Origin of the sequence: Spirosoma lacussanchae (assembly GCF_005870035.1) — a bacterium.
GTDB classification, from domain to species: Bacteria; Bacteroidota; Bacteroidia; order Cytophagales; family Spirosomataceae; genus Spirosoma; species Spirosoma lacussanchae.
In genome coordinates this window covers 1,406,140-1,521,482 of sequence record NZ_SWJG01000001.1, presented here as the reverse complement: position 1 = coordinate 1,521,482, position 115,343 = coordinate 1,406,140, and the positions used below count along the sequence as shown (strand labels likewise).

The window sequence follows — 115,343 nt, the reverse complement described above, 5'->3', positions numbered from 1 at the left end:
CGGGACGAACAACACCATCAGCATCGGGACCAACCCCGTTTTTTTCCGCAACAACTACACGGATGTAGCCAGAACGTTTCGCAGCACCAACACCGGCTTTCTGGATATCAAGCCCCTGCCCGGCCTGAGCATCCGGACCGAAGCCGGCTACGACTACCAGCGTACCCGCGCCGATGTTCTTCAGAACCAGACCCTGTATCCAACGGGGATTGTAGGTGCCGAACGGGGTGGAAACGGACGCGCCGAAAACCGCGTCGTTACCAACCGAACGTTCAACCTGAACAACCTCGTCAGCTACACCCGTGTACTGGGCAAAGAGCACCGATTAACGGTTCTGGCCGGTAACAATCTGCAAAGTACCCGCTCCGACAATGCCACCTACATTACGGAAAACGTGCCGGAGGGGGCAATACGGGGGCTCGATACGGCCCGCTCGGTCGTGTATGACAACGAAATTTCGTTCCGCTTCGTCTCGTACTTCGGCCGTCTGAATTACGCTTTCCGCGACCGGTATCTGGTCGAGGTCAGCGCCCGAACCGACGGATCGAGCCGCTTCGGACCGGGTAATCGCTGGGCCACCTTCCCCGGCGCATCGGTGGGCTGGATCATCAGCGACGAAGAGTTTTTACGGAACGCATCGATCATCAACTTCCTGAAACTCCGCGCCAGCTACGGGTTGACGGGCAATGCCGAAATCGGTAATTTCTCCTGGCAGAAAGTTTTCACCTACGTTGGTTACAACGCGGCTATCTACGGCGGGGTGCAGGGTGGGCAGTTCACCAGCCCCGGCAACCGCGCCCTCGGCTGGGAGTCGACCCGTCAGCTGGATCTCGGTGCCGACTTCCGGATTCTGGGCAATCGCCTGACTGGCACGATCGACTATTACAACAAAATATCGGACGGACTACTGCTCGATTATTCGCTCGGACCACTGGCCGGCACCATCAACAACGTCATGACAATCAACCTGGGCTCGGTCCGGAACCGGGGCGTTGAGTTCAGCATCAGTTCGCGCAATATCGAACGGAAAAACTTCCGCTGGTCAACCGACTTCAATATTGCCCGCAACGAGAACCGGGTGTTGAGCACCTACGACGCGCCTTTTCTCAACTTCCCCTCGCAGCTGGTAAACGGCCCCAACATTGCCACCCCGGGCTATCCGCTGGGCAACTATTACATGGCCCAGTTTGCGGGTTTCGACCCCGTAACGGGCAATGAGCTCTTCTACGAGCGCGATCGGTCGGTCTTTGCCAATACGGGCCAGACCGTTCGGACGGGTAACCTCTGGGACGGCACGATCAACAACCAGGCAGGGGTTAACCAGTTCATTCTCGAGAACCGTACGCCCTACCCAACCTTTTTTGGCGGCCTGACCAACACCGTGCAGGTTGGCCGGTTCGACCTAAGTGCGTTGATCTATTTTCAGGTTGGCAACTGGATCTATGATCAGGGCGAACGCGCCCAGAGCTATCCGTTCACGGGGCAGGTGCTGCGCCAGACGATTCCGGGCATCGGCAACGTACAACAGGCCATTCGTCAGGGCGACAATACCGCGCTGGACCGCCTGCAGTGGGCGTCGAACATGCGGGGGGCCGAGTCGACCCGGTTCCTGCACAACGGCTCCTTCGGGCGGCTCAAGAACGTGCAGATCGGCTATAGCCTCTCTCCCGAAACCGCCCGCAAGCTGAAGCTTCGTAGCCTCCGGGTTACGCTGACGGGCCAGAACCTGTTTACCGTCACCAAATTTCCGGGCTGGGACCCCGAAGTATTCCGGAACGGCGGGGCCGACGGGGCCAATGCCAACCTCTCCCCCGGCCTGACCAGCAACGATTTACCGCAGGTAAAAACCTATCAGATCGGACTTAACGTCAGTTTCTAACCCACTGAACACTAGCACTATGAAATATATACTCTCCCTATTTGTCCTGTTCGCGCTGGCTGGCTGCGAAAAGTACCTGGATGAGGTTTCTTCCAAACAACTGATTCAGGCGCAGAATGTCAGAACGGTTCAGGAGCTGGACATTCTGATGACCGGCGCCTATGCCGGTATTGCCCGAAACGTGGCCTTTGGCGGAAACGCGCTGATTATTGGCGAAACCTTTGCCGATCTGGTGGCGGTGAACAACACGAACTACCGCACCAGCCCCGGCCGGTCGTCGCGGGTCTATACCTGGACCCATCGTGAGGAAGACTACGGATTCCAGGCCGAATTTTTACAGTGGAGTACGTTTGGGCTCAACAATGCCAACAACGTGCTGGAAATTTTGCGGGGTGGTCAGGTCCAGACGCCCGGCGAGACCAACCCCCGGCTCGATATTACCCAGCAACGCAACCGGCTTGAGGGAGAAGCGCGCTTTATCCGGGCCATGTGCGTATTCGAGCAGATGCGGCTGATTGCATACCCCTGGGGCTACACGCCCGACAATAGCCACCCCGGCCCCATTGCGTCGTACCGCTCGCTGTCAGAATTTGGCGATCTGTCGTTTCCCCGACTCAGTGTGAAAGCGGGTTATGACTCCGTACTGACGGACCTGCGACTGGCCGAGCGGCTACTTCCCGATAGCTACGACCCGGCCCGCCACCTGCCCGACTACCAGCCCCGCGCCAATAAACATGCCGCACAGGCATTGCTGGCACGCGTCTATTTTCAGCAGGACAACGTAGACAGCTGTCTGGCCGTTTGCAACCGACTTCTGGGTTCAGGCACCAACTACCGGTTTCCGCTCGTAGCCGGCAATCAGATGCTGACCAGTCTTTTTCAACGTACGGGCATCACCCCAACAACCAATGCCTCCAGCCGCGACGAAGTTATTTTTGAGCTGGTCAACGTGGCAGGCCGTAACGTACAAAGCACCAACAGCGCCCCCATCCGAACCCATTACGTACTGCAATCGCCCTATACGACGGCGCAGCTGGCCAACGTCAACACGCTTACCAGCGGGCCTAACCTGCGCCTGAGTCAGCGATTCAAAACCCTGGCCAGCTTTGACCGGGCCCGCGACCTGCGCTACCGAACCCTGATCGATACGAGTCAGGCCACTACAGCAGCTACCCTCTGGAACAGCCCCAACCGCCTGTGGTTTCCGCGAAAGTGGGGCGTTCAGGGCACCACCAATCTGGGTCCGGCTCAGGGTGTCAACTCAAACGTAGTTCTTTATCGGTCGGCTGAGTTTATTCTGATGCGGGCCGAGATGAACGCGCGCAAAAGTAATACCGCAGCCGCACTGGCCGACCTGAACGCCATTCGGGTGCGGGCCGGACTACCCGCCCTGGCTACCGCCCCCGCCGATCTGCTGGCCGACATCCGGACCGAGATGGTGCGCGAACTCTTCGCCGAAGGCCAGCGGATTCATGACCTCAAGCGCCGGAAAGAATCCGTCGATCCAGCCGACCGGACCCTATCGCCCGGTTCGGTCGACTGCACCGTAGCTGGCTGTCAACCCGTTCCGTGGAACAGCCGCTTCACCGTATTCGTGGTGCCCCAGACCGTGCTGGACCGAAACCCGCTGATGGTACAAAATGACTAAACGAACTGAACCCGATACTCTTCATGAAAGCACTACTTCTTTTGCTGACGACCGTAGCGCTGGCGGCCTGCCAGGACGATGCCTTACCCGCCCTCAGTTCGGGCGACGATGCTCTCAAAACACAGCTACGCGGGGTCTGGCTACCCAACCAGCTCCAGATCAAATACCAGGTTGGGCTCATTCCGAACCAGCGCGACACAACCATTACGATAACCCCCACTACGGCTCCGCTGCTGGTAGCGACCCGGCCCAACGTGATTATGCCATTTACCGACACCCTGTACATCGGCACTGTAGCAACGGCCCGCATCGACACGTTCTTTACCCGCAACCGGGGCCTTCGCCAGCAGGGTAATTTCTTCCTGACCACGGGAGTCGACAACGGAGCCGGGGTGCTGCGCGTGGCCCGACCGACGTACACGCGTGGAACCCTGACCCGCTGGAATTATGATTTCGTTTTCCACGGAACGGTGCTGCCCAACGCCCAGAACCAACCCGCCTACAGCTACACCAGCTACCCCAACTATCCGCTCACTATCCGGGAAGTAAGCAGCAACCGGCTGGTCATTAGCTTCCAGACAACGGGAAACATCAATAACCTGCCGCAGGCAGCTATTACCCCGGCCAACCAGAACCTGAATACAACCTGGGCGGGTCGAGTGGGCCTGATTACTGCAACCTTCACTAAACAATAGCCCGGCGTTTTCTGCATGCGTACCCGTTTTTTCTGGCTTTGGAGTTTACTGAGTGCCGGCGCCATGGCGCAGCCTCGCCCGACAAACGACCCGTTCCTGCACCGGCTGTACGATCGGCTGCACGAGTCGCCGGTACAAACCAAATACCGAACCATTGCTCCTATGCCCATCGGGGCGGTTTATGTGCAGCAGCCCGGCGAAGGCGAAGCTGAGATGCGGGCCCATTTCCGCACCATGAAACAACTGGGGTTCAACGCCCTCAAGCAGATCATGACTGTACCGGGCTGGACCATCGAGCAGGTTCAGCTGATTGCGCTCGAGGAAGGGATTATTCCCTGGTGGTATGGCGAAGGGGGCTGGCAAAGCATCACCCCTGCGCTGCTCAAAACCCTCGCCATTCCTGTCAACACCCCCATAGCTGAAGTTCGGCAACACCCACGCATGCTGGCCTACCAGCAGGAGCTGTTACGCCAGCGTATCCTGAAAAGCGATGCGCTGATGAAAGCAACGGGGAAGCCGCTCAAAGACCGGAGTGTGGCCTACGAGCCGGAACTGGGCGGGCGCGGATTCGACCTGACCGATCGCGGCAAACAGCTGTTCAGGCAGTGGGTACGGCAGCAGTACGGCACCATTGAGCGGCTGAACCAGGTCTGGAATCAGCACCACGCCGGGCTGCAAGCCGGCGAAGGCGATCCGTTTTCATCCTGGGATGATTTTGAGAAGCGCTACGGCCAGCTTAGCAACAAAGAATACCGGCACCTGCACGATATTCTTAACTTCAAGGTAGAACACAGCCTCGAAAGCATCCGGCAAACCTGCGAACGCTTCCGCGCCTTCGACTCCAGCGCCGTATTCAGGGGCGGGGGCGAGATAGGCCTGTTTCATCCGCTGGCGTGGTATGGTGTTGACCTCGAACGCGTGGCGGATCTGATGACCCGGTACGGTTCGTTTTACCCCTCCATCCATTTTGCCTGGCATTACGGCGAAGTCAATTACGAACTCGTTCGGCCATTCTACATGCAGGCCTCGCTGGCCAACGACTTCTTCAAGGGGGGCTGGGCCGCTACCTGGGAGTCGACCGGTGGGCCGCAGCAGTTCAGCGGTGGTCGGGGCGGAGCCGACTTTACCGTTGACGAGGGAACGATTACCCAGTTTCTGCTGAGCCAGATTGCGGCTGGTTTCCGGGGCTGGGGGGCCTGGGCCTGGAACGCCCGCACGGCTGGCTGGGAAGCGGGCGAATACGCCCTGCTCGACCGGCACAACCAGGTAACAGCCCGCGCCGTCCGGATGGGACAGATTGGGCAGGCCGCCAACCGCTACCGCGACGAGCTGTGGGCCGCCCATAAAGAACCGACTGTGGGGGTACTTTACGACTGGCATAACGAAGCCACCTGGGCCGCCATGAGCGAGTCGGGCCGGGAAGAGTTTCGGCTGCGGCCGATGCAGGCCAGAGTCGGCATCAGCCGGGCGCTCATCAACGCCAACATCCCGTTCGAATACGTCACGACGCCCGACCTGGCCAAAGGACTGGGTGGCCGCTATCGGGTTCTTTACGTACCGGCCCAGGTCAGCCTCAGCCACGATTTGGTCCGTCAGCTGGGTGAGTACGCCAGGCAGGGCGGCCGGTTGGTGATGGATGTACCGTCGGGATATTATGATGAGTTTACCGCGCTGCTGCCAACGAGGGCGGGTAGCGAATTTGAGCAGTTGACCGGGGTTACCATCCGCGACTATCAGGGGTCGGGCGTCAACCGGACGTACCGGCTCGGCACCACGCCTGTTTTGGGAATGATTGCCACATTGCAACCGACCACGGCCCACGTCGTGAGCCGATTTGACAATGGCCAGCCCGCCATTACCGAACAAACAGCCGGCCGCGGAACAGCCGTGGTGCTGGGCTACGAAGCCGCCCGGATGTGCTTCAGGCCGGGGCATACCGATTCCGAAAACCAGTTGATCAGCCAGGTTCTGGGCACCAGCCAGCCGCCCTATCGCTGTACCGATGCCATTGTGTACCGGCTGGCGGCACCCGCGGCCGACCATTACTTTTTTATCAACGATGGTCCGGCCCGCACGGCTTCCCTGACTACGGGTGCGATCCGGTACAAAGCCGCTGTGGACGCCCTGACAAACGAACCAATCGATCTGAACCGCCCTGTTGCGCTCGACGCCAACAGTAGCCGATGGATACGGGCCATCCGCTGATACGAACCCATTGCACGAATACAACCCATTGCTATGCAGATGTTCTCTCAGAACCGACGTTTATTTCTTCAGCAGGCGGCAACGCTGAGCCTGGGTGCCGCTGCGGGTCTATCGACCTCAGCCCAGGCCGCCCCGGCATCAGCCGTTGCGACACCGCCCACCGACACACCCCAGCCTACCGACGTACAGAAACGCTGGATGGACCTCAAATTCGGCATGTTCGTGCATTTTGGCATCAATACCTACTACGACACCGAATGGAGCGATGGCACGCTCGACCCCGTCCGGTTCAACCCCACCCAGCTCGATACGGACCAGTGGTGCCGCGTTGCCAAAGCAGCAGGCATGAACTACATCGTCTTCATTACCAAGCACCACGACGGCTTCTGCCTCTGGCCCAGCCAGTACACCCGCTACTCGGTGGCGTCGACCCCGTTCGGGCGCGATGTGCTTCAGCTGGCCGTAGCATCGGCACGCAAGCATGGCCTGAAGGTCGGCCTTTATTATTCGCTCTGGGACCGTCACGAGAAAACGCACGACACCGACGACTGGGCCTATGTCGACTTCATGAAAAAGCAGCTGCATGAACTGCTTACGAACTACGGCGACATTGTGGAGCTATGGTTCGATGGCTTCTGGAAGAAACAGAAAACGGGCTGGACCAAAAAAGGGGAAATCGAGGGCGAGCTGGCGCCCAAAGACGCCCGGGCCAACCGGGATGAAGCCTTCATAAATGCCTGGCGGAACGAGGGAGCCTACCGCTGGCAAATGGATCATGTGTATCAATACATCAAATCGCTCCAGCCTGATTGTCTGGTGATGAACAACTCCACTACGGCCTACCCGGGGGTGCCGTTGCATCCAGTCGACATTCGCAGTGGCGAGAAATACACCCGCCCCACCACCGATCAGAAAGTATGGAACTGGCTGGGCCGCGACCGGTTTCTGCCCATGCAGATCGAAACCACGATGTCGACAAAGGGCGATAAGCAGTTTCCGTCGGGCAACTGGTTCTGGCACGAATGGGATCATTCCGTAGCCTCGAAAGAACAGATAAAGGGCTGGCTGAGTATAGCCGGCCAGATGCAGGCCAACCTGTTGCTGAACGTGGGGCCGATGGCCAGCGGCCGGTTACGCCCCGAAGATGAGCAGGTGCTGCTGTCGCTCTACCCCTGACGCCGTCGTTCGATGGCGTCACGAACGCGGGCGGCACTTTCGTAATCTTCCTTCCGGATAATTCTGGCCAGTAAGTCCTCCAGTTCGGCAAGGGTGTACTCCGCGTATGATCCTTTTTTATCCCGGACTTTATCGTCGGGGTAATAGCCGGTCAGCTCCAGAACGGCCTGGGTAACTAACACCGGACAGCTGGCCCGCACGGCCATCGCGATCGCATCAGACGGGCGGGCATCGATCTGAAGCGGCCCCAGTGGTCCGTCGAGATATAACTGGGCAAAGAATACGTAATCGCTATCGACCCGATCGATCAGTACTTTGGTGAGCCGGGTTTCGAGCCGTTCGAGTGTCTGGTGAAACAGGTCATGGGTCATGGGTCTGACCGGGTTCATCTTCTCCATAGCCATAGCGATTGCCTGCGCTTCGGCCGGCCCGATGATGAGCGGTATTCGTCGTTTGCTGTGGGCATCCTCCAGCATCAGTGCATAGTTGCCCGGCTTCGACAGGCTTTCCGACAGCGCCACGATGCTCAGTTCAATCGTCTCCATGCTCCTGATTTCGTTGAATAAACTGGCACAACTCCCCTATATCCGTAAAGGGTGAAATTACGAATCCTTCGGCACTGAGCCGGTACAGATCGCGCGCTTCTACTTCAATCTCGAAGCCGTTCTGGAGGTAGATATGCCGCCCGACCAGCTGCCGTACCTCTAGTTTCATTTCCTGTAAGGCATACAGGACAAAGTCTGTCTCATCATAGGTATGCATCAGCCCGCCAGGTTTTCGTAAAGCACCTGTATACCCAACCCAATACACAACCCGGCCGATACAACGATCAGCCCCGTACGAACCCCCGGTCTGGTCGTCAGCCGCACCGAAAACGGAATGCTAAACGCACTGGCGGCTACCATCATACCAGCCATCGACCCCAGGCCGAACAGCAGCAGGTATACCAGCCCGGCCCCTGCGTCCCTGATCTGGGTGAGTACCGACAGTATCAACGCCCCGCTACCGGCCAGACCGTGTACCAGTCCAACACCATACGCAAGCCGGTGGGTATGCGGCTGGATTTGGCCGTTGTGAAGATGGGTATGTCCAACCGCCGACCCGTCGGGCGCCATCCGCAGCCGATACAACCGAACCATGCCCAGAACGACCAGCATCAGGCCCACCCCGGCCTCCAGGTAGCGAAACGTGTCTGCCTGGCTGGCAACGCGCCCGGCGATAAATACGATACCCACCAGCAGAATAGTCGAGGTATGACCCAGCCCCCAGAACGCGCCATCTTTCAGCGACAGCCAGATATTATTCCGTTGGGTGACGATGCTGCTTACCGCCACCAGATGATCAGCTTCGAACGCATGCGTAAACCCAATCGCCAGGGCTAATAAGAAAGGGAGCAGAATGTCCATGCTACTGGTTAGTTATCAAGTTCCGTTTTATCTATCGGCGGTCCGTGCGGTCGGCGCCGTCACCTGTACCCGCACCAGCTCAGCTTATCCCCAACCAACCCAGCACAACGCGGTGGTTACCCGTATCGGCAATGGCCATGCAATCTCCATCGATGCAGATCGAGAAAGGCCAGTATAGCTGCCGATCCGTGCCGAAGCGGGTGTTGCCGTTTTCGCTGCCAGTCTGAAAGTTGGCGTGCCCGATCAGTCCATCGGCCAGTGGGTTACTGGCGCACGGCACCCGTTCGAACCAGAGCAGTCGGCTATTGCCGGTGTCGGCTACAAAAAGGCCTTTTTGGTAGAAAAAAGCATCGTAAGTCCAGCTCAGCGTATGCTGCTCCGGGCTAAGCCGAAACTGATTCTGCCCGTTGGCCTCGAAATCGGGTTGGCCGACCAGCGCATCGGCGGGCTGCGTAAACGCTGAATGCCAGTCGTTCCAGAGCAGCGTCCGGTAGTACTGCGTATCGGCAATGGCCAGCTGCCCGTCTGGGCCGACCCGCACCGAATAGGGCCAGACGGGCTCGCGGTTTTCATAATCCCGCCCGGTAAAATCCGGCTTGCCAATAACCCCGTCGGCGCGGGCGAACGATTCAGTTGGCATTTGTTCATAAAACAATACCCGCCGGTTACCGGTATCTGCAATCCAGAGCCGCTCACCATCCGAAAAAACACCGTAGGGCCAGTTAAGCGACTGCGCGCTCGGCGCCGTTCCGATGCTCCCCACGTTGGGCTGATTACCGCTGAAAGCAGGCTGCCCCAGCACCACATCGGCCGGTTGGCCCGAATAGGTCGGGAACGAGAGCCAGATCAGGACGCGATGGTTCCAGGCATCGGCCACCACCAGCCGCTCCCCATCAGACCACAGCCCCGACGGATACTGCAACGTGCCGGCTCCGGTGCTGCCACCGGCATTACGACCCGTATCGGCCGAATCGGGCTGGCCCAGTACCAGATCAGGTTCGGCAAATTCTGTTTTGGGCAGTCGATGCCAGATGAAAACCCGATTTTGACCGGTGTCGGCTACAAAAAGCTTACTGCCAGCCAGCCAGACCCCACGCGGAGCCAGAAACGGGTTACCCAAGCCACCCCGAAACACACGGCTATCGGTCAGCAGGGGTGCCAGATTCAGTAGCGAGGCTGGTGGTGGCTGGCTGGTCATGGATTAGCAGATTCGGGGAAGTTGTTCGCCTACCAGCATACTCACCACCCGGCGACCACCAATCCGGCTGGTGAGGACAACCTGACCTGGATGCTCGGTGGTGATACTACCCATAATGGCGGCCGACTCGCCATAGGGCAGCGTTTGCAGCCTGCCTACGAATCGCTCGGCGACGTCGGCCGCGACGATAGCCAGAAAAACGCCTTCGTTCGCTACGTACAGCGGGTCGAGCCCCAGCAGTTCGCAGGCACCGGCGACCTCTTCCAGAACGGGCAGACTGGCCTGCTGGATGTCGATGCCGATCCGGGCCGCGCCACTATTGCGGTCACGGGCAATCTCGTTAAGCACCGTTGCCACCCCCCCCCGCGTTGGGTCGCGCAGCAAGTGAATAGATGGGCCAAATTCATCGAGCAAGGTCTGAACAGTATGGTTCAGGGGAGCGGTGTCGCTTTGCAGGCTGGTTTCAAATTCCAGTCCTTCGCGCACCGACATAATGGCCATGCCGTGGGTGGCGATGTTGCCGCTCACGATGAGTTTATCGCCCGGCTGTACGCAGCCAACGCTGATATCGGCTTTCGGGTGAAGCGTTCCGATACCCGCCGTATTGATAAAAATCCGGTCGCCTTTGCCGCGCTCTACTACTTTGGTATCGCCCGTAACGATTTGCACACCGGCCCGATCAGCGGCTGTTTTTATACTGACCAGCACCTCCCAGAACTCGCTCATGGTCAGCCCCTCTTCCAGGATAAAACTGAGCGACAGATAACGGGGTATGGCTCCGCACATGGCCAGGTCATTGACGGTTCCGTTAACGGCCAGCTCGCCAATGGTACCGCCCGGAAAGAACGGGGGCGAAATCACGTAACTGTCCGTCGTAAAAGCGGTCTTGCCCGTCAGATTGAGAATAGCGCCGTCGTGGTGCGTATCGAGCAGGGGATTTTTGAGCAGGTCGAACACACCCGCTTCGAGCAGTTTATGGGTGAGGGTACCTCCGCTTCCGTGGCCGAGCGTGATAACATCGAAATCCAGTTTGGGCATCGGGCAGGTAAGTTGCATAGCGTATCGGGTGGGTAGTACGAGGAACGGAAGAATGGAAACGAACTCAACCTCATTCGACACAGTCACTCAGGGCTGACGAAAAATGATAATAAGCCGCGCAGGCTCCCTCCGACGAGACCATAGGCGCACCCAGCGGACGTTCTGGATTACAGCGGGTGCCAAACTCGGTGCATTCGTTCGGCTTCCGGATTCCTTTCAGCACCAGACCGGCAATGCAATCGGAGCACTCGGGCACTTTGGGGATAGACACCGAAAACTTGCGGTTCGCGTCGAAGCGGGCCAGCTCCCGACGTACCTCCCAGCCACTCCGGGGAATGGTACCGATACCGCGCCACTCCCGGTCGACGACCTCGAACACCTGGTCAATAACCCGTCGGGCATCGGGATTGCCTTCGGCCCGCACCACGCGGGTATACTGGTTTTCGAGCTTGTGCTCACCTCGTTCCAGCTGCCGGATGGTCATCAGGATACCGTGCAGCAGATCGACCGGTTCGAAACCCGTTACCACGATGGGAAGCCGGTATCGCTCGGCCAGCGGGGCGTATTCGCCGGTGCCCATAATGGTACATACGTGGCCTGCTGCCAGAAATGCCTGAATGTTCGTATCAGGGTCGTTCATCACGGCTTCCATGGCGGGAGGCACCAGCACGTGCGAGGCCAGGATCGAGTAGTTCGTCAACCCCAGCTGTCGGGCCTGTACCACCGACAGCGCATTGGCCGGGGCCGTTGTCTCGAACCCCACCGCGAAGAACACTACCTCCCGATTAGGGTTGTCGCGGGCCAGCCGGACGGCTTCCAGTGGCGAGTAAAGGATACGAACATCGGCCCCACCGGCTTTGGCTTCGAGCAGGCTCCTGCCGGAGCCGGGCACCCGAATCATGTCGCCGAATGAGCACAGCATAACCCCTTTTTCTTCGGCCAGGTATACGGCTTTATCGATCAGGTTAACCGGAGTGACGCAGACCGGACAGCCCGGTCCGTGTACCATCGTGACCGATTCGGGCAGCAGGTTCAGGATGCCGTTCTTGACGAGGCTGTGGGTTTGGCCGCCACACACTTCCATGATTGTCCAGGGGCGGGTAACGGTACGATGAATTTCCTGCACGTACTGGTCCACCTGGTCGGGGTCGCGGTATTCGCTGAGGTGTTTCATCAGTGGTTACGGTCAATCTGGCTGCTCTCTACCAACTCGTCCAGCTCCCCTATCTCGGCCAGGTACTGGAACGACTTCCGGGCCTCTTCTTCGTCAACAACGCTAATGGCTACGCCCACATGCACCAGAACATAGTCTCCCACGTCGGCATGAGGGACCATGTCCAGACTGGCTTCTTTCGTGATGCCGCCAAACGACACCTGGGCCATACGTACCAGCCCATCGTACTGGTATCCAATGGATTTTATTTTACCGGGAATGGCTAAGCACATAATCAGTTTCGGTTTGTACAGGTGAGAATCGGTCCGGTTGCAGGGTAGATCGGATCAGCTGCCCGAACGAAATGCATTCGTCGTTGGGCGAGAGCTGCCGGTGGAAATAAAGTTGGTAAGCAGCGTCCAGGTCGTACCGGAGCCAGTCGACCAGCAGGGCATTCTGAAATACGCCCCCACTAAACGCCAGCTGATGCACACCCTCACACCGGGCTACCGCCGATACCGTAGCCACAAGGGTGGCATGAAACCGGGCGGCTATCGCAGCGGTGGGTTTTCCGGCCAGCACGTCGGCTATGACCCCGCCAATAATAGACCGGGTTGGTACAGTCGGCCCTGCCCACGACACCGGCAGGTACGACCGCGCGGCCCGGAAGCCGTATTGCCGCACGTAACGGCCAGCCTGTTCTTCGAGCAGGAGAGCGGCTTCGCCCTCGTAGCTTACCCGATCAGCCAGCCCCACCAAAGCCGCTACGGCATCGAACAAACGACCTACGCTGCTGGTCGAGAGCCGATGCGCGGGCAGCATTTTATGGTACAACGTCCACTCGGCAGGGGTGAATTTTTGGTGAAGCAGGGCAGCGGCACCGGGCATTTCGTAGGCTAGCGACAAGGCAGACAACCGGGGTTCGCGGGGCATTTTATCGCCCAGCAAAGCCGGGAAATAATCGAAATGGGTAACCCGGTGAACTATTCCATCCTGGTACGACATAAACTCACCGCCCCATATTTGTCCGTCGGTGCCATAGCCGGTGCCGTCCCAGATAACACCCAGAACGGGATCGGGAATGGTGAGTAGGTCATTCTCGGCGAGTACAGCCGCCAGATGCGCTTCGTGATGCTGCACCAGCGTAAGCGGAATACCCCAGCCAGCCGCCAGTTCGCGAGCCAGCTGCGTGGAGAAATACCCGTCGTGCTGATCGGCCACCAGCCGATCGGGCCGGGCGTCGAACAGGCGCAGGAAATGATGCAGGGTAGCGCGAAAATTGGTTTGTGTATCGTAGCTCTCCAGATCACCCAGATACTGGCTGATGTAGGTATTGCCCCGAAGCTGCCAGGCAAATGTGCCCTTCAGCGAGGCTCCCAGGGCCAGTATATTCGCCGACGTTGCACCGGACTCGCCCAGAAACGTTGGCGCAAATCCCCGCGATCGGCGTATCATAATTGGTTGCCGGTACACCCGCGACAGACGCACAACCGAGTCGTCCTGCGGCACCATAATGGTCCGGTTGTGGGTCAGGACATAATCGGCCACGGCCGGTAGCTGACCAGTGGCCTGCTCGTCGGTATACGCAATGGGCGACCCACTGATGTTACCGCTGGTGGCCACCAGCGGCCGGTTAAACTGCTGGGCCAGCAGGGCTAACAGGGGCGCGTAGGGTAGTAGGACACCCAATTGCCCCAGACCGGGGGCCAGAGCCTCCCAGGCCAGCTGCGAGGCTGGTTCGGCCAGTATGTCGAGAAGGACAATGGGGGACGCTGACCTTTGCAACCAGCTTAGCTCGTCGGTCCGACACGAGCAATCCTGCCGAATTGCCTCCGCCGAGGGGTACATCACCGCCAGGGGTTTCGTTGGGCGATGCTTCCGTCGGCGAAGCTGAGCAATAGCGTCGGGGCTGGCGGCATCGCACAGCAGCAGGTACCCGCCTATTCCTTTTACCGCAACCGTATGTCCGGCTTTTATCTGCGCCACCGCCTGCTCAATGACTGTCGTCTGATCGGCTGAGACGCATTGCCCCGCCTGGTCGTACAGGCTCATCGTAACGGCACAGTCTGGGCAGGAATTGGTTTGTGCGTAGTACCGACGGTTTGCGGGATCGTGATATTCAGCTTCGCAGGCAGCACACATACCAAAGTCGGCCATCGTTGTAGCCGGGCGGTCATACGGCAACGCATGGCTGATTGAATACCGCGGTCCGCAGTGCGTACAGGTCGTAAAGGCGTAGTTGAACCGACGGCTAACCGAATCCATCAGCTCCGTCCGGCAGGTATCGCACAAGGCCAGGTCGGGGGTCAGGAGTAAGGACGCCTGCCCCTCCGACCGGCTGTGGATGATCGAGAAATCCGGATAAAGAAGAGGAGTGGTTGGGTTTACTTTTATGGACTGGATACGAGCCAATTCAGGTGCTTCGGCCTGTATTCGTTTCTTAAACTGTTGGGCAGTCTCGGCGTCTGCATTCAGGTAGACATGGACACCATCGGGGCCGTTGCTGACGGTACCGGTGAGGCTCATGGCGCGCGCCAGTTGCCAGACGAAGGGCCTGAACCCCACTCCCTGAACCAGGCCGGTGATATGCAGATGAAACGTCATGAGTTATGTACCGCTGTATGCCGGGAGGTCGTTTACAGAATGAATTGGCAATCAGGCAGCCGGACTGGTCAATACCCCTTTTTTCTCGGCTACTTTGGTTAGCAGCCAGTCGCACCAGGCATCGATCCCTTCGCCGGTCAGGCTGGAAATGGTCAGTACGTCAATATCCGGATTCACCTCGCGGGCGTCCTGAACTACGTTGGCTACGCTGAAGGGTACGTACGGGAGCAGATCGGCTTTCGAGACCACCATCAGCTCGCTGGTCAGGAACATACGCGGGTACTTTTTGGGTTTGTCGTCTCCTTCGGTGGATGCCAGCAGGGTAACGCGCAGGTCTTCGCCCAGATCGAACGCAGCCGGGCAAACCAGGTTGCCCACGTTTTCGATGAAAAGCAGATCGACTCCCGTCAGATCGATATGATCCAGCGCCTGATAGATCATCTGGGCTTCGATGTGGCACATACCGCCCGTAACGATTTGCAGCGCGTTGATGCCTACCTCCCGCATCCGGATAGCGTCGCGTTCGGTTTCTGGATCACCGACCAGAACGGCCATGTTGAGCCGGTCGCGCAGGCGCTTACCGGTTTCCTGCATGAGGGTGGTTTTGCCGCTCCCCGGCGATGAACAGACGTTGATGACGAGTATGTCGGGCAGGCGGTCGCGTATGGCCCGGGCCACGAAATCATTTACCTTGAGCAGGTTAAGCGTTGTATTTTCGCACTGTACAGACCCGACAGAGGCCTGATTGGATTTCGGTTTTACGGTGGTCATGGCTGGTTGTTATTAGCTGGCTGAAAACCAGGTGGCGGGCCGAACGGGCATGTCCCACCCGATACCCACAGTGAGTCAGTCAGTTCCGGGTACTCAATCGTCAAATTCTACTTTACTGATCAGCAGCTCTTCGCCCTGTATGACGTTGCGACTGGGTTTGCCACACGTACAGATGAATCGATACTGTTGCACCTGGGTTGTTTTTCCGCAGTCGTCGCAGCGGATCAGAATCGGCAGCACCTCAACGTGCAGACTCGTCTGCTGGTACCGGGGCTCATCTGCCACCACGGCCTGAAACGCGTTCTGCATCAGGATAGGCTGCACGTTGGCCAGCAGCCCCGCCTTCAGATAGATACCCCGAACCCGGTCCATATCAGCCGGAAACTCATCCTCGAGCGTCCGGAGAATAGTCCGGACCAGCGATATCTCGTGCATAGGACAACTGGTAATGGGTAAAATTAATCTTTGATTAGTGAAAGATACGTAAAACGAACACCCAATTAGAAAAATATTTCTAATTGTATCAAAGAAAGACATTGCTTGGTAGCACCGGCCCTTAGACAGATAAAATATCCTGTTGAATATCAGCCAGTTTAAGCAGATGCTGATCAGCCTCCCGAATCAGGTTTTCGTCCTCGACCAGCCTGCTGACCTCCCGAGCCTTTCGGACCATATCCGCATAGAGAGTTCGTTGGTGCTGCGGATCATCTTCACCTACGTACCAGCCCGCTTCGAGGTAATTCAGAATAGTCAGCGCCCGCTCATACGGATATCGGTCTGCCGTACGGATCGTCAGCGCATCGCGGTACAGCCCAATGGCTTTGGCATAATTATCAGATCGGGCCGCCTGCGGATAGCTGGTCATGGCATTGGCGAAGTGGTTGCAGATTGTGGCGTATTCGTACGGAAACGCTTCTTTAGTATAGTAGGCCAGCGCGTGTTTGAACGAACTCGACGATATAGCGGCCCAGATACCTTTCTTGCGGGCTTCGTCGGGAATTTTGGCGTAGATCACGCCCAGATGATGCTGAATATCGGCAAAGATGGCGGGGGCGTTTTGCTGGGTAAACAGCTTGAGCGCTTCCTGATACGCTTCCATGGCCGGCCGGTAAAATTGCGGATTACCATGCTGCGCCCAGGTATACAGTAGAATGCCTTTCCGGTACTGGGCGTTAGCCACCAGTTCGGGCAACTCTTCTTCCCGAAACAGGTTGATGGCGCGGCTCAGGTAGCCCAGCGCTTCGGCGAAGCTGTTCTGAAAATTAGCCACCTGAGCCGCGTCGAGGAGCAACATGCCCACCTGCGGCAGCCGGTGCTGCCCTTCGTAATGTTGCAGCACCCGCCATAAACCGTCTTTGGTTTGGGTCAGCAGCGCTTCGTCGTACGGAACGGTGAGCTGCTGCAGCCAGATACTCGTCTGCACAGCCAGCAACTCGATTGCGGCATCGGTAGAGAGACCCGCTTTGGCAACCTCCGTTATCAGCTGATCGGCTTCGGCAAGCTGACCCAGGTCGGCCAGAAAGGTAGCATAATGGCGGGTCGTGAATGCCCGGTGCCCGGCGTCGGGCGCCTGGCTGATAGCTGCCTGGTAGGCCTGTCGGATGGTTTCTTCGGGTGTATCGATGAGTCCGTAGTGAGCCGCTACGGCTCGGTTATGCCACCGCCGATAGTGGTCAAAACTCCCGGACCCGTTGACGGGTGCAGCCGGCAATTCGACCGAAACGCCCGCCTGTAGCCGGTTGATCAGGTCAAGGGCGTCGGCCAGATGACGGTCGTATTGGGCGTGTTCGTATACATTCTCCCAGTTGCCGAGGTAAAGGTACACAACAGCCAGCAGCGTATCAGGTGTACAGCGCAGGGGGCTGGGCAACAGTACGGGCGGCAAGCGCTGCGCCCAGTCGAGGGGTAGCTCGATGGTTTCCTCCCGAATGGTCAGGCTGTCGGGCGGGGCATCCGATAAGGAGCATACCTTTATCAGTTCGTTCAGGCGAAACTCGGCATCTATAATGGATTGAACACTCGTCGGATTATCGGTAGCCAGGGTCAGATAAATCATAATGAGTCAGAAACGCTAGAGGTGAACGGATAGAATACCCGTCGTCTTCAGGTCGTAGGTGAGTTCCCGGTCGGTATCGTCGATGTCGTGATCGATCAGGATCTCTCGCAGGAGTATTGTTTTGTCGCCCAGCAGGTTCCGGTCTTTCAGTACGACCCAGTCAGTTTTATGTATCTTCTCGAAAAACGCTTTCGATTTGCCGGCAACCAGTAAGGTCTGCCGGTCGGGATAGTACACCAGACTCACCTGCGGATCGTTACCGAAAGCCGTCCTGACCACCGATGCATCGATATGCAGGTGGCTGTTTTTCAGTCGTACCATTGGTCAATGATATCATGTGATGGCTGTTCACGCTGCTGCCGAATCGGGGATTCAGCCCGGAACCATATCGCCCAGAATCAGGTCAACGACCCGATCGCCGGCGGCCCGGACCGATTCGGAGAGGTCAACGTCCAGGCGGGTATTGTCGACTGCAATCAGGTAGACCTGTACATCGTCGGGGTACTGATCGCGCAGGATTTTGCGGGCATACGACAGCGCCTGGTCCCACTTGAGGCTGTGCAAAAACACCATCGGATCATCCTGAATGGCCGCTTCCACTGCCTGGGCCGGTACTTTGTAAAGCGTACCCGGTGGTTCGCCGGTGTTTACGACGGCATCAACGATCAGGATGCGCTCGTGGCCCTGCAGCTGGAACAGTACCTCGAAAGCCGACGTACCCATGTCGAACAAACTGACGTCATCGACCGACCCGAGCGTGGCCCGGAGCCGGTCGATGACGTAGCAGCCAATCCCGTCGTCGCTCCGAACGGGATTCCCAAAACCCATGATGGCGGTTTTCATAGATGAGCAATTGAGTGCATGAGTGATGGCGTGACGCTGGACTGGGCCACTCATTCACAATTTAAAGTTGGCTAGCTCCTTGCCGGACTGGGCATCGTGGGCATGAACAGTACAAACCAGGCACGAATCGAACGAGCGGGCCACCATACCGACCTCAACGGGGTCGTGTGGGTCTTCGATTTCAGTGCCTTCCAGCGCGGCTTCGATCGGGCCGGGGTTACCCCGGTCGTCGTTGGGACCAACGTTCCAGGTAGTGGGTGCCATAACCTGGTAGTTCTTGATCACGCCATTTTCGATCTCGATCCAGTGGGCCAGCGCGCCCCGGGCCGCTTCGGTGGCGCCAAATCCTTTACCGTCCTTTTCTTCGGGCTTGATGTAAAACTCGCTGTTCAGATCGATCTGCCGAAGCCATTCATCAATCAGCGTATACAGCCGCGGAGCCTCGTGCAGCCGTGCCAGGGTACGGGTAAACACGTTAGCGCCCAGCTGCTTGTATACATCGCCGAAGAGCGGATCATAGATTTGATGAGACAGTAGATTGTCGGGGTTCGCGTTCATGAGCACCCGCGACAGTGGACCGGCTTCAGCCGCATAGTCCATGTAGCGGGGCGCCTTCGACCAGCTGTATTTCCCGCCAAAATCGGTACTGTGCAGGTTCTGCGACGGCAGGGGCGTTGGCAATGGCTCTTCCCAGGGGTGTGCCGGGGGTACATCCTCAAACCAGGTGTGCAGCACGTGCTCCTTAATTTTCATATGGTCGAACACGCTGTAATTCGTGCCGTCGAAGAAGCCGCTCCGGCTGATAAGAGCCGCGTTTCGTCCATCGACCGTTGGTTTCTGGTAGTGGTCTTTATGCAGATAGGTCCCGTAGGCAACGAATTTGCCGACGCCCTGGCCAAACTTGTGCAGGCCAAACTCCAGGCTAGCCCTCACAAACAGGCCCAGGTCGGAGTTGCGCTGCGATTCGTTCTCGTCAATATACGCCAGCAAGTCGTCCCAGCTTTTTACCTGCATATACCGCTCGATGGGGGCGCCCAGCCAGATACTCTCGAGCCAGTCTTTCCGAAACTGGTTCATGATGGCGTGGGCCCGGGTAACGTCCTTGAGTGTGGGCGCGCACATAACCCCACCCGGTACCATATAGCTGGAGTGCGGCCACTGACCCCCGAAGAGAGCATACACCTCTACGGGTCTGCCGCTGGCCGTTACTCCTTTCTGAAACGAGGTTCCCACGTAGGCCGCAAACCGGCGAACGACCTCATCGTAGAGCGGCTTGTTGGCAAACTTCTTATTGGCCATATCGGTAGCAAAAATGGCATAGAACCAGCGCGGAATACTCTGAATGGTTTCCGTTGCCTGACCAATGGCCCGCAGCAGCAACGCGTTGGGCGGCAGGGTGGTTTGCCAGGCCGTGTCGAGCGCCGACGAAGCGCAGTACAGGTGCGAACCGCCACAGATGCCACAGATACGGGGAGTGACGATCAGGCCCGACTGCGGGTCTTTGCCTTCCATGATTTTCTCAAAACCCCGGAACATGGCCGCCTGCGTGTGCGCCCGCGTTACCACGCCATCTTCCATATATACTTTTACGTCGAGGTCGCCCTCAACCCGCCCTACGGGCGAAATATTCAGTTCTTTCTGGGTTGCCATTGTTGGTCGTTCTTTACGGAGTGAATGCATGAATGAACCGCCCACAGGTCGCTAGCAGCGCAACCGGCGGGTTACGCCAATCACGCAACGGTTCATTATTTGGATGAATCGAACTGGGGTTGCTTTACACCGATGGTGCGCTCGGTACCGGAGACCACTTTTTCGAAACCAGCCCGTAGGTAATAGCCTAGTTTAGAAGTGCCGGTGGGGGTGTCTTTAGGCAGGAAGCCGAGGTAATGCATGGTTTTAAAGACACTCCCTTTCTGAAGGTCATGATGCGGAAAACCCGGCTCCGTACAGCCCAGGCAGGGATGGTTAGCGCGGGTTTTGCTCGACTGCCGGTTCCAGAGAATCCGGTTGCAGCTGGCGCGGGTCATGGGACCCCGGCACCCCACTTCGTAGAACAGGCAACCGCCCCGCTTGCCAAAGCCACCGTCAACTTTCTGGGCAAAGCTGATGACGTTGGTACAGCCGGTCTGTACAAAATCCGTAAAAAATGTCTTGGGGCGGTGGTAATCGTCGAGCAGCACATCGCCGATCCGCCCCGTTGCAATGGCGACCAGTATCTGGGTAATCCAGTCGGGGTGGGCCGGGCAGCCGGGAATGTTGATTACGGGCAGACCTCCCTTCGATACGTAGTTCGCTCCCAGAAAACCGCCCTTCGCTGTTTTCAGAAACTGCATTCCGGTCGATTCGCTCGGGTTGGGAGCCACCGCCGGAATACCGCCCCAGGTGGCGCAGTCGCCTATAGCCACCACGTATCCTACCACTTTAGAGAGTTCCAGGACCCAGTCTTTCATAGGCCGCTCGCAGAAGTAGTTCATCGTACCGGTATTCTTCGGCCCCTGAATGATACTCCCTTCATAAACGAGGATGTCACACTGTACCCGGCCAGCCAGAATGTCCTGCAGCAGATGCGTGACCTGATCGCCGATTTCCAAACCGATGGACGGATGCCATAGAATATTGACGCCGAAATCGGTCACCAGATCGACGACCGTCGGTTCTTCGGCGTTCAGGAACGACATAGTATTGCCACTACACGCGCCCCCCTGCAGCCAGAGTACATTAGCCATGAAAGTACGGGTTTAAGTACAGTTAATTATTGAACTATATGAAGCACAAATGTAATTTTTATTTTTAATTAGAAAAATTTTTCTAATTCTTTTTCACGACGATACCTACCTCGCTGTCAGCAGGTTTCAGGGCTAATCGATGGTAAAACGGGGGCTTGTGGCTAGTAGCTCAGCAGGGGCACCACGTCGGCCTGGTATTCGGCCAGGCCCTGCTCGGTGAAATAAGGCCGGATATGACTCCAGACGGTCTGTTTGTAACTTGTTTCGGTGCTGTGCAGCCCGCGCATGGTGTTGAAGATCGGCGAAAAAACCAGCGACATCCAGAGCGACTGCGCCAGCTGATCGTAAAAACCGGGTGTCGGTTCGGGCTTGAGCACCTCCCGTTGCTGATGGAACAGAAGCCAGCTTCGGAGCTGAAGCAGCATTTTATTGACTGCCTGCTGCCAGGCCACCGTATGATCGCCCGGGGTGGTGCTGGCTTTGAAAAATTCGGCCAGGTAGAACTGATTGGCCTGGAAAAACTGGTAATACAAGCTCAGCTGCTGATCAAAGTCGGCCAGCTCGGGGCTTTGCAGGTACTGCCGAAATATATGGCTGAACTCGTCGATGACCTGTTCATAAACCGATTCGATGATAGCATCTTTCGATTTGTAATGGTAGGCCAGATTACCAACACTGATCCCGATCTCTTCCGCAATCTGCTGTAACCGTACGGCATCGACGCCATATTCGTTGAAGAGTTTGACGGATGCATTCAGGATACGTTGCTTGGTAGACAGCATAGCAAATGTTGGATCAGTTGAGACAGGGGTTAAGCTGATCGGCCGAAACGGTCAGGGTACCGCGCTGGTCTTTGGCCGCCAGTCGACGCATAAAATGAGCCTGCTGAGCCGCCCGCTTCGGACAGACATGGGAGGTAATATGCCGCTTCAGAAATTTGAGCGGGTTATAAATGGATGCGAACAGCAGATCGACCTGCCACTCCCCTTTCGACCGGGTCAGCTGTTCGATAACGGCCGTATCGGCCAGCCACTGGTCGTTGCTGTACAGGTGAAAATCGGACAGATTTCCTTTTCGTTCGGTAAAATGCAGGTTGTTGATACCCGCCAGCAGGTTAGCATAGGCAGCCTGGTCGATACTAAACGGCTTTTTTCTCATACGCAATGGCAGTGAAGCGGGTAATGAAGGAGCTAAAGTACAACTATAATAAACGTTTGCCTAACCCCGCCGTTAAAAACCAGCCTGCAACGAAACCGCTGACAGTCAAACCAATGCGCCCTAAGAGCCGGGACTAGACCAGCGCGAACAGGTCCTGTACGCCCAGCATACGCTTTGTTACAAAACCTTCTCCAAATTCAGCGCCAATCATGTGTCCATGTTCGCGGGTGCGGGCTTCGAGAAACTTCATAAACGGCTCACCCGAAATGTAGCTCTGCGGCTCGTTGCTGTCCGGATTGAAAAACTGACTTTTGTAGGCTTTGATTGCCGCTATTTTCTGATCCCAGTAAGTCGAAATATCGACTACGAAATCGGGACGGAGCGAGCGATCCTGAATAAAGTGATAAATGAAATCAGGGCGATGGGCTTCCTGCGGCTGGCCGTCTTTGTCCACTGTTTTGATCTGCCGAAGGCCCGCATAGAAACAGGCTTCAACGACCAGCTGCGCAGCCCGGCCATGGTCGGGATGGCGATCGTCGGGCGTATTGGTCAGTACAATTTTGGGGCGGTAGTGCCGAATAATGGGGATCAGCGCCATCTGGTGTTCTTCGTCATTGCGGAAGAAACCATCGCGAAACCCCATGTTCTCCCGGGCCGACAGCTTCATGAGCCGGGCTCCTTCGGCCGCTTCCTGCAACCGGATCTGTGGCGTGCCACGGGTACCCAGTTCGCCCTGGGTCAGGTCAACGCCTGCCACCGTTCGGCCTTTTTCAATCAGCGACAGCACGGTACCGGCGCAGGTCATTTCAATATCATCGGGGTGGGCGGCTATGGCCAGTACATCTACGATCATGGGGCAGTGTGTGAACAAAAAACGTTGTTCAGATCGGGGGTCGTTAACTAGTCTATCAATCATTGTTGGCGGATTTTTGTTCACGAGCAATCCGCTGCCCTGTCATTTTATCGGCGAAACCCGTTATTTTGGCGGTAGCCATCCCACTCACTCATGTCATACAAAGCCCTGGCCCTTCAACTAGCCTGCCAGACCGTTAACACCTTCCAGACCCGCGATGAAGCCGAAGCGGCCATGCTTAGGACCATCGAACGCCTTGAACAACAGATTGCCGCTTCTATCAACTTCATCGGCAAAGACACCCTGCTGGTCGTAGTACCCGAGTCTTTCCTGACGGGCCCACCGCTTAGCGAAACCACGGAACAGTGGCGCGAAAAAGCCGCCCTCGAGATCGACGGACGCGTATACGAGGCTCTGGGCGCTATGGTACAGCGGCAGCAAATCTATTTTTCGGGCAACGTTTACGAACAGGATGCTTTTTTTCCGGAACTGTACTTTCAGACCAGCTTCATCATGGGTCCTAACGGCGATGTGCTGCTGCGCTACCGGCGACTGAACGCCATGTACACCCCCACGCCCCACGATGTCTGGGAACTGTATCTGGATGCGTACGGTTACGATTCCCTTTTCCCGGTTGTCAAAACAAACATCGGAACCCTGGCCTGCATTGCCTCCGACGAGATTCTGTTTCCGGAAGTAGCCCGTTGCCTGACCATGCGCGGAGCCGAAGTGCTCCTGCACGCTACGGCCGACGTGAGCAGCCCGTTGGTTAGTCCGAAAAATGTAGCTAAACAGGCCAGAGCCATCGAGAATATGGCCTACGTTGTATCGGCTAACGCGGGCGGAGTCATCGATAGCCCGATTCCGTCGGCAACCCATAACGGTGGGTCCAAAATCATTGACCCCCGCGGTATGATCCTGGCCGAAGCCGCCCAGGGCGAGAGTCTGGCGGCCACCGCCGATATTGACCTGGCAGCCCTGCGCGAGTTCCGGCAACGGCCCGCAGCCGGCAACCTGCTGGCCCGCCAGCGCAATGAATTGTACGCCCAGAGCTACGCCCAGACCAGCATCTACCCCCCCGACACCCTGCTGAGTCAACCCGCCGAACGCCCCCACTTTGTTCGAACACAGCAGGAAGTGATCAAAAAACTCTACTCCTGATTCATTCAACCGAAAAAGGTCCTGCCGGGACCTTTTTCAGTTTTCCGGACAAACCGGTAACTGGCCAGACCCATGCGCCAAACACCAGTTATCGGGCTGCAACCGGTCGGGTAAAGGGCAGACCGGAGCCTACCACTGCATACTTCTGCCAAACTTGGCGTATTTTTGCGGGTTATTACATTATGACCGCAAGCATCCGCGACATCGCCTATCAACTGCGGCAGGGCCAGCTGATTGCCCTAGCCGACGAAACTGGCTGGTCGGTAGCCGCCGATCCGACTAATGACGCAGCTGTTCAATCGCTGCTCAGCCTTCGAACGAGCCTGCCTGCTCAGCTGCAGCCCACCGTGCTCATTCAGCATACCGATCAGCTGGGTCTTTACGTGGCTAAAGTGCCCGATGTAGCCTTCGATCTGGTTGAGTTTGCCGAAAACCCGCTGATTGTCGTCTACGATCAGGGCAAAAACCTGGCCGCATCGGCCCTGGCTGATACGGCTACAGTGGCCGTTCGGCGGTCGCTCAATCCCGACATTCAGCGGCTGATCGGCAGTTTTGGCCGCGGCTTGCTGACCATTCCATTCGAGTCGCTGAGCCTGCCACCGGCGGCTGAATCGCTCGTTGCTGAGCGGTTCGGAACGCTACCCGGCATGCCCAGATGGCCCCGCATCATGCGGCTGGGGGTAAATGGCGAGGTGCAGTTTATACGAAAATGAATTTTAGCGACACACTCCATAAAAACCCGATTTTCGAGACCATCGCCCAACAGGCTGATTCGATGGGCGTAAAAGCCTACGTAATTGGCGGGTTCGTACGCGATCTGGTGCTGGGACGCCCGTCGAAAGATATCGATGTGGTCTGCATAGGCAGTGGCATTACGCTGGCCGAAGCCGTGGGTCAGGCGCTGCGCACGCCCGTTGCCGTATTCCCGAACTTTGGCACCGCTATGCTACGCACAAACCAGCCTGGCAGCCCGACCACCGACAGCTGGGAGGTTGAGTTTGTTGGCGCCCGGAAGGAATCGTACCGAAGCGACTCCCGCAAACCAATTGTTGAAGACGGCACCCTTGAAGACGACCAGAACCGCCGGGATTTTACCATCAACGCCATGGGCATCAGCCTGAGCCAGTCAGACTTCGGCACCCTGCTCGACCCGTTCGACGGGCTCAAAGACCTGAAACGAAAAACCATCCGGACCCCGCTCGACCCGGCCCTTACGTTCTCCGACGACCCGCTCCGGATGATGCGGGCCATCCGGTTTGCGTCGCAGCTAAACTTCGATATTGAGCCCGACACCTTCGACGCCATCGTCAGGATGAACGAACGGATCAGCATTGTGTCGCAGGAGCGCATCACCGACGAACTGAACAAGATCATTCTGTCGTCAACGCCTTCGTATGGGTTCAAACTACTGTACCACGCGGGGCTGCTGGAGCGCATTTTCCCGGAGTTGATTGCCCTGAAGGGGGTAGAGACGGTAGAAGGGAAAGGCCACAAAGACAACTTTTACCATACGCTGCAGGTCCTCGACAACATTGCCAACCGCTCGAAAAAAGACGCCGTCACCCCCGAAAACGAGCTGTGGCTCCGGTGGGCCGCCCTGTTGCACGACATTGCCAAGCCCGCTACCAAACGGTTTGACCAGAAAGCCGGCTGGACCTTTCACGGCCACGAAGACCTGGGGGCCCGCTGGGTACCGCGTATTTTCCGAAACCTGAAGCTGCCGCTCAACGAGCATATGCGGTTTGTACAGACGCTGGTCCGTTTGCATCTGCGCCCCATTGCGCTCACCAAAGAGCAGATTACCGACTCGGCCCTGCGCCGGCTCCTGTTCGATGCCGGCAACGAACTCGACGGCCTCATGGCTCTCTGCCGCGCCGACATCACCTCGAAGAACTACGAAAAAGTCCAGAAACATCTGCGTAACTTCGATAAGGTCGAACAGAAGCTGCACGATCTGGAAGAGCGCGACAAGCTACGCAACTTCCAGCCCGTCATAACGGGCGAACTCATCATGGAAACGTTCGGTCTGCCGCCATCCAAAGAAGTAGGCGAGCTGAAAACCGTGGTTCGCGAAGCCGTGCTGGACGGTCTTGTTCCCAATACGCTCGATCAGGCGCTTCCGTTTTTGCTCGAAGAGGGACGAAAACGCGGCCTGGTTGCCAAAACAATCGTGAACAATGACCAATGAATCCGCTTATTTTGAGCATTCATTGTCCTCATTCCCTGTTTATCATTCATCGTTTATTCAGTTAACACCGTGGAGAATAATACCAATTTCCGGCGCTTCTTTGGCGCATCGCTGACCATCCTGGGGGTTGTCGTCGTCCTGTTTGCCCTTGTGGCCTTTCTGTCTGATGGCAAACCCGTTCTGGGGATGAGCGTTAACAAGGCCGAGTCAGCCGCCCCGTTCATCGTCGGTATGATTTTTCTGATTACCGGCGTCAACCTGGTGCGGGAGTCATAATAACCACGGCCAACAATTTACAGACAGGCGGGTTACTCTTTCGGGCTGGTGGGTTGTAAACACCGGCTCCCCGAGTCAGCACACAACCAAACCCGTCTATCCGTGGCCATTCCCGACGAAGCCTTTACCCTGGGCGTTGAAGAAGAGTATCAGATTGTTGATCCCGAAACCCGGCAGCTACAGTCCGACGCGCAGCTCATTCTCCCGGAAGCGCGGGCTACCGTCGGCGATCAGGTAACCCCCGAAATGTACCGATCGCAGATCGAAATTGGCACTCCCGTCTGCCAGACCCTCGGCCAGGTGCGCGACGAACTGAACCGACTGCGGAGCGAGCTGATTACAGCCGCCGGGAAAACGGGAAATCGCATCGTGGCGGCTGGCACCCATCCTTTTTCGCACTGGGAAGACCAGAAGCTGACCCGGCGAGCCCGCTACCGCGACCTGGCTACCGACTTTCAGCAGCTCACCCGAGAGCAGCTGATCTTTGGCTGCCACGTGCACGTCGGCATCCCGGATCGGGAAATCGCCATACAGGTCATGAACCGGGCGCGCCCCTGGTTGTCGGTCCTGCTCGCACTGGCGGGTAACTCACCCTTCTGGCTTGGCACCGATACCGGTTATGCCAGTTTTCGCACCGAGATATGGGGGCGCTGGCCCACCGCTGGCATTCCGCAGGTCTTCGACGCCTGGGCCGACTACGAGCAGCTGGTCAACGAGCTTTCATCTACGGGCATCATTGCCGATGCCAGCAAGATTTACTGGGATGTTCGGCCGTCGTCGCATTACGATACGCTCGAGTTTCGGGTAACGGATGTTTGTTTAACCGTCGACGAAGCGGTTCTGATTGCCGGACTGGCGCGCGCGCTGGCCCGAACCTGTGCCTGGGACGCTGAGCGATACGCCCCCTTCCGCCACGTCAGAACCGAATTGATACAGGCAGCCAAATGGCAGGCAGCGCGCTTTGGCCTGACTGACCAGCTCATCGATGTACAGGCAGCCCAGGCAGTTCCGGCCCGGCAACTGGTCGATCAGCTACTGACCTACGTAAGCCCGGCGCTGGACGCTTACGGCGACCGAAAAGAAATAACCAGGCTGATCGATAAAGTTTTTCGGGAGGGCAACGGGGCCAGCCGGCAACGGGCCGTTTTTGAGCGGACCGAGAGTCTGGAAGACGTTGTTGACTACCTGATTACCGAAACGGCCAGATGATCTTACCGGCTCAATCGGGCCGAAAGCAACCAGCTGTAGGTATTGAGCGGCAAGGGAAGACCGTCGGGCTGTATCTGTAAATACATCAGGTGCAGGTGCGTCGGTGACCGGCTTTTGTAGGCGTTGAACCCCGTTCGGCCCATTTCGCCAATTTTCTGCCCGGCCTGTACCCACTGCCCCGGCGCAACGGTGATGTGGCTGTTGTGTGCGTAGTAAAAAAGGCCATGCAGGGTTGGGTCGTAAATCCAGATCCAGTTGCCCCCCCGGTATTCGGAACCCGGTAACCAGCCCGTTTCGATTCCCAATACCAGGCCGTTGCTCATCGACAGAATATCGACCGGCTGCCGGGTCCGGTCGTCGAGATAATCCTGATTTCGGTCTGAAATGAATATATCCTGGGCCGGGTGGCTCCCGCGTACGTTGTAGTCGAACAAATCAAATCCGTTCCCCCGGTACCCTTCGCCGTGAGTGCCTCCGATGGCACTGGGCGCATACCCACGCAGCGGGAACGCAAAGTAACGACCCGTCCGGCGCAGACTGTCGCGTTGGGCCGAATCGGGCTGGAAGCTGTCAACACTCCTGAAACGCTCCTGCAGTCCTTTCATGATGCCACTAAAGGCTATACGGGCCGAGTCGGGCGCTACCCGCTGTTCACGAATCAGGGTGTACAGGGTTTGAAATTGCTGGCAATAGGCGTAGACAGTTGGCTCTACCGAATTGGCCGATACAACCTGCGATGAAGCTACGTTTAAACTCCCGATCACAATTGCCCCCAGAATACCTGCTACCCGCATGAACGACAATACGTCAACTTTCACTACCTGTTACATTAAGGTCAAGTGCCCAAAAATACGGAAAGTAGCGGTAAATAAGGCCGTCGACCCCGGCGACCTGCCGTACAGTATACCATCTGAGTGTAATCAGGCACCTCCAGGCCGCTCGCCACCGGGCCGGGCATTCCCGCGGGTGTACGTTCTTATCCGCCGGGTACGGGATCAGCCAGGCGGCAATCGGCCTGATACCATGGCAGTTCCGGACAGACCCGCGCCGTCTGGGGGTAAGGCGCCTTTTGCTGGTCAGGCTCCCACCAGCGAAAAATACCAGCCTGAAAAAATAATGTAAAAGCAAGTCTTCTGAAGGAAGCAAACCTGTAGTTTATCCTATTATTTTGTCTTATTGGTAAATACTATAAGCCCTGTTCCAGAATGAATCGACGAAACGCGCTTTCTCATATCTCGCTGCTACTCGGAAGCACCCTCTCGGCCCCTACCCTGCTGGCTATGGACCGCCGGGGCCGGCACCAACGGGTTCCGGGCGGATTTACCCTCACTTCAGACCAGCGCAGTCTTGTTGCGACGGTGGCTGAGTTAATTATTCCAAAGACCGATACTCCGGGCGCTATAGAAGTCGGCGTACCGGCTTTTATCGAAATGATGCTGCAGGACTGCTATCTGCAACCCGAACACCAGAGTTTTGTGGCGGGGGTTGAGCAGCTCCAGCAGGCCGGTTTTCTGAGCCAGTCAACGGCCGATCAAACCGAAACGCTTCGGCGGCTGGAAGCGGAGACCAAAGAGCTCATGAAGGCTTATCAGGTGCAGCAAACGAAAATGGGCGATAATGAAGATAAAGAACTGATGAAAAAACAGGCTACGGGGCTACCCTTCTGGCGGCTTATGAAGGAACTGACGCTGCTGGGCTACTTCACGTCCGAAGCAGGTCTGCAGGCGTCGTTCAATTATGTACCGATTCCGGGCAAGTACGAACTCATCAAGCTTAAGCCCGGTCAGAAAAACTACGCCTATTAACCCCTACCTACCTTTATGAATCTAAACCTAACGACGGATAAAACCCATCGCTACGACGCTATTGTGGTGGGGTCGGGCATGACTGGCGGCATTGCGGCCAAGGAACTAACCCAGAAAGGCCTGCGTGTACTCGTGATCGAGCGAGGCCGCGAGGTGAAGCATATCGACGATTACGATACGGCGATGAAGGCGCCCTGGGAAATTCAGCACCGGGATAAAGTCCCCGTTCGCTCGGCCGAAGAGTTATGGGCCAACAACCGGTTTGTGGGCATGGCTCAGGACGATAAAGCTGGATTCATGACCAACGACCAGCAGAACCCGTACGTCGAAAAACGGCCGTTCGACTGGATTCGGGCTTATCATACGGGCGGCAAGTCCATGCATTGGGGCCGGCAAACCTACCGCTGGAACCCCGCCGACTTTGAAGCAAACGCGAAAGAAGGCATCGGGGTCGACTGGCCCATTCGTTATACTGATCTGGCGCCCTGGTACACTTATATCGAGAAGTTTGTGGGCGTGAGCGGGCAGGCCGAGCAGCTGGCAGTACTCCCCGACAGTCATTTTCTACCGCCCATGCCAATGTCGCCCCCCGAGCGCTTTTTTCGGGAGACCATGAAGCAGAAGCTCAATCGTCCGGTAACCATTGGCCGCGTGGCCAACCTGACCCAACCGCAGCCGTGGCATACGGCGCTGGGCCGGGCGTCGTGTCAGTTCCGTAACAAATGCAGCCGGGGCTGTCCGTATGGGGCCTATTACAGCTCACTATCCGGAGCGATTCCGGCGGCCCGGGCTACCAACCGGCTGGACATTCTGCACGACAGCATTGCGGCTGAGCTGATCTACGATGATAAAACAGGCCGCGCCACCGGCGTTCGGGTCGTTAACCAGCATACCCTGGCCGTTACCGACTATTCGGCCCGGATTATTTTTCTCAACGCGGGCTCAATGAATACGGCCGCGCTGCTGCTCAACTCCCGGTCGAGCCGGTTTCCGAATGGCCTCGGCAACGATAGTGATCAGGTTGGACGCAACATCATGGACCACCATCTGGGGGCCGGTGCCAACGCCACCATTGAGGGATTCGAAGAAGACCTGATGTACGGCCAGCGGCCCAACGCCCTGTATATTCCCCGCTTCCGAAACTGGGGCAGCGACCGGCAGACTACTTACCTGCGGGGCTTTGGGTACCAGGGCGGAGCAAGTAGAAGCGACTGGAAACGGGGCGTGGCCATGGACGGCTTTGGCGCGTCGTTCAAACAGCAGATGACACAACCCGGCGCCTGGACCATCGGGTTTGGCGGCTTCGGCGAGGTATTACCCAATCCGAACAACCGCATGTACCTCGACCCGGTAAAGAAAGACAAATGGGGCGTTCCCCTCATCGTGTTCGATGCCGCCTTTGGCGAGAATGAGATCGCCATGCGTAAAGACATGATGAACTCGGCCGCCGAAATGCTCGATGCCGCCGGTTTCAAGAATATTACGGGTAATAACCGGCAGGATGTTCACCTGGGCCTGGGTATCCACGAAATGGGTACGGCCCGCATGGGCAAAGACCCGAAAACGTCGGTGCTGAACAAATTCAACCAGGTCCACGACTGCAAAAATGTGTTCGTCACTGACGGAGCCGCCATGGCCTCTTCGTCCTGCGTGAACCCATCGCTGACGTACATGGCACTCACCGCCCGCGCGGCCAATTATGCGGTAGACCAGCTGACCAAGAAGAACCTGTAGAGACGCGAGGGCCGGGACGCCAGCCCTCGCGTCTCTTTTGGCATCATCAAGAAACGTGATGAACAGAGACGCGAGGGGTCGCGGGCTGAGACGCGAGGGGTCGCGTCTCTACGGGCAGAAAATCTTGTAGAAGGTATAGCTTACCATGATGCCGGTATAGGTGTAGCTGTCGCGCAGAGCGGGGTTTCCTTGGGCGTTTTTGGCCGTCGTGACGCCGTAGGTAACGTCGCCGAGGCCGTCCAGATAGTCGCTGTTCGTGAACCGGGTACCAAACTCAGCACCGATGCTCCAGGGGCGTTTGATTTCGTATTTTACGCCCACCCCGATTGGAAAGGTCATATACCCTCTGGCGCGCACCACCGAGTTACGAACGCTGAAGAGACCGATTCCTCCGAAGACGTACGGTGTCCAGTTCCGAACTTTGGGTTGCGGTTTGTAGGAAAAGAAGTTGTACTGAATGTCGATCGTTGCTTCGCTGACCCGGCTGTTGAACGAATAATCGCGGGCGAGCTGAAGCGGGTCACGGCTCACCCGATCTTCGCCTTTGATACCTCCGATGGCCAGTCCCCCCCGGAACGACACTGACCGGGTGGCATTATACCGGAAGAACATGTTGGCCGCTGGCATGTAAAAGCGGGGGTTAAGGCTGGGCGACACGTCTCCCTTGTACAGCATTCCCCCCAGCCCACCGCCAATCTCGGCTTTTTGCGCCAGCGTAGTCAGATTGATAAAAAGCCCGGCTATTACCAGCCAGGCCATTTTGATTCTATGCCTCATAGACGTGTGGAGAAACCCAACCGGTATTACTTGATGGGTGGGCACTTAATCCGACCCGGAATAATGTAACGAACGGAGAAATTAGTCAGCAGGTAGCCATCTTTCAACACCGTGTTGGCTCCACGAATCTCGCTCTGAAAAGGACTGGGATCGGCGGCAAACAACTCCTGCGCTACCGTGTAGCGATCCGTATTGACACGGGCGGCATCGCGTTCGAAACGCCGGTCGGCCATGATAGCGCCAAGTCCCTGCACGGCTTCCGGGCTGGCATAGTTGCCGCCTACATCGTCAAGGTAGTCGGTGAACGTAAGCCGGAACCCGATTTCGGCGCCCAGGTCGAAGTTATCGTTCAGCCTGTACCGAACGCCAAAGCCTACCGGCACAGCCAGCGTTACCAGCGAGTAGGGCTTGTCGTAGCCGGGCTGGCCCTGTCCTTCCGTGCGAAGCGGCTGTAATTTTACCCATTTTCGGGCTTCGTACTCGCCATTGTTGTTGTTGGTTTCGGTAGGCGTGCGGGCTTCCGGTGCATGAGCCAGCAAGGCCAGGCCACCAAACAGATAAGGCGTGAATTTGGCCCGTGCGTTCGAGTTGCGTCCGTCTTCGATAAAATTATAAATACCCGTTACGGCAAACTCTTTCAGGTCGTTCCGGAAGTGGAGGTTTCGGGCGTACTGAGCCGCAAACAAGGTGGGGTTCGCCTTGCTGAAGGTGTAATCGTCGCCCGCAACGCGCGCCCAGGTAAACGATGCTCTGGCTGCAAAATGGGGCGTAAACTGACGCGTATACCCGAGGGCAACGTTCCAGCGGGGCATGATAAACGTAGCACGCAGCGGCTGCCGGTAACCAGCCAGCTCACCGTAATAATGCGAGGAGCCGACTCCCAGGGAGACGGCGGAGTAAGGGGCAAAACGAGTGTTTGGTCGGCGTTGGGCTACACTATCCGTAGCCCGGGTTGCCAGTAATAAAAGAACCGCAACGCCTGCTACTACGTACTGATATGTTTTCATAAAGCGTAAAATACGTGAATCAACCCCCGCTGGCCCCAAAAGCCAGCCAATTCCCAAACGGAGGTATTGTTAAAATTATTGGCGAAAAGACAAAAAATGTACGACATACCGCCTGTCAAACCATTGATTGGACCGTTAATTGACAAAAACGCCCGTCTGGTTTCAATTCCGGATATCCCAGCCCCAGTTAAGTTTGCTCCGAAGGGTGTTCAGAAAGTTATCGTCGCCGAGCTTAACCAACCTGGCTTTGAACGCTTCCTTCTGTACGCTGATCCGCACCGACGTTTCAACCGTGAACGACCGGGAGTCGAGAGCGGCCAGAAAATTCCCACTCCGGCTCTCAACCTCAAACGCCAGCTGACAACTGTCCATTACAATCATGGGCCGTACGTTCAGGTTATGCGGGCTGATCGGGGTAATGATAAAATTGTTGGTTTGCGGCAGCAGTACCGGCCCGCCACAGCTGAGCGAGTACCCCGTAGAACCCGACGGCGTAGAAACGATCAGCCCGTCGGCCCAGTACGAATTCAGAAATTCGCCATCCAGATAGGTATGTACCGTAATCATGGACGAGGTCTGGGTGCGGGTGATGGTGAAGTCGTTGAGACCGAACGGAAGCTGGCCGAATATCTCCTGGCTCGACCTGACGCTAACCAGGGTTCGCTCATCAATGCTGTACTGCTCGTTAAAGAGCGCATCGATCATCAGTCGGATCGATGAGGGAGCCACTGTTGCCAGAAAGCCCAGCCGCCCAATGTTAATACCAATGATCGGAATCTGCCGGGGTCCAACGTGGGTTACGGCATCGAGCAGGGTACCGTCGCCCCCCAGGCTAAAGATGAAATCAGCATCGGCAAGGCCTTCGTCAACGGTGTAGGTAGCGGTGCTGTAATGAGTAATGCCAGCGTTGTCGAGGAACTCGCGATACCCCTGCGAGATAAGCACATCGGCCTGCCGTTTTGCCAGTTCTTCAAACATAGACTGGATATACGGTCGGGCCTGTTCGGGAAAGTTACGCCCGTGAATGGCGATTTTCATGGAAGAGCGTTTACAGGTTTCGGCATGAGGTTCCGGAAGCGGATTACACCCGCGTTTTCAGTCAGGTGATGGCTGACCAGAACCAGGGAGCGAAACTACCAAAACTAGGTGTTTAAATAACGAAGCAACGAATCGAGCCGCTCCTGATCGATACTGTCAACGGGTGTGTTGGCAAAAGCAGCTTCGATCTGATACCCGAACCGTTCGAGCGTTGAAATCACGAGGGTGATATCGCGCCGGTTGAGTTTGAGCGTCAGTCGCGAGCGGTCGGGTTGCCCGTAGGCTGCGCTGGAAAAATAGCTGCTGACAATTTTGGTGTTGTTCGACTCGATCAGCCGGCTGATCTCGGCCATTGAATAATCGCGTTCGTTCAAACTCAGGATCAGAATGGCACCGGCTTCCTGAACGCCCAGCTCCTGCGCAAACTGCCGAATCAGTTCGTTGGCCGAGACCGTTCCGATAAATTCACGCCCTTCGTTCAGTACCGCCACGACATCCATCCGGTTCTGAATCACTAGGCTCAGAATCTCATACAAATGCTGATTATCGAACACGTAATTCTGTTCAAAAAGCCGCATTACGTTGCTCAGGGGCTGCTCTTCGTCGGCTACATCCATGAGCAACTCTTCGGTTACTACGCCCTGGTATTCGCTCTGATCAGTCAGCACCAGTTGCCCGATGCGGTGCTCCTGCATCCAGTCTAAAGCCTGTCCGACAGAGTCAGACGGTTTTAGCGCCGGGAGCATGGGGTCAATAAGTTCGGCAGCCAGCATATGAATGGTGTCTAAGAAAACTGTATGCCAGAAAACTACAGAATTTCCGGCATAGTTTCCAAATCTTATTTAAAAGGCCGGGTGCGTAGCGTATAGGCCGGGCTGCGGGCTTCGAACCCGCTCGCCAGCCCCGTACCCTAGTCTACCAGTTCGCCAACCGGATGGCGGGCCAGCCAGCTTTCGAGCAGCTCGTTGAACCGGGCCGGGCACTCCATCATCGGCGCGTGGCAGCACTGGTCGATGAAGTACAGTTCTGAATGAGTGATGAGCCGGTTAAACTCATGACCCACGTTGGCCGGGGTAATGGTATCGTTGAGCCCCCAGACCAGCAGCGTAGGTACCTGAATCTGATGCAGGTCTTTACCGACGTTGTTGCGCTGGGCCGACTTGGCAATCGATACGATACTCATGCACTTGGGAATGCTGCTGGTGATCTCAAACACCTCGTCGATCAGCTCCTTCGAGGCCACGTTGGGATCGTAGAACGTGTAGGCTACCCGCTCAGCAATGTAGTCGTAACTGCCGCGCTTGGGAAACGAGCCACCCATGCCGTTTTCGAACAGCCCCGAACTGCCCGTCAGCACCAGCCGACGAACCTGATCGGGATTTTTGAAGGTATACAGAATTGCCAGATGACCACCGAGCGAGTTACCCAGCAACGTCAGGTCCTGTAATCCTTTCTGGGCAACAAATTTTTCGATGAACGCTACGAGCCCTTCCAGGCTGGCCTGCCGGATCGGCATTTCGTAGATCGGCAACATCGGAATAACAACCCGGTATCGGTTCGAGAAGGTCTGGATTACGTCGTCCCAGTTGCTGAGAGCGCCGAATAAACCGTGTAATAACAGCAGCACTTCGCCCTCTCCTTCGTCAACGTAGCGGAATCCCGCTTCTTCTCTGATTGTGTACTTCATGCGCATTAAACAGTTAACGATGCGGTAGATACTGGTTTTGGGTTAGTTTTTGAACAATTTTGATCCAGTTGGTCAGTAACGGCAGGCCCCACTCGGTCAGTACGGCCTCCGGGTGAAACTGAACCCCCCAGAGCGGTAACGTCCGATGGCGGATTCCCATCACCTCGCCCAGATCGGTCTCCAGTATACAGTCCAGACTGGCGGGGAGCTGGGTCAGCACCAGCGAGTGATAGCGCGTGACCGAAAACGTATCCGGTAGGCCGGTCAGCAGCGGGTCAGGGTGTGTACCGATCCGCACCCGCGACACTTTGCCATGCATCGGCTGAAGGGCTGGACTCAGGCTGGCCCCGGCCCACTCGCCGATGGCCTGATGTCCCAGACAAACCCCCAGCATAGGCACCCGCCGGTGGTAGTAGTCGATAACCTCCAGCAGCCGTCCAGCCTGTTGGGGACGACCCGGCCCCGGCGACAGCACAACGCCATCGACCGGCTGGGCGACCAGATGCTCGAACGGCTCATCGTTGCGTACTACCCGACAGTCGGCCCCCGCCTGTCGTAAATAATCGACCAGCGTGAAGGTAAACGAATCATAATTGTCGAGCAGCAGCAACTTCATGTTTCTGTAACGCAATCTGGTATCGCAAAATTAATAGTTTCCCCAAAAAGGCAAAATCATTTATATAATCATTGTTGATTTACAGACGTTTAACATTTAATTAACTTGATTTTATTCAATTTATCCAAAAATAATACTACGCATTTGACTGATAACTCGCCGGTTAGGAGTCGGAACGTTTATTTTTGGTGCAGAATTTATCGACTCCATTACCTGATCGTATGCCTGCCGAATTACCTGTTGTTATTGTTGGTGCCGGTGTTGCCGGCCTGAGTTGCGCCGTCTATCTCAAACAGGCGGGTATCGATGCGCTCGTGCTCGACGCGGCCGATGGTGTGGGGGGGCGCGTTCGTACCGATATCGTAAACGGTTTTCAACTCGACCGGGGCTTTCAGATTCTGCTGACGGCGTATCCGGAGGCCCGGCGGTTGCTGAATTACAACGCGCTCGACCTGCGCCCGTTTCGCTCCGGCGCGTTGATCCGCCATCAGGAACCCAACCAGGCTGCCAGCTGGATGAAACTGCTGAATCCCTTTCAGGAGCCGCTGTCGGTATTCGCTACACTGGCCTCGCCGGTAGGCACCCTGGGCGATAAGCTGCGGATTGTCGAGCTGATGCGCCGGACCCAGTCCTTATCCGTTACCGAGTTATTTCAGCAAACGCCCACCACTACCCTGGCCCTGCTGGACGATATCGGTTTCTCCGACCAGATGATTACCCGGTTCTTCCGGCCGTTTTTCGGGGGTGTTTTCCTCGAAGACGCCCTGGTTACGTCGAGTAACTTTTTCGAGTTCTGCTTCCGGATGTTCTTTGAGGGCAAAGCCGCCGTGCCGGCACGGGGTATTGGGGCTATCGCTGATCAGCTGGCCGGCCGACTCGCTCCCGATCAGATTCGGCTGAAGACCCTGGTTCGGCGAATCAGTGGCTCAACGGTCGAGCTGGCCTCGGGCGAGAGCCTGGTTGCGGGGGCGGTGGTCATGGCCGTGGATGCGGATCAGGCGGCCCGGCTAACGCAACAGGCGCCCCCCGTCAGTCGGTCGTTTAACCATACGACCTGTACCTACTTTGCGGCACCCGCCAGCCCCAATCCGGAAAAACTGCTCATGCTGAACACGCACCGCACTGCTGCCATCCATAATATGGCCGTCATGAGCGACGTAGCGCCCGGCTACGCCCCAGACGGGCGGGCCCTGATTTCGGTCAGTACCCAGGGGTTGGAAACGTTTATTGAAGAGGCCCTCACCCGGCGAATCCGGCAGGAGCTGACCGACTGGTTTGGCGCCGACGTGGCTAGCTGGCAGCACCTGCGTACCTATCATCTGCCACAGGCCTTACCGGCCTACGATCCTACCGTTGTTCACCAGCCGCTGCAACTGGCCGAAGGGCTTTATCAATGTGGCGATCAGACGGCCTACCCATCGCTCAACGCAGCGCTACAGACCGGCCGTGAGGTAGCCGAGCGCATTGTGATGAATCATCGCTAACCCAACTCCCCGCCCGCATGCTCTGCCGCCTGCTTCTCCTGTTGCTCACCCTGCCGGGTTGCCAGACCGATCCGCCGTTTCGGTATACAGGACCGATTCTGAAAGGGGTCAATCTGGTGGCACCACCGCGCCAGCCCGACTCTGCGGCCCTGGCACCCGTTCGGGCGGTAAACGCAGACTGGGTGGCCATTGTGCCCTATGGCTTCTGCCGCAAAGACGACCCGCATTTCTTTTTCAGTGAGAACCGGCCGAAAGAAAGCCGGAAATACGGGCAGTGGTGGGGCGAAACGCCCGCCGGTGTAGCAGAAACGATTCGGATGGCGCAGAAAGAGGGGCTTAAGACCATGCTCAAACCGCACGTCTGGATGCAGGGCGGCTCGCACCTCGACCTGGAGTTCAGGACCGAAGCCGACTGGCAGTCGTTCGAGAAAGATTATCGGCAGTACGTGTTGTTTTTTGCGCGCATGGCCGACTCGCTGCAAGTTGATCTGTACTGCATCACTACCGAGCTGGACCGCTTTGCCATAGCGCGTCCGGCCTTCTGGAATCAGCTGATCACAGACGTACGGAAGCTGTACGGCGGTAAACTGACCTATGCCGCCAACTGGGATCGGTATGAATCGATTCCGTTCTGGAACCAGCTCGACTATGTTGGCGTCGATGCCTATTTCCCGCTGTCCGACGACCGCACCCCCTCGGTAAACGCACTGGTTCGGGGATGGAAACCCCACCTGAACGCCCTGCAGAAAACAAGCGATCGGCTGCAGAAGCCCATTTTATTCACCGAATTTGGCTACCGCGCCTGCGATCATACGGCCCGCCGTCCGTGGGAATCGGAAACCGACTGCATACCCAATCTGCAGGCGCAGGCCAACGCCTATGCGGCCCTGCTCGATGCCACCCGCCCGCGGGCCTGGTTTGCCGGTGGTTTTGCCTGGAAATGGTTTATGGATCGTGAACCGCGCCACCGCGAACGCGACCAGTACAGCCCGCAGGGACGCCTGGCCGAACAAATCCTCAAAAAGCAGTGGCTATCCAAGGCAAACTAAAACACTAGGAATTGGACCAACGACTCTGGCGAAGCGCAACAACTAAACCAATAACAATTTAGCTAACTTTCAAATCCTTTGTTGTCTTTTTGAGTCGTGCCATTTTGTTATAAGCTGCGCTTCTTTCTGTCGTGTTGTGCGTCATTGAATTCTTTTATGTTGTTCTTAAAATTTTCTCAACCTTCTTTCCTTTCGCTAATTCGTCTACTAATTTATCAAGATACCTTACTTGTCTCGTTAGTGAATTTTCAATTTCCTCTATCCGATAACCACAGATTACTCCTTTAATCAAGTTAGCATTTGGGTTCAATTTCGCTTTCTTGAAGAATGTTTCAAAAGTCGCTTTCTCGTCAATGAGTTCTTGCACTTTTCTTTCGTCAAAACCTGTCAGCCATTCAATGACTTGATGCAATTCTTCTTTTGTCCTCCCTTTTCTCTCAGCTTTGGTAACGTAATGCGGATAGACAGAAGCAAAAGTCAATTTGGCGATTCTTTCATTATGCTCAGCCGTTATTTCCATTTTTTGGTTGTCAACTTTGTTAAAGTTTTGATTTTGGTATGGAGACGCTGTCCCGAAAGTCCAAACCTGCCTAATAGGGGCGTTCAAATTGTCGCCGGAAGGTTGGCCCTTACGCACTTTATGGATTTGCACCCAACGACCACGAGGGCTGATGGCGAGTGAGTTATCTTCCTGAACGCGAGTCACTTGCAATCTTTATATCCTTTCTCGATTGGGCTGCCAACTCTCGCTCGGGACGTGCTCCCTGTCGACGGAAAGCTACCCTAAGTCATTTAGGCATTCTGAAATGTCAAAATAGTAATTTTCTACTTGAGTTATAATTTGGGTAGGCGTTATTTCTTTGGTTTCAATCTTGATTTTGTCAATCAATTTGTCATTATGACCCAACAGTTGCTGACCAATAGTTTTCCACTCAATTCCTCTACCAATGCCAAGATATTTGAGAATGGCATACTCAGTTCCAACATAGTCATTTATTAGTGTTCGCTCAATAACGATAGGGTTATCAATGGAATTACCATTGCCTCCATAAATTGGGAAGTCAACGCCAAAATCATATATTAGTAATTCTCTTAAGTTCATAGCCTATCTTTTAACTTTTTGAAAGTTATTGCTTACAAACTATATCATCCAACATTCTTCATGTTACCATCCAAAATTTCTTTCTGCTCCTCAACCTGAGATTCCGGCCAATAATTAGTTAAAGAAAATTCATCTAAAATAGCATTGGCTATATTAAATAAGGCGCGACCTTCAAGACCAAGCAAACCTCTATAAGCGTGATATTTGCCAGAACTTAAGTCTTCTTCTAAATCTAAAAGTATAACTTGATAAACTCTATTCTTGATAAGGGCTGGATTTTTTCTAATGTATTCAAGCCATTTCGGCTGGTCACTGATAACATCAGTTTTGATTGAATCAATCATCCGATTCAGATTAGGGCTGGTTCCAAATTTAGATTTAGCTTGTTCCAAGATAATTAAAACTTGCCCAATTTCTGGTGAACTATACTGTGGAGACTTTTGAGCGACAATTTTAGGCGCGACACTATTAACGAATAACGACAAAGGCCAAGTGAGAATATATTGTAGGTGATTTCCTTCCAAGACCAGAGGAGTTTGCTCTGTAACTGGGCGTTTTTGTTCATCGGAAAGTCTGATATATCCGATGAAAAGATAAATTGCAGCAAGTACAAAAAAGGTCATGTTGTTGTAGATAAGTAGTTTATAATTAAAAAACGCTCTCAAAAGAAATGTTTCGGAATTAGTAACCCTGCCCAACCGGGACGTTTCTCGTGTCGCAAGAAAGCTGCTCTGCCTGTCTAAGCCCGACTGTCGGGGCGGTTAGCTTGTCAACGGGAGCCGCCAAACGAACCCATGCCTGTCCGAGCCGTGACCCCTATCGCCGGAGCGACGGAACACACATACTTTTTTATGATTGTTGTGTCCACCTAACGACTACGAGGGCTGATGGTGAGCGAACAACTTGACTAAACATTCAGACCTGAACCTTTACACCCTCGTTTGGTTGGGCTGACCAACTGTCCTATTGCGGCCTGCATCCTGTCGCCATACAACCACCCTATGCGAAGGCAATGATTAACGGTACGAAGCTTTAGACTTCTTAATTTTTACTGCACCTAAGTTGTTTGTTTCTAGAAAAACTGAAATTGCGGTTGGTAAGACATCGTTTTTGGGACCAATAATTACTTCTGCAATTGGATTGATTTTACCTTGATTAGTAAAATCTTGTTCAATGAATGCTACTGGTATATTTTGCCGCATTCTGAATAAGATAGGCTGACCTTGTGCATCTGCCCCAAATGCTGTGCCTCCGCCATCCAGTAACTTTAGAAATTCATTACTTTTTTCAAAATTTAGGATGTGAGTTATTCTAATCTCCTGTTCTTCTCTAAAAGCTGGATTTTTAAAAGCTGCTAAGTCGCAAGCAATGCCATAACATGCTTGATTGAAATCTGAACCAAATTTCTCTGTCTCGCTTTGTTCAATTTTATGCACGACCTTTATAATTGCCTTAAGTTCGTTAATTTGTTCTTTTTCATCGTAGAGAACTTTGAGTGGCCGAATCGGGAGTTGTAATACGTCTTTAGCTTTGAAGCCAATCGCATAACCATTTCCATCATCGGCGTAAGCCCTCCATTGACTAAGCACATCACCATCTCTTGAAAAACAAGTTGCTACAAGTAAGCCAAGTAGACTTGACGATGAAATTAATTCATCTATTTTATCAAGAAAATCTTTGCCCAATTCATCAAATAGTTCGTTAGCAACTTTCTCCCATATATAATACCCCCAATGTATTTCCATGAAATCGTTCATTGAGAATAAATCACTTAGGCGAATCTTCTTATTGGTACATATTGCGAGGAAGGCGTTTGCATCACAATAGTGATATATTATCTCATCTTCGACAGGTTCGTAGGTTCTACTCAGAAGCATTCTTCTAAAAGGTTAATAGCGCTTAATTTAATATGCTAATTAACTGGGGCGTTTCCTCTGTCAACCGCTACCGGCCAAATGCGCTTTATTGATTACCTCAATGGGGCCTCTCTCGTGTCGACCGAAGCAAACTAACGAGCCAAAACCGTCTTGCCACGGGACGTGCCCCCTATCGCACATAATCTCACTACTACGTTATTGGCTGTTACGTCCACCCAACGTCTCCATGTGTTGATGGTGGTTACACAACTATGAAAAACTGACGTGGCTTCAGCCTTTACACACATGAATGGTTGGGCTGCAAAACCTCCTCCGGGGGCGCGCAACCTGTCGCCCGAATGCTGGCACTGCAACACAGGCTGAATTTTGAGACCCGATCCCTCCAATGGGAAACCCGCCATCGCAACAACTCCGTAAAGCGAAGCTTACTTTTTTTGAGGGGGAGAAGGTGGCGGATTCCTCGGCGGGGGAGACGGTGGGTTCCGCATAGGCGAAATTTGCTCTGTACTCCTTTCTGTACCTCGGTCAGGTATCACTACTTCTCGTTGCTTACTCATTTTAGGCTCGGTTATATCGTTGTAAATAGGACTGCGCTTCTGACTCACTCTCAGCCTTCATCCGTTCGTGATTCTTTATAGTGACTTTCTTTGACGAATCGAATATCTCTTTTGAATACGTCTCACATAGCTGATAATAGGTTTTACTGGCCTGAGCATCTTCTATTTCCCATGCGTTCAACTGATTGAAAAGTTGCTCAATTCTTCGGAAGTGAGTTTCGTAACATAGAGTAAGTTGACAAACACTATCAAGTTGGTCATCGCTATGAAAAATCTGACCTTCAATAAGTTGTAGTAATGAAATGACGGAAATAATACTACTAGTGACTATGCCGAAAGTGGAATCTTTTAAGAATGCCCAACCTAAAATGCCGCTGGTAGAAAAGACCAAAGTTGCCACTTTGTATAGTCGTTTAATGTTTCTATGCCTTTTCAAGTAAGCAGTGCAATAAAATTCCCGCATTTTGGCATCCAGCATTTCGTACCAGAGTTTGTCAAAAATTGTCATGCTTAATTTTTAAATCTTAATTTTTAAATCAATTCCCTTGTCGCCCGGAACTTGGCATTTAGAGTAAAGTAGTCTTACCCTAATGGGGCTTCAACTTGTCGCAGCAAATACCCAAACAGAAGCCCAAAACTGCCCACGCGGGGCGGTCAAACTGTCGTACGAAAGCCGGAAATGAAAGCCCGGTGTAGAAAAGTACCCAACGACCCGATGGGTTGATGGCTCTGCGAACTACTCAAGGCCACGGACGTGGCGCCAACCTTTACACCCTTTGTTGTGTTGCACAGATTCCCAGCCAGCAAACGTCCTATCGTCCGAAAAGGTGAGAGTGCGGAACGGGCAAAAGACATGTAGGTACTGAGTCACTTGGCAACTTATTTATTAAACTAAATTGCTATTTTTGTTAATAACAGCGGAATATCACTACCTGAAAGTTTATTAAGCTCAATAGAATTTTTGGCAAAATCGAATGAAAAATCTATATCATATCCAGATGCTAAGGCAGCATAAAAAGAAGAAGCGAAGTGTATTGCCGTTTCATCTTTTACGGTATTTTTCATGCAAATTACCTTAGAGATATATTGGCTTAACAAATGGGATTGGCTAATTGAATGGCATGAATTCAAAAAAATACAAGTAATATACTGGGAAAACAATTTAAAGAGTTCTGCTAGTGGCTCATTGGATACAATACTTGCTTTACCTCCCTCTTTTCCGATAAGGCAAATGCCAGTACATGTTCCATGCCCAGAAAAATGTATTATTTGAGGTTTATGATTAAGTAGCTTTTTTTGTAAATCACTAATCCGACTTGCTAAACAAGGAATTAGCTCATAGTCATCTCTGTGTTTCGATTGCATTAATTCAAATTCGATCTCTCTGTACTCTTCATCAAGCCTTAATCTACTTTGATCTACTGCATCTGCTGAGGCAAACAAAATTATTGTTTTTTCAGAAGGCAATGACTCTTTAACTTCTTTTCTCTCTGGCAAGTGCACTAGATAAAAACCATTATTACTAATTTCTTTTATAACAGATTTCGACAAATCGGAAATTTGCTGTTTAGTTTTTACTAATTTTTCTTTCTCTAAATCCTCATCTATAGTTACACTTTTCTCTAACTTATCATTAGTTTGATCTAACTTATATTTTAATGTACTTACTTCACTATCAAGGCGTTCGTCGTTATTTCTAACTATTTTTCCAATAGAATCTAAAGCTTCATGCAACCTATTCTCATCAATCAATTGATTAATTTTAAGATGCGTTTTATTTAAATTTTTTGATAGATATTTGTCATCAATAAGCCATTCGCCAATAATTGGCTCTTTGTTTATAGTTTTATTACTTGATTTGATAAAGTAATAAATTTCTTTTCTACGATTTATTTCATCTTTTGAAAGAAATTCCGCCAATCTCGTATAAATGGGATTAATATTTGAATCATTTTTATAATAACTCTTGAATTGCTTTTTCAATAAATTATTATGTAAAGAATTTTTTCTAATGTAAGTGTTTGTATTTAATATTAATACTATTTTTTTTGCTGGAATCTTTTCTATATATGAATTAATTGTATAGCTTGAGATACAAGAATATATATTTTTACGATCTCCATCTGTAGGAATAAAAAAACTAGTTCTGAAACTAGAAAATTTATGGCCTGAGAACTGAATGACTAAATGATCATTCGGGCTCATTGCCTTGTTTAATCTTTCGAAATTAGAAATAATATTTGTTTTAGTAGCTTCATGATTATATAATTTATAAATATTCTTATTTTTAATATTAAATTTAATGTTATTTACCCAAACATTAAATAAGTACTCTGAATCTTTTACACTGAAGTCAAGATCTTTTTCTTTATCGTAATTATCTATACCAATTGACAGAAAATAATACTCGCCAGTTACATTTTTAAGTTGATCTTCATGATCTTTATCTGACTCTGTTTCAATAGAAAAGAATGAGCTTAGTTTCTTAAAGACGTTTAAAAGATCCATTGTTATTTAAATTTAAATTCTACTATTATTTACAATTTTTGGCTGGTTACAGGTTTACAAAATACATACCTTACTTATTAAATAGGCATAGTATCAGCATTTAGCTTGTCAGCCGAAACCTGCCGAACGAGCAAAAAGCTTGACCTCTGCGGTCTGCAACCTGTCAGCCGAATCGCTGAAAGGGAAGCCCAAACTTGCCCACTTAAGGCGGTCAACTTGTCGTCCGAAAGCCGGAAATGAAAGCCTGGCATTGACGACCACCCAACATAGTATTGTACGCAACACCACTTAATATCAACCTGTTGATTATTAGCAAATTAATATTAAGTGTAGGCAGTAACAACTACGCGTATATTGACTCTTACCAAAGAACGGGAGTTACCAACACATTTCAAAAAGATCATACGTGAGCGGTTGCGCGTTTTTAGGCAACGGTGGTTTAGCCAGCCAGGGCTCGCCGGTACGCGCTCGGCGTCTGACCCGTCACGGCGCGGAAGGTCTTGTTGAAATGCGAGAGATTGTTGAAACCAACCGACAGGCCAATATCGGCCACCGTACGCGCCGAATGCAGGAGTCGCCGGGCCTGACTGATTCGGTATTCGTTCAGGAAATCGGTAAACGTCTGGTGCGTCATCCGCTTGAAATACCGACAAAAAGCCGGTACGGTCAGGCTGGCCAGGTCTGCCACCGCCCGGATGTCTATTTCTTCGGTATAATGCTGTTCAACGTACTGACAAACCCGGTTGATGCGTTCTTTTTCCTTCGGGTTCAGGTCGAAGCGAACCCCGTCGGCGTGAAGCGGCTCTACATCAGTAGCGTCGGCCAGGTAGTGCAGCACCCGCAACAGACTCAGCATTCGCTCGAACGGTGGCTGCTGGGGCAGCTGGGTCAGTAAGGGGCCAACGCGCTGCCGGGTGTCATCGCCAAAGAGCAGTCCCGAATGCGACCGTTCAAACAGTCGGCGGACCTGCGCCAGCTCCGGTTTTTGCAGAAAGTGCTCGCCCATAAAATCCTCGCGCATCTGCACAACGATCTCTTCATACTGCCCCTCGGTGCCGTAGCTGAAGTTCAGGTGAGGCAGATTGGGGCCAATAAATACCAGCTCACCGGCTTCGTAGCGGGAGAGGCTTGTGCCGATGCGTCGCTGGCCGCTGCCCACCGGAATGTAGACAATTTCATACTCGGGGTGGTAGTGCCAGTACACCCAGCACGGCTCGGCTTCGGTGCTATGAATTACCCGAAACGAACTCCCGGCTTCGGGTTCTATTTTCTCGAACTGCAGTTTCATAAAGACCAGCGAAACAGGGCGTTTGGAGGGAAACCGCTTTTCGCTTTATAACGTTTATAGACCAACAGCTTGCTCATTCAAAAAACACCATGAACCGAATCCTTCTTTGCTTACTGAGTCTGATCACGCTGGCCGGTCTGGCTCAGGGTCAGTCTACCGATTATGCCTTCGCCAAATTACCCGCTCCCAAACCCGGCGAAGCCGTAGCCACGTTTGCGGGCGGCTGCTTCTGGGCACTTGAAGAGGGCATGGACCAGCTCAAAGGCGTGCGCGAGGTCGTCTCGGGTTATTCGGGCGGCTCGGTCAAAAACCCAACCTATGAACAGGTAGGCACCGACCGAACCGGCCATGCCGAATCGGTACAGGTTTATTACGACCCCAAAGTCATCAGCTACGCCCAGCTGCTCGACGCTTTTTTTGCCGGCCATGACCCCACGACCCTCAACCGCCAGGGACCCGACGTTGGCCGCGATTACCGGTCCGTTGCGTTTTACCGCACCCCCGCCGAGAAGGCCGAAATCCTGGCCGCCATCAAACGGGTCAATGACTCGGGGCATTATTCGGGCAAAGTGGTCACTGAAGTAGTAGCGTTTCAGGCTTTCTACCCCGCCGAAAATTACCACCAGAACTATTTCGCCCTGCATCCTGATCAGCCGTACATCCAGCGGGTATCGCTACCCAAGGTCGAAAAGCTCCGCAAAGCGATGGCCGGACGGCTTAAAAATAATACGTCGTTAACAATGAATCGCTAATTAGCGGCATCAAAAAGATAATACAGCATCAGCAGCGGATAATAAACACACAGAATAGCCGGCTACCACCGGCTATTTTTGCAGCATGAATACACCGGTTACCCTCAACAAATCACACCTCAACCTACTCGTTCGGAGCGTACTGTCGTTCTTCATGAACCGACAGGCGCTGGCCGTTGGGTTGGTCTTTGCGTCAGACAGCCTGCTGTTCGGCAGCTGGGTTTCTCACATTCCCTACGTAAAACAGAAGCTGAGTTTATCGGAAGCCGAGCTGGGCCTGGTTCTGTTTGCCATGCCGGCCGGTTTGCTGGTGATGAACCCGCTGACGGGCCGGATCATTGCCCGGCTTGGCGAAGCGCGGTCCTGTTTCTGGTCGGCGGTCGGGCTGGCCATCTTCATGTGCATCCCGATTAACGCGCCCAATACGCTCGTGTTGACCATTGGTCTGTTTCTGGTCGGGCTGGCCGCAGCGCTCATCAACGTGGCTATGAACACCAGCGCCACTAACCTGGAACGCCACCAGGGCAGCGTGATCATGTCGTCCTGCCATGGCATGTGGAGCCTCGGTGGCCTGCTGGGTTCGGGTATTGCGGGGGCCGTGATAGCCCTGCACGTACCGCCCCCGGTTCATATCATGGTAATATCGGTACTGATCCTGCTGGCTACGTTTCTGATACAGCCCATGCTGGCCCGGATTCCATCGAGCAGCCGTACCGAAACCGGCGAGAAGGCCGGCTCCTCCTTTGTTATGCCAACCTTCGACCTGTTGCTCATGATCCTTATTGGGCTGGCCCTGGCCATGGGCGAAGGAGCCGCTTTCGACTGGAGCGCCGTCTACCTGCGCGAAACCCTGGGAGCCAGCAGCCAGATTGCCGCCCTGGGTTTTGCCAGCTTCTCGCTCACTATGACCGGATTCCGTTTTCTGGGCGATGCCATCATCCCGAAAATTGGCGGCAAACGCTGGTTGCAGATCGGTGGTGTTCTGGCCGCGCTGGGTTTGGTTATCGCCATTGCGCTGCCCTACCCGACCACGGCGCTGCTGGGATTCGGGTTGCTGGGGGCCGGCTGTTCGCTGGGGGCACCGGTCCTGTACGCGGCTGCGCTACGGGTGCCGGGTATTCCGCCTGCGGCTGGTCTGGCTACCTTTGCCACGTTCAGTTTCATCGGTTTTCTGGCTGGCCCACCGCTGGTTGGCTTCATTGCTGAAGGGTTCGGCCTTTATTTCGGGCTGGGCTTTGTGGCGCTGATGCTTCTGATTTCGGCGGGCCTGGCCCGACTCGTAAACCTGTTCTAACCCGAAGAACGGACAACGGAGCCCCGTCTTAGGGCGGTTAGTGGCCCTGCACCCGCTTCTTCTCTTACTCAATCCTGGTGAATGAAAGCAGTTATTTTTGATATGGACGGGGTGATTGTGGATACCAATCCGCACCACCGCATTGCCTGGCGTGAGTACTACCAGCGCAACGGAAAAACCCTGAGCGACGCCGATTTCGTGGAACATGTGTCCGGTAAGCACAACACCCACATCGTAGCCCACCTGTTTGCCGACCAAACCCTGACGCCTGACGAGGTGCTCCGGCTCGGCAACGAAAAAGAAGCCTTATTTCGGGAGCTGTACCGCCCGGTCATCACCCCCGTTGCCGGACTGGTTGACTTTCTGAAAGCCCTGAAAGCAGCTGGAATTCGCACCGCCGTAGCCACGTCCGCCCCGGTCGAGAACCTGGAGCTGGTCATCGACACGCTTGAGCTACGGCCTTTTTTCGATGCCCTTCTGAACGAAAGCATGGTCAGCCATCCCAAACCGGACCCGGAAATTTACCAGAAAGCCATGCAGCAACTCGGCGTCGACCCGGCCGATAGCGTGGTGTTCGAAGACTCCATGACCGGCATTCAGGCGGCCCGGGCTGCGAGGGCGCAGGTGGTGGGCGTAGCCACTACCCTTTCGTTCGACGATCTGCGGCCTTTTGTCGACGACAGTATTCACGACTTTACCGACATGGATCTCGATCGGTTGCAGCGCCTGTACGGGGTAGCGTCTTAAGTTTTTTTAACGTCCGTTTGTCGGGGCCCTGCTCCGAAACTTGTAGTTTTACGGAACTGTTATTCAGAACCAGTTGGGTAGTGAATCGTGCGGCAACTCCCTATCTTGCCACTGCTCACCAGCCAGCTGGTTCTGACCCGTTTTAGCTATGTCGTATCCGAGCCGTTTTTTCCTGGTACTGGCCGTTGCCCTCTGCAGTTTGACTGACGTGTGGGCGCAGGGGAAATACGTGATCGGAACGGTCATCGATCAAACGACGCAGAAGGGGGTAGACCGGGCAACGGTCATCAACCAGCGCACCCGCCAGCGGGCCCGAACCAACGCAGCCGGTCGTTTTTTTCTGACCATCCAACCCGGCGATTCGCTTATCCTGAACAGCCAGCTCTACAACCGCACCGCCATCCGGTACGACGGTTCGGACAACCCGACTATTGTGGCCAAATCGTTACCGCCCATGCCCTACCGGGTCGTCGACCTGGCCGAGGTGACCGTAACGGCCAAGCGGTATGAAGAGGTAAAACGCGAAATTCAGCAGGTGCTGGCCGAGCCCACCGCGTCCCGAAAAGTAACGGGCGAACAGGCATTTGACCGGCTGGCCGATGGTGCGGGCGTTACTCTGCTGTACGAACTGTTTGGTAAACGGCCCAAGTCAGACCGCAAGGCGTATTACATTATGCAGCAGGACCGCCGACATGCGCTGGCGCTCGAACGGTTCCGGCTGCTGGTCGATCAGGCTACCGACCTCAAGGGCGATGACATCGACCGGTTCTACGACTTCTGCGATCTGGACGACGAGTTCCTGCTCAAAGCATCGGACTATGATCTGATCAACACCCTCCAGCAACTCCGCAACCGCTTTCGCTACGGGTTCAACCGCCCCAGCCGCCTGCAGGCCGACCCCGACGCGCCCCGCCAGTAGCCAGCCCTAACCCGGTCAGGGCAGGACAACAACCGGATCACCCGCCCCGATTGTTCCACCCTGAATGACCTTAGCCGTCAGCCCGCCGTGGCCCCGCATCGCATTATAGCCGCCGGGACCGAGCGCCGTTTCCATCTTGGAGCAGGGATGACACTGGCCGGTGATCTGGAGAACTACGCCCCCGCTGGCCGGGTCGCCGAACTGGAGCCGGTGGTCTTTCAGGGCCAGCAGGTTTATGCCCGATATAACCAGGTTCCGACGCAGCAGGGCCGGATCGAGGGCATCGCGCCCCGTTAGAGCCGCCACCACCGGCAGATGTTCGGCCTGGATCAGGGTAACATGGCGGTTACCGCTCTGCCCGCTGTAGTGATCGCCGACCAGCCCCCCTTTCGTCGATACCTCGACCGAGTCGACAACACGGACCGCTCCCCGGCGCTCGGGCCGAATGCCGATCCACTCCACCCGGCCAGCGCGCGGAAATACCTCAAACAGGTCTTTGATGTTTTGCATACGTATCTCTTCGCCCGGATAATTCAGGCGAAGGGATAACCTAATAGCTGAGGTAGCGGTTCTCGACCGAGCCGTCGTCGTACAAATCAACCAGCGCGTACCCGGCAGATGTATGATGATACCGGCCAAACCACCAGGCTCCGCTCACGGCGCCGTTGCAGTAGTACGAAACGCCGTTGTAGTCGACCCGGTCGGTCAGGTGAATATGACCACTCAGGGCCGCTTTCACGTTCGGATACTGGTTAAAGAGGCCCGTTAATCGAACGGTATCGCTGTGCATCCAGCGCGACGGCACGTTCCAGTGGTCGCCCTCGAAGCGTTTGCCGTCGAAGAACACACAGGCGGCCAGGATGGGCACGTGCGATACGATCAGGACAGGCGTACTGGCCGGTGTGGCTTTCAGTTCGGCTTCGAGCCAGGTGTACTGTTCCTCGTCGAGATGGGCGGTATACCAGCTGCCATCGGCTTTGGGCTGCACGCTGTCCAGCACGATAATGCGCCAGCCGTTACGATCCAGACTATAATAGCGCTGGGTAAGATGCAGTTCGTCCATGGCCCACTGCCGCCCCGACAAAAACGACCCGTTCCGGTCCTGATGGCACCAGATGTCATGATTACCGATGCAACTGAGTACCGGCAGGGCATTTTCATTCGTCAACACCTTGTTGTAGAGACTCCACTGGCGTTTAACGCTCTCCTGGCTACGGCCGTGGGCTTCCATGATGGCGTCGCCCCCGTTCAGGATCAGGTCGGGCCGGTCGGGCAGATCCTGAAGATGGTGCAGGCATCGTTCAAACCCTTTGGCCGCGCCAATGATGGGCTGCATGTGAACATCGGTCAGGTGAGCAATGCGCAGGAGTCGGCGCCTGGGGGCCGCAACGGGCCGGGCAGAAACAAGGTGAGGGGTCGAAAGGGCGGCCAGGCCCGTACTAACTCGTTTGACAACGTCGCGACGATTCATGCGTCATGATGGTTTGCCAAAAGTACAGACTTGCCGACCCTTGCCCGTTACGCCGATTTTATGATTGTATTAGCGAATCGTGTAGAAATCAGCGACTTTGTTCATATCCGGTCAATACCGGCGAAGCAAGGCCAGCATTTTCTCGTCGAGCTTCATGCCCTTGTAGCGCTTGTACTCAATGTCGGTCCGGTCGCTGTTGAGTATACCAAAGGCGCCCCGGAAGTTCCAGAGCGACCAGCCCCAACCGGCCTGTTTCCAGAGTTTGAGCTGATCTTCCATCCAGCGCAGCGCCACGTCGTGGGGGGTTTTGTTGTAGCAGCCCCACTCGCCCACGTGTACGCCCACGCCCTGCTTCTGCAGTTTCTGCCAGGGCTCGATCGCGATCTTCCGCAGCGAATCCGCACTCCAGGTAGTATTCATCCACTGGGCCGGCCAGGTTGGCGGGGGCGTATCTTTGAGCATGGGCACCCACTCTGCCTTGTAATGGCTGACGTTCATGGGCAGATACCCCCGGGTGCTTTGGCCTACTTTCAGATCGGCCAGCCTGAACACGGGCTGGTTGCCGTACTGCAGCCCATCGGCAATGATCAGCCGGTCCGGATCGACCGAGCGAATCCCCTCAACCAGCGCCCGCACCACCCGCAGGTAATTGGTTTCGTCGGTGGTGGGCTCATTGATGAGATCGAAGGAGACCTCCCGGTTGGGCAGGCCTTTATAGCGTTCGGCCAGGTGTTTCCAGTGAAAAACGGCTGCTTCTAGTGCTCGCTCATCGGTCCACAGATCAAGCGGTTCGGCGGGCGGGTTCACGCAATAGCCCGGAATCCGGTGCAGGTTCAGGTTAACATGAATCTTGTACTGCCGCCCGAACGCCACGGCTTCGTCTACCTCTTTCAGCACCTTCTCGTTGAGCTCGGTCCAGTGGGCCGGGTCGGGGGTAGCCCAGCAGTGGTACGACATGGGTAACCGTACGAAGTTGAACCCCCAGTCGGCGATCATGTCGAAGTCGCGCTCCTGATACGGCCCGGCCGGCGTGGGCCCGGTGTTGCCGGCCACGAACTTTTCGAGCAGGTTGAACCCCCGCCAGCGGGGTAGTTTGTCGGGTGTCGGTTCGGGGAGAGCCATGGGTACCGCCAGGCTCAGCTGACTAAGCCCGGCAGCCGCCGAGAGCGAGGTTTGGATAAAGGAACGACGTTGCATAACGGAAACGTGGATGTTATACCCTGCCGACAGCCAGCCTGGCCAAACACGCTGTGGTATGCCGACGGGTAAGACTGTAACCCGCCGTTTCCGTAAAAGTTAGCCCAACGGCCGTATCCGCCCGCGCTACCGCCCAAAGTTGAGCGTAGTACCCAGCCGATAACCCAGCCCTTTGTAGGCTCCATCCTGAAACTGGCCGATCACCTCTACCCGGAAAAACGGCAGCACTTTAGGCACAAGCCCGTTCAGCCCGTACCCTACTTCGGTATAGTTCTTCAGCGCGGGGGTGGTCAGGTAGTTGACGAACAGATTCTCGCGCAGGTCGAGCAGCCGCAGTACAGTTACCTGGGTGAGGATGAACTTCCGGAACTCGCCGAACACGTGGGCTTCGGCAAAGCGGCTGGCGGTGCTGTATCGATAATACGGCAACATGCGGAATACCGTGACCGGGTCGCCCTGCTGGAACCAGAATTCATTGCCCATGAAGTGTTTGAAGTCCGGGAAGAACAGCTTCCGATCCTGCACGAATGCCCCGGCCGATACCGCGTAACTGAGTCGGCTGCGGATACCCGTCTCGAGCGATTGCCGGGCCGAGAGCTGTAGAAAATCATAATCTACGTCGCCCAGGCCACGCCGGTAGTTCAGGCTCAGGACGGGGGCTTCGTCATCGACCAGCCGATACCGAACCCCGTTGCGCACCCGGTACCGGATCGTTCCCAGGTTGAGATGGGCCCACAAATCGAGCGTGAGGGCGTTATGGGTCGGGAAGCTGGTGGTGGCCAGCTCGACGTTGTCGGGGCGGTTGGGGGTAAAGGTGCGGTTCTTCCAATCGATCCAGGGGCTGATCGATTCTTTAAAGTTGGCCAGTTCGCTGCGTCGGGCGTATTCAAAACTGCCCGCCAGCGAGAGCCGGTCGTTCAGCGTCCGCACGTCGCCCCGCAGCTTCACAAAATCCTTGGCGTAAAGCTTCATGAAGTTCTGCTCGAAAACCAGGGTCGTCAGGCCGTTCAGTGCGGGACTAATCGGGTTAGCCGGGTTAAACTGGTAGAAATACCGCCCGCCCGATGCGTCCAGACTGCCTTTCACAAACCGCACCCCCGTTTGTCCGTAGCCCACCAGCGCCCTGGGTCCAAACTGGTACCGCCCTACGGCGCCCACGTACCAGCGCGGTATAGACCGAAACACATTCGGGGTTTTGAGTGAATCGGCTTTACTGGCCATTCGGTTCAGTCGCAGGCCGCCCTCGATAGCGTAGCCCTCCACAGTATTGTACTCGATGTTGGATACTGGACTCGTCCAGACCAGGCGTGTTCGGGGGCCAAGCCGGAACGTGGAGCCAGACAGCGCAAAACCGACCGGCGAGAACTTGTCTTTCTTTTTGCCTTTTAGACTATCGGCTTTCATTTTCACCTCGCGGGTGATCCGCAGGCTATCGTTTTTGGCGTAGCTCGTTATTTCGGCACTAGTCAGCGGCACCGCCCGGATCGAATCCCAGAACGCCGTGGAGCGTTTGCCCGCCAGCGAATCGATTGCGGTTGAGTCGTTCCGTACCACCTGCACATCGTCCCCTTTTTTCTTGCGATCTTTGAACTGCTGCTTTTCGTATTCCTTGATGAGCTGTTTGAAGTTCTTCGTCGTCAGCTCTTTCTGTTTCTTCACCGTCTGCTCAAACGACTGCCCCTTGATATCGCGCTGGCTCAGCACCGAAGCTGGCTTCTCTTTTTTCTCGTCGATGACCGGCACATCGTCCACGAAAGCCGGGTTAACGGTCAGCTGATTATAGGTCTGGCTGCTGGCGCCCTGGGCCGTGAACTCGACCCCGAAAAAGCTGCCTTTGCTCTCGAACCGGAAGTTCACCGGCACCCACACGTTCTTGATGGGCGAGAGTGTGGCGCGGGTGTTGGTCGTAAAGCCCTGACTGCTGCGGTATTCCAGCTGGAAACTATGCATGGCCCAGGTGTTCTCGATGATGTAGATCACCCCCCGAAAAACACCTTCGCCCCAGGAGCGCGGAATAACCCGAATTTTGCTGATTTCGATCTCCCGCCCGTTCGGACCCGGTTCGCGGAAGGTGCCCTCGTATTCAAATTTGTAATACGCAAACGCACTCGGTGACAGGGGCGACACACAACCGGCTATCTTGGGCGCGTAGAAAGAGCCCAGGTAAAATGAAGCCGGTACGACCTGATCGATCTGCGAATTGCGGGACGCAATGATCCGCCGGTTGTACGAAGCCGGCTGCCTGAACGTCACCTCCGACACGGTCTCGTACAGAATCGGGCGACCCACTTTAAAGTTGGCTTCGCGTTCGGCCTCGGCCAGCTGTTTCTTGAACATATTGGCAATGGCCGGCAGCTTCAGCACCACAAACGACGCTTTGCCGTAGTTACGGGCCGTGAACTGCTGCACCTGCAACTGGTGAAACCGGCTTTTGGCAATGGCCCGGCGCATGATGCTATAGGCCGGGTCTTCGTTGCCGGCTTTGGCCTGCACTTCGGCCAGCCGGAAGGCCTGCTCTTCCAGCACCACATCGATAGTCTGGAAGCCATTGGTAATCTCTACCGTTTTCTGAACCGCCTGAAAGCCCAGGTACTGGAACGTGACGGCGTACTGCCCCGGCGTCAGCGCCAGTTCATAGCGCCCTTCGTCGTTGGTAATCGTTCCCTGCGAACGATCGGTAGCCGCACTGCCTTTGACGATAATGGCCGCGTAAGGCAGGGCGTCTCCCTTTGCGTTTTTCACCGTGCCCCGCAAACCTGTCTGGGCCAGGGCGGCTACCGAGCTAAGAATAAATAGGCCAAACAGTACGAATGGTTTCATGAACAAGACGGCGTAGTAAATGGGTAAGATCTGGGTTCTAATGTACTAAAGGAACGATAGAAGGCCGGTCTTTCATCAGTAAGTAGCTGATTTTTGGACGGGTTGGCCGCTTTTGCTCTGCTACGCCCCGCCGGACGCACAGCCTGTTGCCCGTCATGGGTCTGTTTCTGTCCTTTTCCAGCCGGAACGTATACGGCGTTGACTGGCGCAGCCGGGCAGCCCCTGAATAGACAGGCCGCCAAATTACAACGACCCGACCAGTACGTGATATCCGTTAAGGTAATTTAAGAATTCGCCCGGGTTGGCTCGCTAGAGAACCCGATGGTGAGGAATGGGCGTCGAAGTCCGCTGCGTCTGGAATGGGAGCGTTTGGCCTATGGCTTTCAAACGGACGAACGCTGCACCCAAGGGCGTAGAGAAGCCAGTCAGCCGCAGCCTGGGAGTGAACGTAATGCCCTGAACCGTCCACCCAACGGCCCAGGCGGTTGATGGGCTCTGCTTAACTAGCCTGACAGCCCAGCAATACCACCGCTACACGCGTACGCTTTGTTGGCTATCACTTTCCGCATGAGGGAGCCTCCACTGACAGGAATCCCCCCTCACGAAGGAGTAATCAGATGGGTCATTCTACCGTCAATGCCGCGATCGGAAAAACATCGGTCAACAACGTGCCTGACGAATCAAACCACTGGCATTTTACCTGTTCTTTGTCCTCTACAAGCGTTTTTAGGATGGAACCGTCTCCGTATTTTTTTCCATAACCCGTGACTGTCATTTGAGGACTGCCAGATTTAAGTTTGACTACGCTGCCAATTGTAATTTGTTCCATTATGTCGTGTATCATTTCTCATCGAGCGCCGAGGTCAAAACTCCGTAACAAGCTTATCCATCGCGTCTGTGCTGTTGTTCGACAGGGTGAAAATATGACAAAATTATGCGTCAGCCCTTTCTTAACCCATAGAAATCGGTGCGGCACAATTCGGACAAGCTGCGAGAGACCGCGAACTGTCGAGCCGAGGCTGTCAAGCGGTGGCATATCAAGCACGTTATCGTGTCGGCCGAAACGCATTGTACAACGAGCTATCCAGCAGTGACCGACCTGCCGACCAATACGTGAAAAACCAGCAAATAACGCTCAATACTAATCTGTTACCATATCGCCTATGGAGGAAGTCCGTCATAGGCAAGCCATAGACAGGTTTATTAAGGCTTGTATTTTGTCAGCAAGGCCCGGAATCTCTCGGTGTTGCGGATGTTGTTCAAATCGGAATCCTTGGTAATATGGGCAAAGTCGTTGTAGCCATTTTGCAGAGATTTTTCAAACCAGTGTAGGGCAGGGTCAGGCTGGTTTTGCAATGAATACAGACAGGCCAGGTTATAAGGAGCCAACTTATTGCTTGGTTCGAGAGTAACCATGCGCTCAAAACAGGGCTGGGCTTTATCATATTGTTTAAGGTAAAGAAACTGAATACCAAGTTGATTCCAGCCATCGGGGTCGGTTGGTACCAAACGGCAATAGGCCTCAAAACAGGAAACAGCTTCGGCATAACGCGCCTGGTTTTGCAACAAATAACCCAGATTGTTATATGCTGTGGTATAATTGGAGTCGAGTTGAATAGCTTTTCGGTAGGCATCTTCAGCCTCCTTGGGGCGATTTTGATCAGCCAGCACAAGACCCAGATTGTAGTAGGCCTCGGCCTTATCGGGTTTGAGCTGAATGGCTTTTCGGTAGGCAGCTTCGGCCTCGCTGGGGCGCTTTTGACCAGCTAAAAAATCACCCCAGGAGCTGAGTAAAAGGTACCAGTTAGGTGTCATCTGTAAGGCTTTACGGTAGGCTACTTCGGCTTCTTTATTTCGTTTTTGTTCATATAGCAAAGCTCCCTGAAAACAATAGGCAACAGCTGCCAGCGAGTCAAACCCAACAGCCTGGTTAAAGGCTGTTAAAGCAGCCATATTGTCTTTAGTAAATCCTGCGTTTATCCCTCTGAAAATGGCGGCCCGCGCCCGCGCTGGATTGTAAAAGGCGCTGCCCTGCCCCAACAAGTCAGCCGCGTATCTAAACTGCTGGTCTTGTCGTTTAATGTAATCGTAGAGGAACATATACACAGACTGTTGATTTAGTTGTTTAACGTAGTCATATTTTTTCCTGAACTCTTGTATGATTATCGTATCGATCTTGAAATCGTTTATAACAGCATTTAAAATCATCTGCCCCTCATCCATCAGGGCGGCTGCCAGTTCGCGCTTCAGAAAGGGCAGGGTATTGGCAACCTGTGGATTTGTGGCTAGCCATTCATAGTCAGCAATGGCATTTTCGGGCTGTTTTTGAGCCAACTTCTGCTGAAACTGACGGTAGCGATGCCACACGCTACTGTCGGCATGGGTCAGGGCGGCTTCCACAAAGCCTTTGCCCCCAACAGCAGCAAAGCTGGGTAGGCTCCGGTTAGCCAGCAAAGCGGCTTTAGTAGGGCCATGCACATATGCTAACGGTGCATTGCCATCGCCCACCTTAAACGGTGTCTGCTGCATGGGTTTGGCTTCGGGGCCTACGTGGTCTTCGAGATAGCGTTCCAGCTCGCGGGTGGTTACCTGACCGTTGGTGTCGGCATCGGCCAATCCCTGTAACCCCCGTACCAGGTGGTAACTAAAGGCCCCCCGGCCTCCGCCCCACTGCTCGCCTTCCACAGATACTTCGTTACTCTGGCAGGACATAACTTTAGTTTCGTTGGCAACCTGCTTCGCTAATTGTTCACCGGCTAGTTGCAACCCACCTATTTCATTACCCGCCAGTTTTCCGGCCCGGCAAGCATCCAGATAAACTTGAACAGTAGCCTTTTTATCAGCGGAGAGTGTGGTAATAAAATCTTGAAAAAACACAATAGCGTAGGCGGTGGACTGATATAATTGGTGGTTAGTATCATAGGTCAGCAGAAAACCGCGCTGTGCTTTGGTTTTAAATTCCTGGTCGCCGTGACCGGAGAAGTACAGAATGACACGATCGCCCGGATTTACCAGATCAATTAGGTCGCGAAGGGCTTTTTCAATCTGAGCCGTAGTTGCCTTTTCGTTTAACAGCAGCTTCATATTACTTAAAGGTACCGCCCCCCCAGCGGGTGAAGCCAAGAATTGATGAAAGGCCATGGCATCTTTGTCGGCATAACGCAATTTGTCCACGAACTGGTAGTTGGAGATGCCCACAATCACAGCCCATGTCTGACCAGTGGACGGGGCGGCACCGCTGATAACCACAACCCCTTTTGAATCAGATCGTTGCTGGGCGTGAACAGCTTCGCAAAGTAGCAAAAGTCCAACAACAAGGTAGGATAGACGGTACATGGTGTTCTTGGAATATGTATCGAGTAAAGCTATAACCATGGCACTTAGGCAGGAACGTTAAATTGAGTATCTTCTACAATTAGGATAATGGGCCAACTTTATTGTTAGCACTTGCTCGCCAGCCAAGTCAACCACACTCTCGCCAATCTGGTCAACAACTTTACCGCTTTATCCCCTGAGGATGTTATATACTATTTAGCCGAAGAAAAACTCAGGCCCTGCTTACATTAAGAGAAAGCATAGCCACTTATCAAGTCACTTCGGGAAAGTTCTGCTTTTGATGACGCAGTGCTGGAAAAAATTTACTCCACCAAAGTTTAGGGGGTAGACGACAGTATTGCAACAACGCACGTTACCAAGCAAGCCGCGAGAGGCCGCGAACTGTCGAGCCGAGGCTGTCAAGCGGTGGCATCTCAAGCACGTTATCGTGTCGGCCGATATGCATTTGTCAACGTGCAGTCCGCCAGATTTGGGACTGTCGGCAGGTACGTGGCAAACCAACCAAAATGAGCTACCGAACGGTCATCAGACTGTCAACAGATACATGCCAAACCCGCAAATAGCACTCACTATCAATCCGTTAAACCACCAACCGAGACCCGACCACGCCACTCACGTGACTGAACCGCCCAACATAGTATTGTACGAAACCTCACTTAATGTTAAATCACTGATAATCAATAAAATGATGTTAATTCTACTAATAGAGACCTACTCTGCGCATCATTTGCTCTATTGAAATAAAATCTAGTCTAATAATAGGCACTTCTCGTATACCGATCTCCCCCAAGGAGCCGGAAAGCCGGGCTTGCTGAGGTCGAATTTATTATCCGGTAGTAAAACGGGGATGGGCTTCTTGGCTGACTCAGAGCAACGGTACGCGGCAGATTTGTAGAAAAACGTTGGCCGGGTTTTGTATCTTGCCAGAAACTGCCCCCTCATTCCTATGCGTCAACGGATCTACCTGTTACTCTGTTTCTGGCTGCCCCTGGCCGCAGCTGCCCAACCCACCACCATCCTGCCCGAACGCGAACGGGCCCGTATTGTCGATGAGATTCTCGAAGACCGGTTCAACAACCTGCTCCCGCAGCTGATGCGTCGCGAAGGGCTGGATATGTGGATCATTATCTCCCGCGAATACAACGAAGACCCCGTGCTCCGGACCATGTTGCCCAGCACCTGGCTCTCGGCCCGCCGACGCACCATCATGGTCTTTTTCGACACGGGTAAGGAAATCGAAAAGCTGGCCATTGCCCGCTACGATGTCGGCAACCTGCTCAAAGGCGCCTGGGATATCGACGTGCGGCCCAACCAGTGGGAAGCCCTGGCCAAAATCATTGAGGATCGTAAGCCGAAAAAGATTGGCCTCAACACCTCCACCAACTACGCCCATGCCGATGGCCTGTCGTCGACCGAACAACGGGAGTTTCTGGAGAAGCTACCCGCCGATTACCGCAAGCGCATCGTCTCGGCCGAGAAGGTAGCCGTGGGCTGGCTCGAAACCCGTACCGAAAAAGAGATGGCGATCTACCCCATGATCTGCCGGCTGTCGCACCAGATTATTCAGGAAGGGTTTTCGGAGAGCGTGATCCAGCCGGGCGTCACCACCACCGACGATGTGGTCTGGTGGTTCCGGCAGCGCATCACGTCGCTGGGACTCGACACCTGGTTTCACCCGACGGTCGATGTGCAGCGGGCCGACAGCCAGGATTTCGAGCACCTGCGTACGTTTTCGAAGCGTCCCGACAAGCAGGTGATCATGCCCGGCGATCTGCTCCACGTCGATTTCGGCATTACCTACCTGCGCCTGAACACCGATCAGCAGCAGCATGCCTACGTACTGCGCCCCGGCGAAACCGATGTTCCGGATGCCATCAAAGCCGCTTTCAAACAGGGCAACCGCCTACAGGATATCCTGACCGATCAGTTCAAAGCCGGTAAAACAGGGAACCAGATGCTGCTGGCCGCCCTGGATCAGGCGCAGAAAGAAGGCATCAAGGGCACGATTTACTCGCACCCCATTGGCGTGCACGGCCACGCGGCCGGCCCTACCATTGGCCTCTGGGACCAGCAGAAGGGCGTTCCCGGTACGGGCGATTATCCACTATTGGCCAACACGGCCTACTCCATCGAGCTGAACGCAGCCGTTGAGCTGCCGGCCTGGAAAAAAACAATCCGGATCATGCTCGAAGAAGACGGCTACTTCGACGGACAGTCGTTCCGCTACATCGACGGACGACAGACGGAGATCTACACCATTCCCCGCCAGCTGGGGTATGTGAAATAGGGGCTAAACCAGAAAGGGTGCCTGCCATAGACTGAGCGATGAAGCAACAGGTCTACGGCAGGCACCCTTTCGATTACCGGTATGGCTTAGGCCAGGCGGTTGATGCAGTTCAGATCTTCGAACGCGATTTTCAGGCGCGACACCATGCTTTCTTCCCCTTTGCGGAGCCATACGCGCGGGTCGTAATATTTCTTGTTCGGCGAGTCGGCTCCTTCGGGGTTACCGAGCTGGCTTTGCAGGTAGCCTTCTTTTGCTTTGTAGTAGTTCAGCACCCCTTCCCACATGGCCCACTGCATGTCGGTATCGATGTTCATCTTCACGGCGCCGTAGCGGATAGCCTCCCGGATTTCCTCGCGGCTCGATCCCGATCCGCCATGGAAGACGAAGTTTACCGGCAGTGGACCCGTTCCGAATTTCTCCTGGATGTAGTCCTGCGAGTTTTTCAGAATGATCGGCGACAGTTTCACGTTACCGGGCTTGTATACCCCGTGAACGTTACCGAAAGCCGCAGCAATGGTGAAGTTCGGCGATATTTTGCTCAGCTCTTCGTACGCATAAGCCACTTCCGACGGCTGGGTATAGAGCTTGCTATCGTCAACGTCCGAGTTGTCGACACCGTCTTCTTCACCACCCGTTACGCCCAGCTCGATTTCGAGGGTCATGCCGATTTTGGCCATCCGCTCAAAATACCTGGCGCAGATCTCGATGTTCTCTTCGATCGGCTCTTCCGACAGGTCGAGCATGTGCGAGGAAAACAGCGGCTTACCGGTTTGGTCGAAGTGCTTTTCGCCGGCCGTCAGCAGCCCGTCGATCCAGGGCAGCAGTTTTTTGGCGCAGTGGTCGGTATGCAGAATGACCGGAACCCCATACAGCTCGGCCACCTGATGAACATGGGTAGCGCCCGAAATCGACCCGGCAATAGCAGCCTGTTGCTTGTCGTTTGGCAACGCCTTTCCCGCGTAGAAAATGCCGCCCCCGTTCGAGAACTGAATGATCACGGGCGAGTTAACGACCTTGGCCGTTTCCAGTACGGCGTTGACGGAGTCGGTGCCAACAACATTGACAGCCGGCAGGGCGTAATCATTCTCGTTAGCATGCCGAAAAATTTCGGAGACAGCGTCACCGGTCACGACGCCGGGTGCAAATCGAGTGGCTACATCGCTCATAAGAAGGGTATTTTTGGATTCGTTCAAGATATAATTTGCCGGAAAGCAGATTTCTGCCTGTCACAGCCAACGGGGGGTAAAATTGCGGATAATCCGGAAATAATACTACTTACTGTGCCTCGGTAAGCTCCATCCACACCAGCTCGACGCCGTAACAAACTAAACAAATTCGTTTTTTTACCACATTGACCGGCCTGATTTACAGTCACTCCATTGGGCACAGCAAGCCGTAAACCATTCCTAAAGCAGTAGGCAAAGCCACCCGATCGGTTTGTCTGGTATAGTTTTTTCGCTCTACCTTGCATCCATTCGCTAAACTCAGATCAGTATGAAAACCGTATTCTTTTGCCCGATGTGGGGCATGGAAAGCCTGTCTTATCCCGAAGCCGCCAAACGGGTAAAAGCCGCTGGCTACGACGGCATGGAAATATCGGCCGGACCCGGCAAACGGAAAGAAGCCGTTCAGGTCATGCGCGACCAGGGCCTGGAGGTAATTCTGATGGCCTTTGGCGGAGGCAGCAACTTTACCGAACATAAACAGAAGTACCGCGACGACCTGCTCGATATTGCGGCCAACAAACCGCTGTTCATCAACGCGCATACCGGTCATGACTACTTCACCTTCGAGCAGAACGCCGAACTGATCCAGACCGCTCTCGACGTACAGAAGCAGACCGGGGTTCGCATCCTGCACGAAACCCACCGGGGGCGGTTCAGCTATAGCGCCCCGGCTATTCAGTATTACCTGCTCAAACTACCCGATATGCGCCTGACGGCCGACTACTCGCACTGGGTCAACGTGGCCGAGTCGTACCTGACCGACCAGGCCGAGAACGTAACCCGGGCCATTGCCGTCAGCGACCATATCCACTGCCGGGTCGGCCAACCCGAAGCCCCGCAGGTGTCGGACCCGCGCGCCCCCGAATGGCAGGCCGCGCTGGAAAGCCACGCCAAATGGTGGGACGCCATCCGGGCCCGGCTCCAGAAGGCCAACGCCCCCACCCTGACTGTTACCTGCGAGTTCGGGCCGGCACCGGGCTACCTGCCTACCCTGCCCTACACCAACCAGCCCGTAGCGAGCCAGTGGGACATCAACGTCTTCATGAAAGATTACCTCAAAAAGCGCTGGCAGGAAAATTGATACATCCATTCCGAATAGCGCAATATGCGTTGGCAAACGAGCTGAATCCTACGGCGTTATTTGTAACTTTACTTCATGCTCCGCTCTCTCTTCATCGCTTGTGTGTTTCTGTGCGTTTCCCTGCCACCGGTGCAGGCGCAACTGGCGCAATCGCTGCGGATTGAGATCCCCTCAGACCCCAACGAACCGGAAGCCTTCGACGTTGTTCCGCTGGCCGACCGGGGGGTACTGATGACCGTGCGAACGGGCGGTTTTTTCGACAACAGCCCGGCCGAATTCACGTTTCAGAAGTTCGACACCAACCTGAAGTCGCTCTGGAGCGTTCGGTTCAAACAGGACATCAAGTACAGACCGCTGCTGTCGTATAATGATCAGCAGTACATGTATCACCTCTTTCGGGAGTACGATACGAACCGGTTTCAGTTTCTGCGACTCCACCTCGACGATGGCGTGGTTGAAACGATTGACGGTGTGCTGCTCGACCAGTTCGACATTCAGCAGTTCAAAGTAATGGGGAGTCAGGCCTACGTGGGCGGCTACCGCCATCAGCGCCCAGTAGTGATGGCCTTTTCCTTTTTCGACGGCTCAGCCAGGGTGCTACCCGGCCTGTACGTGAATCACATGGACATCAGCAGCCTCGAACTCGACGAAACCCGACGGGAGATCAACGTGCTGGTTCACTCCACCCGGCGCCGGTGCCGGTTCTCGATACGCACCTACAGTTACGACAGCAAACTCATCCGCGTGGTCGATTTCGACGGGGCCAAAAACAGCCTGATCTCCGGCAAGCTGCTGCCCGTCAACGAGCACGAATCCCTGCTGGTCGGCAACTACTCGGCCGATTGCACGCCCTATTCGCAAGGTATCTACGTGACGCGCGTACGACACCCCGAGCCGGACGAATCCATGGCTGAGGTCACCGCCGACGCCGTGGGGGCGATTCAGTACATTGAGTTTTCGGAACTACAGAACTTTTTCAACTACCTCAAACCCCACCGCCAGCAAAAACTCCGGGCCCGGGCGCAGAAGAAAAAAGACGAAGGCAAAGATTACAAGTTCCGCTACCGGCTGCTGGTGCATGATCTGCAACCAACCCCATCCGGCCTCACCCTTGTTGCGGAGGTCTACTATCCGCAATACCGGACCAGCGCCCTGGGCTACAGCGGCTACCTGCGCGGAGCCGACCGGTACGACGGGTTTCGCTATACCCACGCCTTTGTCTGCGGCTTCGACAAACAGGGGAAACTGTTGTGGGACAACTGCCTGCCCATCAAAGAGCTGCTCAATGCCGAGCTGACCGAAATGGTACAGGTTTCCCAGCAGGGCGACCGGATGGTGCTGGCCTACCCGAACGATGGCGAAATAACGACCGAAGTAATTCAGGGCAACAAAGTGCTTAAGGAAACGGAAAAGATAAAAATACAGACCAGCAATACCGACGAACGCGTCACCTACTCGGCGCAGGAGAACCTGATGGCCTGGTACGACCGCCACTTTCTGGCCTGTGGCTTCCAGAAGATTGCAGCTTCCAAAGCGTTTCCGAACCCGCGCGAGGTCTTTTACCTGAACAAACTCACCTACGATCCCGACGCGCGGCCCGCCAGTACGGCTAGCCAAAAAACCGCCGGATCAGGGCGATGATCAGGTTCAGCAGCACACTGACCACCAGACAGGTAACGACAGGAAAGTAAAAACCTCCCCCGTTTTTGCCGGCCAGGCGGATATCACCGGGAAGGCGGCCCAGCCAGCTGAGCCGATCGCCCAGGCAATAAATAACGAGCCCGACCAGTAGCAGGGCTGCTCCTGCCAGCATGATGTATTTACCAACCGTTGTGTTCATATAAATAAGCGTCCATTCCCGTAAACGAAAGCCTCAGCGGTTACGGTTCAGTCAGGCCTATAAAATCAGGTCGTCCGGGTTCTGGATCTCGCGCAGGTCGGTGGTCACCTCAAAGCGGCCCGCTCCGGCGCGGTGCAGCGGATCATTGACAAAGTAAGGGCTGAAGTCAAGCTCCGTCAGCGCCTGAATCTGCGACAGCGGCACCTGGTACGTCCGAAACGCGCCAAATCCATCTTCGGCTATTCCCTCGCGCAGATTGACCAGCAGATTTTTCTGGCTCAGGAGATAGCCCGTCATGGACAGTTGACCATCTTTTTTGATCACGGCGGCTACTTTCCAGAACTGGAGCGGCAGCAACACCCCCCGGTAAGGTATATCAGCCTCGCCAAATACCGGCCCCGTAAAGACCGACACCTTCAGCTGGGCCAGCTTCGTATTGTTCAGGATGTAATCTTCCAGGTCGGCCCAGGCTTTCTGGTTCAGGCCCGCATGTTGTGGGCACGAGTTCGTGTAATGAAACGTATCGTCATTCGCCTGCTGGGCCTGAGCGCCCCAGACCGGATCGAGCCGCCGAACCATGTGGCCCCGGTCCAGGTCATTGTTGGCGTATACCTCCGGCCCGGTCTGGTAGGTTTCGCGCAGGCGCGGGTCCAGAATCCAGACATCGGAGCGACCCATCGACTGGGTTCGCTGGCCATCGATGTTCACCGCCGTAGCTACAGACAGGCGCCGGATTCGGTGCATCGCCACGCTGAAATTCCGATAGGTCAACACGGTTTTCTGGTCGATTGTCGGAGCCAGCCGGTCCGTGATCGGGGCCAGCAGCGACTCGAACGAAATGGACGTTCCGGCCAGAAAAGCCGGGTCGTAGCCGTTGCGGTCGGTGTAGGTCCGGGGCGCGGGTTTGCGCGTCTCGAACCCAACGGCTACCGGACCGAGGCCAACCGAGACGGCCTGATCCACCCCGGCCGCACCCAGCTCGATACGGATCCGGAGCGGAACGGTAAACTGAATGGTTCGTACCGTTGCATCGGTCGATACAGGCGTACCGGCCGCTACTGATGATGATGTGTTATTGTCTGACATGGCTGACGGAACGGTTTAGGGTCAGATGCTGACCAAATCGGGCAGGGCGAATTGGTTGAGGGATAAAGTTAATGTACAATTTCCGGCTACAGCCCGACCGGATTAGAAAGCGGTTAACTAGCTTATTTAACGGCCATTAGATTAACTTATACCGTGCAGCAACAACCTGACGAATACAATTTATTTACAAACAGCACTTGACTTTACCAGATAATTTCTCTACTTTTGCACCAGATTTTACAAGCGGCATCCGTCGCGTCTCTGTTCTCTCACTATTTACACGCTGAGTTAGGTCTGACAGAGTCCGGTATGGACATACCACAGTACGGATGTACAGATGGGTTTTCTGGGTGGACGTCCCGCCGTGAGCGGGACATTTGCGCGTGGGCTAATCGGTCAATTTTCATTGTCTTCTCCCCTATTGACAGGCTGGGGGTTTGGTGGTCCTTGTTGGGTCGTTGGGCAATCGTTCGTTGGGCAATTCTCGCATTATCGCGCCGTTCACTGGCACACACTCGTCTTCGCTTGGAAAGTTCAACCACAACTTTCTAAGAGTAATGAAAACGAAAAAAAGTAACACAGATGAGCAGGATCTTCTGCTCACACAGGATCAGCCTACTACCGACGTTGCCGCTGTTGACGTCCCCAAGGCCAAAGTTCCCCGCAAAAAAGCAGCTAAACCGGAAGAGGCTCCCGTAGCCACAGCCCCGGTTGCCGATGACAACGAGGCCGAAACGCCCGTTGCCAACACCGAGGTAGAACAGGCCGTTGCTGAGGTTATTACGGTCGACGAAACAACGCCAGCCGCTGCTCCGGTTCAACCCGTGGTTGATCCCAATCAGGTGCTTTTCTCGCAGCTGGACATTTCTGACGAGATTTTACAGGCCGTTACGGACATGGGCTTCATCAGCCCGTCGCCCATCCAGGCCGAAGCAATTCCGCCCATTCTGGCGGGTCGTGACGTGATTGGTCAGGCCCAGACAGGTACGGGTAAAACGGCTGCGTTTGGTATTCCAACCCTCGATCTGATCGACACCCAGGACCGCTCGGTACAGGCGCTGATTCTCTGCCCTACCCGCGAACTGGCCCTTCAGGTAGCCGACGAAATTCGGAAACTGGCCAAATACAAGCGCGGTGTACGTATCGAAGCCATTTATGGTGGCGACTCGATCGAACGCCAGATCCGGTCGCTGAAGAGCGGGGTGCATATCGTAATCGGTACGCCCGGCCGCGTTATGGACCACATGGAGCGCAACACGCTCAAACTCGACAACGTCAAGATGATGATTCTGGACGAAGCCGATGAGATGCTCGACATGGGCTTCCGCGAGGATATCGAAAGCATTCTGGAAGATATGCCCGAAGAGCGGCAGACGATTCTGTTCTCGGCTACGATGTCGAAACCGATCATGCAGATCACCCAGAAGTTCCAGAAAGATCCGGTGCTGGTGAAGGTCGTGAAGAAAGAGCTGACCAACGTCAACATAGAGCAGGTCTACTTCGAGGTAAAACCCAAGGCGAAAGTCGAGGTGATGTGCCGCCTGATCGATATGTATGACCTGAAACTGCTGCTGGTTTTCTGTAACACCAAACGCAAGGTCGACGAGATCGTTGAAGACCTGCAAATCCGGGGCTACCAGGCCGAGGGGCTGCACGGTGACCTGCGGCAGGCGCAGCGTAACAACGTAATGAGCAAGTTCCGCTCGGGTACCACCAGCATTCTGGTCGCGACCGACGTAGCCGCCCGCGGTATCGACGTTGACGATGTCGACGCCGTTATCAACTTTGATATTCCCCTCGACGAAGAGTATTACGTACACCGTATCGGCCGGACCGGCCGCGCGGGTAAGTCGGGCCGGGCGTTCTCGATGGTAGGCCGCGATGAGAAATATCGCTTCCGCGAAATCCAGAACTACACGAAAGTACGGGTCGAGAAAGGCGTTATTCCGTCGTTCGAAGACATTGTCGGTATTCGGAAAGCCCGCTTTATCGAACAGATTCAGCAGACCATTCAGGACAGCAAAGACCTGAACCTGTATGAAGATACATTGACCCAGCTTCACCACGCGGGCTTCTCGACCGAGCAGATCGTAGCCGCCCTGGTAAAACGCAGCATGGGTCTGGAGAAAAACGAATTTGCTGATCAGAACCTGGCCCTCGAAGATGATCGCCGTCGCGATGATCGGGGTGGACGGGGCGACCGGTTCGAGCGCGGCTCGGGGCGGTTCGACGACCGGCGTGGCGGTTCACGCTTCGGCGACCGCGACGATCGGGGCGGCTCACGCTTCGGTAACCGCGACGATCGGGGTGGTTCGCGCTTTGGCGACCGCGACGACCGCGGTGGCTCACGCTTCGGTAACCGCGACGATCGGGGTGGCGACCGGAAGCAATATTTCGAGCGCGATGACAAACGGGCTCCCCGCGAGCGCGAAGCGAACATGACCCGCCTGATGGTTAGCATCGGCCGTAAAGATTATGTTCGTCCGGGCGATATTGTAGGCGCGATTGCCGGTGAAGCCAATATTCCGGGCAACACCATCGGCAGCATCGACATTTTCGACAAGTACACTTACGTTGACGTACCGAAAGACGTAGCCAATCGGGTCGTTGATGCCATGGAAGGCAACACGATCAAAGGCCGCCGGGTCAACATCGAAATTGCCCGCTAAGCGCGAGCAACTCATTCATAGACTAAAACGCCGGGCGGTTTCGATCGTCCGGCGTTTTGTGTTATACGGGTTAGTCACCCTGTTACGTCATACCATACCCGAAGATCTGCTTCCGGACCTGACGGGCGCGGGCACGGGTTTCTTCGGTTTTCTGCCTGAATCGCTCGGCTTCGTCGTACCGCCCCAGGTCGGTGTAGTTCTGCGTCATCTGCTCCAGCAGCATAACGGCCTCTTCCAGACCCCGGACCACCTGCCAGTGGGTTTCTTCAACCGTTTTCGATAGCTCGGCCAGCAGTGAATCCGGGGTGAAGGCATGGCCAGTATGGCAACGGTACCGGGTCAGTTTCCCCTCTTCGATACTCATGAGCACCCCGTTACATTCGGGGCAAGTTAGTGTTGTTGGTTTTCCCATGCCCACAATGCCTAGTTCAAACCCATTAGCCTGAGCTGCAATCTCTATTTCGGTCTGTAGCCGTATTTTCTCCGCCTGCACCAACTCCGGTGGCCCATTAACGGGCTCTGCTATCAGCCGGCAAAGGGTGGAGGCTATCTCGGCCAAAGGCACCGTATAGTCAACATCTACGTACTCAAGCACACTCGCAGGCATACTCGGGTAAAGTGCATCGTCGGGCTCCTGAATAACGCATACGCCCCCCATCCGCTTAACGCTCCACATGCCTGAGGTGCCATCGTTGAGTAGCCCCGTTAGGACCACCCCAATTACGCGCGGGCCGTAGGTATAGGCGGCCGACCTGAACAGGGCGTCGATCGATGGGCGAAACCGATTTTCTTTCGGGCCCTTGCGTACCAATACCCGCCCCTGTTCGATCAGCAGGTGGAAATCGGGCGGAGCAATGTAAATATGGCCTGGCTGTATGGGGTCACCGTCCTGCGGATGGGAAGCGGGCAGCTTACCCGCCCGGCTCAGAATAGCAGGCAGGAAACTGGGGGCATCCGCAGAAACATGCTGCACCACAAAGATCGATGCACCCAAATCAGCTGGAAAGCCAGCTACCAGTTCCTGCAGGGCCGATACGCCACCGGCTGATGTACCAACGACTATAATAGTTCGTTTTATCGTTTCATGCTCACTCATTCCAGTTCTATCCTCCCTCCTTATCAGACTATCTAAACCAGGCTGTCAATTGTTTGCAGATTCTGCAGCGTGGTGAGCGTAGGCACGGGGGAGCGTGACCTCAAACCGAGTTCCTACACCTATTTTACTGTGGATAGCCAGTTTTCCTTCCAGCAGGCTAATCAGTCGCTTGACGATAAATAATCCAATTCCCTCGCCAGACCCCAGGATACGGTTTGCTGCGGCTTCGGGCGGTGTGTTGGTCTGCAAATGAGTTAGCTGCTCAACCTGGGCTGGCTTCAGGCCGGGACCTGTATCTGCTACGGACACTTGCCAGTAACTATCGCTGAGGGTGGTCCAGCTCACCGTCACGCTTCCCTCACTCGTGTATTTGAGGGCGTTGAGTACCAGATTCTGGACAATACGACGCACTTTGATCGGATCGCCCTCTACCGGCAGGGTGTCGTCTCCCTCCAGCCATAAAGACAAGCCTTTCTCATGGGCTATAATCCGGGTATATTCACCAAACTCTCTCAGCAGACCGGCCGCGTCGAATGCTTCGATATATACCGTTTCCTGGCCGGACTCCAGCCGTGAGAAATCCATGAGCTGGGTGAGCAGCACGGTAACCTGGCGAAGATTACGCTGGAGCATATGGAGCATCTGGGTACGGTCTTCTTCGGTATCGGATACATCGAGCAGTTGAGCAGCCCCCTGAACAATACCAAAGCTGCCCCGCAGATCATGCGTAGTGGTCCGCAGAAAATCGCCACGCTCCCGAATGTGTTGACGCAGGGCTTCGACGTCCTCGATGGTACGCTGTGAAGCCACCAATTCTTCCAGCAACTGTTCCTGCTGCAAAATAGCCGCTTTGAGTTCGGTAATATCGAGCCCCGTCAGCACCACCCCGCCGTCGTATCGATTCGCCGAAAGAGCCCGCCAGCGCAACTGGCCGTTGCTCATCAGCTGCCGTTCTTCATATACCTGCTTATTCTCGGTAACGACCTGTTTGAACCAGTCAAACGTTTTATCGGCCCACAGAAACGAATAAATAGGTTTTACCGACTGGCCGATCAGGTCGGCCAGCGGTTGCCCGACCAGATCGGCCAGCTGCTGGTTACCGACAACCAGCCGAAAATCGATGATCGGGTCAGTAGCCGGGTCGCCATATTCATCGTCGGGTTTGTCAAAAATAGCCTTCAGGTAGCCGATAGCCGTCGGCACCCCATTCAGTACGGCCTGCAGGTTATGGGCCATCTGCTCCAGCCGGCGGGCGGCCACTTTCTGTTCGGTAATATCCTGCGCAATACCAACGAACCGAACAGGTGAGCCGGCTTCATCGCAGATAACTTCCTGCCGGTTATAGAGGTACCGAAGCTGCCCATCGGGCCAGTAAATCCGACGGATGTACGAAAACGGCTGGCAGCTACGCCGGGCTTTCTCGATCAGCGCGTTGATAGGAGCAACATCGTCGGGGTGGGTCCGGCTTTCGACAAACTCATAGGTTAGCTCAACCGAACCGGGTTCGTACCCAAACAAGCGATATGTTCCGTCAGAGGCCGTCAAATAGCCGGTTGGTGCATCCCGCGTATAACTACCAATATGCGCAATAGCCTGTGCCTTGTTTAGAAAAGCACTCTTCTCTACCAGTTCAGCCGTGCGCTCCTGAACGCGCCGTTCCAGCTCATCGGTCAGCGTTTTCTGAATATGAATATCAACGCTGGTTCCAATATATCCGGTGAATGACCCATCAGGAGCTATACTGGGCCGGGCGTTTTGCAGGGTCCAGCGGTACTCTCCATCGTGGCGACGTAACCGGCACTCGATCTGGTAAGGCTGTCTTTTGGCAAAATTGGCGTGAAAAATAGTCAGATACTGTTCGCGGTCAGCCGGATGCAGATCCTCGATCCAGCCCAGTCCCAACTCTTCTTCCATCGGCCGACCTGTAAAATCGAGCCATATTTTATTCACAAAGGTACAGGTCCCGTCGAGACCAACGCTCCAGATTAGGGCTGGTGCGTTATCGGCTACGTTCCTGAACCAGGCTTCGCGTTCCTCGACCAGTCGCTGCGCCAGCCGGTGTTCTGTGATATCTTCAATGGCGAGCAAAACCGCTTCGTGCTGCCGAATAACCCGTCGGGCATTCAGTCGCATTACTTTCTCGCCGATGATAGGGAAGTCATTGGCCAGTTCAAAACCCTGTACGAAGTCGTTTTGAAGAATAACGCTCTCAAGTAATTGCCTAAGCAGGGGCACATCCCACTGCCGATTGCCGAGTTCATAAATCAGTCGACCTTCTGTTTCTTCCTCTCTTACCCTGAACAATCGGTAAAAGGCTTTGTTGGCACTCCTGACGCGCAGATCAGCATCCAGAACGAGTGTGGCTTCGCGGATGGTGTCGAGAATAGCCTCGGCAAACTGATTGGCCTCGGATAGCTGATCGTTACGCACCTGTAGTTCCTGGTTGATTGTTACCAGCTCTTCGTTGGCCGACTCAATTTCCTCTTTGCCCGTTTCCAGTTCTTCATTGATACTCTGCAACTCTTCGTTACTACTGATTATTTCTTCGTTAGCCGACTGTAGTTCTTCGGTCCCCGCTTCCTGAGCCTCAATGATCAGGCGCATATCTTCGCGCAGGGTGCTCAGCTCCTGCTCGAGTTGCTTTATCCGGAGGGCGCGGGCGTCGGCGGAGTCGTTATCAGCGGTCGATGTCGTCACGACTTCCTCGAAGAGAACCAGAAACAACGGCTCTTCTCCGTTCGCCGTCAGCGGCACTATTTCAATGGCTACGTAGTGTTTCTGCGTCTTTATCTGAACATCAATGCCCGTCCGGCGCACGGTTTCGCCGGTTTTGCGGGCTTTATGGATGGCATTCCGCAGTTCGAAGACCAGCGCGGGGCGGGCCATTTTCAACAGATTCAGACTGGCTTTACCAGGGGCAGGCTCCAGAAACAGGCCGGTTGATCCCCGAAACTGGAGAATATCCATATCCTGGTTTACAACCACACTGGCTGGCACATATCGGCTTAGCAGAATACTGTCTACGATTCGCTCCAGCTCAACCGCCGGATTTTTGCCAGCCCCCCGCCGATCACGACTTCCGCGGCCAGCCTGTTGATCAGAAGATGATTCATCGGTCAACCGATTGCTGGACAGTTCCAGGCCGTAGCGGGGACTCACCGCAAACGGGCCGGGAGAGAAGTCTGCTGGTGCGTCATTTCGGCGCACATAGACGCGGTAGTTTTTTTCCAGCTGAGCAAACAGAGTGCCTGAGTTGCCCACTGTTTCTGACTTCCCGAGTATCAGATAGCCGTTCGGATTGAGGGCATAATGAAACGTAGCCATGACTTTACGCTGGAGTGACGTATCCAGATAAATCAGCAGATTGCGGCAGCTAATCAGATCAAGCCGGGAGAACGGCGGATCTTTCAGGACGTTATGGGGCGCAAACACACACATGTCCCGAACGCTTTTATTGATCCGGTAATGATCATCAACTTTCGTGAAGAAGCGTTGTAAACGCCGGGGCGAAACGTCCATCACTTCACCCCGGGTGTAGCTGCCCAGCCGCGCTTTGGCTACGGCCAACTCGCTCAGATCAGTAGCAAAAATCTGGATAGTCACTCCGGAAGCCCGATCGCCAAGGATTTCGAGCAGCAGAATAGCCAGCGAGTAGGCTTCCTGCCCGGTTGAGCAGGCCGGTATCCAGATGCGAAACGTGTCACGCGGTTTCCTATCCCGAATGATCTTCGGCAGGAGCGCTTTTTCGAGATAATCCATGGTGTCGGCATCCCGAAAGAAAGTAGTCACGTTTATAAGCAGATCGTCATAGAGGGCGCGGGTTTCATCGGGATGCTGACGCAGAAACTGCGCATATTCCGGCAGTGTTTCGAGCCGAACCAGCAACATTCGCCGGATAATTCGCCGGCGAATGGTCGTCATTTTATAATGGCTGAAATCAACCCCCACTACCCGACGAATCAGTTGAATAATGATCTGAATATCTTCGTCGGTTATTGGCATAGCTGCAGCAGGACTGTCGTCGTCGTTCTGCCCGATTCGTTGAAACAGGCTGGGTTCCCGGCTCAGCCGTTCCAGTTCACTTGCCATTCTCGGGGGCGACAGTATCTGATCTACAACACCTTCGGCTATCGCCGAACGGGGCATGCTCTGAAATAGGGCCGTTTGATCCTGCGCAAAAGTGATTCCCCCGCCAACTTTAATAGCCCGCAGTCCCAGGGCTCCGTCCGAAGCCATTCCCGATAGTATGATGCCGATGACACGTTCCCGCTGCTGATCGGCCAGCAAAGCAAAAAAACGATCAATGGGGGTCAATGAATACGTCTGGGGCCCGAGCGACGGTTGCAGCACCCCGTTGACTAAGTCCAGGTCTCGATCTAATGGCAGCACGTAAACATGATCTGGCTGAATGGTAACCCCCTCTTCAGCCTCCTGTACAGGCATAGCCGTTACGCCCTGTAGCATCAATACCGGCTGCGTTTCAACATCAGGAACCGGATGCTGCACATACATATAAGCGAGACCGGTAGTAGCAGGCAAAGCTGCAAAGAGGTCAAGAGCAGCCTCCAGTCCGCCCACTGACGCACCAATAGCAACAATAGGTATAGGAGCCGAATGGGGTGGTTCGGGCGTATTGGTAGTAGCTTGGGCCATTGACAAAACTAAGGCTTGTTTTCAACAACATCTAACCTGCTGACAAAGGGGAGGATTGCACCGCTTTCGGATGTGGCATACTAAACGGGTAACAAATACAGGCAGCGCAGAGAGAATATTATTATATAACCCTACATTTCTTATTGAGTTTATAGTATTTTCACATTTCAACTTACCACATCTATTGCCCGAAAGGCACACTGCCGCTATGCATTCCTCTCTATCCGACGCGAGTAGACGTAATCTTCATCGTGCCAGTCTGATCATTATTGAAGATAACCCCGATGAACGCGTGATCATCCGCAGAGCTGCGGAGCAGACGTTAGAGGATATAAGCCTCATATGGGCCAACACAGCTGACGATGCCCTTCGGTACCTCGACCAATGCGATGGGCAGGTAAGGCTTTTGCCTAAACTGGTGTTGCTGGATTTGTACCTGCCCGATGCCGAACAGGGCTGGCAGTTTCTGACTCAGTTGAAAGATCGGTCGTGGAAGCGCTCACTACCTATTGTTGTTCTCAGCCGGTCGAGTTCGCCCGCCGACGTCATTCAGGCCTATGATCTGGGGGCTAACTCCTATATCATAAAGCCAGGTAGCCTGGAAGCCTGGCATGACTATTTTTCCTCGCTGCGTCTGTACTGGTGGGAAACGGTTACGCTGCCCGTGGTAAGCCCCGCACCAACGCTGTGAGAGCTACGGCAATTCGTAATAATACCCGAAGATAATTCCCATCTCATCCTCACTGGTCAGGCCGAAACCAACGGCCTTGCTGGTGGTATTGTTGTAGGTAATTTCGGAAGTAAGCCCTTCGCCTGCCTTCAGATCGATGGGTGTTTTGAAGGTAATGATGTCTGGATGTTCCCAGTCGGTCGAGGTATAGATAATCTCGCCATCGCGGGTGCCGCCCTTGATCCGGATCACGAACTTTTCGCCCAGCTTGTGCATGTGCGACGTCAGCGTCAGAATCCTGCGCGGTTTGTTGAAGGTGAACGACCGGGTGGCGGTGGTGCGCTGATTGGGCGGCAGGTTCAGGCTGGTATTGCCCAGATCGAGCGTCTGTACGACTTGTTTGACCTGCGCGGGGTCTATGCTGTACAGATTGAACTGCGCTTCGCCCTTCATAACGCCATCGGTCTTGTTGACGTAATGGGAGTTCAGGTCGAGCGATGCGCCGGCAGGCAGCAGCAAGGCCATGCCTTCTGGAAACGTGTAATCGATATATTGCGCCTGCGATCCGGCCAGGTACACGTGGTTCGACATGGTCAGGGCCGTCGCGAAGTTCAGCGAGTTGTCGGGGTTACGCAGGTCGCGGACGTCGTTCAGGTTCGGCAGCAGGCTTTTGTTTCGAAAGTCGTAGGCTACGAAGTGATGGCTGCCGCTGCGCATCTTGATCTCGTAGCGGTTTACGTACATAGGAGCCGTGTTGCCCACCAGCTGACGGGTAAACAGCTCGCGCTCAAACTTCGGCTGGATATCGAAAGCCGCAATTCGCATCTGTACTCCCCGCCCGCTGGCCGGGGCCGCCAGGGGTTCGTAGGTGGCTACGGTAGTCGTTTTATCATCCAGCAGGGCGGCATCGGCCACACTCCCCGTTTTTGGGGCGCCTGCTTCGATCCAGCGCCGAACAAATTCTACCTGACCATCGGGCAGTTGCGCGCTCCCCAGCGGCATCAGGTTGCCGTACTGACGGCCGCTATGGTGACCGGCGCTGGCGTTGAGTTTATGGTAAAGCAGGCTCTCCAGCGACGCAAACGCCTTTACCCGCTTCAGACCATCGGTTTTGGCTGAACTGTTTTTGGGGTCAACGCCCACCAGGTTCTGATACGCCAGCCCCGCAGCCAGCACCAGGCCGTGCTGCGCAAACGAAGGGTCTTTCTCCGACGCGTGGCAACCCGCCGTAGCACAGGAGGGTGTCAGAATTTTCTGCTGCATCAGCTCGAACGACGATACCGCCGTTGGGTCGTCGGTCGTGTCGGTGGCGGCATTCTGGCAAGAGCCCATGACCAGCAGCAGACAGGCGACTCCAATTCCTGAGGGCAAGAGCGTAGACATCAGACGGTTCATAAGGTTTGGGAGGAGATACGTTCGTTCTGATAACGAAAAAACAGCGGCTGTACTACCGCACAAGTTACCAGTTTTTCTGTTGCAATGGGCAGCTAATTCCTTGATAGGGTGCTGATTCAGAAACGGAGAACAAAGTCCTGCCGGGGCTGTTCGGTACGAATAAATACGAGCCCTACCCAGTACAGATCAACCGTTACGCGCACTGCCGGGTGGTTTTTTATGTACGCCCAGGCCTGCTCCATCTCCTCCGACCAATGAATGTCGTCAAATATGAACACCGTGTCATTATGGGCGTGAGGCAGGCAGGTCTCAAAATAACGGACTGTAGGCTCGTAGCGATGGTTGGCATCGAAAAATACCAGATCGAGCGCGTCGAGAGTGGCGAGCCGGGCCGGCAGGGTTTCGTCGAGGTTTCCAACCACAACGGTTGTATTGTCGATGTTGAGCCGCTCGAAGTGCTGACGGGCCAGCGCAGCCGTTTGCGGACAACCTTCAAACGTCCACACCTGCCCCTGGTTGAGCCGGGCGGCTTCGGCCAGATACGCCGTTGTCAGCCCCAGCGACGTACCCAGATCGAGCACCGTTCGCGCCCGGAAGCGCCGAATCAGCCGGTATAGCAACCGACCAAAGCGGGCGGGCTTCTGCGAATGCCGGGCAATGTCGGCCACGTTGCGCTGCCGTGAGCCGTTTACTTTAGAGCCTGCCCCGAAGTCAGTAATATCGATCCGGTTTTTGTTCCGCCGGACTTCGTGTCGAAGCGAGCGAATTGGCGCAAAAGCCGGTTCGTGCCGGTTGTCGGCCTGGATAACTTCGGTATACAGGGCAAATAAAAAGGGCGAATGCAGCGAGTGCTCGTCGCGGGCGCGGCCGAGGTAGCGGAAATAAGAACGAACCAACGGAGAAAGTAGTGACTAATTTAAGCGGAACGGCACGACCATCGTAAACTCGGGAATGTTTACCTGGAGCCGTTTTCCGTCAATAATACGCTCGACCAGATAGGTGCCGGCCATCTTGCCCATACTCGACCGGAGATTGCAACCCGACACGTATTCGTGTACCTCACCCGGCTCCAGAACGGGCTGCAGACCAACCACGCCCTCACCTTCGACCTCCCGGACGGTGCCGTTCGAATCGTAGATGAGCCAGTGCCGGCGAAGCAGCTGGATCGTGTAGTCGCTCGCGTTTTCGATCGTGATTCGGTAGGTAAATACGTAGTGTGCCTGAAGCGGGCTGGAGTAGTCCGATTGATACTCAGTCTTCACGCTCACTTTTACGCCTTCAGTGACTGACGATACCATAATTATCCTGTCGTTTGGCAACCTTACAACGAAAATACGGTTGATAAGTTATTTTACGCAAGAACCCATCTTAAAAATTTTCGGGGTATAGGTTCCAGCGGTTTTGGCCTATAATTCCCATTCACCCGTATCAGTTCCCGCAAATGAAAGTTTCCATAGCCGAATCCTGGCAACCTTATCTTCAACCTGAATTTGACGCGCCTTATTTTCAGCAACTGGCCGAATTTCTTAGACAGGAATATAGCACCCAGCGCGTTTTTCCGCCGGGAAAACTGATTTTCAATGCGTTCGACAAATGTTCTTTCGACGACGCCCGGGTCGTTATTCTGGGTCAGGATCCTTACCATGGCGAAGGGCAGGCCAACGGACTGGCGTTCTCGGTAGCCGACGGTATACAGAAGCCCCCCTCCCTCGTCAATATCTTCAAAGAAATTCAGGATGACCTGGGCAAGCCCGTTCCCAAGTCAGGTAATCTCGAACGCTGGGCTAGTCAGGGGGTTATGCTACTCAACGCTACGCTGACCGTACGCGCCGGCCAGGCAGGGTCGCACCAGGGCAAGGGCTGGGAAACCTTTACCGACTCGGTAATTAAACTGATCTCCGACCAGAAACAACATGTGGTGTTTATGCTTTGGGGAGCCTACGCCCAGAAGAAAGGGGCCGTGATCGACAGTAAGAAACACCTGGTCCTGAAATCGAAACACCCCTCCCCCATGGCAGCCCAGTGGGGCGGCTGGTTCGGCAACAAACACTTCAGCCAGGCCAATGATTATCTCCAGAGCAAAGGCCTTCCCCCCATCGAGTGGTAGGCTACGGCGAATCAGTGATGGCTGTTGTAGTACTGTTCTACTCATTTTTGTCATCCCGGTACAATAGATCTCTTCTGAGTCGGGATGGCAAAAACACGGGACGATAAAAGTATTCTCAAGGGGTCTGGACCAGGCCCTGCCACCAGTCAAGTCAATTCGAATAGCCGAAGGGGCAGAAACGGGAGAAGCGGATCGGTTTAGTATCCAGCTTTTTCCGTTCTGCCCCTTCGGCTGCTTTTTGCTGTTTCCTTAATCGATCGTTCTGAACAGGCGGTTCCAGCGGATTTTGTTGTACCACTTGTCCGGGTTCGGATCGAGCGACATCCAGACGAATACGGCCTTACCGACAATATGATCGGCGGGTACGAAGCCCCAGAAGCGCGAATCCAGTGAGTTATCGCGGTTGTCGCCCATCATGAAGTAATAATCCTGCTTAAACGTGTACGAGCCGATGGGCTGGCCACCAATCTTGATACCGGTTGGACTCGACACTACGTTTTCGTTGCCTTCGTACAGTTCAATGACCGGGCCGTAGAGCGCTATGGTCTGCGCATTGATCGGAATCGTTACGCCCTGTTTCGGTACGGTAATCGGGCCAAAGTTATCGTGGTTCCACTTGAACGTCGGGGTGCCGTATATACCCGGCGACATTTCGCCCGGCTTGTCACTCATGGGTTCGATTCCTTTCACCCAGTCGAACCCTTTCAGCTGATTGATAACGGTTTCGGTCGTGTTAATGCTGTACCCTACCATGGTCGAACTCTTGGTCGAGTCGTTATACTGCTCCAGGGGCTTCCAGTTTTCGGTCGGCTGGCCCGGATCACGGTAGTCGTTCACGATGTCGTACTTACGGAAAAAAGCCGCATCCAGCACTTCGGTTGTTTTCAGAAAATACTTCTGCTCCGAGCGGGGCGGCTTGGGCAGCAGCGTACCGTTAACATACACCTCCCGCTGCCGCACTTCGAGCACATCGCCCGGAATACCGACGCAGCGCTTGATGTAGTTCGTTTTCAGATCGACCGGGTAATCGATGTTGTCGTTCAGGTACTTGGGCGGTACGTTGAACACGACGACATCACCATTTTTCACACTCGTGAAGCCGGGCAACCGGTATGAGGGCAGCTGAATGGCCGTGCTGTACGACGGAATGTTGGTGCCCCAGATTTTCTGGTGGGTCAGGGGGACCTGCAGCGGTGTTGTGGTAGTACGGGTACCGTAATGGAGCTTGCTCACGAACAGAAAATCACCCACCATCAGGCTGTTTTCCATCGATGGTGTTGGGATCGTGAAGGCTTCCATAAACAGCCACCGGATGAGGGTAGCTGCCACAACGGCGAACAGAATCGAATCGAACCATTCGCGGAGAGGTGATTTCTTGGCTTTAGCCGGTTTACGGTCGGCGCGGGTTTTAACTTCAGACACGTCCTATAACGATTAATGATGAATGATTACCGATGAATGATGATCGATGAAAGGCAGCGCAGGTTCATCATTGATCATTCGTACCTAACAGGTCGTCCATCCCGAAAATGCCCTCGCGGCCAATGATCCATTCGGCCGCAACAACAGCTCCCAGCGCAAATCCCTGTCGGCTGTGGGCAATATGGGTAATTTCAATTCGGTCAACGTCAGAATCGTACCGAACCGTATGCGTTCCGGGTACGGACCCTTCACGAAGCGACTCAATTTCAACCGCTTCGGTCGAATTGATCTGCGAATTGGTACTATCGGTCTCTTTACTGGCCCAACGGCGTTTGGTCGGCAAGTGTTCCATAACCCCTTCAGCCAGCGTAATTGCCGTACCACTGGGCGCATCTTTTTTTTCGGTATGATGAATTTCGGTCATCGATACCTGATATGATGGGTAGTTCCGCATGAACTGCGCCAGCGTTTTGTTGAGCCGGAAAAACAGGTTGACGCCAATGCTGTAGTTCGACGCGTAGAAGAAAGCCCCGTTTTTGCGACGGCAAACGGCCTCGATGGCCTGCCGCTGGCTCAGCCAGCCCGTTGTGCCACAAACGACCGGCCAGCCACGTTCCAGACAATAGGTTATGTTTTCGGCAGCCGATTCGGGCGAGCTGAACTCTATAACCACGTCAACAGCCTCGTTAGGCAGGATATCGAAATCGGCGCGGTTGTCGGCGTCTATGCGACCGGCAATCTGGTGGCCCCGTTCGAGCGCCAGTTGCTCGATGGCTTTTCCCATTTTACCGTAGCCAAGCAAAAGAATATTCATGTTTTTTTCGGTGTTGTCAGCGACGGGTTCCGTTACTTGAATGTAAGGGCCAGACGTATCCCCGGCACGGGCCCGGTGCCCGGCAAAGGTAGTACGGTTGGCTCAACACGCATGGAAATATCGTCGGATAGATCGAAGGTTTTCAGGTGGGCCGCTACGTTGGCTTCTACTGCACTTACGGCATAGAGCACAATCGACAAGAGTATATTCAGGTCCCGGTAGCGCCGGTAGAAGTCGTACGCATTCTTGGCACCCGCCGTCGACCGGAAAATATTATCGCCAATCTGTACCTCCTCCACTTTCTCAATTACGGCCGGAACGGGAATCCGCTGGCTGATCAGCTGGGGTACATTGGTAAGTTCAACCTGCGTTGGGCCCACTATCTGACGCCCGTACAGAAGGAGCCGGTAGCCATCTTCGGCTTCGTTGGCCAGCCGCCGGTAGCGCAGAAAGTAGTAGCTAATGGCGGCATATCCGCCGTAGATAAACGGTATTTTATAGTACTGCCGGTTATAGGCCTGCCCCAGGCCGGGCAGAATCAGCGACCGGATGGTAGCCTGTCGGGGAATGATTTTTCGGATTTCGGCCTGCTGGCGAGCCCCCACCCGTATGGTATCCGCCAGCGACTGCACCAGTGAGTCGCCCTCCGGAGTCAGCTCCGACGAACCTACCCGAATCGGGCGGCCTCCGTTGTTGGGCAACGTAGCCGGAATGGTGTCGGCGGCCGACCGGATCTGCCGCGTCGAGTCAACGGCTGCCGGTGTCCTGGCGGGCACAATTGCGGGTTGTTGTGCAAACAGGCGTTGAACGGGTACGTTGAACAGCAGAACGGCTACAAATAAGACAATAAGCTGTTTCATGCTTACACAACGCTCAAAGTCGGTTGGTTGACCGGGCGCTGTATCCGTTTACGATAATTTAACACAACTAGGTTTGGGAGTTGAGAACCTCCAGAATCTTGGTCAGCTCTTCCTGCGACGTGAACGGAATCTTGATCTCACCTTTGTGCTTCTCATCAGCTTTGATCGATACCTTGGTGCCGAACAGCGACGAGAGCTTGAACTGGAGACTCCGCATTTCCTGCTTGGGTAGCGTCACACGCCGGGTGGCGGTTAGCAGATCGTCATCGTCCGACAGGTTCCTTACCGCTTCTTCAACCTTCCGTACCGACCACTCTTCATCAACAGCCCGGTTAAACAACCGAATCTGTGAATCGGGGTTTTCGATATTGATGATAGCCCGGGCGTGGCCCATCGATATTTTGTTATCGCGCAGAGCCGCCTGAATGACGGGGGGCAATTTCAGCAGCCGGATGTAGTTGTTGACCGTAGTGCGGTTCTTACCTACCCGTTCGCCCAGTTCTTCCTGCTTCAGGCTACATTCTGTAATAAGCCGCTGATAACTAAGGGCAATTTCTATGGAATTGAGGTTCTCGCGCTGGATGTTCTCGATCAGCGCCATTTCCAGCATCTGCTGGTCATTGGCCGTCCGGACATAGGCCGGAATGGTTGTCAGCCCAATCAGCTTGGAGGCCTGAAGACGCCGTTCGCCGGAGATCAGCTGGTAGCGGTCTTTGCCCAACTGACGAACCGTGATGGGCTGAATAATACCCTGTACCCGAATCGACTCAGCCAGTTCCTGAAGCGCTTCTTCGTCGAACCGGGTTCGGGGCTGAAACGGATTGGTTTCGATCAGCGAGAGGCTGATCTCGGTCATGGTACTGATCGACTCAAACGGCGAGGTTTTGGTCTGGCGGTTTACCGCGTCACTGTCATGCAGCAGCGCACCCAATCCACGGCCCAGTCCAATCATCTTCTTATTCGGTGCTTTGGTGTTCGCGTTCTCCATACCTTAAGTACGAGCCGAAGCCCGCTATGTTGGTAGAAATCACGGGGGTTGGCCCGTATTACTAGGCTTCCTGCGGCATCATGCCGTTCTTGATCAGAATTTCGCGGGCCAGGTTCAGGTAACTGACGGCTCCTTTACTGTCGGCATCCTGAGCCAGGGCGGGTACGCCAAAACTGGGCGATTCGCTCAACCGGATGTTGCGGGGAATGATGGTGCTGAATACCATTTGCTGGAAATGGGTCGTCACTTCCCCTACTACCTGGTTCGAAAGCCGAACGCGCAGGTCGTACATCGTTAGCAGAATACCTTCAATAGATAGCCGGGTGTTGAGCCGTGACTGAATAATCTTGATGGTATTGAGCAGTTTGCCCAGTCCTTCGAGCGCAAAATACTCGCACTGAACCGGGATAATGACCGAGTCAGCGGCTGTCAGACTGTTGATCGTGATCAGACCGAGCGATGGAGAACAGTCAATAATAACAAAGTCGTATTCATCGCGGATGCTGTCGAGCGCGTTCTTCATCTTGTCTTCGCGGTTCTGAAGATTGATCATCTCAATCTCGGCTCCGACCAGGTCAATATGTGACGGCAGCAGATCCAGATTTGGAAACTCCGTTTGTATGATCGCATCGTGAGGACGTACGCCCTCCACCATGCACTCATAGATGCTGTTCTCGATTTCTTTCGGATTGTAGCCCAGTCCCGAGGTCGAATTGGCCTGCGGATCTGCGTCAACAATGAGCGTCTGGAATTCGAGGGCGGCCAGGCTGGCGGCCAGATTTATTGTCGTTGTAGTTTTACCGACGCCCCCTTTTTGGTTGGCGATAGCAATGACTTTACCCATGGGTCTGTGCGTTGCAGTCCCAAATATGCCGGATAGTTTTCACGAATCCAAGCTATGTTCCACGACTGTTTCACAAAAAATCGTGAAACAGCCTCAGCGGGTCAGCAGGCCTGCATCCAGTACGAACTGCGAACCGGTGATGTAACGGGCTCCGTCAGAAACCAGATAGAGCACCATCGCCGACACGTCTTCTGGCTCTACCCAGGGTACGGGCAACAAATTTCCCGCCGACCGTTCGGCTATTTCCTGTGTAGTGGTTCCTTCCAGCGCGGCCAGACCATCGTTCATGGGGGTGTTCACGCCGGTGGGGTGAATGGAGTTGACCCGGATGTTGTAAGGCGCCAGTTCAATGGCCCAGGATTTGGTCAGCCCCACCAGCCCCCATTTAGACGCGGCATAGTGACTCAGCCGGTTCATACCCCGCAGACCGGCAATGCTGGAGTTGTTGATGATAACGCCCGACTGTTGCTCCATCATGACGGGTATGACCCGGCGGGCTACCAGCCAGGCCCCTTTCAGGTTAATATCGAGCATATCGTCCCAGGCGGCTTCGGTCAGCTCGTGGGCCAGCCCATAGGCACAGATACCCGCGTTGTTGAACAGGATATCAATTCGGCCAAAGCGGTTCATGGTCTGCTCCACGGCCGCTATGATGTCTTCGTCGCGCCGAACATCGCCCTGCCAGATCAGGCAATGCGGACCCAGGGCGTTGACTTCACGCTGCAGCGAGTCATGTTCATTCTCAGACCCGAAGGTATAGGCCGGATAGGTAAGATTTCGGGCCACATCGAACGCAACGATGTTGGCCCCTGCCTGCGCCAGTGCCAGCGCGACGGCCCGCCCCTGCCCGTGGGCTGCGCCCGTGATAAAAGCCGTTTTACCGGTTAGACTGGCCATATTGAGGGATTTTCAAAGTTTCTGAAGCCTTGTCAGGTTGGGTTGGTTACAGGATAATACGGAGCGAGGTACGAATCGACCTCCACCTCCAGGGCATTGTTGAATACGTTGGTAGCGATCATCTGCCCGGCAAACGCAACGAGTATCACCAGTTCGGCAGGTGTACATCGCCGGGCGACGGTCTGGTACAGATCAGCAGGCACTTCACCTTTGTTTCGGGCCATCTCGCTCCCGAACCGGAGCAGCGCCTGCTCGTCGTCGGTCAGTACAAGCGCTTCGGGCCGCTCGCCATGGTCGATTATGATCTTTCGGAAGAACATGGTACAGAGCGGGCAGTCTGAACCTTCGGAGATAGCATGGGCGAACAGATACGCCAGCCGGTTTCCCACCAGCCCGATGACCTCCTGATACAGCGGATACCATTGCATGTATACGTCGAACGCCAGGGGCGAATGGCTTAGGGTAGCCTTCATATTCGTGATGCGCGACCCGGGATAGTCAGCGATGTGCCGGGCCCAGGCCGCTTTCAAGTCGTCTGACGCCTGACTTTCAGGTAATGGATCGATGCGAGACACAGATTGAGTGATGAGTGATGAATGATGAGTGATGTGAGTAAAGGAACGGGCTAGCAGTCGTCGGAATGACAAACCCGCAACAGGACAAGCCAGCCGTCATAATTACAACCCAGGCGCAGGCATGACATATACGAGTGTGACGGCCCGGACCTTGTAAAGGCTGATGTTATCTGTTCCTGCTCCACTGGGCTAGTTTTTCGCCCGCCCGGCGGAGGGTTTCGTCGTCTTTGGCGAAGCAGAACCGGAGTATGTTGTAGTCGTTCCGCTGGTCGTAAAAGACCGATACCGGAATGGAGGCTACGCCAATCTCTTTCGTTAAGCGAACCGCCAGGTCATAATCGGGCTCGTCGGTTATAGCCGCGTAGGATAGGTTCTGGAAGAAAGTGCCTTCGGTAGGCGTGAACGCAAACCGCGACCCGGCCAGCGCCTGAAGAAACAGGTCACGTTTCTGTTCGTAGAACCCGGCTAGAGACTGATAGCGGTCGGACTTGCTAAGATATTCAGCCAGCGCAACCTGCATCGGGGTCGATACGCTGAAGGTCAGGAACTGGTGTACTTTCCGAAACTCGACAGTCAGCTCGCGCGGGGCCAGGCAGTACCCGACCTTCCAGCCCGTTACGTGAAACGTTTTCCCAAACGACCCCACCACAAACGTACGCTCCCGCAAAACAGGGTGCTGCATCAGCGAGCGGTGTGGCCGCTGGTCGAAGGTAATGTGTTCGTAAACCTCATCGCTGATTATAAACAGGTCGCGCTCCTGCACCAGATTAGCCAGCTGGTTCAGGTCATCGGCAGTCCAGACGCGACCGGTCGGGTTATGGGGGGTGTTGACCATAATCAGCCGGGTTTGGTCAGTTACCTTCGCGGCTACCTCCGCCCAGTCGATGGCGTAGTCGGGTGGGGTCAGGCTGACGAAGACCGGCACGCCCCCGGCCAGTTCGATGGCAGGCACGTAGCTATCATAGGCCGGTTCGAATACAATGACTTCATCCCCAGCCTGCACCACGGCCGTAACGGCGGCATAGAGCGCTTCGGTAGCGCCCGAAGTGATCGTAATCTCGCTTTCCGGGTCGTAGGACGGACCATATACCTCAGCGGTTTTCTGCGCAATGGCTTCGCGCAGCACCGGCATGCCTGCCATGGGTGCATACTGGTTATGATTGTTGCGCATGGCTTTCGTGACCAGCTCCAGCAGGGCCGGATCGGCCGGAAAGCTCGGAAACCCCTGCGACAGGTTCAATGCTCCCAGATCAGCCGCCAATTTCGACATGACGGTAAAGATCGTGGTGCCGACGCGGGGCAGTTTAGAAGCAAGCGTTTGCGTAGGTTGCATGCAGTGCAGTCAGCTACTGAAACAGAAAGTAAGCCACCACCAGCGTGATGACAATGTTGAAGCCCTGTGCCAGCAGGAACGCGTAGAGCGGCCGGCGGTTATCGGCATTAAACAGATCGGCAAACCGGGTTTCGAGCCCTATGCTTACGAAGGCCAGCGCGAACCAGAGGCCCTGCAGGCTTTTCAGACTTCCCTTTACCGTATCGATCGTTTCGGCCGACAGCGCGAAAGAGAACAGCAGCGATGCTCCCAGAAAACCCAGAATGAACTTCGGAAACCGCTCCCAGATCACGCCCAGCGTGGGCTTTTCGGCCTGCACGCCGTCTTTACCCGAGTAGGTCCAGTACACGCTAATGGCAAAAGCAGCCAGTCCGAGCAGAACGTTTTGCGAGAACTTGACAATGGTACTGATTTTCAGCGCGGCCTCGCCCGCGAGCGAGCCCGACGCCACCACCGCGCCAGTGGTATCGATCGTACCGCCGAGCCAGGCACCCGTCACTTCGGGCGTAAGCCCCATCGACTGAGCCGCGTAAGGCATGAGCAGCATCATCGGAATAGCCGTAATCAGCACCAGTGAGATTACGTACGACAGTTTCTTGCTGTCGCCGTGGATAGCGCCCGCCGTGGCGATAGCGGCCGACACCCCACAGATAGACACCGCCGATGCCAGCATCATGGTCATTTCATCGTCAATCTTCAGCCGTTTGCTGATCCAGTACGCCACGTACCAGACCGACAACACCACCACCAGCGCCTGAATCAGCCCCAGCGAGCCCGCCTTCAGAATATCGCCGAAGATGACGGTCGTACCCAGCAGCACCAGCCCGATTTTCACGAACAGCTCGGTAGCCAGAGAAGCCCGCAGCCAGTCGGGGAGCCGGAGCGTATTACCAATAGCCAGGCCAATCATCAGACTGAAAATAACGGCTTCGAGGTTAAGGTCCTTGAGGGTTTTGTTGCCCGCCAGAATCAGCGCCAGCACTGTTAAGCCGAAAATAACCGGAAAGCCCAGCGCAGTAGCCCGAACGGAACGGCCCGTCAGCCAGGCGCCGGCCAGCGCCACCACGTAGGTAAACGCGAACTGCGCGGCTATAGCCACCAGATTTTTCGCTGAGAATACCGTACCTGCCAGATCGCTGCTGTCTTTCCAGCCAAAAGCCGGGGCGGCAATGACCAGTCCGGTCAGCGAAAGGCCAATGATAGCCAGCCCCAGCACCACAACGGTCCAGTCTTCGTTCAGGATCGATGTAGCAGGCGGGATAGCGGGCTGCGTCGCTGCGGTTGTCTTCTTACTCGTACTTTCCATTCGTTTGTGCGTTGTTTGTCTTACAGTATGAAATCTATCGGTTCGTCAAAACTACCGGTGTAGCCAGGCCAAAACTATCGCGCAGTACCACCCGGGCGGCCTGGTAGCCACACATCCCGTGTACCCCTCCGCCGGGTGGCGTGGCCGACGAGCAGATGAACAGCCCCGGCTCCGACGTCCGGTAAGGCGTCAGGCTCAAGGTAGGCCGCGTATACAATTGCCCAATGTCGATGATACCACTATTGATGTCGCCCCCAACGTAATTGGGATTCCAGGCTTCTACCTGGGCGGTATTCATCGTAGCGCGGGCCAGAATCCGATCCCGGAAACCTGGCGCAAACCGCTCAACCTGCCGCTCAATACGGTCGGTCATGTCGACGGTCGAGCCGTTCGGTACGTGGCAATAAGCCCAGGCGGTATGTTTACCGGCCGGTGCGCGGCTGGGGTCGAAGCGGCTTTGCTGGGCCAGCAGTGTATATGGCTGGTCGGGATGCTGCCCGTCATAGGTCTGCTGCTCAGCCATTACGATCTCTTCCAGGGTGCCGCCGAGATGAATTGTACTGGCGCGGTCACAGTCGGCAGCGGCAAACGGAATGGGTCCGTCGAGCGCCCAGTCGACTTTAAAAATACCGGGTCCGTAGCGGTAGCGCTCCAGCTGTTTTCGATAGAACGCTGAAAACCGATCACCCGCGATAGACAGCAGCTGCTTCGGACTGAGATCGAACAGCACGGCCCGGGTTTTGGGCAGGTCGGCCAGCGTTCTGACAGGTCGGTCTACCTCAATCCGGCCACCCAGCGATCGGAAGTACGACGCGAGGGCATCGGCGATCTGCTGCGACCCACCTTTGGGCATCGGCCAGCCGCGCTGGTGGCCCACCGTCATCAGCACCAGCGCAATAGCCGCCGTTGTCAGGTTGGTCAGGGGCTGAATGGCGTGAGCGGCCATACCGGCCAGCAGGCCCCGCGCTTCGGTAGTTTTAAAACGCCGGGCCAGCTGGGTTGCCGGCAGCAGAGCGTTCAGGCCAAACTGCGCCAAATCGATCGGATGATCCGGAAATCGCAGTGGTCCCAGCACATCGGGGGCCAGCCCGGGCCAGTGCCGCACCAGCGGTTCAAATAAACGCCGGTATGTTTCTTCATCAGCGCCAAGCGTCCGGGCCGTATCGGCTACGGACCCAGCCAGAATAGCCGCCGTTCCCCCATCGAACGGATGGGCGGCTGCTATGGGCGGGTAGATAAACTCCAGGCCGTATTCGGACAGGGGCAGGCTCTGAAACAGGGGCGAACCAGCGGCCAGCGGATGAATGGCCGACCCTATGTCATGCACAAAACCGGGCAGGGTCAACTCGGCCGATCGGGTACCGCCCCCAATGGTCGGCCGCGCTTCCAGCACCACCACCGACAGGCCTGCCCGCGCCAGCACGATTGCCGCGCTCAGCCCGTTGGGACCGGACCCAACAACCACCGCATCGTATTCAGACTTACTCATATGTCGATTGGGTTTGCGGGCGAACCCGGGTTTGGTCGGGCGGTTTGATCCAGTAGGTTGCTCCGCCTACGACGACTACCCCCAGCCCGATCAGGCTTTCGACGGGTCGGTCGCTGATGATAAAGGCCAGCACGAAAAGGCTAAAGCCAATGTAGGCCCATTGCAGATACGGGCGAAACGGGCTCGGGAAGTCATCGGGTCGGCGCGGGGTGCGGAGCAGACTCGCCACTGCCAGCGTACCCATCAGTTGCAGCACGAACGATGTGCAGAGCAATACCTGTTCGAGGGTTCCGGAAAACAGCAGCAGCAGGGTAACTCCTACCTGCAGCCAGATGGCCCGAACCGGCACCTGCTGCGGGGAGACGACGGCAAAATAGCGCCAGAGCGGAAAGTCGGCAGCCATACGGCTCGTTACCCGCGCCCCTACCCAGACATATGAACTCATGGTAGCCAGCAACTGAACAGCAATACCGATACTGATCCACTTGCTGGCCGTCGTCCCGAAGCCATGCTGAAAAGCCAGCACCGCCACATCAGCCTGGTTCCGGAGCTGGTCCAGACTGGCCAGCCGCAGAAAAACCAGCTGTAGCGCTACGTACAGCACCGTCACCACCCCCGTACCCAGCAACAGCGCCCGGGGCAGGTTATGACGCGGATCGCGAATTTCAGCGACGATATAAGCGGCCGCGTTCCAGCCAGTATAGGCATAGGTTACGTACAGCAGCGATACGGCAAAACCCGACGTAAACACCTCGTCCGATACCCCCGCCCCGAACCGCAGCGCATTGGGTTCCGACGGCGCTGCCGCAAACCCAACGGCCAGCAATACTGCTACGAATACTATTTTCAGCAACGTTGTGGCGTTCTGGAACACACTGCTGTGGCGGAGGCTGACCGAATGCATCAGCCCGATCAGCAGCACAAGGACCACCGTGAGCCAGCGGCTGTTGGCCGTTCCGAGCCAGGTCTGATCGAACGGGCTCAGGTAGGCTTCCATGGCTTTGCCGGCAATGGCTACCGGGGCCGCAAACCCACCCACCAGCGATACCCAGGCCGACAGATACCCTAAAAACGGATGCAGCCCGCGCGAGATGAAGATGTAATCGCCCCCGTTTTCATGGCGGTAGTGGGTACCGAGTTCGGCCATGGTAAACGCACCGATCAGCGCCAGCCCTCCGCCCAGTACCCATAGCAGCCCAATTGACCAGGTGTTCTGCACCGTGGCCAGCTGAAAGCCCAGACTCGTGAACACACCCGTACCGACCATATTAGCAATGACCAGTGAGGTGGCTGTTCGCCAGCCTATTTTATGGGTTTCACTCATAATTGCGCAAGAAATGCTGAACAAGCCGGTAGGCCAGCCCTCCCCGCAAGTTAGCCGTTCGCCCGTAAACACCGATGTTCTCGTATAGCAAATACTCATTTTCAGATGTACAACCCGTTTGCCTGGTTCAACTGTCCGTCAGCGACCGTAGTCCGGCTGATAGAGCACCCGCCCGTCGGGTTTGATTAGCCAGGCGGTAACCGGGTTCATGTGATAGCCGCCCGTATCGGGGCCGCGCGCGTCGAGGAGTTGCCTCAATGTGGGTTGTACATAGCCCGTCTCGTCGGTTACGCGACTCATAATCAATGTCTCGACACCCTCCCACCGCCAGAGGTGGCGAAAAACGGTATGGGCCTTGTCGAGTACCGGATCCTGCAATTCAGCCACCTGCCAGTGTTTACCGGCGTCGGTGCTAACCTCTACCCGAGTCACTTTACCCCGTCCGCTCCAGGCCAGCCCCCGGATTTCGACCCAGCCGCGCTCGATCTGGGCTGGGTACGTCGGAAACGTAATGATGCTCCGGGCGTCGATGTCGAAACTGAACTGACGGACCTTACCACCCTTGATGGTTTCGGTGTACTTCGATGTTTCTTCGCGGGTATGCCAGGGCGCGTCGCCCAGTTCGATCCGGCGGAGCCATTTAACGCTGGTGTTACCTTCCCAGCCCGGCAGAAACAGCCGAACCGGATAGCCCTGTTCAGGCCGGATGGCTTCTCCGTTCTGCGCATAGGCAATGATGGCATCGGCCCAGCCTTTACGAACGGGAATACTCCGGGTCATGAGCGCAGCATCGCCCCCTTCGGCCAGAAACCAGCTGGCTTTCTCCCGCACGCCCACCTCCCGGAACAAGGTCGACAGTCGTACGCCAGTCCATTCGCTCTGGCTGGTCAGGCCGCAGATGTCCTGGGGCGTCATGGTGTCTTTCCCTGTTCTGAAATTACCGGAGCACTCCAGAAACGCGATGCGCGATACGGACGGGAATCGTTTCAGATCGGCCAGCGAAAATACCGTTGGCCGATCGACCAGCCCATGAATCGTAAGGCTGTAGGTAGCCGGGTCGATCGTCGGCACGCCGTTGTGATGCCGCTCGAAGTGCAGGTCCGACGGCGTAAGCATCCCCTGAAAATCCTGCAACGGCGACCGTGATGAAATATCGGAAGGGCTTTTGGCCAGCGTCTCGAACCGCGACCGCGATCCCAGTTTGCCGGGTGGAACGCCCATCTGTTTGGTCGGATCATTGGGCCTACCGACCTGTAGCCCTTTCGCCAGCGTGGTTTGCACGATCGTTACAGCCATCGCTCCGCCCAACAGACTACGTCGGGTAAATTTGGGTGGCTGAGTAGGGTTATTGCTCATTGAAGAATGTAATGATGATGCCTGGTTCAGGCGTAGACTCCGCCTGACGTCACCGAATTTCCGGACCGCCTTTTCGATCGTCGGGGACATAACTGGGCTGGGCAGGCATACGGATAGCGGGTAATGTTTTCGCGTTCAGGATCGTTTTTTCGTCGATGAGTTTGTTGCTGTAAAGCAGAAAGGCCGTCAACGCATACACTTCTCCGTTCGTCAGCGAACCCGGTTCATTGAAAGGCATGGCTCTCCGTACGTAATCAAATACAGTCGTCGCATAGGGCCAATAGTTTCCGATAACTTTAGCGGGCCGTTTACCAGGGACAGCAGTCGTTACGACCAGGGCTCCGTTTGGCCCGCCCGTACCGCCACTCCCGTGACAGGCCGCGCACTTAGCCGAAAATAGCACCGCCCCGGCGGCTACCGTTCCTGACCCGGCCGGGAGACCTGTTCCATCCGGTCTGACGTCGATGTCGAGGGCCGCTACCTGCTCGGGTTTAGCTAGCTTCCCAAAACCAAACGCCCCCGGACCAAAGCGCTCGGGCAGGGTATCGGCTTTGCCAGCACTGGCCCCGGCAGATGTCCGGGGTCTAAATGAATGAATTGATACGGCCTTCCAGCCAGACCAATTCATTAAAAAAATGGGTATCAGTAACCACGGGTTAGTCATACCGTCCGGCTTTGAGGGTGCTTTCGGTTAGGGCATACGGTCGCGTAATCCGGTCCAGCACCACGTAAATGGAATCTTTCCGCTCGTCGATACCCGTCAGTACCACGCGCTGACCGTCGGTGGTCTGGTATCGGAGCACCATTCGCTTCCGCTCAGCAGGCCGACTTTCTTCCACGAGTCCCCGTTTGCGTCGGGTGGTCTGCACCAGCGGGTGTACTTTCGTAAACTCGTCGCCGATGGTAGCCCGCGCCGAAGCCGGAATCCACTGCTTCTCCGAAATGGCGTTCGGATTTTTTGCCTTTTCTTTCCGTCGCGTTCCGCTTTCTCCGGGATTACCGGCACCAGGCGCATCATCGCGTGGGCCGTTCAGGCGTACTTTATCCTGTAAGTAGAGCGTCTGATTTACGGTATCGGCATCGTAGTAGAACACGCGCTGCCCGCCCGCTACGCCCGTTACCTCGAACGTTCGGTTCAGGTCGCGCATGGGTGATCCTCCCCCATTACTGAGGTCCAGCCTGGCCGGCCGATTAACTTTAAAGGTGAGCGTGGTCCAGTTTTCAAACGTTGCCTCCTGCCAGCGCGTAGAGTCGGTCAGGCTATAGGGTACAGGCTGGCCGTTGAGCCGGAACTCGGTTACGGCGTAGTTGCCCCGCAGGGCCCGGATACCGCGCTGGGCAGGCTGCTTATACGGGTCGTAGATAAAGTTGACAACCTGCAAGTAGAAGAGCACCCCAATAAACAGGAATAGGGTAATCGCTTTCAGGCCGTAACGGGCCCAGCGCTGCCAGGCTTTGGAGAGATCAGGGTAATGGTAAACAGGCACCGTAAAGCGTTCGCGTACGAACAGGTTCCAGGCAAACGGCACATCGTACCACAGCAGAAAAGCCGACAGCAGCACGAAATACGAACTGTATACATGCACGCCCCCGTCGTAGGCCAGGTTGACATAGACGATGTCGGCCAGGGCACCGAACAGCAGGGCTGCGCCCAGAAACGTTGTTTTACGGAAAAACAGCAGCGCCCCGGCCACCACTTCGACCACGCCCGTAAAGACTTCGTACCAGGGGACGATACCGATGGACAGCCAGTACAGTTTTTGCCCGGTCAGATCGCCGAAGTTGGTATTCATCAGCCCCAGCGACGGATAGGGCAACTGCGTCGGCAGGAGCTTAGTAAAGCCAAAGCCAATGATACCGATACCGGCCCGGTACCGCACCACCACCCGCAGCCAGTAATACAGGAGCGGTCCGGCGTCCCGGTTATAATTGGTCGGATCGGCTTTCCGGAGTCGAACAAGGGCGGTCCAGATCAGCCCACCCACGCTGGCGACCAGCAGGGTAATGATCCAGGAGGCATAGCCGAGCAACGGACTGCCGAACAGCGTATTTCCGAAGAATGTCAGCCCCGATCCAAAGCGGGCAATGTCATACACATCGCGGTAATGCAGATTCGTCCAGTCGAGGGCCAGCACGTCGCGGTACCAGCCCAGGTTGTTGGGCAGCGACATGGCCAGAAAGAAAATAAAGGCGATGCGGAACGCAATCTTCTGGGTCTGGGTCCAGTTTCGCGGCCGGAACGACTCCGTTCGGAGCGCAGCGGCTACCCGGTTCAGCCCGGCAGAGGTTTGGGTGCTAATCATGAATGATTGTCATTAGAGGTCATCAGGTCGAAGCCTACTACCCGCTTCTATAAGGTCAATCCTTTGCGCCTACCCACTTTGGCGGCTTCGTACAGGAGGTATTTCCTGTCGACGCGCTCCAGAACGGCATACACCGAATCGCGCCGGGCGTTTATACCGGCCAGCACCAGCGTACTGGAGTCCGGACGTTCGTAGCGTAGCTGAAAGGTATCGTCGGGTCGCTGCGGATTCCGAAGCTGCACCACTTGTCTATCCCGCTCCGATGCACTGGTCACGGGTTCATACCGGTAGTAATGCCGGCCGATCTGCCCCGACCACTCGAAATGCCGCGCCGAATCGGGTCCGGCGATGTCTTCCGCGTTGAGCCGGGTTAGCGGAGCCGCGCCCGGGCGACGGATGCTGATGGTGTTCCATTTCTCGACCACGACGTTATGCCAGCGCAACGAATCAGTCGGAGAGGGCGGCCGTGTTTGCCCGTTCAGGCTAAACTCGCGCACGGTATACAGCCCGGCCGCATCAGACAGGCGGGCCTGCTCCGTTACCGTCGGATACTGATGCCCACCCTGCCGCAAGGCTCCGTACGCCGACAGCCCGTATAGGCCAGTCAGCAACACAACCAGTGCTTTACCGGCCAGCCGGGCCGACTGCTGCCAGCCCGGGTCAAACCGGAGTCGGTACCTGGCGGGTGCGGTAGGTTTGCCCAGCACCAGCAGGTTGTAAAACCGGAACCCATCGTACGCCAGCAGGTATAGCGCCAGCGTGATCAGAAACAGGCTATATACGTACTCACCCCCGTCGTAAGCGATGTTCGACACGAACACATTGCCCGTGAAGAAGATCGTGATGAAGGCTCCGATGGTAGCCGACCGACGCGTAAGCAACAGCAGCCCGGCCACGGTTTCGACCAGGCCCAGAAAAGCCTGGTACGACGGTACTACCCCCAGCGTAAGCGCAAATAATTTCCACTCGGTCAGTTCTCCGTAGGGCGTATTCAGGTGGCTCAGCGAAGGCTCCGGCGCCTGCAGGGGAAACAGTTTGATAAGCCCGAACGCCAGCAAACCGGCCGCCAGTCGGTAGCGAATCAGGATGCGCAGCCACGCGTTCAGCCGATTGTAGTCAGGCGCTGGTTGGCCCGATGCCGCCCGTTGCCGTTCCCAAGCCGACCAGCCTACGGCGCCCAGGCCAGCCAGAGCCGCTGCGATGCCCCAGTTCAGGAGCGAATCGGTATCTCCCACGAAGCGGGGTGTGTACTTAGCCAGCTGAAACAGCGGCTGGTACAAACTAGTCTGCCAGTCGGCCGTGAACAGCGTACGCCAGAAAGAGGGGCCAACCGGTACGATCTGAATCAGAAAATAAAGCGCGAAGAACCGGAACAGCCCTTTTTCGTAGGGTCGCCATTCGGTCGGCGCGGGTAAGCCTACCCGCCGGTCTTCCCAGGCCGGATGGGGTTCGTCCTGAAAGGGTGTCATACGCATGGGTTATTTAGCGGGTTCATTGGGCCGGGGCGCGGGCTGGTTGATTACCTTCCGGGCCTGCAAATCGAACTGCTGCCCCTTACCAAGAAAGTAGAACGGCCCACCTGTACTGTTCTGCCCCGAAGGATATTTAGCGCTGCTGTTGATCTGGTTAATGTCGTAGATACCCACGAACGAGTTTCCCACGACCTCGAAGGTATTCTTCCGCACCACGACGGCCGTGCTTTCGTCGATACCGATACCGAGCAGGTCAGGCCGGGCTTTGATGACGTCGATCAGGTCGAACTGACGATTCCGGCGCAACACGTGCTGATCGATGGTCAGGTTACGCGCAAAAGCCAGCCCTTCGGTATGATCGCCGACCATGATGCTGTTGCCTTTGGTGTCGCCCCGTACCATGAACGATCCCAGAATCGTAGCTCCCGCCGATGTTCCGCCGATGACCCCGCCCCGGTTCAGCAGGGCGTTGAACTCTTTATGCGCCAGTGTGTTCAGATACGAATCGGCCAGCCGCCAGTGCCGCCCTCCTTCAAACCAGACCGCCGTTGCCGTTTTAAGAGGTGCTACGAACGACTCCTGGTTGGCCTGTTTCGGATCGCGGGTGTGAAGCAAAGTGACGTTGGCAACGCCCAGCTCAATAAGCCGTTTCTGGGTACGCTGCCCGCTGGGGTTGAGCGTCGAATCGTCGCCCGCCGTCGGGATCACCACAATCCGGGCATTGGCAACGCCCCCCGCCAAGTCAATAAAGCGGCTCCAGATATCGGGCGGAATGGCTCCTCCCCCCACGATAACCAGCGCTCCTTTGTCGGGGCCAGTTGTTTGAGCAGCCGCCGTCTGGCTCAGGCTCCAACTTGTCATAACGGCCAGCAACAGGGCCATAAGCATTCGTTTCGTATTCATGACACTTGGGGGGTTGGTTAATAGCCCTTGTTCTGGGTCAGCGACTTATCGGCCAGAATTTCACTGGTCGGGATGGGCAATACATATTTGTTTGGATCGGCAATACCCAGCACAGGCGCTACCCGACCCGTACGGATCAGGTCGAACCAGCGGTCGGTCTCGAAGGCAAACTCCAGCCGGCGTTCGTTTTCGATAGCCAGCAGGATAGCTTCGGTCGTAGGCGTCGTGGCCGTGGTTAGCGTGGCCAGATCGGCGCGACTCCGCACGGCGTTCAGATCGACCAGGGCCTCGGCGGGTTTGTTCAGCCGGGCACGCGCTTCGGCCCGGATCAAATACAGCTCGGCAATACGGATCAGGTAGGCCGGGTCGGTGCCGGTGGGCGTCCGGTAATAGAGCCGCCCGTACCAGAGGTTACCCGGAGGTGCCGTTTGCGCAATCACCGCCGACCGATTACCCCCGATAGCCGGGTTGTTCAGCAGCGATACCAACTGGGCATTGGGCGCCCACTCGCGCCGACCGCTCAGCGCGGGTGGTAGCCACCAGTTAAAGTGACCGTTTTTGAACGAGTTCGAATACGCCAGTTCAAATACCGACTCCGTGGTATTAACGGCATTATTGGCGAAGAAAGCGCTGTAGGGCTTCACCAGCCGGTAGTTGGTCGCATCGTCGATCAGCCGGGTCGCGTAGGATTCGGCCTCGGCCCACTCCTGCCGGTAGAGGTGGTAGCGCGCCCGCAGGGCCCAGACCGTTTTGCGGGTTACGCGGTTGCGGTTGGTCGTAGCCGCCAGCAGGGGCTCAGCAGCCGTCAGGTCTTTCAGCACCTGGGCATAGGTATCGGCGGCACTACTGCGCTGAATACCGGTATTATCGCTGGGCGTACGGGTTGGCTTCAGAATGAGTTGTACGCCACCCCAACCCCGCGCCAGATCGAAGTACGACAACGCCCGAATAGCCAGAGCTTCACCCTGAATCTGGTTTTTGCGGGCTTCGGTCAGCTGCGGGTCCGTCAGCGTCGGCACCGTTTCGAGCAGGTAGTTGGCCGCCAGGATGGTCCGGTAAATAGCCCCCCAGGCCGAGCCTACGTACCCGTTGTCGGCCGTTAGCTTACGGGCCGTAATCTCCTGCGGGGCGCCCTGCGAGCCGGTCCACTGGATATCGCCCCCCGACAGGTAAGACAGAGCCGAAAAGTTGGACCCGTAATAGCCATCGTTGCCCAGCCGGTTGTAGAGGCCGTTCAGGGCTACTTCTGCCGTGGTTGCATTGGTAATGGCACGTTGTTCATCCACCTGAAGTTCAGGCTGTACCTCCAGAAATTTACTGCATCCTGAAAGCAGGAGCAGGCATGGTAGAATCAATTTCAGCTTATTCATGATATCCGATGTCGTTACTTATAAGGTTAAGTTCAGCCCAAACTGAGCGGTTCTCGGAATGGGTGGCGTACCCAGATCCTGCGCCTGGGTGCTTTGGTTAGCCGTTACGTTTACCTCCGGATCGGGGCCCTGATAGTTGCTCAGCAGCCATAGATTCGACCCGTTGTAGTACACCCGCGCCGAACTGATACCCACCCGACGCAACAGCGATTTGGGCAGCGTATACCCAACCACCAGACTGCTGAGCCGCACAAACGACCCGTCTTCGAGGAAGCGGCTGTTAGGATTCAGGTTGTAGTTATTACCCAGGGTGGTGATGCGCGGTACATCGGTGATGTCACCGGGTTTCTGCCAGCGGTTGAGCTGGTTTTTGTTGATGGCCCGGCGGTCGTCCCGGGTACCTCCCGACTCATGGAAGAACCGATTATTGTTGTTGACCAAATTACCCGACGTGAAGTTGAAAAACACCGACAGGTCGAAGCCCCGATACGTTACGGTGTTGTTCAGGCCGCCGACGAACCGGGGCAGCGCCGTTCCGACATACTGCCGGTCGGCCGCCGTGATAGCCCCGTCTTTGTTATAATCATCGTAGATCGCATCGCCGGTTTCGGGGTTTACTCCCAGCTGCTTGTACACGAAGTAGGCATGGTAAGGATACCCCTGCACCAGCCGCTGTACGTTGTAGCTGGCATCGACCGGAATGGACAGTTTCTCGATGCGGTTACGGTTGGCCGAGATGTTGAAGCTCGTATTCCAGGTCAGATTTTTGGTCTGGATGTTGATGGTATTCAGCCCAAACTCCAGCCCCCGGTTGCTGATTTCGCCGTCGTTGCGGAAGATGCTCGAAAAGCCGGTACTCTGGGCCAGCGGCACCTGAATCAGCAGATCGTAGGTATACTTCTCATAGGCATTGATCTCCAGACCGATGCGGTTGTTGTAGAGACCGATGTTCAGTCCGGCATTGATCTGGCGGGTCGTTTCCCATTTCAGGTCGGGATTGGCCAGCTGCGTCGGGAACGAGCCGGGGTTGTCCTGGTAGTTGAACCCACCGCCCCACAGGCCCCGCGACGCAAAATCGTTGATGCCGTTCTGGTTACCGGTCCAGCCGATGCTGGCGCGTAGCTTGAGGTCGCTGATGGCCCCTACATCCTGCAGAAAACGCTCCTGCTTGATCTGCCAGGCTACCCCCGCCGACGGAAAATATCCCCAGCGATTATTAGCCCCAAACCGGCTCGATGCGTCGGCCCGCAGACTGGCTTCGATAAAATACTTCCGCGCAAAGTTGTAATCGACCCGCCCGAAGAACGACGTCAGCCGGTTCTGGCTCCGGTTCGACGACGAGGTAGTGACCGAAGCCGAGGCAATCTGTTTGAAGTCGTCGGAGGGGAAGTTGGTACCCTGCGCCAGCGTCTGCTTGGTCACGTTGCCCTGCACGCTGTTTCCCAGCAGCGCGCCAAACGAATGCTGACTGCCGAACGTTTTGCGGTATTGCAGCGTCTGTTCGTTAATCCAGACGGTATTCTGGCTGATGCTCGATGTGGCCAGCCCTTTGTTGGCGATGCCCCGGTTGGTCAGGGTGTTCCAGTATTCGTATTCGTCATAGAGGTTATAATCGAGGCTCCAGCTGCTGCGAAGTTTCAGGCCGGGAAGGATGTCGTACTCGCCGTAGAGGTTGCCGATGTAGCGCGTACTGACCGATTGCATATCGGTATTGTTGATCAGCACGTCGAGGTTGTCGAACCCCGCCCATTTGGCGTAGGTGCCGTCGGTATTGAACTTGGGCAGGTAGGTGGGCGTATGCAGAGCCGCCTGCAGAATACCACCCTGAGGTCCGTCGCCAACGCGGGCATTGGTCCGGTTCGACTGCGAGAAGATGTTGCTGGTTCCGATCCGGATTCGGTCGGTCAGCTCGTGGTCGAGGTTGAGTTTGAAGCTGGCCCGCGCAAAGTCGTTGGTCCGCAGGGTAGCTTGCTGGCTGGTATACCCGCCACCGAGGTAAAAGCGGGTTTGCTGATTCCCGCCCGACACGTTGAGGTCGTAATTCTGCAAGGCGCCCGTTCGGAAAATATCGCCCAGCCGGTCGTAGGTCTGCTGCTCTTCGGGCAGGCCCCGTCCGCCCTCGGCAACAGGCCGGAAGGGTCGTGTGGCAACCGGTTTTCCATCGTTCACCCAGGCCTCGTTGATGATGGTAGCGTGCTCGGGGCCGGTCACCAGATCCCAAAGCTTAGGAGCCCAGGCCTGCCCTACCGAGGTGTTCAGCGCCACTTTTGTTTTGGCGTTGTAGGAGCCTCGCTTGGTCGTGATCACCACCACGCCGTTGGCCGCCCGTGCGCCGTAAATAGCTGTGGCTTCGGCGTCTTTCAGAATCGAAATCGACTCGATATCGGCCGGGTTGATATCGGCCAGCGGGTTGTTGGCCTGCCCCTGGGTCGTAATTTTCTGGAGGCTGTTGTTGTTGATGAATACACCATCGACCACGTAGAGCGGGTCGTTGCTGGCGTTGATAGAGGTGCTGCCCCGAATACGGAAGTATAGCCCGTCGCCCGGTACGCCGGTGTTGGCCGACACCTGTACGCCCGCCACCCGGCCCTGCAGCTGCTGCTCGAAACTGGCCACAGGCCGGGTCTTTATTTCGTCGGCATTGATCTGGGTTACGGCGCCGATCAGGTTCTTTCGCTCCTGGGTGCCGTAACCCACCACGACAACTTCACCCAGCTGGGCCGGGGCCTCCTGAAGCGTTACGTCCAGCCGGGTAGAGCCGCCCACGTCAGGGACGCGAACCTCGGTGGTTTTGTAGCCAATGGCCGAGATGACCAGCACCTGGCCGGCCCCCGCCTGGATGGAGTAGCGCCCGGTTCCGTCGGTACTAGCCCCCTTGTTTTGTCCCTTCAGCACGACGTTAGCGCCGGGGAGCGGCTCCTGATTATCGGAACGCACGGTTCCGGAGATAGTGGCCGTTTGTGCCAGCAAACGACTACCAAGTAGCAGATAGACTACTACCAGTCCAATAAATTTTTGCATTATTGTATTGGTTACGTGAAAATGAGGTCTGCCAGGACCTTGTTGTGTACCAACCGGGACGGTTGCCGCCGTTCCGGTTTTTTTATACCCCCGCCCTGGTTGCCGCCAGTTGGGGGCCTGCCTTCGCCATCAATCGACAGCGTGGCGTCCGAATACTATCATTTTGGTATCGATTCCGCCTATGTCCGGTCTGGCACGGGCGGGTGGGCGCTGTTTATTTTTCTTCGTCATTGTGTGTATATGAGAGTTGGGAGACTGGGCTTGACTGAACGTACGTGCGGAGGTTGCCTTGTTAGTCCTGAAACCGTTTGGCAAACCGATGGTAAAAAGGCGTTTTGCTGGTTGCGTGCTTAGGCAAATAATCGCCGGTGATGATGGGGATGTACATTACCCGCCGACGGCTGGCCGCCCCGATATGGGGCGACTGCTCGACCCGGTGCCACAAACTGCCGTTATGAATGGTCAGGTCACCGGCTTCAATGTCGAATCCAACCTCGCGCGGGTCGGGCCGGTGATCAACAAACTGCCGTTTCCGGAACAGTGTCATCAGTGTATTCTGCCGGTGCGTACCGGGCAATACGCGCAAGCCCCCGTTCTGCTGCGGGCAGTCGTCCAGGTGCAGGCCTACGTTCAGCATCGGCCGGATACGGTGACCCAGAAACAGATCGCGCGGGCTGTCGGTATGCCAGCCCATGCGCGAAAAATTGCTTTGTGGGGTTCTAACGTAGTGGTTTACGACCAGACCGTCTTTTTCTTCGGGGCTAATGCGGCCTTCGTAGGGGGCCAGCAGCTGGGTCAGCCCCTGCAAGCGCGCATCGGTCAGAAACTGTTGTAGTATCGGACTAAAGACCGACGTAAACGCAAAACGCTGCACAATGCGCTGTCCGTTTTCATCGTGCCCGAATTTGATAGGTGTCCCATTGACTTTGTCTACTTTTTCGGCAAACCAAAGCGACTCGATACGCTGAATCTCCTGCAGGAACGTCTGTACAGTGGCTCGGTCTACGAAATGCTTCAGCTGGATAAAGCCGTTTTGATTGAAGAAATTGGTTTGCTCAGCCGTCAGTACGGGGGCATATTGAACAGGGGTGTCGTTAGCAGATAGTAGCATGGAATACTCTCAGTTAAGCTGCCTTCGGAAACAGGCGAACGTAATACGTATAAACCAGGCAACCCGCGCAGAATCCGATTACGGATTCGAGGGTTGCGAAGACGGCCAGTACAGCAGCCGGGATCAGAGACGAAATCCCCAGCAGCTGGAGAATCGAGATAAGCAGGCCGAAAGCCAGGCCAATCCGGGCGGCAAACCGCTTGGGTGCCTGGTCGGTCCCTTTATACGGTAGGCGTCCCAGCTTAACCAGTTGGTCGGCCAGGTTGCCCAGGGGACTGTATTTGCCCAGATCGAAGCCGCGCAGGCCAAAGTCCGCGGCCAGTAGCAACGGCAGCGCCAGCCAGCCCGTAATCAGGTAAAGCGCCGTTACCAGCAGGACAAGGCCCGCTACCAGCCGGACTTTTGTTTCATTGATCTGTACGCCATCGGTCGGGCAAATCAGGTCATTGGTGAGAGCCATATTCGTTATGGTTTTGGTGCACAGCCCCGGCAAGCCACTCGGGCATGGGGGTATTAATGGTCGCCGTAGCGTTTCTCTCCCGCCGGGATGGCCACGGCCAGCTTGTTCTGCTTCGGAGGCAGCGGACAGGTGGCGTAGGGCGTGAACGCACAGGGCGGATTGATACTTTTGTTAAAATCGAGGGTTGTCAGTCCGTCGGCGCCGGGCACATCGGCGTACAGAAAACGGCCCGATCCATAGGTATCGTGGCTGTTGGTCTCATCGCCAAACAGTATAAAGAGTCTGCTACCCTCGCCGACCGCGTCGAGCCGGTGTGTTTTACCATCGAGGTCAAACACCAGCGAACCGACCAGCGGCTGCTGATTGGTTTGCCCCGTAATGTCCAGAATGGGAATGGTGCGTGGCTTTTCAGGACGCTCGAGCCGGGCCTTAACCCGGAATGCTTCATTGACCGGAAAGCGCTCGATACCTGTAAACTCTTTCAGAAACGAACTTTCCAGATCGCGAAGCCGGATAGCATACCGGTCTCCGCGCTTAATAACGAACCAGCGCAGGGAGCCGTGAGCCAGCACAACTGGTTTTGTTTGACTGGCCGCAAAAATGGTTTTTGTCGACAGCACGGGCTGCCCGTCGACCTGCACCACCTGACCCGGTGCAGCCTCAAAGGACACCTCACCCTTCGCCAGACGAAACGTACCGAGCTGATCGGGCGCTTTACCACCCGGAAACATCAGGTCATTACCTGGATCAGTACCAACGGAGTTGACTCCTTCTTTCAGCCAGTACAGCCCCGCCAGGTTCAGCCAGCCGTTTTCACTCCGGAGCGACTCAACCCGCTGCTGGTGCCATTCTTCGATCAGCTCCCGGTAGGTTGGTTCCTTGGCCAGCCTAAACCCCGATGCGATCACCAACGCCAGCAGCCAGAGCAGCATGAACCAGCGGGCATACGGATTCAGTGGCTCATTGATCGGTTCATTCGTTGTCATGATCTATCTAATTAGAATACAGTGTCGATTCGTACGATTCCTTTTACAGACTGCAGTTGCTGATCAATTCGCCGGGTTGGGTGTGCCGGCGACAGGCGAACGGCCAGTTCGCCAACAGCGCGGATTCCATCGGCCTCAAAGTGTACACTCACCAGCTGGCAGGCCTCCGTCTGTGGTACGGCCTGAAGCACGTCGCTCACAAAACACGGCCGGTCAAAACCAACAATCCGATAGTTGACTTCCTGCCATCCTGAATTCCCCGTTGCTGCCGTCATGTGTTTGTTTAGTTAGGCAAACTGGACTTGCTGACGCGGATACGGCAGTGCCAGCACCGCGTCAATAACCGCTTTCCGATCAAAGGGCCCGTTGAAATCCTCGTCCAGGAAGTGATAAGACACCCGCCGGTCAGCCCCCACCACGTACAGCGCTGGCGTGAACACTTCTTCCGAAATGCCCGACACCCGATCCCAGATTGGATTCTCTTCCGAATAAACTCCGAACGTGCGGGCTACTGAGAAGTCGGCGTCATACACGACCGTGAAGTCGATCGGTCCGATCTGACGCGCCAGGGAGGGCGACGACTCATTCGAAAAAACGACCAGATCGGCACCAGCGGCCCGCAGCTCACCGGCCAGCGCCACCAGCGCATCGAGGTACGGCCGCGCATAGGCTCCCCAGCATGGGCAGTAGAAACTGATCACCAGCGGCCGCTGCTCAACGAGTTCGAGCACCGAAGTGGTCTGCCCGGCCGCTGACCGATCCGAGGTAACGGCCTGCCAGCCCTGCAGCGCCCCGCCTACACTGAAGAAAGGAACGGTATCGCCGGTTTGCAGCGGCCGTACATAACTGACTCGTGGCGAGAAACGCTCTTTAACGGTTAGCGGGCGGATTTCGCCGTGCTCATTTACAAATTCAAGTGTCATCGTACTGGTTGTTTAGGTGATTATTTGATTCCGTAGATAAGTTGATAATAATGCCGCTTCACCGTGGCGAAATAGGCCCAGAGCGACAGTGAGCCGATATAGGCCAATACGATGAGCAGTTTGTAGCCCGACAACGCGTACAGCGTCATCCACAACACGCCCACCCGGGCTATTTCCAGGTAAAGCACCCACTGTCGCTGTTCCAGCACCGCCCCCATATTTACGACTGTCAGGAGGATGAAGCCCGCTGCCAGCCACTGGTATACGGCCGGGATGTGCTGTTCGTATAGGAGCAGTCCGAAGAGCAACGCCAGCGTCAACACCATCTGACCAATTACATAGCCCCGGAAGCGGTGATTACTGGCAGTCGACGTGTGTGAGCGGGTTGGCGCGTCGGCCCATAGGAACTGCTCTTCCAACCGTTCGCGCCAGGCAGGGTCAACCGCGTACGGTCGACCGAACAGCAGCCGCAGCTTAGCCCGAAAGCCGGGCGTTTGCCGAACCGACACCAACAGCTCCAGCAGGAAATGAAAATGCTGCCATAGAAAACTATGGCTATTGAGCGGCTTGGTTAGGCCATATACCGGCTCTTCATCTTCTTCAATAAACGTACCGAAAAGCTTGTCCCAGATGATGAGCACATCGCCGTAGTTTTTATCGAGGTAGGCCGGATTGCTGGCGTGGTGAACGCGGTGGTGAGAGGGAGTTACGAGCACGTATTCCAGCCAGCCCAATTTACCGATGGTACGCGTATGAATAAAGAAAGGATACAGGCCGTGCAGCAACAGCAAACTTGTAATCATCTCGGCCGGAAAGCCTACGATGGGCAGCACCGACCAGAACCCGGTTCGCAGGATGGCCTGAAAAACAGTGATCCGGGCCGACACGGTATAGTTGAACTCATCGCTCTGGTGATGTACGATATGAGCGGCCCAGAACAGGTTGATCTCGTGCGCCAGCCGGTGATACCAGTACCAGACAAAATCCGTAGCCAGAAAAAGAACAATCCAGGTCCAGAGGCCGGGCTGTATATCGAACAGGGCGTAGTGCCGATGCAGCGAATCGTAGACGAAATAAAAGGCCCCAACGGTAAAACTGTCCAGTAGCCGCTCAATGATCCCCACGTTAAGATTGGCCACCGAGCTGCTGAACGTAAAGTAGTCTTTACGCTGCCAGCGGCTCACGAGGTACTCCAGTCCCATGAGCAGGAGAAAAAACGGAACCGCAAATGCTAGCCAATTGATTTCCATACTGTAATCTGACTATCGTTTCTGGCTTAATCAGCCTGGTTAATGATCTTATTTGTACTTATATCCTATAGATATTATAGGATAATATAGTTTACGTTGATGCCAGGTTGCAGCTGGCTTGGAAGCAACCGGCCTGTATCGGGTAGCCGACGAGACGGGTTGCAGAAAATGGGTTAGTTAGGGTAACGTGAGGAAGACCTGTTCAACAACAGCACATTCGCATACACAGCAGAGCCGGGAGTGGTTTCTGTGCGTGAGGTAAACCGGTATACAAAGCAACTGGAGCTTTCATAACAGGAGCGTGCCGCTTAGGATCTTGTAGATTGGTAGGCAAAGGTGAAATACCAATTTTAAAAATCCAAACAACATGCTAAAAATTTGATAAACAAGTTGTTATGAAATAGTCTATCGGTTTTAGGGAGTAATAATTTTCCTATTCGCTATCGCGCTGCACCGACTCGTTGTAGACGCCTGATTTTCATCAGGCTAGGTAATTGCCGATACCCACAATAACGGACGACAGCACAACCGTCAGTATACCCAGCTTGATAGTTCGCAGGGTCGATTGATTGGCTCCGCGCCACTCGTGCAGGTACAGGCCCCACAGACTGCTGAAGGCGATGATAAAGGCCATATGAAGTGTCCAGCCCGAAAAGCGGTACTCCCCCATCTGGCTGTCGCCCATACCATAGAAGAAGAACTGGAAGTACCAGGTAACCCCGGCCATGGCGCAGAAGAGGATATTTCGCAGAATGGGAGCCGACAGGTTGGTGTAATCAGAAAAAGTCTGGTTTCGAAAGTTGAGGTAGATCGTCCAGACGGCGTTGGTCGTCAGGCCACCGAGCAGAATAATCACCAGGGCTGCGTTGTTCATATAGAGCGGATCGGCTCCGTAGCGGACGGCCCGTTCGGCGATGGACTGCCCGGCCGTTAAACCGAACGAGAAACAGGCGCTCATCACACCGGAAAATACCGCAACCAGAAAGCCTTTGCGCAGATCGAACTCGGCAATGGCCGCTTTCTTCTCGGCTTCGGGCTGCGATTTTTCTTTCATCATACCCGCTACACCACAAATGCTGATTCCGACTACACATACCGCCAGCCCCAGCACGATTACCTGGCCGGAGGTGGTGTTGATCAGACCGGCAAACTGCCCCCCCCAGATCGGCGGCACCAGCGTACCGAACACGGCACACAGGCCCAGCACCACCGCCATACCAAGCGAGAGACCCAGGTAGCGCATGGCGAGGCCGAAGGTTAGTCCGCCAAACCCCCAGAGTACGCCCCAGAAATAGGTCCAGAACAGCGTTCCGGAATCGGTCTCCTGCAGTACCTGCAACAGGTTCGGCACGGTGAGCAACCCCAGCACCCAGGGGGCAATCAGCCAGGAGAACAGCCCGCCAACGAGCCAGTAGCTTTCCCAGGCCCACCCCTGTACGCGTTTGTATGGTAAATAGAAACTTCCCGAAGCAAACCCGCCGAGTGCGTGCAGAACAACTCCCCAAATAACCGCCATAGTGCCAGTGACTGATAATAGATGATCAGCAAAAGAAAGACGCTGGCCATACCGAACTTACCTACACACTCCTACCAAATAGCAGTTTTCGGCCAAAAAATTGATTTATGTCGAGCAGCGCATCTCCGATATTACACCAATCCACTCACGGATGCGCCCGGCCAGCAGCGTTTGAGCGCAATCAGGTTGGTTGGGATAGGCTGCGGGTTCCAATGCGGATGAATAGCCAGGGCAGCCCCCAGCGCGGTAGCCTGCGCTACCGACGCGGCCCACACCTCAACCCGCGGAAAGGCTTCGGCCAGCAACCCCATGTAGATCGAGTTGTGGCTGAACCCGCCGTCGACAAACAGTCGACGAACGGGCGGTCGATTACCTGGCCGCTGATGCAGCACCAGTTCGGTCGATATCAGCTGCTGGGCCACGATGTCGAGCATGAGCTGATGGTAAGCCAGCTCATAGGTGGGGAATAGCGTCAGATCCCGGTCGGCAAAGGAGGTTGGGTTCATCGACACCTGCGGCCGGGTGCCGGATTGGGGTTGGCGTGTGGGCAACGGGTCGGTCTGCAACTGCCGGATCAGGGCAGGATCGTATGCGACCCGCCTGTAGGTGTCGGTCGCTACCCCGAAGTGATCGGCCAGCCGGCAAACCTGCTGTTCGTGTTCGTGGCCGGCAAACAGGCGTGACGCTTTTACGGGTTGCCCCTGGTATGTCAGGTAGCACAGACAGTCGTACTGCAACTCTTCGGCCGTCAGCGGATCGGTATTAAAAGGATTCAGGCTGATACACCAGGTGCCGGTCGAGATCAGCACAAACGGTTCGTCAAAGCTGGCCAGGTACGGAATAAGAGCCGCCGACGAGTCGTGCAGCCCCATGCCGACATACAGCGCGGCATCGCCCCGGTCTACCCGGCTCACCGCATCGGCCGTTACGATGGGGGCCTGAATCTGGTCCAGCTTTTCCTGAATGACCCAGTCGTGGTAACGCTGCTGCCGGAAATCCCACAAGAGCGTATGACAGCCCAGGCTGGTCAGGTCGGCCCGGGGCTGGCCGGTTACCAGATAGCTCAGGTACTGGGGCAGGTGAAGAGCGTAGCGAATCCGGGCATACAGGGCGGGCTTATCGTATTTGACCCGGTATAGCATCAGCCCTACGTTCAGGCTGCCGAGGGCTGGCGAGGCCGTCTGCACCGACAGCTCATCCGGGGGGCCATATTGCTCATAAAACTGCTTTTTTATCGGATCGGGCAGCGTTTTGAGGTAGTTATAGAGGCAACCCGCCGGTTTCCCGTCAGCTCCGATATAGACGTAGCTGGCTCCATAGGCGGAGAAGTTTACGGCCTGCACTTCAAACTGGGGGAAAGCCAGCACCTCCGCCAGTGCCGTTTTCAGCCAGCGCCCCAGGTGGTCGAGGTCTTCGCAGGGGTCGCCGTCGTCGTCCGTTGCTTCGTCGAACCGCTCTGTCCGCTCCCAAACGACTGCATACTGCCGATCGAACAGGAACAGCTTCTTGTTCGTCTTTCCCACGTCGAATACGGCAACAACCGGCGTCTTATTCATGGAGTGAGTTAGTGATTGAATGATTTGTGGCTGAGTGACGACTCTTCATACGCGTTGCATTAACCGCTCAATCACTCAATCACTAATTTACCCTTGCTAGAGTCCCGTAGCTACGGTTTTGAGGCCGCGTTCGCGGATGAGATGAGTGCGGGTGTCGAGGCTACGGTACAGGTTTAGCGGTTGCAGCGCCCCGCCCGCCCGGAGCCGGGCTTCGGCCACGATGGGGCGCACATCGGTCCGGAATGCGTCCTGCAGAATCTCCTGCGCCCGGACCACATCGTTGGCTTCACGCGCTTCTTCGAGAGCCGTCCGATCAACGAGCAGGGCCTGCGCATAGGCAATCTGAATGGCCTCTACGCTCTGAAGCAGATCTTCGAGCGGGTCTTTCACGTTATGACTGGCATCGATCATCCAGCCCAGATCGGTAGCGTGGTTCATATCCCGAGCGTCCATCCCATCAACGAGTTCGTTGAAGATCAGGAACAGCTGGTACGGTTTGATGCTCCCCGCCGTCAGGTCGTCGTCGCCGTATTTAGAGTCGTTGAAGTGGAAGCCACCCAGTTTTTCTTCCATGAGCAGCGTAGCCACAATCTGTTCGATGTTGGCGTTGGGCAGGTGATGGCCCAGGTCGACCAGGGTGTAGGCTTGCGGACCGAGTTTGCTGGCGTAGAGGAAACTGCTGCCCCAGTCGCCAACGGTCATCGAATAAAAATTCGGCTCAAACGCTTTATACTCCACAAACAGCTTCCAGTCAGCAGGCAGGGCCGCGTAGATTTCCTGAAGGCTCTCCAGCGTTCGGGAGAACGCCTTACGGAAGTTTAGCTGCCCCGGAAAACACGACCCGTCCGACAGCCAGACTGTCAGCGCCTTCGACCCCAGCGCCACACCGTGTCGGATCACCTCGATGTTATGTTCGATAGCCTGCCGACGCACCGCCGGGTCGACGTGTTGCAGCGACCCGAATTTGTAGCTCAGCGCCTGATCTGGCTGGTCCTGAAACGTATTGGAGTTGACCGCATCAAAGCGCAGTCCGTAGTGGGCCGCCGTTTGGCGGGTGGCTTCGGCATCCTGCGGAATATCCCACGGTATATGCAGCGAAATAGCCCCACTGGCCCGGTTGAGCGCGTGCAGCAAACCCACATCGGCCATTTTCTCGTCGAGGGTACGGGGTTCGCCCCCACCCCCGAACCGCCCGAAGCGCGTACCGCCCGTACCCAGCGCCCAGCTCGGAATAGCGATCTGAAAATCGATAAGTTTCTGGATAACCCGCTCCGCATCGGCTACGGCATCGGTCCAGTAGGCCAGTTTTCGCCGGTGGGCATCGAGCAGCCGCTGGTTATGATCGGCGAGTTGAAACGATTCAAGGTTCATAGGGTTCAGGAATAATCGGTTACTGGTTTACCGAACAAAAGCCATGGCAACACCACCGTCTACATTCAGCACGTTGCCGGTCGATTTATTGAGCAGCCCCCCCACGAAGGCGAAACACGCATTGGCAATATCGTCGGGCAGGATAATTTCGTTGAGCAGGGTTCGTTTGGCGTAATAGGCGGGCAACTCTTCGACCGGTACGCCATAGGCTTTGGCGCGTCCCTCGGCCCAGGCCCCGGCCCATATTTTACTGTCGGCGATGACCGCATCCGGATTGACTACGTTCACCCGGATATGATCTTTGCCCAGCTCGGCCGCGTTCAGTCGACTCAGGTGCAGCTGGGCCGCTTTGGCCGATCCGTAGCCTGCGTTATTGGGACCCGATACCAGCGCATTTTTCGAGACGATGTTCAGCACGTCGCCCCCGATGCCCTGCTTACGCATGATGTCGACCCCGGCCTGCGTAACCAGAAACTGCCCTTTAACGAGTATGTCGTACAGCAGATCCCAGTCTTTCTCCGTGTGTTCTTCAATGGGTTTGGAGATGGAGATGCCGGCGCAGTTGACCACGATATCGACGCCCCCAAACGCCAGGCTGGCGGTATCGAAGGCACCGCGGATCGTGGCCGCTACCGTAACGTCCAGAAGGGCCTGGGCGTGGGTGTCGCGACCGTACTGGTTCCTGAACTCGGCGTCGGCACCGGCCAGCCGGTCGGCATCGTTATCGTTCAGCACCACGCAGGCTCCCTCGTCGGCAAAGCGTTTGGCAATGGCTTTTCCGATACCGCCCGCACTGCCCGTAATCAGCGCTACCCGGCCCGTTAGCGGTCTGGGCTTCGGCATCCGCTGCAGCTTGGCTTCTTCCAGCAACCAGTATTCGATGTTAAACGCTTCCTGCCGGGGCAGCGAGGTGTACGACGAGATGGCCTCCGCGCCCCGCATCACGTTGATGGCGTTGATGTAAAATTCGGCCGCCACCCGAGCCGTCTGCTTGTCTTTGGCAAAGGTGAACATACCTACCCCCGGTAGCAGAATCACCACCGGGTTCCGGTCACGAATGGCCGGGCTGTCGGGGTGTTTGCAGGCTTCGTAGTAGGCGGTATAATCGGCGCGGTACTGCTCAAACTGATCGGTCAGGTAGGTACGGAGGTCATCGGCCGGGCGCTGCGATAACGATTCGACTGCTTCCAGCACCAGCGGCTTGATCTTGGTCCGCAGAAAATGGTCGGGGCAGCTGGTTCCCATCGGCGCCAGCCGGGCCAGATCGGTCGAGTTGATGAACGTCATCACCCGCTCATCGTCGGTAAAGTGCCCCACCATGGGGCGTTCGGCCGAGCACAGTCCCCGCAGCAACGGAGCGAGCTGAGCCGCCTGCTGCTGACGCTGATCGGCAGGCAGTGACTCACGAGCCGCCCCGCCAAAAGCAGGTTTGGTACTTTTCTCCTCCAGGTAGTTAGCACAACGCTCGATGATTTCGAGCGTATTGACATAACTTTCGTAGGCCGTATCGCCCCAGGTGAACAGGCCATGCGATCCCAGCATGATGCCGCGCAGATTCGGGTTTTCGGCTACGCAGGCCACCAGTTTCAGCCCCAGATCAAACCCCGGACGCTGCCAGTCGACCCAGCCGATTTCGCCGTTAAACAGCTCCTGGGTGATGGCTCGTCCGTCGGCTGCGGCCGCAATGGCAATGGCCGCGTCGGGGTGAAGGTGATCGATGTGTTTGAAAGGCAGAAAAGCGTGCAGGGGCGTATCAATCGACGGTGCTTTCGACGCCAGGTCGTAGATACAGTGGTTGAACAGCTCAACCATCTCATCTTCATGTGCCAATCCCCGATATATCGTTTTCAGGGCATGGAGCCGATCCATATACAGAGCCGCCAGCCCGCTTTTCTTCAGCGTGCCGATGTCGCCCCCCGACCCTTTCACCCACATTACCTCCGTCGACTGGCCGGTCAGCGGGTCGGGAGCCATGGCTTTGCAGGAGGTGTTCCCTCCGCCGTAGTTGGTCAGCCGCAGGTCGGCACCCAGCAGGTTAGAGCGATAAATGAGCAGCGCCACTTCCCGGTCGGGCTGGGGTAACGCATCGAACTGAGCGGCCCTGGTCTCATCCCAGAGGTAACTGACGTGTCGAAATGTATTCGGGGTTGCAATCATGGGTTCAATAAGTTGGCCCGACAAAGTAGCTGGGTTCGGGCGGGGTCACTTTCCTATACATGCCTACTGACCCGACAAACCAGGCCGGGCTCTTCGGACAACCTCAGCGGAGCGGGTATTCCTTTACAGCGACTGACGAACAATGAGCTGAAACGGGTTCTCGACCTGACGGCAGCTGTTCTCCAGAATTAGCTGGGCGGCTGTGCGGCCCATCTGCGCAAAATCAGTAGACATCACGGTGATACCATCCAGCAGGATTTCTTTCAGGGGCGTTTCGTTATACGAAAGAATACCGACCTCCTGCCCTACCGAATACGAGGTAGCCTTTATTTTCTTGATCAGCGTGACCAGATCATCTTCCATGATGTTGATATAGGCATTTCCACCCGTAATAACTTCGCTATCAATATCATGGATGACATGGGCCGTAAAGTCATGTTCGTAACAGAACCGGTAAAAACCGTTCAGGATAGCGCGCGGGTGGTAACTCTGGGCCGGAAACAGCAGGTTCAGCGTCCTGTACTTACGCAGCAGCGGCAGGGCTTCGGTCAGTGCCTGCATGAGGTCTTTCTCGAAATTCTGCACCACGGCGGCATACTGACCCGATAGCCCGTCAATATGTTTGTCGAGCACCAGCAATTTATGCCTGGGCAACTGATCGATAAGCTGCCGGGCCTGTTCGTCGCCGTTGAAAAAATGGCCGATGATGACATAATGCGTATGCCGGGCGCCTTCTTTCTCGAGCAAGGCTTTGAACAGTCGGAAGTCGTTGTTGTAAATGTAAAAGTCGATGGTAACGTCGGGCCCGACGGTCTCTACGAACGAATCGTAGATAATCTTCTTGTGAGCACTTAACTTATTGAACAGCAGGAATATTTTCAGATTACGCCCCACCGGCGAGTGGTTGATGTAATAGCCTTTCCCCTTTACGGCCACAATGATTTCCTGTTCTTTCAGCCGATCGTAGGCCCGCTCAACGGTGCGCTTGGCCACGTTGAACTCGGCGCTGATCTCGTGGATCGACGGCAGCTTATCGCCCGGCCGACTGTCGCCATGCTCGATGCCTTCGACTACCGATTCATAGATCTGCTGGTATTTTGGGGTACTCGACTGGTCGTTGATCCGGATAAGCGATGCGGTATTCATGGCGATAAATTTACTCATTCCAACAAAAAGTTTGGTTTTTATAGGAATGAGTAGGTAAGTTGACCGGCAACAGCCCCACACCTTTGGCCCGACTGCTACCGATCTGTAAACGATTGACTTTACGTACTTATGAGACCTGCTGTGTTACTTGTTTTACTTAGTTTATGGCTTTATTCGCCCGTTCACGCCCAGCTCAGCCCTGTGGCGTTAACCTGCGAACACCGCACCAATCCGCTGGGCCTCGACGAGACGAAGCCCCGCCTGAGCTGGCAGCTGACCGGTACCGGACGCAACCTACGCCAAACCGCGTATCAAATCCAGACATCGGACGCGCCAACCTTCAAAAAACTAGGCTGGGACTCGGGCAAGATACCGTCCGATGCTTCAGTACTCCTTCCCTACGAGGGACCGGCCCTGCGCTCGGGGCAGCGGGTCTACTGGCGGGTACGCGCCTACGACCAGACCGGCAAAGTGGGTTCGTGGAGCCCAGCCGCGTACTGGGAAATGGGGCTGCTGTCTGCTGCCGACTGGCGGGCCACCTGGATCGAGCCTGCCGATACCGTTAAAACAGGAGCCCCGGCCATCATGCTCCGGAAGCCGTTTTCGATCACCAGGAAGGTAGCGTCGGCCCGCGCCTACGCTACCGCCCACGGCATGTACGAACTCCGGCTGAACGGTCAGCGCGTTAGCGATGAACTGCTGGCCCCGGGCTGGACGGTTTATTCCAAACGGCTTCAGTATCAGGTGTACGACATAACCAGCCAGCTCCGGGTCGGTGCCAACGTGGTTGGGGCTCAGGTTGGCGAAGGCTGGTATGCCGGCGTGATCGGGTTTACGAACAACGCCAAGTATTACGGCAACCGGCTTGGATTACTGGCTCAGCTGGTGATCCGGTATACCGATGGCACCACCGACGTGATCGGCACTGATGGCAGCTGGCAGTACAGCACCAACGGCCCCATCCGGCAATCGGAACTGTACGACGGCGAGACCTACGACGCCCGCCTGAGCCGGGCAGGCTGGGATGCACCGGGCGCAGGTGCGGGAGGGACTGACTGGTCGGCGGTGCGCGTCGCCAGCTACCCGCTTACCAACCTGCGGGCTACCGTTAGTGAGCCCGTCCGGCGGCAGGAAGAGCTGAAACCCCAGCGTATTTTCCGGACGCCGTCGGG

General features: G+C 55.6%; 100 protein-coding genes (2 of these 100 only partly in view). 25 read left to right on the top strand and 75 right to left on the bottom strand.

Annotation, left to right across the window (positions count from 1 at the left end; genetic code table 11):
* The 5 genes in view from FBR45_RS06315 to FBR45_RS06295 are tightly spaced (at most 33 nt apart) and all read left to right on the top strand, a layout consistent with a single transcriptional unit that may run on beyond the window.
* On the top strand, window positions 1–1,879 hold the 3' portion of the coding sequence (locus tag FBR45_RS06315; protein ID WP_138500362.1) for a SusC/RagA family TonB-linked outer membrane protein. The gene continues 1,595 nt to the left of window position 1, outside the view; the window shows 1,879 of its 3,474 coding nt (coding positions 1,596–3,474); its start codon lies off the left edge, out of view; it ends in the stop codon at window positions 1,877–1,879.
* Between the two features lie 19 nt (window positions 1,880–1,898).
* A complete protein-coding gene (locus FBR45_RS06310) occupies window positions 1,899–3,527 on the top strand; it encodes a RagB/SusD family nutrient uptake outer membrane protein (RefSeq protein WP_138500361.1) in 1,629 nt (542 codons plus the stop codon).
* A gap of 23 nt (window positions 3,528–3,550) precedes the next feature.
* On the top strand, window positions 3,551–4,222 hold the full coding sequence (locus tag FBR45_RS06305) for a hypothetical protein (RefSeq protein WP_138500359.1): 672 nt from the start codon (window positions 3,551–3,553) through the stop codon (window positions 4,220–4,222).
* Window positions 4,223–4,237: 15 nt separating this feature from the next.
* The gene (locus FBR45_RS06300; protein WP_138500357.1) at window positions 4,238–6,427 is read left to right on the top strand and encodes a beta-galactosidase trimerization domain-containing protein; all 2,190 of its coding nucleotides are present in this window, start codon (window positions 4,238–4,240) and stop codon (window positions 6,425–6,427) included.
* Window positions 6,428–6,460: 33 nt separating this feature from the next.
* Complete coding sequence (locus FBR45_RS06295) at window positions 6,461–7,603, top strand: alpha-L-fucosidase (protein ID WP_138500355.1); 1,143 nt, start codon at window positions 6,461–6,463, stop codon at window positions 7,601–7,603.
* Here FBR45_RS06295 and FBR45_RS06290 read toward each other — a convergent pair.
* The 18 genes from FBR45_RS06290 to bshB1 form a co-directional block, all read right to left on the bottom strand.
* Window positions 7,594–8,148, bottom strand: coding sequence for a bifunctional nuclease family protein (locus tag FBR45_RS06290; RefSeq protein WP_138500353.1), 555 nt, complete (start codon window positions 8,146–8,148; stop codon window positions 7,594–7,596). The two genes, FBR45_RS06295 and FBR45_RS06290, sit on opposite strands and share 10 nt — an antisense overlap.
* Entirely contained in the window at window positions 8,135–8,365 is a 231-nt protein-coding gene (locus FBR45_RS06285; protein WP_138500351.1) for a hypothetical protein, read from the bottom strand. The genes FBR45_RS06290 and FBR45_RS06285 overlap by 14 nt, the downstream gene beginning before the upstream one ends.
* Entirely contained in the window at window positions 8,365–9,009 is a 645-nt protein-coding gene (locus FBR45_RS06280) for an urease accessory protein (RefSeq protein ID WP_138500349.1), read from the bottom strand. The genes FBR45_RS06285 and FBR45_RS06280 overlap by 1 nt, the downstream gene beginning before the upstream one ends.
* Before the next feature lie 79 nt (window positions 9,010–9,088).
* A complete protein-coding gene (locus FBR45_RS06275; RefSeq protein ID WP_138500347.1) occupies window positions 9,089–10,207 on the bottom strand; it encodes an NHL repeat-containing protein in 1,119 nt (372 codons plus the stop codon).
* A 3-nt stretch (window positions 10,208–10,210) separates the two neighbouring features.
* Window positions 10,211–11,263 (bottom strand): hydrogenase expression/formation protein HypE, encoded by a 1,053-nt coding sequence (gene hypE, locus FBR45_RS06270; protein ID WP_246082125.1) that lies wholly within the window; start codon window positions 11,261–11,263, stop codon window positions 10,211–10,213.
* Window positions 11,264–11,315: 52 nt separating this feature from the next.
* Window positions 11,316–12,419 carry a hydrogenase formation protein HypD gene (gene hypD / locus FBR45_RS06265; protein ID WP_138500345.1) on the bottom strand — a complete coding sequence of 368 codons (1,104 nt, stop codon included), beginning with the start codon at window positions 12,417–12,419 and terminating at the stop codon, window positions 11,316–11,318.
* Window positions 12,419–12,691, bottom strand: a complete 273-nt coding sequence (locus FBR45_RS06260; protein ID WP_138500343.1) for a HypC/HybG/HupF family hydrogenase formation chaperone — start codon at window positions 12,689–12,691, stop codon at window positions 12,419–12,421. The genes hypD and FBR45_RS06260 overlap by 1 nt, the downstream gene beginning before the upstream one ends.
* Complete coding sequence (gene hypF / locus FBR45_RS06255) at window positions 12,669–15,002, bottom strand: carbamoyltransferase HypF (RefSeq protein ID WP_138500341.1); 2,334 nt, start codon at window positions 15,000–15,002, stop codon at window positions 12,669–12,671. Before hypF ends, FBR45_RS06260 begins: the two co-directional genes overlap by 23 nt.
* A 51-nt stretch (window positions 15,003–15,053) precedes the next feature.
* Complete coding sequence (gene hypB / locus FBR45_RS06250) at window positions 15,054–15,773, bottom strand: hydrogenase nickel incorporation protein HypB (RefSeq protein WP_138500339.1); 720 nt, start codon at window positions 15,771–15,773, stop codon at window positions 15,054–15,056.
* Between the two features lie 93 nt (window positions 15,774–15,866).
* Window positions 15,867–16,208 carry a hydrogenase maturation nickel metallochaperone HypA/HybF gene (locus FBR45_RS06245; protein ID WP_138500337.1) on the bottom strand — a complete coding sequence of 114 codons (342 nt, stop codon included), beginning with the start codon at window positions 16,206–16,208 and terminating at the stop codon, window positions 15,867–15,869.
* A 121-nt stretch (window positions 16,209–16,329) separates the two neighbouring features.
* Entirely contained in the window at window positions 16,330–17,829 is a 1,500-nt protein-coding gene (locus FBR45_RS06240) for a tetratricopeptide repeat protein (protein ID WP_138500335.1), read from the bottom strand.
* A gap of 15 nt (window positions 17,830–17,844) precedes the next feature.
* Window positions 17,845–18,150, bottom strand: a complete 306-nt coding sequence (locus FBR45_RS06235) for a hypothetical protein (protein WP_138500333.1) — start codon at window positions 18,148–18,150, stop codon at window positions 17,845–17,847.
* Between the two features lie 51 nt (window positions 18,151–18,201).
* Window positions 18,202–18,672 carry a hydrogenase maturation protease gene (locus tag FBR45_RS06230; protein ID WP_138500331.1) on the bottom strand — a complete coding sequence of 157 codons (471 nt, stop codon included), beginning with the start codon at window positions 18,670–18,672 and terminating at the stop codon, window positions 18,202–18,204.
* A gap of 54 nt (window positions 18,673–18,726) precedes the next feature.
* A complete protein-coding gene (locus FBR45_RS06225) occupies window positions 18,727–20,322 on the bottom strand; it encodes a nickel-dependent hydrogenase large subunit (RefSeq protein ID WP_138500329.1) in 1,596 nt (531 codons plus the stop codon).
* Window positions 20,323–20,417: 95 nt separating this feature from the next.
* Window positions 20,418–21,398: an NADH-quinone oxidoreductase subunit B family protein gene (locus FBR45_RS06220; protein WP_138500327.1), complete on the bottom strand. Its 981-nt coding sequence runs from the start codon at window positions 21,396–21,398 to the stop codon at window positions 20,418–20,420.
* A gap of 161 nt (window positions 21,399–21,559) precedes the next feature.
* Window positions 21,560–22,180 carry a TetR/AcrR family transcriptional regulator gene (locus tag FBR45_RS06215; protein ID WP_138500325.1) on the bottom strand — a complete coding sequence of 207 codons (621 nt, stop codon included), beginning with the start codon at window positions 22,178–22,180 and terminating at the stop codon, window positions 21,560–21,562.
* Between the two features lie 13 nt (window positions 22,181–22,193).
* The gene (locus FBR45_RS06210; RefSeq protein ID WP_077920306.1) at window positions 22,194–22,556 is read right to left on the bottom strand and encodes a hypothetical protein; all 363 of its coding nucleotides are present in this window, start codon (window positions 22,554–22,556) and stop codon (window positions 22,194–22,196) included.
* Between the two features lie 133 nt (window positions 22,557–22,689).
* Window positions 22,690–23,409 (bottom strand): bacillithiol biosynthesis deacetylase BshB1, encoded by a 720-nt coding sequence (gene bshB1 / locus FBR45_RS06205; protein ID WP_138500323.1) that lies wholly within the window; start codon window positions 23,407–23,409, stop codon window positions 22,690–22,692.
* Between the two features lie 153 nt (window positions 23,410–23,562).
* On the opposite strand from bshB1, the gene FBR45_RS06200 reads away from it, so the two are divergent.
* The 5 genes from FBR45_RS06200 to FBR45_RS06180 all read left to right on the top strand — a co-directional run bounded on the left by FBR45_RS06200 (window position 23,563) and on the right by FBR45_RS06180 (window position 28,243).
* Window positions 23,563–24,570: a nitrilase-related carbon-nitrogen hydrolase gene (locus tag FBR45_RS06200; protein WP_138500321.1), complete on the top strand. Its 1,008-nt coding sequence runs from the start codon at window positions 23,563–23,565 to the stop codon at window positions 24,568–24,570.
* 182 nt (window positions 24,571–24,752) lie between these two features.
* The gene (locus tag FBR45_RS06195) at window positions 24,753–25,283 is read left to right on the top strand and encodes an L-threonylcarbamoyladenylate synthase (RefSeq protein ID WP_138500319.1); all 531 of its coding nucleotides are present in this window, start codon (window positions 24,753–24,755) and stop codon (window positions 25,281–25,283) included.
* Window positions 25,280–26,758 (top strand): CCA tRNA nucleotidyltransferase, encoded by a 1,479-nt coding sequence (locus FBR45_RS06190; protein ID WP_138500317.1) that lies wholly within the window; start codon window positions 25,280–25,282, stop codon window positions 26,756–26,758. Before FBR45_RS06195 ends, FBR45_RS06190 begins: the two co-directional genes overlap by 4 nt.
* 69 nt (window positions 26,759–26,827) lie before the next feature.
* Complete coding sequence (locus tag FBR45_RS06185) at window positions 26,828–27,034, top strand: hypothetical protein (RefSeq protein ID WP_138500315.1); 207 nt, start codon at window positions 26,828–26,830, stop codon at window positions 27,032–27,034.
* Window positions 27,035–27,136: 102 nt separating this feature from the next.
* Complete coding sequence (locus FBR45_RS06180) at window positions 27,137–28,243, top strand: carboxylate-amine ligase (protein ID WP_246082124.1); 1,107 nt, start codon at window positions 27,137–27,139, stop codon at window positions 28,241–28,243.
* 2 nt (window positions 28,244–28,245) lie between these two features.
* On the opposite strand, the gene FBR45_RS06175 is transcribed toward FBR45_RS06180, so the two are convergent.
* Window positions 28,246–29,037: a M23 family metallopeptidase gene (locus FBR45_RS06175; protein ID WP_171044869.1), complete on the bottom strand. Its 792-nt coding sequence runs from the start codon at window positions 29,035–29,037 to the stop codon at window positions 28,246–28,248.
* 411 nt (window positions 29,038–29,448) lie between these two features.
* On the opposite strand from FBR45_RS06175, the gene FBR45_RS06170 reads away from it, so the two are divergent.
* Both FBR45_RS06170 and FBR45_RS06165 read left to right on the top strand, forming a co-directional pair.
* Window positions 29,449–30,048, top strand: a complete 600-nt coding sequence (locus FBR45_RS06170) for a gluconate 2-dehydrogenase subunit 3 family protein (protein WP_138500312.1) — start codon at window positions 29,449–29,451, stop codon at window positions 30,046–30,048.
* 15 nt (window positions 30,049–30,063) lie between these two features.
* Complete coding sequence (locus FBR45_RS06165) at window positions 30,064–31,782, top strand: GMC oxidoreductase (protein WP_138500310.1); 1,719 nt, start codon at window positions 30,064–30,066, stop codon at window positions 31,780–31,782.
* A 108-nt stretch (window positions 31,783–31,890) separates the two neighbouring features.
* On the opposite strand, the gene porG is transcribed toward FBR45_RS06165, so the two are convergent.
* The 6 genes from porG to FBR45_RS06135 all read right to left on the bottom strand — a co-directional run bounded on the left by porG (window position 31,891) and on the right by FBR45_RS06135 (window position 36,907).
* Entirely contained in the window at window positions 31,891–32,559 is a 669-nt protein-coding gene (porG, locus tag FBR45_RS06160) for a type IX secretion system protein PorG (protein ID WP_171044844.1), read from the bottom strand.
* Window positions 32,560–32,585: 26 nt separating this feature from the next.
* The gene (locus FBR45_RS06155; protein ID WP_138500308.1) at window positions 32,586–33,566 is read right to left on the bottom strand and encodes a DUF6089 family protein; all 981 of its coding nucleotides are present in this window, start codon (window positions 33,564–33,566) and stop codon (window positions 32,586–32,588) included.
* Window positions 33,567–33,728: 162 nt separating this feature from the next.
* Window positions 33,729–34,604: an NAD kinase gene (locus FBR45_RS06150; RefSeq protein ID WP_077920316.1), complete on the bottom strand. Its 876-nt coding sequence runs from the start codon at window positions 34,602–34,604 to the stop codon at window positions 33,729–33,731.
* A 104-nt stretch (window positions 34,605–34,708) separates the two neighbouring features.
* Window positions 34,709–35,377: a CBS domain-containing protein gene (locus FBR45_RS06145; protein ID WP_138500306.1), complete on the bottom strand. Its 669-nt coding sequence runs from the start codon at window positions 35,375–35,377 to the stop codon at window positions 34,709–34,711.
* A gap of 137 nt (window positions 35,378–35,514) precedes the next feature.
* Window positions 35,515–36,291 carry an alpha/beta fold hydrolase gene (locus FBR45_RS06140; protein ID WP_138500304.1) on the bottom strand — a complete coding sequence of 259 codons (777 nt, stop codon included), beginning with the start codon at window positions 36,289–36,291 and terminating at the stop codon, window positions 35,515–35,517.
* 13 nt (window positions 36,292–36,304) lie between these two features.
* Window positions 36,305–36,907 carry an anthranilate synthase component II gene (locus tag FBR45_RS06135; RefSeq protein WP_138500302.1) on the bottom strand — a complete coding sequence of 201 codons (603 nt, stop codon included), beginning with the start codon at window positions 36,905–36,907 and terminating at the stop codon, window positions 36,305–36,307.
* A gap of 221 nt (window positions 36,908–37,128) precedes the next feature.
* On the opposite strand from FBR45_RS06135, the gene FBR45_RS06130 reads away from it, so the two are divergent.
* Both FBR45_RS06130 and FBR45_RS06125 read left to right on the top strand, forming a co-directional pair.
* Window positions 37,129–38,391, top strand: a complete 1,263-nt coding sequence (locus FBR45_RS06130) for an NAD(P)/FAD-dependent oxidoreductase (protein WP_138500300.1) — start codon at window positions 37,129–37,131, stop codon at window positions 38,389–38,391.
* Between the two features lie 17 nt (window positions 38,392–38,408).
* Window positions 38,409–39,440 carry a glycoside hydrolase family 113 gene (locus FBR45_RS06125; RefSeq protein ID WP_138500298.1) on the top strand — a complete coding sequence of 344 codons (1,032 nt, stop codon included), beginning with the start codon at window positions 38,409–38,411 and terminating at the stop codon, window positions 39,438–39,440.
* 154 nt (window positions 39,441–39,594) lie between these two features.
* Here FBR45_RS06125 and FBR45_RS06120 read toward each other — a convergent pair whose 3' ends face one another.
* From FBR45_RS06120 to FBR45_RS06090, 7 genes are all read right to left on the bottom strand, one after another.
* Window positions 39,595–39,960 (bottom strand): DUF2200 domain-containing protein, encoded by a 366-nt coding sequence (locus FBR45_RS06120; RefSeq protein WP_138501959.1) that lies wholly within the window; start codon window positions 39,958–39,960, stop codon window positions 39,595–39,597.
* Window positions 39,961–40,218: 258 nt separating this feature from the next.
* Window positions 40,219–40,542 carry a hypothetical protein gene (locus FBR45_RS06115; RefSeq protein ID WP_138500296.1) on the bottom strand — a complete coding sequence of 108 codons (324 nt, stop codon included), beginning with the start codon at window positions 40,540–40,542 and terminating at the stop codon, window positions 40,219–40,221.
* Between the two features lie 44 nt (window positions 40,543–40,586).
* A complete protein-coding gene (locus FBR45_RS06110; RefSeq protein WP_138500295.1) occupies window positions 40,587–41,165 on the bottom strand; it encodes a hypothetical protein in 579 nt (192 codons plus the stop codon).
* Window positions 41,166–41,558: 393 nt separating this feature from the next.
* Complete coding sequence (locus tag FBR45_RS06105) at window positions 41,559–42,299, bottom strand: DUF2971 domain-containing protein (RefSeq protein WP_171044843.1); 741 nt, start codon at window positions 42,297–42,299, stop codon at window positions 41,559–41,561.
* A 678-nt stretch (window positions 42,300–42,977) separates the two neighbouring features.
* A complete protein-coding gene (locus FBR45_RS06100) occupies window positions 42,978–43,484 on the bottom strand; it encodes a hypothetical protein (RefSeq protein WP_138500290.1) in 507 nt (168 codons plus the stop codon).
* Between the two features lie 383 nt (window positions 43,485–43,867).
* Complete coding sequence (locus FBR45_RS06095) at window positions 43,868–45,484, bottom strand: caspase family protein (RefSeq protein ID WP_138500288.1); 1,617 nt, start codon at window positions 45,482–45,484, stop codon at window positions 43,868–43,870.
* Between the two features lie 439 nt (window positions 45,485–45,923).
* Window positions 45,924–46,772: an AraC family transcriptional regulator gene (locus tag FBR45_RS06090; protein WP_138500286.1), complete on the bottom strand. Its 849-nt coding sequence runs from the start codon at window positions 46,770–46,772 to the stop codon at window positions 45,924–45,926.
* Window positions 46,773–46,861: 89 nt separating this feature from the next.
* Between FBR45_RS06090 and msrA the strand changes: the two genes are divergently transcribed.
* The 4 genes from msrA to FBR45_RS06070 all read left to right on the top strand — a co-directional run bounded on the left by msrA (window position 46,862) and on the right by FBR45_RS06070 (window position 50,484).
* The gene (gene msrA, locus FBR45_RS06085) at window positions 46,862–47,524 is read left to right on the top strand and encodes a peptide-methionine (S)-S-oxide reductase MsrA (protein WP_138500284.1); all 663 of its coding nucleotides are present in this window, start codon (window positions 46,862–46,864) and stop codon (window positions 47,522–47,524) included.
* 85 nt (window positions 47,525–47,609) lie between these two features.
* Window positions 47,610–48,818 carry an MFS transporter gene (locus FBR45_RS06080; protein WP_138500282.1) on the top strand — a complete coding sequence of 403 codons (1,209 nt, stop codon included), beginning with the start codon at window positions 47,610–47,612 and terminating at the stop codon, window positions 48,816–48,818.
* A gap of 81 nt (window positions 48,819–48,899) precedes the next feature.
* Complete coding sequence (locus tag FBR45_RS06075) at window positions 48,900–49,565, top strand: HAD family hydrolase (RefSeq protein ID WP_138500280.1); 666 nt, start codon at window positions 48,900–48,902, stop codon at window positions 49,563–49,565.
* 148 nt (window positions 49,566–49,713) lie between these two features.
* Window positions 49,714–50,484 (top strand): carboxypeptidase-like regulatory domain-containing protein, encoded by a 771-nt coding sequence (locus tag FBR45_RS06070; protein WP_138500278.1) that lies wholly within the window; start codon window positions 49,714–49,716, stop codon window positions 50,482–50,484.
* Window positions 50,485–50,499: 15 nt separating this feature from the next.
* Here the strand turns inward: FBR45_RS06070 and FBR45_RS06065 are convergent, their stop codons facing one another.
* The 6 genes from FBR45_RS06065 to FBR45_RS06040 all read right to left on the bottom strand — a co-directional run bounded on the left by FBR45_RS06065 (window position 50,500) and on the right by FBR45_RS06040 (window position 59,308).
* Window positions 50,500–50,994: an MOSC domain-containing protein gene (locus tag FBR45_RS06065; RefSeq protein ID WP_138500276.1), complete on the bottom strand. Its 495-nt coding sequence runs from the start codon at window positions 50,992–50,994 to the stop codon at window positions 50,500–50,502.
* Window positions 50,995–51,034: 40 nt separating this feature from the next.
* A complete protein-coding gene (locus tag FBR45_RS06060; RefSeq protein WP_138500274.1) occupies window positions 51,035–51,955 on the bottom strand; it encodes a metallophosphoesterase family protein in 921 nt (306 codons plus the stop codon).
* A gap of 111 nt (window positions 51,956–52,066) precedes the next feature.
* On the bottom strand, window positions 52,067–53,152 hold the full coding sequence (locus tag FBR45_RS06055) for a glycoside hydrolase family 5 protein (protein WP_138500273.1): 1,086 nt from the start codon (window positions 53,150–53,152) through the stop codon (window positions 52,067–52,069).
* A gap of 126 nt (window positions 53,153–53,278) precedes the next feature.
* Window positions 53,279–55,972: a DUF5686 and carboxypeptidase regulatory-like domain-containing protein gene (locus FBR45_RS06050; RefSeq protein WP_138500271.1), complete on the bottom strand. Its 2,694-nt coding sequence runs from the start codon at window positions 55,970–55,972 to the stop codon at window positions 53,279–53,281.
* 622 nt (window positions 55,973–56,594) lie between these two features.
* A complete protein-coding gene (locus FBR45_RS06045; RefSeq protein WP_171044842.1) occupies window positions 56,595–56,801 on the bottom strand; it encodes a YodC family protein in 207 nt (68 codons plus the stop codon).
* Window positions 56,802–57,175: 374 nt separating this feature from the next.
* Window positions 57,176–59,308, bottom strand: a complete 2,133-nt coding sequence (locus FBR45_RS06040; RefSeq protein ID WP_171044841.1) for a tetratricopeptide repeat protein — start codon at window positions 59,306–59,308, stop codon at window positions 57,176–57,178.
* Window positions 59,309–60,254: 946 nt separating this feature from the next.
* Here FBR45_RS06040 and FBR45_RS06035 point away from each other — a divergent pair.
* A complete protein-coding gene (locus FBR45_RS06035) occupies window positions 60,255–61,595 on the top strand; it encodes a M24 family metallopeptidase (protein WP_138500265.1) in 1,341 nt (446 codons plus the stop codon).
* A gap of 86 nt (window positions 61,596–61,681) precedes the next feature.
* Here the strand turns inward: FBR45_RS06035 and fbaA are convergent, their stop codons facing one another.
* Window positions 61,682–62,761, bottom strand: coding sequence for a class II fructose-bisphosphate aldolase (fbaA, locus tag FBR45_RS06030; protein ID WP_138500263.1), 1,080 nt, complete (start codon window positions 62,759–62,761; stop codon window positions 61,682–61,684).
* Between the two features lie 328 nt (window positions 62,762–63,089).
* Between fbaA and FBR45_RS06025 the strand changes: the two genes are divergently transcribed.
* Both FBR45_RS06025 and FBR45_RS06020 read left to right on the top strand, forming a co-directional pair.
* Entirely contained in the window at window positions 63,090–63,902 is an 813-nt protein-coding gene (locus tag FBR45_RS06025; RefSeq protein WP_246082123.1) for a sugar phosphate isomerase/epimerase family protein, read from the top strand.
* Window positions 63,903–63,977: 75 nt separating this feature from the next.
* Window positions 63,978–65,543 (top strand): hypothetical protein, encoded by a 1,566-nt coding sequence (locus tag FBR45_RS06020; protein WP_138500260.1) that lies wholly within the window; start codon window positions 63,978–63,980, stop codon window positions 65,541–65,543.
* On the opposite strand, the gene FBR45_RS06015 is transcribed toward FBR45_RS06020, so the two are convergent.
* Together FBR45_RS06015 and FBR45_RS06010 are read right to left on the bottom strand one after the other, a co-directional pair.
* A complete protein-coding gene (locus FBR45_RS06015) occupies window positions 65,512–65,742 on the bottom strand; it encodes a DUF2905 domain-containing protein (protein ID WP_138500258.1) in 231 nt (76 codons plus the stop codon). The genes FBR45_RS06020 and FBR45_RS06015 overlap by 32 nt on opposite strands.
* Window positions 65,743–65,799: 57 nt before the next feature.
* A complete protein-coding gene (locus tag FBR45_RS06010; protein ID WP_138500256.1) occupies window positions 65,800–66,828 on the bottom strand; it encodes a DNA/RNA non-specific endonuclease in 1,029 nt (342 codons plus the stop codon).
* A gap of 557 nt (window positions 66,829–67,385) precedes the next feature.
* Between FBR45_RS06010 and FBR45_RS06005 the strand changes: the two genes are divergently transcribed.
* On the top strand, window positions 67,386–69,497 hold the full coding sequence (locus FBR45_RS06005; protein WP_138500254.1) for a DEAD/DEAH box helicase: 2,112 nt from the start codon (window positions 67,386–67,388) through the stop codon (window positions 69,495–69,497).
* Window positions 69,498–69,579: 82 nt separating this feature from the next.
* Here the strand turns inward: FBR45_RS06005 and FBR45_RS06000 are convergent, their stop codons facing one another.
* The gene (locus FBR45_RS06000) at window positions 69,580–70,593 is read right to left on the bottom strand and encodes a chemotaxis protein CheB (protein ID WP_138500252.1); all 1,014 of its coding nucleotides are present in this window, start codon (window positions 70,591–70,593) and stop codon (window positions 69,580–69,582) included.
* Window positions 70,594–70,638: 45 nt separating this feature from the next.
* The gene (locus FBR45_RS05995) at window positions 70,639–75,246 is read right to left on the bottom strand and encodes a CheR family methyltransferase (RefSeq protein WP_138500250.1); all 4,608 of its coding nucleotides are present in this window, start codon (window positions 75,244–75,246) and stop codon (window positions 70,639–70,641) included.
* Window positions 75,247–75,454: 208 nt separating this feature from the next.
* Between FBR45_RS05995 and FBR45_RS05990 the strand changes: the two genes are divergently transcribed.
* Window positions 75,455–75,937, top strand: coding sequence for a response regulator (locus tag FBR45_RS05990; RefSeq protein ID WP_138500248.1), 483 nt, complete (start codon window positions 75,455–75,457; stop codon window positions 75,935–75,937).
* A gap of 3 nt (window positions 75,938–75,940) precedes the next feature.
* Here the strand turns inward: FBR45_RS05990 and FBR45_RS05985 are convergent, their stop codons facing one another.
* The 3 genes from FBR45_RS05985 to apaG all read right to left on the bottom strand — a co-directional run bounded on the left by FBR45_RS05985 (window position 75,941) and on the right by apaG (window position 78,609).
* Complete coding sequence (locus FBR45_RS05985; RefSeq protein WP_138500246.1) at window positions 75,941–77,311, bottom strand: monooxygenase; 1,371 nt, start codon at window positions 77,309–77,311, stop codon at window positions 75,941–75,943.
* A 116-nt stretch (window positions 77,312–77,427) separates the two neighbouring features.
* On the bottom strand, window positions 77,428–78,207 hold the full coding sequence (locus FBR45_RS05980; RefSeq protein ID WP_138500244.1) for an O-methyltransferase: 780 nt from the start codon (window positions 78,205–78,207) through the stop codon (window positions 77,428–77,430).
* 15 nt (window positions 78,208–78,222) lie between these two features.
* Window positions 78,223–78,609 carry a Co2+/Mg2+ efflux protein ApaG gene (gene apaG, locus FBR45_RS05975; protein ID WP_077920350.1) on the bottom strand — a complete coding sequence of 129 codons (387 nt, stop codon included), beginning with the start codon at window positions 78,607–78,609 and terminating at the stop codon, window positions 78,223–78,225.
* A 143-nt stretch (window positions 78,610–78,752) separates the two neighbouring features.
* On the opposite strand from apaG, the gene ung reads away from it, so the two are divergent.
* Complete coding sequence (gene ung, locus FBR45_RS05970; protein ID WP_129600009.1) at window positions 78,753–79,418, top strand: uracil-DNA glycosylase; 666 nt, start codon at window positions 78,753–78,755, stop codon at window positions 79,416–79,418.
* 249 nt (window positions 79,419–79,667) lie between these two features.
* On the opposite strand, the gene lepB is transcribed toward ung, so the two are convergent.
* From lepB to FBR45_RS05825, 29 genes are all read right to left on the bottom strand, one after another.
* Window positions 79,668–80,840 (bottom strand): signal peptidase I, encoded by a 1,173-nt coding sequence (gene lepB / locus FBR45_RS05965; protein WP_138500242.1) that lies wholly within the window; start codon window positions 80,838–80,840, stop codon window positions 79,668–79,670.
* A 67-nt stretch (window positions 80,841–80,907) separates the two neighbouring features.
* Window positions 80,908–81,654: a 4-hydroxy-tetrahydrodipicolinate reductase gene (dapB, locus tag FBR45_RS05960; protein WP_138500241.1), complete on the bottom strand. Its 747-nt coding sequence runs from the start codon at window positions 81,652–81,654 to the stop codon at window positions 80,908–80,910.
* A 32-nt stretch (window positions 81,655–81,686) separates the two neighbouring features.
* A complete protein-coding gene (locus FBR45_RS05955; RefSeq protein WP_138500239.1) occupies window positions 81,687–82,514 on the bottom strand; it encodes a DUF5683 domain-containing protein in 828 nt (275 codons plus the stop codon).
* Window positions 82,515–82,581: 67 nt separating this feature from the next.
* Complete coding sequence (locus FBR45_RS05950) at window positions 82,582–83,502, bottom strand: ParB/RepB/Spo0J family partition protein (RefSeq protein WP_077920355.1); 921 nt, start codon at window positions 83,500–83,502, stop codon at window positions 82,582–82,584.
* Between the two features lie 61 nt (window positions 83,503–83,563).
* A complete protein-coding gene (locus tag FBR45_RS05945) occupies window positions 83,564–84,346 on the bottom strand; it encodes a ParA family protein (RefSeq protein WP_077920356.1) in 783 nt (260 codons plus the stop codon).
* Between the two features lie 93 nt (window positions 84,347–84,439).
* Window positions 84,440–85,243 carry a mycofactocin-coupled SDR family oxidoreductase gene (locus FBR45_RS05940; RefSeq protein WP_138500237.1) on the bottom strand — a complete coding sequence of 268 codons (804 nt, stop codon included), beginning with the start codon at window positions 85,241–85,243 and terminating at the stop codon, window positions 84,440–84,442.
* Window positions 85,244–85,275: 32 nt separating this feature from the next.
* Window positions 85,276–85,818, bottom strand: coding sequence for a carboxymuconolactone decarboxylase family protein (locus tag FBR45_RS05935; RefSeq protein WP_138500235.1), 543 nt, complete (start codon window positions 85,816–85,818; stop codon window positions 85,276–85,278).
* Window positions 85,819–85,984: 166 nt separating this feature from the next.
* Complete coding sequence (locus FBR45_RS05930) at window positions 85,985–87,151, bottom strand: methionine aminotransferase (RefSeq protein ID WP_138500233.1); 1,167 nt, start codon at window positions 87,149–87,151, stop codon at window positions 85,985–85,987.
* Between the two features lie 13 nt (window positions 87,152–87,164).
* On the bottom strand, window positions 87,165–88,457 hold the full coding sequence (locus FBR45_RS05925) for a YeiH family protein (protein WP_138500231.1): 1,293 nt from the start codon (window positions 88,455–88,457) through the stop codon (window positions 87,165–87,167).
* Window positions 88,458–88,491: 34 nt separating this feature from the next.
* Complete coding sequence (locus tag FBR45_RS05920) at window positions 88,492–89,946, bottom strand: phytoene desaturase family protein (RefSeq protein WP_138500229.1); 1,455 nt, start codon at window positions 89,944–89,946, stop codon at window positions 88,492–88,494.
* On the bottom strand, window positions 89,939–91,270 hold the full coding sequence (locus tag FBR45_RS05915) for an APC family permease (RefSeq protein ID WP_138500227.1): 1,332 nt from the start codon (window positions 91,268–91,270) through the stop codon (window positions 89,939–89,941). The genes FBR45_RS05920 and FBR45_RS05915 overlap by 8 nt, the downstream gene beginning before the upstream one ends.
* Before the next feature lie 138 nt (window positions 91,271–91,408).
* The gene (gene soxC / locus FBR45_RS05910; protein ID WP_138500224.1) at window positions 91,409–92,626 is read right to left on the bottom strand and encodes a sulfite dehydrogenase; all 1,218 of its coding nucleotides are present in this window, start codon (window positions 92,624–92,626) and stop codon (window positions 91,409–91,411) included.
* Window positions 92,627–92,675: 49 nt separating this feature from the next.
* A complete protein-coding gene (locus FBR45_RS05905; RefSeq protein ID WP_138500222.1) occupies window positions 92,676–93,254 on the bottom strand; it encodes a c-type cytochrome in 579 nt (192 codons plus the stop codon).
* A gap of 28 nt (window positions 93,255–93,282) precedes the next feature.
* Window positions 93,283–94,929, bottom strand: a complete 1,647-nt coding sequence (locus FBR45_RS05900) for a hypothetical protein (protein WP_246082122.1) — start codon at window positions 94,927–94,929, stop codon at window positions 93,283–93,285.
* Window positions 94,930–94,976: 47 nt separating this feature from the next.
* Entirely contained in the window at window positions 94,977–96,398 is a 1,422-nt protein-coding gene (locus FBR45_RS05895) for a DoxX family protein (RefSeq protein WP_246082121.1), read from the bottom strand.
* 9 nt (window positions 96,399–96,407) lie between these two features.
* Entirely contained in the window at window positions 96,408–97,304 is an 897-nt protein-coding gene (locus FBR45_RS05890) for a cyanophycinase (RefSeq protein ID WP_138500220.1), read from the bottom strand.
* Window positions 97,305–97,321: 17 nt separating this feature from the next.
* Complete coding sequence (locus tag FBR45_RS05885; protein ID WP_138500218.1) at window positions 97,322–98,674, bottom strand: RagB/SusD family nutrient uptake outer membrane protein; 1,353 nt, start codon at window positions 98,672–98,674, stop codon at window positions 97,322–97,324.
* 18 nt (window positions 98,675–98,692) lie between these two features.
* Entirely contained in the window at window positions 98,693–101,695 is a 3,003-nt protein-coding gene (locus tag FBR45_RS05880; RefSeq protein WP_138500216.1) for a SusC/RagA family TonB-linked outer membrane protein, read from the bottom strand.
* 292 nt (window positions 101,696–101,987) lie between these two features.
* On the bottom strand, window positions 101,988–102,806 hold the full coding sequence (locus FBR45_RS05875) for a phytanoyl-CoA dioxygenase family protein (protein WP_138500214.1): 819 nt from the start codon (window positions 102,804–102,806) through the stop codon (window positions 101,988–101,990).
* A gap of 13 nt (window positions 102,807–102,819) precedes the next feature.
* A complete protein-coding gene (locus tag FBR45_RS05870; RefSeq protein WP_138500212.1) occupies window positions 102,820–103,266 on the bottom strand; it encodes a DUF4395 domain-containing protein in 447 nt (148 codons plus the stop codon).
* 53 nt (window positions 103,267–103,319) lie between these two features.
* Entirely contained in the window at window positions 103,320–104,252 is a 933-nt protein-coding gene (locus tag FBR45_RS05865; protein WP_138500210.1) for a DUF1684 domain-containing protein, read from the bottom strand.
* A gap of 11 nt (window positions 104,253–104,263) precedes the next feature.
* Window positions 104,264–104,527, bottom strand: a complete 264-nt coding sequence (locus FBR45_RS05860) for a hypothetical protein (RefSeq protein ID WP_138500208.1) — start codon at window positions 104,525–104,527, stop codon at window positions 104,264–104,266.
* 12 nt (window positions 104,528–104,539) lie between these two features.
* Window positions 104,540–105,175 carry a peroxiredoxin family protein gene (locus FBR45_RS05855; protein ID WP_138500206.1) on the bottom strand — a complete coding sequence of 212 codons (636 nt, stop codon included), beginning with the start codon at window positions 105,173–105,175 and terminating at the stop codon, window positions 104,540–104,542.
* A 20-nt stretch (window positions 105,176–105,195) separates the two neighbouring features.
* Window positions 105,196–106,425, bottom strand: a complete 1,230-nt coding sequence (locus tag FBR45_RS05850; RefSeq protein WP_138500203.1) for a sterol desaturase family protein — start codon at window positions 106,423–106,425, stop codon at window positions 105,196–105,198.
* 481 nt (window positions 106,426–106,906) lie between these two features.
* Window positions 106,907–107,941: an L-rhamnose/proton symporter RhaT gene (rhaT, locus tag FBR45_RS05845; RefSeq protein ID WP_138500201.1), complete on the bottom strand. Its 1,035-nt coding sequence runs from the start codon at window positions 107,939–107,941 to the stop codon at window positions 106,907–106,909.
* Between the two features lie 131 nt (window positions 107,942–108,072).
* A complete protein-coding gene (locus tag FBR45_RS05840) occupies window positions 108,073–109,497 on the bottom strand; it encodes an FGGY-family carbohydrate kinase (RefSeq protein ID WP_138500199.1) in 1,425 nt (474 codons plus the stop codon).
* 96 nt (window positions 109,498–109,593) lie between these two features.
* Window positions 109,594–110,868, bottom strand: a complete 1,275-nt coding sequence (locus tag FBR45_RS05835; protein ID WP_138500197.1) for a sugar isomerase — start codon at window positions 110,866–110,868, stop codon at window positions 109,594–109,596.
* Between the two features lie 27 nt (window positions 110,869–110,895).
* Window positions 110,896–113,025, bottom strand: coding sequence for a bifunctional aldolase/short-chain dehydrogenase (locus FBR45_RS05830; protein ID WP_138500195.1), 2,130 nt, complete (start codon window positions 113,023–113,025; stop codon window positions 110,896–110,898).
* Window positions 113,026–113,148: 123 nt separating this feature from the next.
* Entirely contained in the window at window positions 113,149–114,189 is a 1,041-nt protein-coding gene (locus FBR45_RS05825; protein ID WP_246082120.1) for a GntR family transcriptional regulator, read from the bottom strand.
* Window positions 114,190–114,300: 111 nt separating this feature from the next.
* On the opposite strand from FBR45_RS05825, the gene FBR45_RS05820 reads away from it, so the two are divergent.
* Window positions 114,301–115,343, top strand: partial view of a glycoside hydrolase family 78 protein gene (locus FBR45_RS05820; protein WP_138500193.1) — the beginning only. 1,705 nt of this gene lie beyond the right edge of the window; 1,043 of the gene's 2,748 nt are visible here — the first part of the coding sequence; it begins with the start codon at window positions 114,301–114,303; its stop codon lies beyond the right edge, outside the window.

Excerpts from the sequence above, each read along its gene's own strand:
- FBR45_RS06225 (WP_138500329.1), bottom strand. The coding sequence starts at position 20,322 with ATGGCAACCCAGAAAGAACTGAATATTTCGCCCGTAGGGCGGGTTGAG.
- FBR45_RS05945 (WP_077920356.1), bottom strand. The coding sequence starts at position 84,346 with ATGGGTAAAGTCATTGCTATCGCCAACCAAAAAGGGGGCGTCGGTAAA.
- dapB (WP_138500241.1), bottom strand. The coding sequence starts at position 81,654 with ATGAATATTCTTTTGCTTGGCTACGGTAAAATGGGAAAAGCCATCGAG.
- FBR45_RS06150 (WP_077920316.1), bottom strand. The coding sequence starts at position 34,604 with ATGAAAATCGCCATTCACGGGCGTAACTTTCCCGAACAGGCCCGACCG.
- FBR45_RS06165 (WP_138500310.1), top strand. The coding sequence starts at position 30,064 with ATGAATCTAAACCTAACGACGGATAAAACCCATCGCTACGACGCTATT.
- FBR45_RS06190 (WP_138500317.1), top strand. The coding sequence starts at position 25,280 with ATGAATTTTAGCGACACACTCCATAAAAACCCGATTTTCGAGACCATC.
- FBR45_RS06100 (WP_138500290.1), bottom strand. The coding sequence starts at position 43,484 with ATGACAATTTTTGACAAACTCTGGTACGAAATGCTGGATGCCAAAATG.
- FBR45_RS05850 (WP_138500203.1), bottom strand. The coding sequence starts at position 106,425 with ATGGAAATCAATTGGCTAGCATTTGCGGTTCCGTTTTTTCTCCTGCTC.
- FBR45_RS06175 (WP_171044869.1), bottom strand. The coding sequence starts at position 29,037 with ATGCGGGTAGCAGGTATTCTGGGGGCAATTGTGATCGGGAGTTTAAAC.
- FBR45_RS06080 (WP_138500282.1), top strand. The coding sequence starts at position 47,610 with ATGAATACACCGGTTACCCTCAACAAATCACACCTCAACCTACTCGTT.
- rhaT (WP_138500201.1), bottom strand. The coding sequence starts at position 107,941 with ATGGCGGTTATTTGGGGAGTTGTTCTGCACGCACTCGGCGGGTTTGCT.
- FBR45_RS05865 (WP_138500210.1), bottom strand. The coding sequence starts at position 104,252 with ATGACAACGAATGAACCGATCAATGAGCCACTGAATCCGTATGCCCGC.
- FBR45_RS06025 (WP_246082123.1), top strand. The coding sequence starts at position 63,090 with ATGAAAACCGTATTCTTTTGCCCGATGTGGGGCATGGAAAGCCTGTCT.
- FBR45_RS06125 (WP_138500298.1), top strand. The coding sequence starts at position 38,409 with ATGCTCTGCCGCCTGCTTCTCCTGTTGCTCACCCTGCCGGGTTGCCAG.
- hypE (WP_246082125.1), bottom strand. The coding sequence starts at position 11,263 with ATGCAACTTACCTGCCCGATGCCCAAACTGGATTTCGATGTTATCACG.
- FBR45_RS06295 (WP_138500355.1), top strand. The coding sequence starts at position 6,461 with ATGCAGATGTTCTCTCAGAACCGACGTTTATTTCTTCAGCAGGCGGCA.
- apaG (WP_077920350.1), bottom strand. The coding sequence starts at position 78,609 with ATGGTATCGTCAGTCACTGAAGGCGTAAAAGTGAGCGTGAAGACTGAG.
- FBR45_RS06090 (WP_138500286.1), bottom strand. The coding sequence starts at position 46,772 with ATGAAACTGCAGTTCGAGAAAATAGAACCCGAAGCCGGGAGTTCGTTT.
- FBR45_RS06105 (WP_171044843.1), bottom strand. The coding sequence starts at position 42,299 with ATGAACGATTTCATGGAAATACATTGGGGGTATTATATATGGGAGAAA.
- FBR45_RS05890 (WP_138500220.1), bottom strand. The coding sequence starts at position 97,304 with ATGAATACGAAACGAATGCTTATGGCCCTGTTGCTGGCCGTTATGACA.
- FBR45_RS06015 (WP_138500258.1), bottom strand. The coding sequence starts at position 65,742 with ATGAACACAACGGTTGGTAAATACATCATGCTGGCAGGAGCAGCCCTG.
- FBR45_RS06305 (WP_138500359.1), top strand. The coding sequence starts at position 3,551 with ATGAAAGCACTACTTCTTTTGCTGACGACCGTAGCGCTGGCGGCCTGC.
- FBR45_RS06095 (WP_138500288.1), bottom strand. The coding sequence starts at position 45,484 with ATGGATCTTTTAAACGTCTTTAAGAAACTAAGCTCATTCTTTTCTATT.
- FBR45_RS06020 (WP_138500260.1), top strand. The coding sequence starts at position 63,978 with ATGCTCCGCTCTCTCTTCATCGCTTGTGTGTTTCTGTGCGTTTCCCTG.
- FBR45_RS06130 (WP_138500300.1), top strand. The coding sequence starts at position 37,129 with ATGCCTGCCGAATTACCTGTTGTTATTGTTGGTGCCGGTGTTGCCGGC.
- FBR45_RS06215 (WP_138500325.1), bottom strand. The coding sequence starts at position 22,180 with ATGCTGTCTACCAAGCAACGTATCCTGAATGCATCCGTCAAACTCTTC.
- FBR45_RS06115 (WP_138500296.1), bottom strand. The coding sequence starts at position 40,542 with ATGAACTTAAGAGAATTACTAATATATGATTTTGGCGTTGACTTCCCA.
- FBR45_RS06145 (WP_138500306.1), bottom strand. The coding sequence starts at position 35,377 with ATGCTGGCTGCCGAACTTATTGACCCCATGCTCCCGGCGCTAAAACCG.
- FBR45_RS06310 (WP_138500361.1), top strand. The coding sequence starts at position 1,899 with ATGAAATATATACTCTCCCTATTTGTCCTGTTCGCGCTGGCTGGCTGC.
- FBR45_RS05880 (WP_138500216.1), bottom strand. The coding sequence starts at position 101,695 with ATGCAAAAATTTATTGGACTGGTAGTAGTCTATCTGCTACTTGGTAGT.
- bshB1 (WP_138500323.1), bottom strand. The coding sequence starts at position 23,409 with ATGATCGTAGATGTACTGGCCATAGCCGCCCACCCCGATGATATTGAA.
- FBR45_RS06290 (WP_138500353.1), bottom strand. The coding sequence starts at position 8,148 with ATGGAGACGATTGAACTGAGCATCGTGGCGCTGTCGGAAAGCCTGTCG.
- FBR45_RS06040 (WP_171044841.1), bottom strand. The coding sequence starts at position 59,308 with ATGTACCGTCTATCCTACCTTGTTGTTGGACTTTTGCTACTTTGCGAA.
- hypF (WP_138500341.1), bottom strand. The coding sequence starts at position 15,002 with ATGACGTTTCATCTGCATATCACCGGCCTGGTTCAGGGAGTGGGGTTC.
- FBR45_RS06120 (WP_138501959.1), bottom strand. The coding sequence starts at position 39,960 with ATGGAAATAACGGCTGAGCATAATGAAAGAATCGCCAAATTGACTTTT.
- FBR45_RS06200 (WP_138500321.1), top strand. The coding sequence starts at position 23,563 with ATGTCATACAAAGCCCTGGCCCTTCAACTAGCCTGCCAGACCGTTAAC.
- FBR45_RS06235 (WP_138500333.1), bottom strand. The coding sequence starts at position 18,150 with ATGGTACGACTGAAAAACAGCCACCTGCATATCGATGCATCGGTGGTC.
- FBR45_RS05870 (WP_138500212.1), bottom strand. The coding sequence starts at position 103,266 with ATGGCTCTCACCAATGACCTGATTTGCCCGACCGATGGCGTACAGATC.
- FBR45_RS06000 (WP_138500252.1), bottom strand. The coding sequence starts at position 70,593 with ATGAGTGAGCATGAAACGATAAAACGAACTATTATAGTCGTTGGTACA.
- FBR45_RS05925 (WP_138500231.1), bottom strand. The coding sequence starts at position 88,457 with ATGGAAAGTACGAGTAAGAAGACAACCGCAGCGACGCAGCCCGCTATC.
- FBR45_RS05990 (WP_138500248.1), top strand. The coding sequence starts at position 75,455 with ATGCATTCCTCTCTATCCGACGCGAGTAGACGTAATCTTCATCGTGCC.
- FBR45_RS05930 (WP_138500233.1), bottom strand. The coding sequence starts at position 87,151 with ATGCAACCTACGCAAACGCTTGCTTCTAAACTGCCCCGCGTCGGCACC.
- FBR45_RS05860 (WP_138500208.1), bottom strand. The coding sequence starts at position 104,527 with ATGACGGCAGCAACGGGGAATTCAGGATGGCAGGAAGTCAACTATCGG.
- hypB (WP_138500339.1), bottom strand. The coding sequence starts at position 15,773 with ATGACCACCGTAAAACCGAAATCCAATCAGGCCTCTGTCGGGTCTGTA.
- FBR45_RS05915 (WP_138500227.1), bottom strand. The coding sequence starts at position 91,270 with ATGAGTGAAACCCATAAAATAGGCTGGCGAACAGCCACCTCACTGGTC.
- FBR45_RS06035 (WP_138500265.1), top strand. The coding sequence starts at position 60,255 with ATGCGTCAACGGATCTACCTGTTACTCTGTTTCTGGCTGCCCCTGGCC.
- FBR45_RS06230 (WP_138500331.1), bottom strand. The coding sequence starts at position 18,672 with ATGAAAACCGCCATCATGGGTTTTGGGAATCCCGTTCGGAGCGACGAC.
- FBR45_RS06155 (WP_138500308.1), bottom strand. The coding sequence starts at position 33,566 with ATGAAAACATATCAGTACGTAGTAGCAGGCGTTGCGGTTCTTTTATTA.
- FBR45_RS05920 (WP_138500229.1), bottom strand. The coding sequence starts at position 89,946 with ATGAGTAAGTCTGAATACGATGCGGTGGTTGTTGGGTCCGGTCCCAAC.
- FBR45_RS05985 (WP_138500246.1), bottom strand. The coding sequence starts at position 77,311 with ATGAACCGTCTGATGTCTACGCTCTTGCCCTCAGGAATTGGAGTCGCC.
- FBR45_RS05895 (WP_246082121.1), bottom strand. The coding sequence starts at position 96,398 with ATGACACCCTTTCAGGACGAACCCCATCCGGCCTGGGAAGACCGGCGG.
- FBR45_RS06210 (WP_077920306.1), bottom strand. The coding sequence starts at position 22,556 with ATGAGAAAAAAGCCGTTTAGTATCGACCAGGCTGCCTATGCTAACCTG.
- FBR45_RS05830 (WP_138500195.1), bottom strand. The coding sequence starts at position 113,025 with ATGATTGCAACCCCGAATACATTTCGACACGTCAGTTACCTCTGGGAT.
- FBR45_RS06135 (WP_138500302.1), bottom strand. The coding sequence starts at position 36,907 with ATGAAGTTGCTGCTGCTCGACAATTATGATTCGTTTACCTTCACGCTG.
- FBR45_RS05900 (WP_246082122.1), bottom strand. The coding sequence starts at position 94,929 with ATGATTAGCACCCAAACCTCTGCCGGGCTGAACCGGGTAGCCGCTGCG.
- FBR45_RS05855 (WP_138500206.1), bottom strand. The coding sequence starts at position 105,175 with ATGACACTTGAATTTGTAAATGAGCACGGCGAAATCCGCCCGCTAACC.
- FBR45_RS06240 (WP_138500335.1), bottom strand. The coding sequence starts at position 17,829 with ATGATTTATCTGACCCTGGCTACCGATAATCCGACGAGTGTTCAATCC.
- FBR45_RS05825 (WP_246082120.1), bottom strand. The coding sequence starts at position 114,189 with ATGAGTAAATTTATCGCCATGAATACCGCATCGCTTATCCGGATCAAC.
- FBR45_RS05875 (WP_138500214.1), bottom strand. The coding sequence starts at position 102,806 with ATGCTACTATCTGCTAACGACACCCCTGTTCAATATGCCCCCGTACTG.
- ung (WP_129600009.1), top strand. The coding sequence starts at position 78,753 with ATGAAAGTTTCCATAGCCGAATCCTGGCAACCTTATCTTCAACCTGAA.
- FBR45_RS06055 (WP_138500273.1), bottom strand. The coding sequence starts at position 53,152 with ATGCAACGTCGTTCCTTTATCCAAACCTCGCTCTCGGCGGCTGCCGGG.
- FBR45_RS05940 (WP_138500237.1), bottom strand. The coding sequence starts at position 85,243 with ATGGCCAGTCTAACCGGTAAAACGGCTTTTATCACGGGCGCAGCCCAC.
- FBR45_RS06070 (WP_138500278.1), top strand. The coding sequence starts at position 49,714 with ATGTCGTATCCGAGCCGTTTTTTCCTGGTACTGGCCGTTGCCCTCTGC.
- FBR45_RS05955 (WP_138500239.1), bottom strand. The coding sequence starts at position 82,514 with ATGAAACAGCTTATTGTCTTATTTGTAGCCGTTCTGCTGTTCAACGTA.
- FBR45_RS06045 (WP_171044842.1), bottom strand. The coding sequence starts at position 56,801 with ATGGAACAAATTACAATTGGCAGCGTAGTCAAACTTAAATCTGGCAGT.
- FBR45_RS05885 (WP_138500218.1), bottom strand. The coding sequence starts at position 98,674 with ATGAATAAGCTGAAATTGATTCTACCATGCCTGCTCCTGCTTTCAGGA.
- FBR45_RS05950 (WP_077920355.1), bottom strand. The coding sequence starts at position 83,502 with ATGGAGAACGCGAACACCAAAGCACCGAATAAGAAGATGATTGGACTG.
- FBR45_RS06050 (WP_138500271.1), bottom strand. The coding sequence starts at position 55,972 with ATGAAACCATTCGTACTGTTTGGCCTATTTATTCTTAGCTCGGTAGCC.
- FBR45_RS06075 (WP_138500280.1), top strand. The coding sequence starts at position 48,900 with ATGAAAGCAGTTATTTTTGATATGGACGGGGTGATTGTGGATACCAAT.
- FBR45_RS06060 (WP_138500274.1), bottom strand. The coding sequence starts at position 51,955 with ATGAATCGTCGCGACGTTGTCAAACGAGTTAGTACGGGCCTGGCCGCC.
- FBR45_RS06195 (WP_138500319.1), top strand. The coding sequence starts at position 24,753 with ATGACCGCAAGCATCCGCGACATCGCCTATCAACTGCGGCAGGGCCAG.
- FBR45_RS06275 (WP_138500347.1), bottom strand. The coding sequence starts at position 10,207 with ATGACCAGCCAGCCACCACCAGCCTCGCTACTGAATCTGGCACCCCTG.
- FBR45_RS05840 (WP_138500199.1), bottom strand. The coding sequence starts at position 109,497 with ATGAATAAGACGCCGGTTGTTGCCGTATTCGACGTGGGAAAGACGAAC.
- porG (WP_171044844.1), bottom strand. The coding sequence starts at position 32,559 with ATGAGGCATAGAATCAAAATGGCCTGGCTGGTAATAGCCGGGCTTTTT.
- FBR45_RS05995 (WP_138500250.1), bottom strand. The coding sequence starts at position 75,246 with ATGGCCCAAGCTACTACCAATACGCCCGAACCACCCCATTCGGCTCCT.
- FBR45_RS06005 (WP_138500254.1), top strand. The coding sequence starts at position 67,386 with ATGAAAACGAAAAAAAGTAACACAGATGAGCAGGATCTTCTGCTCACA.
- soxC (WP_138500224.1), bottom strand. The coding sequence starts at position 92,626 with ATGAGCAATAACCCTACTCAGCCACCCAAATTTACCCGACGTAGTCTG.
- FBR45_RS06170 (WP_138500312.1), top strand. The coding sequence starts at position 29,449 with ATGAATCGACGAAACGCGCTTTCTCATATCTCGCTGCTACTCGGAAGC.
- FBR45_RS06300 (WP_138500357.1), top strand. The coding sequence starts at position 4,238 with ATGCGTACCCGTTTTTTCTGGCTTTGGAGTTTACTGAGTGCCGGCGCC.
- msrA (WP_138500284.1), top strand. The coding sequence starts at position 46,862 with ATGAACCGAATCCTTCTTTGCTTACTGAGTCTGATCACGCTGGCCGGT.
- FBR45_RS05905 (WP_138500222.1), bottom strand. The coding sequence starts at position 93,254 with ATGAATTGGTCTGGCTGGAAGGCCGTATCAATTCATTCATTTAGACCC.
- FBR45_RS06220 (WP_138500327.1), bottom strand. The coding sequence starts at position 21,398 with ATGGCTAATGTACTCTGGCTGCAGGGGGGCGCGTGTAGTGGCAATACT.
- fbaA (WP_138500263.1), bottom strand. The coding sequence starts at position 62,761 with ATGAGCGATGTAGCCACTCGATTTGCACCCGGCGTCGTGACCGGTGAC.
- FBR45_RS06065 (WP_138500276.1), bottom strand. The coding sequence starts at position 50,994 with ATGCAAAACATCAAAGACCTGTTTGAGGTATTTCCGCGCGCTGGCCGG.
- FBR45_RS06245 (WP_138500337.1), bottom strand. The coding sequence starts at position 16,208 with ATGCACGAGATATCGCTGGTCCGGACTATTCTCCGGACGCTCGAGGAT.
- FBR45_RS06140 (WP_138500304.1), bottom strand. The coding sequence starts at position 36,291 with ATGAAGTACACAATCAGAGAAGAAGCGGGATTCCGCTACGTTGACGAA.
- FBR45_RS05835 (WP_138500197.1), bottom strand. The coding sequence starts at position 110,868 with ATGAACCTTGAATCGTTTCAACTCGCCGATCATAACCAGCGGCTGCTC.
- FBR45_RS06010 (WP_138500256.1), bottom strand. The coding sequence starts at position 66,828 with ATGTCAGACAATAACACATCATCATCAGTAGCGGCCGGTACGCCTGTA.
- hypD (WP_138500345.1), bottom strand. The coding sequence starts at position 12,419 with ATGAAACACCTCAGCGAATACCGCGACCCCGACCAGGTGGACCAGTAC.
- FBR45_RS06280 (WP_138500349.1), bottom strand. The coding sequence starts at position 9,009 with ATGGACATTCTGCTCCCTTTCTTATTAGCCCTGGCGATTGGGTTTACG.
- FBR45_RS06110 (WP_138500295.1), bottom strand. The coding sequence starts at position 41,165 with ATGACCTTTTTTGTACTTGCTGCAATTTATCTTTTCATCGGATATATC.
- FBR45_RS06260 (WP_138500343.1), bottom strand. The coding sequence starts at position 12,691 with ATGTGCTTAGCCATTCCCGGTAAAATAAAATCCATTGGATACCAGTAC.
- FBR45_RS06285 (WP_138500351.1), bottom strand. The coding sequence starts at position 8,365 with ATGCATACCTATGATGAGACAGACTTTGTCCTGTATGCCTTACAGGAA.